Here is a 113,054-nt window from a genome sequence, read left to right on the forward strand (position 1 = left end):
ATAGACTCGTGGTCCATTTGAGCTTCCATGCTCGCCCTGGACTCCGGGCACACAATAGGTAATATCTGCCACCCAGAGCTGCTCGGGCGCGCCTGGCACGACCTGCTGAGGTCCTGCTTTCAGCAGGTTAGGATGGCAGCGAAAGTGGTGATGGCTGTGCGTGGTCTTATGATAAGCCCGCTTGCGGGGAACCAGTTGTCGGTGGGCTCTCAGGAGATTAAATAGTCGGTCCCGGCCCATGCGCAAATGGGCCTTCGGTTTCAGTAGCGAGTGCAGCTTGCGGGTTCCCAGACGAGGCTGGTGCAGGCGCTCTTCTCGTACAAAGTCCAACACCAGGCGATCGTGAGCCTGACGAACCGCATCAGCTTTGAAGTGCTGGTAATACGCCTGACGGGAGAAACCTAGATATCGGCAAGCCCGAGTAACGCTCAGGCCTTCGATCCGCTTTTGTGCGAGGACTTGCCGGACCGCTTTTTTACAACGCGACAGCCATAGTCCTTTTGCAGCACATCCACAACGGATTCAAAGAACTGAGCTTTCTGGCTGGCTTCATCTAGCTGCTGCTCCAACTCTTTGATGCGCTGCTCGGGTGTCAGTGGAAGATCCGGTTTGGCCATCGCAGCCCCCTTGCGAACGAAAAGCAAGGCCATCGGGCTCCAGTCCTGTTGACCATGCTTACGTAACCACGTTAGCACCGTCGAGCGCCCTTGGATACCGTATCGCTCCTGGGCTTGTTTGTAAGTCATTTCGCCCTTTTCAACCTGGCCCACCACCGCCAATTTAAAGGCCAGGGAATAATCTCGCTGACTCCTCCGCCTCTTCGTATTCATAACACCCTCCATATTCTCAAGTGGGAAGGTGTAAACCTTATTCAGGACTGGTCAAGAACATGAAAAAAGGCAGCTTCGGCTGCTTTTTTTTGTGGGTTTTTGTCGCGGGTCAGTCCGCAAAGATTTCGCGGTAAAACGCCATGGTGCCGTTCCATGAGCGTTCGGCAGCTGCAGCGTCATAGCCAATGGGCATGCCGAACTCTTCAGCAACCTTGTCGGCGCCGGGGTTGGTGAAGGAATGCAGTACCCCCGGGAAGCTCACCAGGGTCAGGTCGACCGAGGCATCCTGCATTTCCCTGGCGAGGGCGGCAACCTGTTCGGAAGGCACCATTTTGTCGGCCCCGCCGGTGTAAACCTGCACCCGCGGGATAACCTTGCCCGCCTCGGCTTTGATCGGGCTGCCGAGGGCACCGTGGAAGCTGACCACGCCATCGAGGTCGACCCCCAGTCGGGCCATATTCAGCACCACCGCTCCACCGAAGCAATAGCCCTGGGCGGCAATCTTGCTGGCGTCGACAGTTTCGTGTTGCTGCAGCAGCGTTTTGGCAGCCATAAAGCGGGCCCGGACCACGTCCATATCACTGGACGCCGCCTGCATGAACTTTTGGGCATCATCGGGGTGGTCTGCCAGTGTTCCGCTGCCATACATGTCCAGGGCAAAGGCGGTATAGCCCTCGCCAGCCAGCCGTTCAGCCTGGTTGCGGGCAAACTCGTTGTGGCCCCACCACTCATGAACGACCAATACTCCCGGGCGCTTGCCGGTGAATTCATCATCCCAGGCCAGGTAGCCGGTGAACGACGTACCATCGACCTGGTATTCCACGGTTTTGGTCTGTAATTCGGCGATGGCGGATGTGCTTGCAGCGGCCAGGGTAAGGGCCATGCAGCAGGTGGACAGGGTCAGTCTGGTCATAACGGTTGCGCTCCTTGTGGTTGAATCCTGCCGACCGGCGGCAGGGGGGAATCCTTGCGTTTACGAACCAAAAGCCTCACCCGATGGGTTTGGGTACCCGGGTGAAGTCACTCACTTTTACTACACTTTCAGAAGTTTCTCACATCAGAACAGGGGATGCCTATGAAGATCGGAACGCCGAAAGAGGTGAAGAATCATGAGTATCGGGTCGGGATGACCCCGGCGGCGGTTCATGAGCTGACCGGGCATGGCCACGAGGTATTTGTAGAGACCGGGGCGGGTGAGGCCATCGGCTTTACCGACTGCGACTATGCGGCGGCGGGCGCACAGTTGCTGGACTCCGCGCAGGCGGTGTTTGATGCAGCCAGCCTCATCGTCAAGGTCAAGGAACTGCAAGCTACGGAGAGGGCCTGGCTGACCCCTGACCATACCCTGTTTACCTACCTCCACCTGGCTCCGGACCAGGCCCAGACCGACGACCTGGTGAACTCCGGTGCAACCTGCATCGCCTATGAGACGGTTACCGACAGTCACGGCCGGTTGCCGCTGCTGGCGCCAATGTCAGAGGTTGCCGGCCGGATGGCGGTGCAGGCCGGGGCCTGGTGTCTCGAGAAGTCGATGGGTGGCCGGGGCGTGCTGCTCGGTGGCGTCCCCGGCGTTCCCGGTGGCCGGGTCACGGTCATCGGCGGGGGCGTGGTTGGCGAGAACGCCATTGCGATGGCGGTAGGGCTGGGGGCCCGGGTGACGGTGCTGGACCGCAGCGTCGATGCCCTGCGGCGGCTCGACCATCGTTACGGTAACCGGATCACGACCCTGTTCTCCACAGCGCACGGCTTGGACCAGGCGGTCACCGAGGCGGACCTGGTGGTGGGTGCGGTGCTGATCCCGGGCGCCGCAACCCCCAAACTGGTTACCCGCGACATGGTCAGGCGGATGCCGGCGGGCAGCGTCATTGTGGACGTCGCCATTGATCAGGGCGGCTGTGTCGAAACCTCCCGGCCCACCACCCATGCCGATCCGACATTTTTGGCGGAAGGCGTGGTACATTACTGCGTGGCCAATATGCCCGGCGCGGTGGCCAGGACCTCGACCCTGGCCCTGAGTAACGTGACCCTGCCCTACATTATCAGGCTGGCGGACCGGGGACCGGTGGAAGCCCTGCGGGAGGATCCGCACCTGCGCAACGGATTGAATGTCTACCAGGGCAAGGTAACGTATCGCGAAGTTGCCGAGGCGCGTGGATACCACTACGTGGCGCCCGAAACGTTGCTCGGGTGACCTTTCGTTACTGAATCGGAGAAGTACACGAACATGAAGCTGATCGGCTCAACAACCTCACCCTACGTCCGCCGCATCCGTATCCTGCTGGATGAAGAGCCCTACGAGTTTGTCAATCTTGATATCTATGGCGAAGGCCGGGATGAGCTTCGACGGCACAATCCGGCGCTGAAGATCCCCATGCTGATTGATGAAGGCCGCGAGATCTTCGATTCGCGGATCATCGGGCGTTATATAAGTGCCCGGCAGGGCCGGGACCCCCTGACCTGGGACCAGGAGAATCAGTTAACGCTGATCGATGCGGCTAACGACTCCTGTGTCACCCTGCTGCTGTCCAAGCGCTCCGGGCTGGACATCGAGCAGGATGCCATGTTCTACAACCTGCAGCGGGAGCGGATCATGACGACCCTGCGCACGCTGGCAGCGTTGGTAGATGATGGCCAGTTTGAACAATGGAACTATCCGGCGATCTGCCTCTATTGTCTGGTGGACTGGCTGGATTTCCGGGACCTGGTGAGCTTCGAGGGCGTCGAAAGCCTGTTGAGTTTCCGCGACCATTTTCGTGACCAGCCATTCGTTGCCGCCACCGACCCCCGTAACGCCTGACCTGCCTCGCTGATTACTTCTGGCCGGGATGCCCTGGGGAGTGTCCTGGAGGGTGCCCGGCCGGCTTCCTGCCGCTGTGCGGATTTCCGGATTATTGACTATAGTCAAGGGTGACGTCTGTCTTGATCTGTCGCACAGAGCCAGACGTAGATTCAGATGACAACAATAGCAAGAGGGTTAGGTTATGCTCCTGTCTCATGCGTTTGGTCTGTTTACCCATCCCGATGCCGAGTGGGCGTCCATCCGGAAGGAACACGAAACACCTCGTCGCGTCTATGTGGCCTACGTTCTCCTGCTGGCCGCGATCGGGCCTGTCTGTGCCTATATTGCCACGGCTCACCTCGGCTGGACTGTCGGTAACGAGCGTCTGATCAAGCTGACTGAAATCAGTGCCATGCAGCTCAGCGTCCTCACCTACCTGGCGATTCTGGTGGGTGTGTTTGCCCTCGGCTATGCCATCAACTGGATGGCCAAAACCTACGGTGCCCACGAAGAGCCGAATGCGGCCAATGGCATTGCGCTGGCGGCTTATTCTTGTACGCCGCTGTTCCTGGCCGGATTTGCCCTGCTGTATCCGGTGCCCTGGTTCAACGCGCTGGTTTTCCTGGCCGCAGCCTGTTACGGCGCGTGGCTGATGTATGATGGTCTGCCGATCGTGATGGGGATACCGAAGGAGCGCGCCATCATGTACGGCGGAGCCCTGCTCACGGTCGCCCTGGTGATTCTGGTATCGACCCGGGTGGGCTCGGTCATCCTCTGGAACTCGGGTTTTGGCCCGGTGTTCATCTCCGGCTGACCGGCCTGCATACCCGCTTCAGGGCAGAGCCCGGGTGATGATTTCCGGGTTGCCCTGGCCCGCCAGGGCCGCCAGTTCCGGGCCGCTCAGCCAGTCCTCGGCCGGGCGGTCGCAGATATCGGCGCAGGCCGCAAGGGCGTGAGCCCATGAGCAGCCATTGGCGAACAGCATTCCGGCTTCATCGAGAGTGCCGCCGTGGTTTATGTAACCCAGGACCCGTGAGCGACCCGCTTCCGGGAACAGTGGCCACAGGTGCCCCCGCAGCACCTCGGGGCGCATGTGGGTGAGCGCCACCCGGTGGCGCATGCGTGATGGCAGCAGGCGTTCCCGTTCGAACTCGGACAGGCAACGGTCCGCTTCCATCGAATCGCGGGGCTGGCGGAATTTGCCAGGCTCCTGCAGGTAAACCAGGCGAAACGGCGTGCCGGTGTCACGCAGCCGTTCGCAGGCGCGGATCAGCTCCGAGAGCTGATAGGCACCATTGGCGATCAGCAACAAGGGTTCGCCCGGTGACGTGTCCTCGTCCATGATGAATGCGCCCTGCTGCGCCAGCAGGCGGGCTTCATCCGGCGTGAAGACGCAGGGCCGTTGCCGCTTCGGCACCACCATACAGGCCAGCTCCCCCCGGGCCTGGTAAATTTCCGGTAGCACCGCCAGGGTGCTGTTGTAATCGGCCGGAAACAACACCCGGACACCATCGTTCATCTCCGCCAGCAGGCTTTCGCAGAATGTCGGGTCCTGATGGGACTGTTCGTTCTTGCCGTTTTCCCAGGTATGGGAGCTGGCCACCACCGGGAAGCCGAGCCACCGGGGCGGGCGTCCGGCCATTTTCTGGTGCCGGGCAAAAATCAGTTCCTGACGAATGGCGCCAAGCATCTTGACGCAGAAGGCTTCGTAACTGGCCACCAGGTTTAGCCCGGCCTTGTTGGCAAGGCAGGCGGACACCACCGCTTCTTCGTTGAGGGCGGTGATAATCTGGCCGTGGACCGACTCCTGGTCGTTCTCGGGATCGGTCACCCGGTGTTTCAGGGCTGCGAGGATTCCGCTGAGGCGGTTGCTGGCGAGTTCGTCCGGATTGCCGACGCGGGGGCGCAGTTGCGGATTGGCGAGGACCAGGGCCTGGAAGAAGTCGTCGATGGCGGCCATTGGTGAACGGGCGCCGGTTGCGGCGGCGATCTCCGGTATCACCGGGCTTTGCGGGGCGCGGACAGCCAGCGGATGATCCCGTTCCAGCGGTCGTTGCTGGGCGCCGTGGCGGCACAGCAGGGCGGTGGCGCCGGCCAGTTCGGCCGGGTCGACCCAGAGCTGGCGGACGTGGCTGTTGAACAGTTCCCGGGCGCGGCTATCGAGGCGTGGGTTGCCGGGCAACGGCAGGTTGTGGGCGGCATTGGTGCCGGCGCCGTAGAAGCCGAATCCCTTTTCGGTCTCGGCGATGCCATAAGGGATCCTGGCGGGATAGTTCAGGGCGCCAGTTGCCAGTTGCCGTCGCTGCTGCTGTAGCTGTTGTTGCATGTGATACAGGGCACAGACAAAGGCTGCCGGGTCGCGGCCATCGAAGCGAAGCGGTGCAAAGCCGCGGTGCTCCAGATGCTGGCCAAAGCGTTCAAGCCCGGCACGGGTGCCAAGTTCGGTGCGCTGCTCGATGCGCCGGCCATTGGCAATCATCACCGGGAGCACGTCGCCGGTATCTTCGGCCCGCCACCAGCGTGGCACCCAGTCACTGCCGCGCTGCTCCTCGGCGGCACCGTCAGACAGGAAGGCCACCAGGGATTCGCCGGGCAGGGGCATGTGGGCGTATTGCAGCTCGGCAAAGCCGAGGTAGCCTCCCTCCAGGACGCCGCCGGCGGTGTGGGGGCCGACATGGGAGCCAAGGGGGGCTGCGACACCGCCATCCGGACGCTGCCGGTAGCTGTAGAAATCTGACGCCAGCCGCGACAGTCCATCCGGGGTGCTGTAGCGCGCCGCCTGCTCCGGATGCAGGTTGCCGGTGAGCACGTTCAACGCGTCGATCGCCGCAACACAATGTCCCTGGCCCATCAGCCAGCTGCGGGTTTCGCCGGTCAGGGCATTGAGCACCAGGTAGGCGCCGTAAGCCGGCACCATGTTGAGTGCCCCCCCGGTGTGGCCCTCCGGCTTGGTTTTGAAATCGTGTGCTGCCAGCTCCGCGCCTGACGGATCCACCCGGTTGGCGTAGGTCATGTGAACCACAAGCCATAGGCCTGCGCTGGCCAGCCGGTCCAGTGCGGCGAGATGGGCAAACACGGTCGGAAGGTCCGGCTGGCACCCCCGGGACACCAGGTCACGGGCCATCGCCATGGCCTGGCGCCGGGTTTCGCGGCTATGCCGGAACACGCCGTAACCGTCACACCAGCGCCGGAACTCCGGGCAGGTACCGGCGTACTCTTCTAGGGTCGGGCTGTTGGCGGGCAAGGGTGTCATGGCAGCTGGCCTGGTTAATTTCCGATCTCTGGATTCTAGAAAATCGGACGCCGCTACCTCTTGATTCAGGTCACTCGCAATGATTTATGTTGCAGGCCCGTCACTAGCGAGCCTGGGCGCAACCTGCTGTTTTGGGGGCCGCGGGGGGCACCGGCTTGCGGGCGGACCAGAGGGGGTAGGCGATGCCCGCGAGCCGGTTCATGACGAAGGCATGTGCCAGTAACAGCAACACCCCGGCCATCAGCACCGGTAACTGGGCCGGGTCGGGCATCAGGCCGAGCGAAACGATCAGTGCCGTGGCGCCTGCCGGCGGGTGGGCGACCCGCAGCAGCACCATCAGGCAGCCGGTCATGCCGAGGGACAGGGCCGCTGCGCCGACCCGGGCAAGGTCCATGCCCTGCTGGAAGGCCGAGGGCTGATTCTGCAAGCCGAAAAGGTAGAGACTGAGCAGGCCCATGATGGCTCCGACCAGATGGCCGCACAGCGTGTTGCGGGGAGACGCGGGTTCGGCCAGGGGCACGTAGAACAGAATAAAGGCCGTGGCACCCAGGGAAGGGAAAATGAAGGCTTCCTGGGTTACCAGGGCGACAAAGGACACCAGTGCAATGCTCAGCCCGCCGTTTACCAGGCTGAACCCTGCCAGTACCGTCTTGCGGCTGTAGCGGCTGGCAAGCTGCTCAAGGTGAAGGGTGCGCAGCAGGCCGGTGGCCAGTTGCCAGCGTAATCGCTCGTTCCTCAGTCCCACAGGTCGTCCGGTCCGTTTGTGCACTGTATGGTGCACCGACAAGTGCACTAAAAGGGTGCGACATACTAGGGGCTGATATTCGTCAAGGCAAATCACTAATTCCGATTAGCCTTACCGATTCGGTAACACCTCCGCTGGCCAGCCGGTTTCAGTTGCCGGGAACCAGCGGTTGCTGCACCTTGCCCGGTGGCTGAATGCTTTCGGGCCGACTCCAGTAGTAGCCCTGGCCAAACAGGCCCGGAAACTGCTGGAGCCAGGTTGCGACGGCGTGGTCATCCACTCCCTCCACTACGACGTCCAGGTCCAGCGCCTCACCGAGCTCAAGGGCCGCACGGAAAATACGCTGGCGTACCGGGTTGGCAATGATGTCTTCCAGAAAGCTGCGATCGATCTTCAGCTCGTCAAGGGCGAAGCTGGCCAGTGCACTGAGCGAGGAGTGGCCGGTGCCGAAATCATCGAGGGCGATGCGGAAGCCGGCCTTGTTCAGGCGGTGGATCATTCGCCGGGCCTGGTCGATGTCGGACATGACCGCGGTTTCGGTAATCTCCAGAATCATTTGCCGGGGCGGCACTGCGTGATGGGCCAGGATTGCGGTAATTTCCTGATCGAACCGCGGTTGTTTAAGATCCAGTGCCGAGATGTTTACCGCGATGGCGACGGTCTCGCCATGGCGGTCCCGCAGCGCGGCCCAGTCCTGACAGGCCTGGTTGACGACCCAGCGGGTGACGGCGTGAATGGTGCCGACCTGTTCTGCAAGCGGGATCCAGCTTGCCGGGGAAACCAGCCCGAACTCCGGATGATGCCAGCGCAACAGGGCTTCACAGGCCACCACCCGTTGCTCTCGAATGGCAACTTTGGGCTGGTAATGGACCCGGATTTCATTGTTGCCGAGGGCGGACTCCAGGTCCAGCATCAATACCTGCTGGCGATATTGCTCTTCCGCCACTGCCGGATCATAGACGGTAAGGGCCTGCTGGGTACTCAGGCTGGCAAAGCCCGCACTGGATATGATGTCCGCCGCGCTGCGGCCGTGATCCGGGGCTCGGGCGACGCCGATCGAAGGCTGCCAGCTGAAGGTATAGCGACCTTCCACAAAATTTGCCCCCAGCCACTGGATGAGCTCTTGCCACTGCGTAGACAGCTCCGCCGGATTGTCCGCCAGGCCGTCGCTGGCGGTGCGCACCGCGAAACCATGGGTGCCGGCATCGATACTGGCGAGGGCGTGGCCCTTGAACAGCACCAGCCGGTCGCCGAAGTACATCTTGAGGAAGCTGTTCAGTCGCCGCAGATAGATGCGCAGCAGATCCTCGGCGGCGCGATAGCCCAGGGCCTGCTCGATTTCGTTGAAGCGCTGCAAGCGGACGATCGCCAGGGCATAGGGTTCGTCATTGTCGTGCCGGCCCTGCAGCGTTTCCTCCATGATGGCCCGGTTGGGGATGCCGGTCACCCGGTGGGTGGTCAGCAGGCGATCGTAGTCTTTTTCGATGCGGGATCTCAGTTGTTGCTCATGGCGGGCGCGGATCGAGGCGCCAAGTCGCCGGCGCCGTTCCTCCAGTAACTGGCGGCCGACTCCGACGGTAAGGATTACCGAGCTGATGGCGGTGCCGAGGAAAAACGCCGAATCGGTGAGCCCGTTCACCGGCAGCAGTCCCACGGTACGCAGCGAGGCTGCCAGGCCGCCGAGAAAGATCGCCAGGATCGACAGCGCGTAATAGCGGGCATAGACATGGCTGCGCAGCTGGCGCGCTACCACCGCGAGGATAAATCCGCCGGCAACGATGGCCAGCACCAGCAGCGAGCCCTGGCCAAGGAAAGGCAGGTTGAACGGCGTGGTGAGCATCAGCAGCAGCGCCAGGACACTGAACAGCTGCAGCATCCGGGCGGGCGGTCGAGCGAGGTCGATGAAGTGCGGGGTGAACTGGCAGAGCGCAATCAGGGTCAGTGGCAGGCTGATATTGATCAGCGCATTGAGGACCGGCCATTGCGGCCACAACAGCCACAGGCCAAAGCCTTCCATTACCAGCTGGCTGTGGATCACGCCCAGCAGCAGCACGCTGATCCAGGCGAGCCCTGGCCGCTTCAGCATACTGACGATGATGAGGTTGAACACCAGGGCAAAGGCCAGGATCCCGGCGATGAATGACTTCCAGACCAGAGTGTAGGTCACGGTGCCGGGTACCGAGTGACCTTCGGCAATGGCAACGGGTAACAGCGTGGAGCCTGAGGTGCGTACTTCAAACAGAAACATACTGCTGGATCGCGGCGGCAGGGTGACCGGCCAGATCCAGTGTGGCAGGTCATAAAAGCGCTGGCTGAACGGATAGCGGTCACCCATGACCGCCAGACGGGTAACACTGCCATCCGCGGCAATCACGGCCGGGGCAATGTGATCGAGGAATGGCGCTGCCACCACGATCAGTTGCCGGCGCGGCGTGTCCGCAGGATTGTCCAGGGTGAAGCGGAAGGTTGCCGGGGCGTCGAGGAAACCGAGCCCGGAGCGATGTTCCGGGGTGGGTTGCCAGTCTGCGGTGGTCCAGGCGCGGGTGGCGATAACATCGTCAAGCGCCATGATCCGGAAGTCGGTCTGTCGCGGTATCAGGCCTGTGGTAGTGCTCGCCAGGGTGGTTTTGGGTTCGTTGATGGACGCGCCGGTCGTTGCCAGATACAGATTGATACCCAGCCCCCAGCTTACTGCCAGCAGTACCAGCAGCAGTGGTGACCAGATGCCCAGCCGGTGTTGCCAGCTGGAACGGGGGGCCGCCTCGGTCAGGGGGTCAAGGGGCGAGGAGATCGCGTCCATTCTTCAGGAGCCTGGTTATGGGTTCTCGGATACAGCCGGACCGATGCGCCGTAAGGACCGTGTGGCAACGTTCGGGTTTAAGCATAACAACCTGAATCTGCGCGGGATTTTACCCGGTTTTAAGAAATTTTGCATTTTCCTGTAATGTTCCGGACAGGTTCGGGGCGATGCCATCGGGCCCCGGGCTGGTATGATAGTGCGGTTTGATGGGGAACGGATTGACGGGGAACTGATTTTGCGAACTCGGGCAACAATACACAGGTGGCGCGGACCGGTGACGGTCCTGTTGATGTTGTTACTGGCGGGACTGGCGGCGGAGGCCGCTCCCCCGGAACCGGCCAACCTGCATCTGGCGTCGGTGAATGCGGCGGTTGCACTGGCCGGTAACGACGAACTGCTCTACGACAAGAATGCCGACCGGGTCGTGCCGATAGCGTCGGTGACCAAGCTGATGACCGCGCTGGTGGTGTTGCGGTCGGGCCAGCCACTGGACGAATGGCTGACGTTCCTGCCCCGCCACCGGGAAGCGCCCAATAATGCCTATACCCGGATCCGGCAGGGGTCCGAGCTGCGCCGGCGCGATATCATCCGGATTGCCCTGATGTCGTCGGAAAACTTCGCCGCCTACACCCTGGCGCGCCATTTTCCCGGCGGCTATGACGGCTTTGTCGCCAGCATGAATGCAACCGCCCGTGAGCTGGGGATGACCTCGACCACCTTTGTCGATCCCACGGGGCTGAGCCCGCTGAACCGCGCCACAGCCGCAGATCTGGTCAGGCTGGTGAACGCCGCGCTGGAGTACCCGGAGATCGGTGAGTTTTCCACCACCGGCTACTTTACCGCCCGGTTCCGCAAGCCGCGCTATGACCTGGCCTACGGTAATACCAACGTGCTGGTGCACCGTGACAGCTGGGGCGTCGGGCTCAGCAAGACCGGCTATCTGTCGGAAGCCGGCCGTTGCCTGGTGATGGTCTCCGGTATGGCCGACCAGCAGGTGGTGACTGTCTTGCTGGATTCGTTCGGCACCCGTTCTCCGCTGGGTGATGCCGGCCGGGTCAAGCGCTGGCTCACCACCGGCAGCAGCGGCCAGGTCGCCGGGGCGGCGAAGGCGTACGAGCAGCGCAGGAATGCGGCCTATGCATCGAGTGCCGACGTGGAGCACGCAGCGGTCAACTGATCGTTGCCGGGACAAGGGTGGAGACCAGAGACATGATCCAGATTTTTACCACCGGCGGTACCATCGACAAGGTGTACTTCGATGCCAACAGCGAGTTCGCGATTGGCGACAGCCTGCTTCCCGAGCTGCTGCACGAAGCCAACGTCACCAGCGCTTTCCGGATTGACGAACTGGTGCGCAAGGACAGTTTGGAGATGACCGACGAGGACCGGGCGGTCATCCGGGGAGCCGTTATGGCGTGTCCCGCCGAGCGTATCCTGATTACCCATGGTACCGATACCATGGCGGAGACGGCCCGGGCCCTGGCAGACGTTGGCGGCAAGACCATCGTGCTGTTCGGGGCAATGCAGCCGGCCCGGATGCGCCGCAGCGATGCGGTGTTCAACCTGGGGTTTGCCTGGGCCGCGCTGCAGTTGCTGGCACCGGGTGTCTACATCGCGATGAACGGGGAGGTGTTCAGTCCCGAACGGGTCCGCAAGAACCTTCGGGCCCAGCGTTTTGAAGCCGGTTAACCCACGCTGGCGATCTCGTCCGCGGTCAGTGCGCGGTAGTCCCCCTCGGCCAGCGCCGGATCCAGGATAATCCCGCCAATGCGGCTGCGATGCAGCCCCGTCACATGGTTGCCCACCGCCGCCAGCATCCGTTTGACCTGGTGGTAGCGGCCTTCGGTAATGGTCAGCTCGATGATCCGCTCGGCCAACTGGCGGACTTCCGCCGGTCGGGTCGGTTTCGGGTCATTCTTCAGCAGCACCCCCTCTGCCAGTTGTTCCAGCATCGCGGGACTCACCGGTTCGGCCAGCCAGGCCCGGTAGGTTTTCGGGCATTCGATGCGGGGTGAGGTGACCCGGTGGGACCATTGGCCGTCATCGGTCAACAGCAGCAGGCCGGTGGTGTCCCGATCGAGCCGGCCGACAATATGGAGGCCAGCACGCCATTGGGCCGGTAACAGGTCCAGGGCGGTGGCGTGTTCCCCGTCGCGGGTGGCGCTGACCACACCGGCAGGCTTGTTCAGCATCAGGTAGCGGGCGCCTGGCAGTACCAGCGGGGTGCCGTCCAGGGCGATTTTCCGGGTTTCGCAAACGCTGGTGTTGGCGCGGGTACAGGGGACATTGTCCACCAGCACCCGACCGGCGCTGATGGCGCGTTTGGCTTCCTTGCGGGACAGGCCGCTGGTGCTGGCAACAAAGAAATCAAGGCGCATGGTTCAGGAACAGGGCTCGTTAACGGGGCGAACTTCGAGGGTGGCCAGGCACAGGATCGGCGCTTCACCGCTGGCGCGCTGCCAGAGCGCTGTCAGCAGTTGGCGGCCTACCGCCGGCCGCGGCAGCCGGTAACTGCTCGCCGGTTGCCAGCCGTTACCCTGATCCTCAGCCAATACGAAGGTGAACGGGTGGGCGCCGGGAAGGCCGAGCCGGATGTCGGTGGCCAGCAGCCGGCCGTCCCGCTGTTCGAAGGCGAGGAACCCGCGGGTAAACCAGAGCAGGCGCTGTCCTTCCGGCAGCCCGGCGGCTGCAGCGGCCAGCGACGGGTTGCGGGGGAAGCGCTCGACACTGAGGGGAATGTCTCCGTCGAACAGACCGGTGACGATCTCCAGTCGCTGATCGCCGGCAAGCACCGTGGCGCGCCACAACAGGCTGGTGAAGGGCATGGGCTGGATCAGTGCCGGCGCGTTTTCCAGACCGCGGGCCGCCAGTTCCTGGTCGATTCGGTTGGTGATGATCTGTTGGGCAACCAGCGTCCAGCCCAGATAGGCTGTCGACAGTACCAGACCGGCGATCAGTGGTCGCACCCTGCCGGGTTGCCAGAGGCTGTAAAACAGCGGAACCAGCAGCGGAAGGGTATAGAGCGGGTCGATAATGAAAATGCTGTTGATGGCCACCGGGCGGCCCAGTGGCCAGAACAGCTGGGTGCCGTAGGTAGTCAGGCTGTCCAGTAACGGGTGGGTTACCAGCACCAGCCCGGTCAGCAGCAACCACTGTCGGTAGGGCAGCCGGGGTTGCCAGCGGTGCAACAGCCACCCCAGGATCACGGCAAGCGGAACCAGCACCAGCAGGGAGTGGCTGAACCCCCGGTGCTGGGTGAAATTGGCCACCGCAGTGCCGTAATCGATCACCACGTCCAGGTCGGGCAGGGTGCCAAGCACGGCACCGGCGATCAGGGCCTTGCGGCCCAGCACCTTGCCGGCTACGGCGCCTCCGAGTGCGGCGCCCAGCGCAGCCTGGGTAATGGAGTCCATGTCAGCTTCCGATGCCCAGCCTGGTCAGCAGTTCCTGGCCCGGATAACCATCGGCGGTCATCTGTTCGCTGGCCTGGAATGCGCGGATTGCCGAGCGGGTTGCCGGACCCATGATGCCGTCGGGATTGCCGCTGACAAAGCCGCGATCATTCAGCGCCTGCTGGAGGGTCATGATCTGGTCGCGGGACAATGCGGGCACGTCGGTGGGCGGCGGATTGTGCAGGCCGCTGGCGCCGGCAATGCGGTCGGCCAGGTGGCCGACGGCAATGGCGTAGAACTCGGAGCGGTTCCAGCCCATGATGACGTTGAAGTTGTGGTAGGCCAGGAAGGCCGGGCCGCGATGCCCGGCCGGCACCACCAGTGCGGCCTTGATCGGCGCACTGGCGACCGGATGGCCGAACACGTCGGTGATGCCCAGGGCCCGCCACTCCTCCAGCGGCAGGCGGCGGCCGTCAGCAAGGGCGTAGTTGAAGCCGTCGGGCAACACGACTTCCCGTCCCCAGCGATACTCCTCGTTCCAGCCCAGGTCCTTGAGGAAATTGCCGGCGGACATCAGGGCGTCGGGCAGGCTGTTCCACAGGTCTCGTCGGCCGTCGTTGTCGCCATCCACGGCGTGGCGCAGGAAAACGGTTGGCATGAACTGGACATGGCCCATGGCGCCAGCCCAGGAACCTTCCATCTGGTCGGGGCTGATCGAGCCCTCTTCGATGATGCGCAGTGCTGCCACCAGCTGCTGGGTAAAGAACTCGCTGCGCCGGGCATCACAGGCCAGGGTTGCCAGGGAGCTCGGCACTGACATCTTGCCAAAATAGGAACCGAAATTCGTTTCCAGGCCCCAGAAGGCCAGCAGATAGGCGGGCGGTACGCCGCTCTCCGCCGTTACCCGCTTGAGCAGGTCCCGGTGTTCCCGGAGCAGTTCCCGGCCCTTGCTGATACGGGCCTCGTTGACCCGCCGATTGAGGTAATCGGCAAACGTCGTGGTGAACTCCGGCTGTCGGCGATCCAGCTCGATGACCCGGTCCAGATGTTCCACCCCGGCCAGTACCGTGGTTGCGGTCTGCTCGGATACGCCATCACGGATGGCACGGGTTTTCAGGCGCTCGATGCATTGCTGGAATTCGGCGCCGGCGTCAGCGGAGGTTTCGGCGAATGCCGGCGCTGCAGACAGCAGTGCGGCGACGCCAAGTCCGGTAGCCAGGTTGCGACGCAGTGTGTTGTGGCGGCACGTCCGCCGCGGGGGGGAAATCGGCACGATCACCTCTCATCCGGAATATGTTACTGAACCGCCATGTTAGCCTGTTTCGGGGTGGGGAACACAGCCAATGCGGTGGCAATTGGTGACAATTCCTTAAGGTCCCGGCGTTTCGCCCGGAACCGGTATTACAGGGGATTTTCTGCGAGCCGTTCCCGCGGGAAATGGCAGATGAATTCGCTGCCTTCGCCAATGTGGCTGCGGATCTCCAGCTTGCCGTCGTGGTTCAGCAGGACATGTTTGACGATGGCCAGGCCGAGCCCGGTGCCGCCGGTTTCCTGGTGGCGGCTGGGGTCGGCCCGGTAGAACCGTTCGGTGAGGCGGGGGATGTGCACAGGGTCGATCCCGATGCCGGTATCGCGGACCGAAAGATGGGCACCGTCACGGTCGGTAGACCAGCTGACGGTAATGCGACCTCCGGCCGGGGTGTATTTCACGGCATTGAATATCAGGTTGGAGAAGGCGCTGCGTAACTGGCTTTCATCCCCTCGCAACAGGCGCTGGTCATTGATGGCGATCTCGAATTCATGGTGTTTGTCGCCACTGAGAACTTGCGCATCGTGACAGATCTGGCCGATCAGATCGTTCACATCGGTGAGGGCGTCGTTGATGGTCTGCTCGCCGGTTTCGATTTTTGACAGCAGAATCAGGTCGGTAATCAGGGCTTCCATGCGGGAGGACTGCTGCGCCATGGTGATGATGGCCCGGCGCCACTTCGGTGGCAGGTCGTCGGCGTTGTCGACCATGGTTTCCAGATAGCCGCTGATCACGGTCAGTGGCGTTCGCATCTCGTGGGAAACGTTGCCGACAAAGTCCCGGCGCATCTGTTCCAGCTGGTGTAGTCGGGTGACATCCTTGGCGACAATCAGCCGGTCGTCATCCCCGAACAGGCTGATCTGGATCTGCAGGTGGATGTGTGGCTTGGCCGGCGAGGTCAGTTCAAGCGGGTCCCGGTAGTCCCGGCTGTCGAAATAGGCCTTGAACGCCGGCGTCCGGATCAGGTTGTGGATGTACTGTCCGCGGTCTGACTGGCGGCGGAAGCCCAGCAGATGTTCGGCGGAGCCGTTCCACCATTCCAGGGCACCGCGGGAGTCGGTCATGATGACACCGTCACGCATGGCGTTGGTGGATTCCTGAACCCGGTTGATCTGGGCCCGGAGCCGGTCCTGGGTGCGCAGGTGGTTGTTGTGCAGGCGGTGCAGGGAGTCGAACAGGTCCCCCCACAAGCCGATACTCTGGGGCGCTTCGTCGGAGGCGCTGGGATTGGCCAGCCAGCGGTGCAACTTGCGGGCCTGGGCGAGGGTCCACCACAGGTAGCCCAGCAGGCCGGCCAGCAGCCCGAGCAGGGCCTGGCCGAAAATAAAGCCGACGGTGGTGGTGGCGATCAGGAACAGGACGATCAGGCGCAGGTACCGGGGCCAGTTATGTTGCATGGATTTCCCGTCGGTTGGTTTGCGGGTCCGGGTCAGGCGGTACGGGTAGAGAACCGGTAGCCGGTACCACGAACGGTCTGGATCAGGTGGTCGTATTTGTCACCCAGGGCCTTGCGCAGCCGCCGGATGTGAACATCGACGGTGCGTTCTTCCACATAGACATTGCCGCCCCACACTTGGTCCAGGAGCTGGGAGCGAGTATAAACCCTTTCCTGGTGTGTCATGAAGAACTGCAGCAGGCGGTATTCCGTTGGCCCCATGGTAAGGGCTCCGTCGTTGGTGGTCACCCGGTGGCCAATGGGATCCAGGGTTAGCCCCTCGACCTCGATGGGAGTTTCCACGCCGGCGGGGGTGGTGCGACGCAGCACGGCCTTGAGGCGGGCGACCAGCTCCCGGGGCGAAAACGGCTTGGTTATGTAATCGTCGGCACCAACTTCAAGGCCCTGGATCTTGTTGTCTTCCTCCGCCTTCGCGGTGAGCATGATGATGGGGATCTCGGCGGTGGTTTCTTCTTTTTTCAGCCGCCGGGCAAGTTCGACGCCGCTGGTGCCGGGCAGCATCCAGTCCAGCAGGATCAGGTCGGGCTGTTTGTCGACGATCAGGGCGTGGGCCTGGCGGGCATCCGCTGCCTCAAGGTAGTCGTAATCCGCCATTTCCAGTGCCACGGCAATCATTTCGCGGATGCTGGCTTCGTCGTCTACGATCAGGACGGTTTTTCCGGACATGTGTTTTAACCTGTATCAGACCTTGTTTTGTTGCTGCCTCATTACAACGTCGTCGTGTTACAAGTATATGACAGGTTCGGCTTTGCCGGCGGTAAAGTCCGCACCGGGAGCGCGTTCGGCCGGGCTGCCGCCTCAGCGAACCAGCATGTCGAGGGCCAGTCCGATGAACACGGCCAGTCCGGCCCAGTTGTTATTGAGAAATGCCTTGAAGCAGGGGGCCCGCTGCTGGTCGCGGGCCAGGTATTGCTGGTAGAGGAACAGGCCGGCCATGGCGGCCAGGCCCAGGTAATAGAGCACGCCAAGGCCGGCCTGGTGACCGACAAGGGCGAGGATCAGCACGGTCAGCCCCTGGAGGACGCCGATGATGGCCCGGTCGGCATCGCCGAACAGGATTGCCGTGGATTTGATGCCGACCTTCAGGTCGTCATCCCGGTCAACCATCGCATAGAAGGTGTCGTAGGCGACCGTCCAGAGCACGTTGGCGGTGAACAGCAGCCAGGTCATCTGACTCAGTTCGCCGGCTTCTGCTGCCCAGGCCATGGGGATGGCCCAGGAGAAGGCGGCGCCGAGGAACAGTTGCGGGAGGTGGGTGTGGCGTTTCATGAAGGGATAAATGAAAGCCAGCAGGGCGCCTCCGAAGGACAGGTAGAGTGTCAGCGGGTTGGTGAACAAAACCACCATCAGAAAGGACAGCAGGCACAGGGCGCCAAACAGCGCGACGGCTTCCCAGGCCTTGATACGGCCGGCAGTGAGCGGGCGGTCCATGGTGCGCTTGACGTGGCGGTCCCAGCCGCGGTCCGCGAAGTCATTGATGGCGCAGCCGGCGGCCCGCATGAAGAAAACGCCGAGGGTAAAGATCACGATGTTGGCAACGGTGGGGCTGCCATCGCCGGCCAGCCAGAGTGCCCAGTAAGTGGGCCACAGCAACAGCAAACTGCCAATGGGCCGGTCGATTCGCAGCAGCCTGGCATAGTCGGCGAGGCGACTCTGGACGTGTTCGGGCATGGCGTGGAGCAGCATAGCGGTACCATCCGGTTGGGGTGTGTTGCAGCGGGATGCGGAGATTATAGCCAGCCCCGGGGGGCGGGTTAAAGGCCGTGCGGGCGATAGAGGGAAGGGAGAAGATACTCGCCGACCAGCAAGGCACGGTTTCCCCAGTGGAACAGCGAACGCCGGGCGATTTCGGGCTGTCCGCTGACCTGCGGGCGGCACAGACCGGTTTCCAGCGGGCCCCGCTGCCAGTGAGGGCTGCTGAACAGGTAGGCGCCGAGGGGTTTGCTGCCGAGGTGGCGAAGCCGGCCGCCGGCACCCTCGAGGCAGGCCATGGGAATAATGGTGCGGGCCAGTACCCAGGGCGCACCATCGCCACACAGGCGGACCTCGCGGATCCAGGCACGCTGGCGCAGGGGAATGGCCAGGTGGCGGGCTTCTTCCAGGGTTGGAGTGGCGAAGCCTTCCCGTTGCACTTCCACATGGAAGGACCGGGCACAGGCTTTTTTCAGCGCCGCGGTAAAGGAGCCCTCTACCTGCAGCCAGTAGCGAGCCGGGCCGTGCACCTCCGGATTTCTGAGCCCGGCAGCGGCGAGGGAGCAGTACCAGTCGGTCGGCGGAATGGCCAGCGGGCGGGCGTCCGGCGTGGCCGGTACCCGGTTGCCGCCGATGTCAGAGTCCCTTGACGGCATAGATGCCCGGTGCGTTGCGCCAGTACCCTTTATAATCCATGCCAAAGCCAAACAGGAAGCGGTCTTCCACTTCCAGGCCGGTAAAGTCGGCCTTCAGGCCGGGCCGGGCTTTGCGGTCGTGTATCTTGTCCACCAGCACCGCCGTGAGCACGGTCTCGGCGCCCTGGGCGCGGCAATAGTCCGCGATTGCCTCCAGGGTGGTACCTTCATCGAGGATATCGTCAACGATCAGGACGGTGCGGCCCTGCATGTTCGCTTCCGGACGCAGTTTCCACTCGAGCAGCCCGCCGGTGGTTTCCTGGCGGTAGCGGGTGGCGTGCAGGTACTCGGCCTGAACCGGGAACTTCAGCCGTGGCAGCAGTTGACCGGTCAGGATCAGGCCGCCGTTCATCACGCAGAACAGTAACGGGTTGCGGTCCTTCAGTTGATCGGTAATGGCTGCGGCAAGGGCGTCGATGGCGGCGTGGACCTGGGTTTCCGGTACCAGGCAGTCGGCTTCGGCCAGCACCTGGTTCATCTCGGCGACGGTATCGGTCATAACGGTCGGATCCTGTCGTAAAACCGCCGATTATACCGGACCGGGACGGTGGAAGGGAGGTTTGTCCGCAGTGCATGCCATGGGTAATTGTTGCTATTGGCAGCAGAGGCCTTGTCTTGCTGTCGTCGCTGGCATTGGTGCCGGGCGAGTCGATGGGTATGATGGCCCGAGAGACTGGCGTGGCGTGCAGTTAATGGCGCAAAGAACTTGCATGTACGATTGTTCGACAATTATTATTGCGCCCGGATAAAACCAGGAGACAGGATATGAAGAAGTGGCAGTGTGTGGTCTGTGGCTGGATCTATGACGAAGCCGAAGGCTGGCCGGAGGACGGCATTGAGCCGGGTACCCGCTGGGAGGACGTGCCGGATGACTGGGTCTGCCCCGATTGCGGTGTCGGCAAAGAAGACTTTGAAATGATCGAGATCAGCTGATCCGGCCGCTGTGCCCAGCAACCCTCAAGGAGAGCAGTGAATGAGTATTGATGCCCCGATTGTGATTGTCGGCACCGGGCTGTCCGGCTATTCCCTGGCCCGGGAAATCCGTAAGCAGGATAAGGATGTGGCCATTGTCATGGTCACAGCCGACGATGGTTTCAGCTATTCCAAGCCGATGCTCTCCACCGGTTTCACCAAGGGCAAGGAGGCCGACGAGTTGGCCCAGGCCACGTCGGCGGCGATGGTGGAGCAGCTCAACATTGAACTGCGCACCCATACGACGGTGACCGGCATTGATACCGCGGGCCATGTGCTGCACCTCGGGGACGAGCGCCTGGCCTACGGCAAACTGGTGCTGGCCTGGGGCGCGGATGTGATTCGCCTGCCACTGGCCGGGGACGGTCAGGAGCATGTGTTCTCGATCAATGACCTGATGGATTACCGGGCATTCCGCAAGGCGCTGGCGGGTAAACGGCGGGTCGCCATTATGGGTGCCGGGCTGATCGGCTGTGAATTTGCCAATGATCTGCATAACGGCGGTTTTGAGGTGGATGTGATTGCACCTTCTGACACCGTAATGCCGGGGCTGATGCCGGCGGTGGCAGCGGATGCCGTGCGTGATGCGCTGGCTGAGCTGGGGGTACGGTTCCACCTTGAAACCGTCGTGGAGCGGATTGCCCGGGACGGGGACGGGGTGCGCCTGACCCTGGCCAACGGTGAGTCGCTGGCCGCCGATCTGGTGATCTCGGCGATCGGTCTGCGGCCACGGACCGGACTGGCGGAAGCGGCCGGTATTGCCACCGCACGCGGCATCGTGGTGAACCGCGCCCTTGAGACCTCTGCCGCCGATGTTTATGCCCTCGGTGACTGCGCCGAGGTGGATGGCCATGTGCTGTTGTATGTGTTGCCACTGATGGCCTGTGCGCGGGCCCTGGCGAAGTCACTGACCGGCGAGCGGACCGAAGTCAGTTACGGCACTATGCCGGTTATGGTCAAGACCCCATGCTGCCCGGTGGCCGTCTGTCCACCGCCTGTCGCTGCCAGCGGTGAATGGGACGCGGAGCGGACGGGCAACAGTGTCCGCGCCCTGTTCCGGGATGGCTCCGGTCAGGTGCTGGGTTTTGCGGTGACCGGGGATTTTGCGGTAGAGAAACAGGCGCTGGCCAGGGAGGTACCGCCCCTTCACGGCTGAGGGCGGGAGCCGGCAGGCTGTCCTCCGACCGTCCGCGAGGTTGACCGGAGGTGGTTTGCCGGCTTTTTTCGTTGCGTAAAACCACCGGTTGCGGTAGAAAACCCCTTCGTCAGCTAACCATTTACAGGAGCAGGCATGGTTGAAGTGACCAGAAAACTGGTTGAACTGCTGGATCTGGCACCGATCGGCGATGATCATTTCCAGGGCCAGAGTGAGGATCTCGGGTTTCCCAACGTCTTTGGCGGCCAGGTTCTTGGTCAGGCCATGATGGCGGCCAGCCGGACGGTGGAGGGACGACTGCCTCACTCCATGCATGCCTATTTCCTGCGCCCGGGAAATCACCGCCTGCCCATTGACTACGAGGTGCAGCGGGTCCGCGATGGTGGCAGCTTTACGGTGCGGAGGGTGATTGCCAGGCAGCAGGGTAAGGAAATCCTGTTTGGCTCGGTGTCCTTCCAGGTGGCCGAAGACGGTTTCGAGCACCAGCTCGACATGCCCGCGGCGCCGGATCCCGACAGCCTGAAATCCGAGCAGGACTGGGCGGAACTGCTGGTGCCCCATGTTCCGGAAGAGTTGCGGGAAACCCTGACCCGGAACCGGCCTATCGAGATCCGGCCGGTCAACCCGGTCAACCCGCTCAAGCCCGAGAAGCTGCCGCCCCGCAAACAGAGCTGGCTTCGTGCCCAGGGCACACTGACGGACGATCCGGTGCTGCACCGCTGCCTGCTGACCTACGCGTCAGACTTCAGTTTCCTGGCAACCGCACTGAACCCGCACGGGGTGACATTCATGAACCGCAAGCTGCAGGCCGCCAGCCTGGATCATGCCATCTGGTTTCACCGCGACTTCCGCATGGATGACTGGTTGCTGTACGACAAGGACAGCCCCAGTGGTTCCGGCGGCCGGGGTTTCAATCGTGGCAACTTCTTTACCCGCGACGGCGTCCTGGTGGCGTCCACCGCGCAGGAAGCACTGATCCGCCTGCGCTCCTGACTGTTGCCGGCCACCCGGGGTGGCTGCTAGCTCAGCCCGACAGGCAGGGCGCCAGGCCGCTGCCGGCGTCCAGCCACTTGCGAATCTCGTCCAGCGGCAGCGGGCGAGTCAGCACGAAGCCCTGCACCATGTCGCAGCCCATGCCATCCAGCAGTTCCAGCGTTGTCCTGTCCTCGACGCCTTCCGCCACCACCGCATAACCCAGGCTATGGCACATATCGATGGTGGTGCGCACAATCACCCGATCCTCTGCTTCCCGTGCCAGGTCGGTGACCAGGGAACGGTCAATCTTGATTTCCCGGGCCGGTAACTGCTTGATGTAGGACAGTGACGAGTAGCCCGAACCAAAGTCATCGATGGCCAGCGGAATGCCGGCGGCGTTGAGGGATTTCAGCGCCCGCAGGGAGTTGACCGGATCCTGCATCATCGAAGTTTCAGTGACCTCGAGGGTGATCTGGCCCCGGTGCTCGGGATGATCGGTCATCAGCTGCTGGACGAACTGCGGAAACTCCGGCTCGCGCAGATTGTTGGGCGAGATGTTCACCGACAAACCGACCGTGTGGCCGGCGGCGAGCAATTCGGAGCGGGCGGTCATGGCTTGCGCCAGGACCCATCGGGTCAGCGGTTTGATGAGCCCGGTCTGCTCGGCCATGTTGATCAGTTCATCAACCGGAATGCTGCCTTTGCGACCCGGCCAGCGAATCAGCACTTCCAGGCCGGTCACTGTGCGGGTCCGCAGGGCCAGCTTGGGCTGGAAATACAGCTCAAGCTGACGTTGCTGCAGGGCCTGGCGGAATTCCGATACCAGGGTCAGTCGTTCCGCACTGTAGGAATCCCGCGCGGGTTTGTAATAGGCCATGCCACGATCGCGGGCCTCCTCGGATTCGCGGGCAATGTAGGCGCGACGAATCAGCGAGCTGGTGTCGCGGGCATGGTCCGGGAAGATGGCGACGCCAATCTGCGGGTCCAGCGGTAGCTGCATGCCGAGGTAGCCGATGGGCTCCTTGAGTTGGTCCAGGCCCTGCAGCACCAGGCGCGGGGCGTTGCCGATCTGGTCGCTGTCAATCACGAACCCGAAGGTTGCCGCTTCCAGCGAGGCCAGGTGGAAGGCGCGGTCCTCGCAATTTTCTACCGGGTGAATGCCGGGCAGGTCCCGGACAATCTGGTTGAAGCGCCGGGCTGCCAGTTCCAGCAGGCGATCGGTGTTGCGATGACCAAGGGTCTTGGTAATGGCTTCCAGGTTGTTGAGATGAATGACCGCCACGGCGTGCCGGGTATCGGGCTCGCGCTGGATCAGGTCATTGACCAGCATTTCGAAACTGGTGCGGTTGGGCAAGCCGGTCTGCGGATGATGCAGGGCCTGCTCCATCATGCGCAGTTCGGCCTTGCTGCGGGCCGCCATGGCCCGGATTTCCGCTTCCTTGGCGAGAATCTTCTGCTGGCGTTCCTGGAACAGCCGCGCCGCCAGGGCAAGGGTCAGCAGAATGGCTTCGAGGGCGGAGCCGAGCTCCATGCCATAAAAGGTAATGAAGTGGTTGGGGAGTAGGCCGTACTTATGGGCGCCGGTAATTGCGCTGCCCAGGGTCAGCAGGCCCCAGGCAATGGTGTAGTAGCTGGCCTGGGGATTGCCCCGAACCCACTGGACCGGTCCGATGATGGTCAGCAGCAGGCAGCTGGGGATGGCCAGTGCGACCGTCAGGCGGATGGCAATGTTGTAGTCGAGGATAAAGGTGGTCAGTGCAACCAGCAGGTTGGCGGCGATGGTGAGTTGTAGCAGGCGGTCCAGCGATGGACTGCTGCGGCGCAGCCGCAGGAAGGCGCGGGAGAACAACAGGGTGAAGGTGGTGGCTAGCGGAATCGTCAGCAGCATGGCCTGGTTGTGCAGCCAGGGCAGGTCGGGCCACAGCAACTGGTAGGTGGTGCCATTGAGGTTGGCGATCAGTAACAGGTAACCGGTGGTGCTGAGTACATACAGAAGGTAGGTGGTTTCCCGCAGGGCCAGGTAGACAAACAGGTTGAAGAAAATAACGGTAATCAGGATGCCGTAGTAAACCGCATGGAGCTGGTCTTCCACCGAGGTTTTCTCAAAGAAGTCGGCGGACTGCCAGACCCGCAACGGGATCTGCATCGCACCTTCGGTAGTCACTTCAAGCAGGATCTGATAGTGGTGGTCGCCGCTGGCATTGAACGGGAACAGAAAATTGCGGTGTTTGACCGGGCGCTGGTCGAACGGCAGGCGATCGCCGGTGCTGACCTGGTTCACCAGTTCGCCATCCCGCAGCAGATAATAGTTGATGTGGTCGAGCTGGGAGTAACGGATCTCGAGCAGGCGATTGCCCGGTGCCGGCATGACCTCAAAGCGCAGCCACACGGTGTCGCGGATATAGCCAAAATTGGGGCTTTCCGCCGGTAACGGTTGCCAGTTAGCCGTGGTCACAACGTCAGCCAGGGTGGCGCCGGACGCCGGCGCAAGCCTGAGGTAGTCCACGGCGGGTTCGATCCATCGGGATTGCCGCAGCTCGGCCTGAGCTCCGGCGGCCACCATGACCAAGGCACCCGCGAGGGCAAGTAACAGTACAATCTGGCGCACGTGGATCCGGTTTGTTGTGGTTATTGGTCGTGTTCGGAACGCGGTAGTTGCAGTATGCCCCCGGCCGGGGTGCTGCTCAAGCAGCAACATCCCGCTTCAGGCAACATGTTTGAGCCAATTCCGGACCCATGGCAGGGCTTCCGCCTCCGGCTCGGTCGTTTCCATGGCATCAATACGCAGCGTATCGCCCACTTTGCGTGCTCCGGTCTCGAGCAGCGCTTCTTCCATCAGGTCACCGGCACCGCAGTAAGTGTCACCGTAGGAGCTGTCGCCGAGTACGATGACCCCGAAGGGGCGCCCGGGTTGCTGGGGCAGCTGGTCGCGGAGTTCAAGGTAGAACGGCAGCAGGTTCGGGGGAACTTCGCCCTGGCCGGTGGTGGAGGTGCAGACCAGGACCGGGTCGTCGTTACCGGTCAGCCCGGCCAGGGTGGGTTGCTCATGCACGGTAATGTGGTGACCCTCGGCGGCGAGAGCCTCCCGGATTGTCCGGGCGGTGAGCAGCGCACCGCCGTATACGGTACCTACCAGAATCTGAACGGATGCCATGGCGTGTCCTGTCAGGAGTTGTAAAAGCCGCCATGGTAGCGACGCCGCTGGTACCGCTCAAGTTTTCCCTCCGTCCGCCGCCCTGATGCGTTGTCAGTTGCCCGGAGCATCGGGAGCATCACCACCGGTTGTGCGGCTGCGCACCCGGGGTGCCAGCCGGTTGCGGCCGGATTCCTTCGCGTTGTAGAGGTTAATATCGGCCAGCCGGAGCAGCTGGTTGACCGAGTCCGCCTGGGTGACGGAGCACACCCCCACACTGATGGTAACGGGGAGGCGGTGACCATCAAAGCAGAACTCGGTGTGCTCGATGTCTGCCCGCAGTCGTTCGGCCAGCGTCAGTGCCTGCAGCAGCGAGGTGTCGGGCAGCAGCAGCAGGAATTCCTCGCCACCCCATCGCGCGGCGACGTCGGTTTGCCGGATCAGGGAGCGGACGCGCCGGGCAAACTGCACCAGGACCGCATCCCCGGCATCGTGGCCGTAATCGTCATTGATACGCTTGAACAGGTCGAGATCCACCAGGGCGACCGAAAAATGGTGCCCGGAGCGCTGATAGCGGGAGTATTCCGCGCCCAGGCGCTGCTGCATGTCGCGCCGGTTGGACAGTCCGGTCAGTTCATCGGTGCGCGCTGCCTGGTCGTGACTGACCGCCAGTGCCATCAGTTCATTGCGGGCTTTCAGGCGGCTGGCTTCCAGTACAAAGCAGAAAATGGATTCAAAAGTGATCGTGGCGAAAAAGCGGATCTTGAAATCGCCGCTATACTCACCTGAAACAAACGGCAACGCGGGAAAGCTGAACACGATGACCGCAAACAGCAGGCACAGCAGCAGCAAGGCGGTGCCGGTTTTCAGGTCGGTGAGGTAGAACAGCAGGGGTGGAAATACATAGAACCACAGGGGCCCGGTGTTGCTTTCGCCGCCGGAGGCAATGAGGTAGGCAAAGAGCAGTCCTACCACCAGCAGCATGCCCAGGCGCTGCAAGACGTGATCGCGGCGCCAGGCGTAAAGGGCGAGATTGACCGACACCAGTCCGGCAAACAGCCAGAGCGCGTAAGCGTGGGTCTGATGATCGGCGTACCAGGCTTTGGCGCCGATGCCGAGCAGAAACGCCAGCGCCATCAGCGACACCCCGGTCATCAGGCGGGCGACCGTGGCCTCTTCGCCGTTGCGGGCAGCAAGGAATTGGGTTCCGGTTACTTCGGTCATGGTGTCTCGACTGAATGTTTTTATAATTATTGGCGTCTTTGCGGCGATTATGAGTCAACATCCGCGAGTTTTATAGCGACTTTTCGCACATTTGACGATTGTTGGCGCAGATGAAGCCGCGGTTTCAATTTGATGACAAAAAAATTATAGTGGCGCCCTTGATTCACCATGAGTGAGATTTGATCTGTCATGGCCAAAAACCAAGGTTTTCTGGACTCTCTGCTGACCAGCCCCTCCACGGAACGTTACCGTATTGGTATCAGTCTGCTGTTCCTGCTCGGGATCTGGTTGTTCGTGGCTCAGCAGGCCGCAGGCCTCTCCGGCGGCATGTTGCTGGCGGCGGCTGCCGTTATCGGTGGCTATATGGCCATCAACATCGGCGCCAACGACGTCGCCAACAATGTCGGGCCGGCGGTGGGTTCCGGTGCGCTGTCCCTGGGTGGGGCGGTGCTGATCGCGGCCGTTTTCGAAGCCGGTGGCGCACTGATCGCCGGTGGCGATGTGGTGTCGACCATCAAGGGCGGCATCATCGATGCCGGCGACCTGTCCGACACCGCAACCTTTGTCTGGCTGATGACGGCGGCGTTGCTGGCTGGCGCGTTGTGGCTCAACCTGGCGACCTGGATGGGGGCTCCGGTTTCCACCACCCATTCGATTGTGGGTGGCGTGCTCGGGGCGGGGATCGCAGCGGGCGGCTGGGGCATTGCCGACTGGGGGGTGATGGCCAAGATCGTCGCCAGCTGGGTGATTTCGCCGGTGATGGGCGGTGTACTGGCGGCCATTTTCCTGTTTGCCATCAAGAAGACCGTGCTGTACCGGGACAATGTGGTGCCTGCGGCGCGGATTTTCGTGCCCTGGCTGGTGGCCATCATGGCCTGGGCCTTCGGTACCTACCTGATGGTCAAGGGCGTCAAGAAGGTCGTCAAGGTGGACTTTACCGAAGCGCTGCTGATCGGGCTGGCGCTGGCGGCGATGGTGTTCTTCGCCATGCGGAGCCTGGTCGGACGTCGCGCAGCCACCATGGAGAACAGCTCCGCCGGTGTTAACTCGCTGTTTACCTGGCCGCTGATCTTTGCCGCCGCGCTGCTGAGTTTTGCCCATGGCGCCAACGACGTTGCCAACGCCATCGGCCCGCTGGCAGCAATTAACGATGCCCTGAGCGCCGGTGCGGTGGTGACCGCTGCCAAGATTCCGTTGTGGGTCATGCTGGTGGGCGCCCTCGGACTGGCAGTCGGTTTGATGTTGTTCGGTCCACGACTGATCAAGACTGTGGGCAGCGAGATCACCGAGCTCGACAAGACCCGGGCCTTCTGTATTGCCCTGTCGGCGGCACTGACGGTGATTATTGCGTCTCAGCTTGGCCTGCCGGTCAGTTCCACCCACATTGCGATTGGTGGCGTATTCGGCGTCGGCTTCCTGCGCGAATACCTGAAGTCCAACTACGCGACCCAGCTGCACAACATCATTGAGAAACATGATGAGGAAGAGCGGAAGCGTCTGCAGCCGTTTCTCGATGATTTCCGCAATGCTTCAGTGGAGGAAATGGAGAGCCTGCTGAAGAAGGCCAAGAAGAACAAGAACAATGTTCCGCTGTCCAAGTCCGAGCGCAAGCGGCTGAAAAAGATCTATCGGGAAGAAATGGTCAAGCGGTCACACCTGACACGGATCGTGGCGGCCTGGATTATCACGGTGCCTGCGTCGGCGATCATGGCTGCGATTCTGTTCTTCACGCTGCGCGGGTTGCTGCTCTGACCGGCTGTTCCGGCAGGACTGGCCGTCAGCCGGAGGCTTGCTCCATACTATAGCTATTGAAACCGGGGCCAGGTGGCCCCGGGTTGCCAACTGATCCGGGGAGTAACGATGAGCACAGCAGCAGAAAGCCGCCAGGCCAAGGTAATTGACGAACTCAGGGTGTTTATCAAGAAGGTGTTGAGTGACCCGACAATTGCGGTCAAATCTGTGGAGATTGCCCGCAAGTTTCGGGATCAGCCGGGCTCGGACGAACTGATTGCACGGGAAATCAGTGCCAATACCACCATCCGGATTCCGGAAAACTGGAGTGACGCAGATCGCATGTTCCTCGACATTCTGCACGAGGTGCTGGACGACGAGGCCGCATTGTACTGACCGGTTAACGAAATAATGCAGGCAACGGCGGGGCTGGTTTAACCACCCCGCCGTTTTTGGTTCAGGCGCGTTTGTTGGTCAGCGCCTGGCCGGCAAGGATGCTGTTGGCGGTCTGGGTCAGGATGGCCATTTCATCGGCTGCCTCAGGGTCCGCGGCGAGCAGGCGTTGCTCCTCCAGGATATCCGCCAGGATTTCCTGGGTGGTCAGCGGGTTGGCCAGTACCACCCGGAACACGATGCAGGGGAAGTGGTTGTAACGCGCCGGTTCGAGCCGCGTCCGTGAGACAAACGCCTTGCCCCGCTCCCGTTGGGTTTTCTGAATGAACTTGGTGATCCGGTTCAGGCAGGTATTGAGCTTCTCGGCCTGTGCCGGGTCGGCCATGGCAAAGGCGCGCTGGACTTCCTCGGGGCAGTAACGATAGGTGAGGATGTTCAGCTCCGGCCGGGTGACCAATTCGAAGTCCGGCTGGCTGTCGATCAGCGCCGCAAAGGTGCGGGCTTTATCGATACCCTGGTCGATCAGGATTTCATAGCCTTCCCGCGCCAGGATCTTGAGCCCGGACTGGATCAGCATCGCCATTCCGGGCCGTGAGCCTTCCAGGGTGGTGCTGCCCAGGTCCCGCGATCCCTTGCGGATAATGTACTGGGCGTGGTGTTCCACGGCGCTGGCCAGGCTCGGGTCGCGGAACACCACCAGGCCGACGCCCATCGGGACGTAAAGCTGTTTGTGGGCGTCAAAGGTGACCGAATCCGCCTTCTCGATACCCTTCATCAGGTGGCGATGCTGGCGGGAAAACAGGGTGGGGCCGCCCCAGGCCGCATCCACGTGATAATGGGCGCCAAACTCCCGGGCAATGTCAGCCATGGCCTCGAGCGGATCGACATTGCCGGTTTCGGTGGTGCCGGCGATGCCGCAGATGGCCATCACCTTGATTTTCTGTTTCTGCAGTTCCAGGCACTTGTCCCGCAGGGCATCAACCTGAATACGGTTGTCGTCGTCGGTATCCACGGCTACCAGGGCGTCGCGCCCCAGCCCCAGGACATCCGCCGCCTTGCGCAGGGAATAGTGGCCGCGGCGGGAGACCAGGATGGCGGCACCTTCGTAGCCATAGTAGCGCAGGGCGCGGAACAGGCCTTCCTGGTGAATGCCGCGGAAGCTGCCTTCTGCCGGGAAGGCGCGGTTGCGGGCAACCCAGAGGGCGGTCAGGTTGGCAATGGTGCCACCGGAACACATGGCCCCCAGGGCGTGACGGGGATCATGCATCCACTTGCGATAGAACGCGCCGTCCTGCTGGTACACCAGGCGATGAATCATGCCCAGTACCTGACGCTCCATGGGCGTAAAGGCCTTGGAGGTTTCCGTTTTTACCAGGTTCTGGTTAAGCGCAATCATGATCTTCGACAGCGGCAGCATGAAATAGGGCAGCGCTGACGTCATGTGGCCGATGAAACTGGGAGACGCGGTATGGACGGAGTTGGCCACCAGGTTGTCGAGCAGGAACTGGGCCTGCTCGGAGACAAAGATCGGCTTCTCGGGAATGGCGTAGTCGGAGAAGTACTTCTCCACATCGCTAAGGTCCCGCTCCACTGCCACGATGTGTTCCTGGAGGAACCCGGCAAGGTTGCGGGAAATGTCCTGGTCAATCCGGCTGAGGGTCGACTCCGGTGCCTCGGGTACGGTGAATACCCGATACATGGCCTCGACCGAGGCCTGAGCATATTTTTTTTTACCGGTCATAGGCGCCACACTGATTCAGTGGTATCCCGGCGGGCCGTACCCGGCTGCCCGACGGACAATGTTACTTGCGGTGATTCCTTACCGACTGAGGGGTGAGTCTGGCACATTACCGGGAAATTGGTACGGCCCAGCCCCTGAGGTTTCCTTGAGGTCGCGTAGTATACGGTGTCACAGGAATGTGTACCACAGCGAAACTGAGTTTCAGCATGGTGGCAGATTCGCCTTTGGCTCACAGCAGTTCCCGCTGAACCTCCAGAATGGCCGCATCGATCTTTTCCTCAATGGCCTTTTCAATCAGATCCAGACGCTGGCTAATCAGCTGTGAGGAGGTGCCGAGCACGGCGATGGTCCAGGTTGCACAATCCAGTGCCTCCAGGTCGGCGGTTTCGGCCACCGCCACATCGGGTTCTTTGCCCCAAAGCACCCGCAGGGGCGCAAATACTTTCCGTTTGGCCTTGAGGTCGTCACAACCATACAGCTGGAAGTGCAGGGTGAGCACGCCGATATGGGGGGTGATTGCGGGATGTTGACGGGGCTCTGCCAGTAACCGCCGCAGGGTATCAGACATACTTTCGGGCTCGTTTCAGGAGGCTGCCGCCTGCGGGAGGCGGCAGCAAGGGTCGATTGAACCTCAGTCTACTACAGGTGTGGCGCGCTGGATAATGGCCTTCGGGTTGATGCCCCGGGGCAGGTTGCCGTAGTTCTGGCCCCCGTTGTGTTGCAGGCGTGAAGCACAGTAGGCATCGGCGACTTCCGCCGGCGCATTGCGCAGCAACAGGGCCCCCTGCATCAGGACTGCCAGGCGATCGACCAGGTTACGGGCACGGTACTGCAGCTCGCCGGTATCGGCGAAGTCGTTTTGCAGCTGGGCCAGGAAGCGGTCAAAGTGCGGGTTAGCGCCGCGGGCTTCGCTGGCTTCCCGGAAGAAGGCGTCCAGCGCTTCCGGTTCCCGCTGCAGAACCCGCAGGGTATCGAGGCACTGCACGTTGCCGCTGCCTTCCCAGATGGCATTGACCGGCGACTCGCGGAACAGTCGCGGCAGGATGCAATCTTCCATCACGCCGCTGCCACCGATGCACTCCATGGCTTCGTACGCGTGATTCGGGGTACGTTTGCAGATCCAGTACTTGCCGACCGGGGTAGCCAGCCGGGCCAGTAGCCGTTCGTGTTCCAGATGCTGGTTGTCGAGGGCGCGGGCTACCCGCATGGTGTAGGCCAGCGCCGCTTCGCTTTCCAGCGCCAGGTCGGCCAGCACGTTTTGCATCAGCGGCTGGGTACTGAGCCGCTGGCCAAAGGCACTGCGGTGGCGGCAGTGATGCAGGGCCTGGGCAGCCGCCTGGCGCATACCCGCTGCGCTGCCGATCATGCAGTCAAAACGGGTCATCGCGACCATTTCAATAATAGTCGGCACCCCACGGCCTTCCTCTCCAACCATCCACGCCAGGGCACCTCGCAGTTCGACTTCGCTGGAGGCGTTGGCGACGTTCCCCATCTTGTTTTTCAGGCGCTGCACCTGCCAGGGGTTCTTGCTGCCATCCGGGCACCAGCGCGGCATCAGGAAGCAGGACAGTCCGCTCTCGGTCTGGGCGAGAACCAGGAAGGCGTCACACATCGGAGCTGAGACGAACCACTTGTGGCCGACCAGTTCGTAAGCCTGGCCGGGCCCCGGCTGACCAACCGGCCAGGCGCGGGTCGAGTTGGCGCGGACATCGCTGCCACCCTGTTTCTCGGTCATTGCCATGCCGATGGTGACCGACCCCTTGTCTGCGTCGGGAAGGTTACGGGCATCGTAGCTGTTGGCCAGAATCCGGCCCTCCCAGGCCGCTGCGAGTTCCGGTTGCTTGCGGATGGACGGGATGGCGGCGAAGGTCATGGTGACCGGGCAGCAGTGGGCGGCCTCGACCTGGGAGTGCATATAGTATTTTGCTGCCCGCTCGACGTGTGCCCCGGCCCGGGGTGCGGTCCAGGGGCTGCTGTGCAGGCCCTGTTCGAAGGCCCGCGTCATCAGTTGGTGGTAAGCGGGGTGGAAGTTGACCTGGTCGATGCGGTGGCCGAAGCGGTCATGGCTGTGAAACACCGGCTTGTTTTCATTGGCAAGAAAGCCGAGTTCGATGGATTCGGCGGTGCCGCACAGGGCGCCGAAACGGTCCAGCCCCGCCTCGGCCCAGTCGGCGCCTTCGCGCCGGACGGCCTCCTGCAGGGCGCGGTCTTGCAGGTACAGGTTGTAGTTTTCGAGGGCCGGTGGCTGGTTCACCACTTCGTGGGTTACCGCAAGGTAGCGGTCAGAGGCCTCGGTAGAGCGGGCTTCAGTATCCGGTGAGGGCTGACGGGCATTCATGGTTATCTCCTGATGCCGGTCAACCCCTGCATGCAAAAATGGATGATGGTGTCGACCAGCGATTTGTCAGTGACTGCTTGCGGATTCCCGTTGCCGTTCCGCGTCATCTCCAGATGGCCGGGGGACAACGGTCCCACCAGGCTTTCTGCTATGGCGCCGACCAGGCAGGTACTGCTGAGCCGGGCATCCTGGGCCGGGATCGAGTTGTCCGCGATTCCTTCCTTTATGGCTTTTTCAAACAGGTCGGCATAGGCCCTGCGATATTGCAGGCGCTCCGTTTCCACCCGCGGATCGACCGGCTCTGCGATCAACGCCCAGGCCATCACAGGTCCCCGCAGGGCGCGGTCGGCAAACCGCCGCAGGGCTGCTTCGAGGCGAGCAGCGGCCGGACCCGCGCCGGCAAGTGCCTCGGCGACCTTATCGACCTCGCGCTGGGTGGCTAGCCGGAAAATTTCCGCAAACAACTCCTCCTTCGAGTCGAAATAGCGATAAATGGTTCCGGTGGCTATGCCGGCACGGCTGGCTACCGCGGTGATCTGGGCGCTGCGGAAACCGCCTTCGGCAACGCACGCATAGGCGCATTCCAGGATGCGGTTGCGGGCCTCCTGCTTCCGCTGGCGCACTTTTTCGGTTTCCCGATAGGCCATGCTGACTCCTTGTAAATAAGTGAATCATTATTCATTTCTTGTGTCAACGTAGTAGTGTATCAGCTGATGGTGCGTAACTCATTGTCCTGAAACACACTTAAAGCTTGTTACAAAAAATTACAAAAAACAGGTTGCCGGGAAATGGCGTTGAAAACAAAAGCCGATTATAAAGACGCCAAGGTGACGCTATCGCCGCTGTTCACCGAGACAGAGCCAGCATCCTGCGCGGTTGTCCGGGCTCGTAAGTATAGTGTTCGCTGATGGAGAAAGGCCCATGAGTGAATTCGATGAAAGCAACCTCGAGCAGTCTGGTAACTGGACTGCGGACAACGAGGATAATCATTCCATTGCCAGCCGCGCCCGGGTACGCGCCCAGCTGTCGGCTGACATCGAGGCGTTTCTGAATCAGGGTGGCAGAATCCAGGAAGTGGATACCACGCTGCGTTCGGATGCGCCCCGCAAGGTGGAAGTCGGTTTCAATAACCGCTCCCTCTGATTTGCCGGGTAAGATTCCGGTGGCGGTGGTCTTACCACCGCCGCTTTCGGTTTTCTTGACGGCTGTCCCGCCATTTGCCGTTCTCCTGTTCTATGCTTGACGAGGTCGTGACCGACCGGTTCGCGTCAGTCATGTCCTGTTACCGAGTTTGCGTCCGTCATAACATCAAGCCATAACAACAAGAAGCCACATCATGAACCGGAACATTCGTCTGGCCCTGGTGCCACTGCTATTGCTGGCGGTGTTGTCTGCTGCCATGACCTGGTATCTCGCGTCGACCGCCGGCGGGCCGCCCGCGCCATCGCTGCCGTCAGGTCCCGTCACTGAGACCCTGTCGCGCAACGATCTCCCACTGCCCACTGCAGACAAACCGTCGCAACTGGTGCCTGCGGTGGCTGGACTCGTCGTGCCAGCAGAGCTGCCGGCCTCGCTGGATGGTACCTCGGTACCGCAAGGCTGGGCCCGGGTAGACAGCGCCGGCAATCTGATCCCTACCGCGCAGCTGCGTACCCTGTTCGAGTACTACCTGTCGGCGCTGGGGGAGGAAACTCTGCCGCAACTGGTGGCCCGAATCCGGCAAGCGCTGGCGGTTCTGGTGGAGCCGGCGCGCCAGCAGGCCATGGAGGTGCTCGCCGGTTACCTGGATTACAAGCTCGCAGTCAGTGACCTGGAGGCAAGCTACCAGGGGCAGGGGGCAACCGGTGCTGCCGAACTGGCGCGCCGGATGGGAGAAGTGCAGGCGCTGCGCCGCAGTTTCCTCGACGACCGCACCGCGACCGCGTTTTTTGCCGCCGATGAAGCGGTTGATGAGTTTCAGGTTGCCCGCCTGAGGATCCGGGAAGACAGCAATCTGACGGCGGACGAACAGGCCGCAGCAATTGCCCGCGCGGAGCAGGCGTTACCGGCGCCGTTGCGGGAGGCTCGCCAGGCCACCCGGCGTTTTGCCGACTACGAACGGGTCAAGGCGACCCTGGCCGACGACCCGGAAGCGCTGCGGCGTTATCGGGAGACGGAGTTCGGCGAGGCCGCCGCGAGACGGCTGGAGCAGGCGGAAGCGGAGCGGGAGGACTGGGGCCGGCGCTGGCAGGCCTACAGCGATGAACGTTCCAGGCTCCAGGCCAGCGGCCTGGCGGCGCCGGAGCTGGCAGCGGGTATCGAACGCCTGCGGGCGTCGTATTTTCACGGAGCGGAACTGGCGCGGGCTGAAGCCCTCGACTCCATCCGGTGACCGGACCGGGCTGACGCCCCGCCTCCGGTGGTCACAGGGTGTTCATCCGTCGCTGTTATTGTGCGGTTAGTAGCAATGCCGGTTGGCCCCCGGGCCGTGTATGATGGGCAGATGATTCATGGCTTTGACCACTCTGACTGTCGCAGGAGGTTTCCAGTGTTTGTACCGCATCCCCGTAGCTTTCCCGGTACCCGGCTTCGTCGCAACCGTGCCGATGACTTTTCCCGTCGGATGGTGCGGGAAAACCGCCTGTCGGCAGATAACCTGATTTATCCGGTGTTCGTCCTTGAGGGCGAGCAGCAGCGGGAAGCGGTACCCTCGATGCCCGGTGTGGAGCGGCTGAGCATCGATCTGTTGCTTGAGCAGGCCGCCGAGCTGGTGGAGCTTGGGATTCCGGCCATTGCGCTGTTTCCGGTGGTACCTGCAGAGCACAAGAACCTGTCCGGTTCCGGTGCCTGGGACTCCCAGGGGCTGGCCCAGCGCACGGTGCGCGCCCTGAAAAAGCAGTTTCCGCAACTGGGCGTGATTACCGACGTTGCGCTCGATCCGTTCACTACCCACGGCCAGGACGGCATTATTGATAATGACGGCTATGTGCTGAACGACATTACCGTCGAGGCGCTGGTCAACCAGGCGTTGTCCCACGCCGATGCGGGCGCCGATATCGTCGCCCCGTCAGACATGATGGATGGCCGGGTCGCCGCCATTCGCGAGGCGCTGGAGTCCGCCGGCCACATCAACACCCGGATTCTCGCCTATTCTGCCAAGTATGCCTCCAGTTACTACGGGCCCTTCCGCGATGCGGTCGGCTCCGCGGCCAATCTCGGCAAAGGTAACAAGGCGACCTACCAGATGGATCCTGCCAACAGCGACGAGGCGCTGCACGAGGTCGCCATGGACCTGGCCGAGGGTGCCGACATGGTCATGATCAAGCCGGGCATGCCGTACCTGGACATTGTGCATCGGGTCAAGCGTGAACTCGGGGTGCCGACCTTTGTCTACCAGGTCAGTGGCGAGTATGCCATGCACATGGCCGCGGCCCAGAACGGCTGGCTCGACGGTGATGCCGTCATGATGGAAAGTCTGACCGCCATGCGCCGGGCCGGTGCTGACGCCATCCTGACCTATTTCGCGGTACGCGCGGCACGTCTGTTGAAAGGCCAGTAACAAACCGGGCGGCCACCGGATCCGGTGGCCGCTGAACCTTGCAAGGAAACACCAGTAATGAGTACGGATTCTGTCAACGCCCTGACGCCGGTGCCCACGCTGCCGGGCCAGGATGAACCGCTGCCGGTGATCGCCATCGACCCGGCCGCCAGTGAGAACTATTTCAACCGCGAGCTGAGCCACCTGCAGTTCAACTACCGGGTGCTCAAGCAGGCGCTGGACTCCAATCATCCCCTCATTAACCGGCTGATTTTCTGCTGCATCTTCAGCAGCAATATGGACGAGTTCTTCGAGATCCGCGTAGCCGGCCTGCGCCAGCAGATGAAGTACGGCCGCGAGAGCGTTGGCCCCGACGGCATGCTGCCGGAGCAGCTGCTGTCGGAGATCAGCCGGGTTGCCCATGAGCACATCCACGAACAGTACGACATCCTCAACAATGTGCTGATTCCGGAAATGGAAAAAGAGGGCATCAACTTCGTCCGCCGCAAGGAATGGACGCCGGCCCAGGCCGAGTGGGTGCAGCGCTACTTCGAAGACGAGATCCTGCCGGTGGTCAATCCCATCGGTCTCGACCCCTCGCATCCGTTCCCGCGACTGGTCAACAAGAGCCTCAACTTCATTGTTGAACTTGACGGCAAGGATGCCTTCGGCCGCGAGACCGGGATGGCAATCGTGCCGGCACCGCGTTCACTGCCGCGTCTGGTGCGGTTGCCGGATGAGGTCTGCGACGGCGGTGAGAACCTGATATTTCTGTCCTCGATGATTCATGCGCACGCCGACGAACTGTTTCCCGGCATGGAAGTCAAAGGCTGCTACCAGTTCCGCCTGACCCGTAATGCGGACCTGGAACTGGAAGATGATCTCGAAGATCTGGCATCGGCGTTGCGGGGCGAGTTGCTGAGTCGCCGTTTTGGTGATGGTGTCCGTCTGGAGGTGGCCGATAATTGCCCGGAGGAGCTGGTGCAGTTCCTGTTGCGGGAATTCGGTCTCACCGAACGGGACCTGTACCAGGTGCATGGCCCGGTAAACCTGACCCGGCTGATGGCCGTGAGCGGGCTGGTGAATCGTCCTGACCTGACATATCCGGGATTCTCGCCCGCAGTGCCCAAGCAGATCCGCAACAAGGAAATCATCTTCGACGCAATCCGCCAGCAGCCCGTGTTGCTGCTGCATCCGTTCGAGAGTTTTACCCCAGTCATCGATTTTCTCCGCCAGGCGGCCAAGGATCCCCAGGTACTGGCTATCCGCCAGACCCTGTATCGAACCGGAGCCGACTCGGAGATTGTCGAGGCTCTGATGGATGCGGCCCGGCGGGGCAAGGAAGTCACCGCGGTGATCGAGCTGCGGGCGCGCTTTGATGAGGCGGAAAACCTGGAGCTGGCCAGCCGTTTGCAGGAGTCCGGGGTCATCGTGGTGTATGGTGTGGTCGGTTACAAGACCCACGCCAAGATGATCCTGATCGTCCGGCGCGAGGAGGGCAAGCTCAAGCGCTATGTCCACCTTGGCACCGGTAACTACCATGCTGGCAACGCTCGCCTGTACACCGACTACAGCCTGTTGTCCTGCGACGATGCCCTGGGGGATGACGTCAACAAGCTGTTCCAGCAGCTGACCGGGATGGGCAAGGCGCTCAAGATCAAGAAGCTGTTCCACGCCCCGTTCACCCTGCATCGCCGCCTGATCGAGCTGGTGGATCGCGAGGCGGGCTACGGAACCGGGGGGCGGATCATTTTCAAGATCAACGCACTGACCGATCCGGATCTGATGCAGGCACTCTATCGCGCCTCCCAGGCCGGGGTCGAGGTGGACCTGATCATCCGTGGCATTTGTTGTCTCAAGCCCGGAGTTCCGGGGCTGTCCGAGAACATCCGGGTACGTTCGATTGTCGGGCGCTTTCTCGAGCATACGCGGGTCTACCATTTTGGTAACCATGGCCGGCCGGAAACCTACTGCTCGAGCGCCGACGGGATGGTCCGTAACCTGGTCAACCGGGTCGAGGTGGCATTCCCGGTGGATGACCGGGAACTCGCGGCGAGGCTGCAGGACGACCTGGACGCCTACCTGGCGGACAATTGCCAGAGCTGGATGTTGCAGCCCGACGGCAGTTACATCCAGAATCATCCCGGCGAGGGTGAGGAGCGTGTGGCGGCACAGACGGTGTTGCTGGAACGGCTTACCGGAAAATAACGACAGGGCCGGAGACACCGGCCCGGATCAGGCGGAGCGTGGACTTTGAAAAAACGATGGATAGTTGCCGGTATTGTGGTGCTGGCAGGCGGGGTGGCGGCGCCCTGGGCTGTGGGAGTTGTTACCGAGCAGCAATGGCAGGAGGCCGCCCGGGAGGTCAACGCCTCCCAGCCGTTCTTTCAGGTGGAAACCGCCGGCTACCGGCGCGGACTGTTCAGTGCTGACCTCAACGGCACACTGCTCTACCACCACCCGGAAACCGGCGAGCCGCTGCGGCTGAGCTACCACGGCACCGCCTCACATGGGGTAACCGGAAGCCTGCTCGAATTCACGGCGGCGGAACTGCCCGCCGGGCTAGCGCCACTGTTCCCCGATGAGCAGCCCCGCCTGACCCTGGAAACCCGGCTCTGGGGCACCGCAGTTGCCGAGCTTACGGTGCCGGCGATCAGCCTGCTGGATGACGCGACCGGTGAATCGATCAAGGTGGCGGAAACCGTCGGCACGGCAACGATCCGTGACGGCGGCAATGCGGCCGAGATTTCCCTGCTGTGGCCCGGTGCCGCATTGCAGGATGGCGCGAGCCGGATCAGTGTCGAGAACGTCCGTTTTCAGCAGTCCATGACGCGCCTGCAGGGCGATGTCTGGACCGGCACCGGGGATCTCACGCTGGCGCGCCTGGCCGTGACCGCCGGCGAGCAGCCGCCGGTCGGCCTGGATAGCCTGGCGGTGCACAGTGAAACCCGTGCCGGAGACGGCGGCACCACCATTACCACCGAGGGCAGTATCAGCCTGCAAAGCCTGACCGCTGACGGTGAGTCCAGCGGGCCGCATCGTGTCGACATGGTGCTGGAAGATTTTGATGTGGCGGGCTGGAACAGTTTTATCGGTGCAATGACCGATTTGCAGGCGGTGGCGCTGGATCCTGCGGCTGACCCGCAGCAACTGTTCGAGCAGCAGATGGCGGCCATGGGGCAGATGACCGAGGCACTGCGCACGCTCGCCGCCAACGGCATGGTATTCGGTTTTCCGAGCATCAGTCTGACCACCCCGGAGGGAGAAGTGTCGGGAGAGCTGCTGATCCGTCACCCTGCACTGAGCGATGACGAAAAAGCGGAGATGCTGATGGTCATGCAACGACTGACCGGTGATTTCCGGGTCAGTGTGCCGGTGGCGCTGAGCGAGCGTTATCCTCAGCTCAAGGGCCAGTTGTTACCACTGATCGAGCAAGGCATGGTGGTGCAGGAGGGCGACCGGCTGGTCCTGCGCGCGCGCTTGCAGGATCTGACGGTGGACGTGAACGGCACCCTGATTCCGTTGCCGCCGGTGATCTGATCCCGGAGAACCGGCTGCCCGGAGCAATGCCGGCGGGCAGCCGGTATTGCTCAGAGCCCGGTCAGGCGATGGTATTTCTCCATCAGTTCGCTTTCACTTTCCACCCGCTCGGGGTCGACCGGTATGCAATCCACCGGGCACACCTGCTGGCACTGTGGCTCATCGTAATGGCCGACGCACTCGGTGCACTTGTTGGGATCAATGATGTAGATCTCGTCCCCCGGTGAAATCGCTTCGTTGGGGCATTCCGGTTCACAGACGTCGCAGTTAATGCATTCGTCGGTAATCATCAGGGCCATCAGGCATTACCTCAGGTACTTCGATAAACAACGCTATTCTACCGGATCCGTGCTGCGCTGTGTGCAATCTCAACGGTTGCTGAACTTGTTTTTCAGCGCGTTGGCGACCACCGGGTCGACAAACTCTGACACGTCCCCGTGCAGAGAGGCGATTTCCCGAATCAGCGTCGAGGAAATGTACGACAGGTGGTTGGCCGGGGTGAGGAACACGCTCTCCACCTCCGGTGCCAGGTGGCGGTTCATGTCGGCCAGCTGGAACTCGTACTCGAAATCCGACACCGCCCGCAGGCCGCGCAGGATTACTGTGGCATGCTGCGAACGGACGAAGTCTGCCAGCAGGTTGCTGAAGCCCGTCACGGTGACATTGTCCAGGTGGGCGGTGGCCTGACGAACCAGCTCGCAACGCTCATCCAGGTCAAACAGCGGTTGCTTCTTGGGGTTGTAGGCGACCGCGACCACCACTTCATCGAACATCTTGCCGGCCCGCTCGATCAGGTCGGTATGGCCGTTGGTGATCGGGTCAAAGGTTCCCGGATAGATGACTTTGGGCATGCACAGCTCCTTTGCTGGAAAGGGCACAGGATAACACTGCCGCTCATGCCGCCGAAACCCTTGGCAAAGTGCGCCGGCACTAGCTGCGCAGCCTTGCGGCCAGCCGGGTGCTGTTGCGCGCGGCCAGCCCGTACACCGACAGCTGCGGGTTGGCCCCGATGCTGGTCGGGAAGATCGACGCATCGTGGAGGCTCAGGTTGGTAACCTGATGGTGCTCGCCAAAACTGTTGACCACGGATTCCCGCGGGTCTGCCCCCATGCCGCAGCCGCCCATCTGGTGGGCGGTGAACACTCGCACCCGATGCGGTTTCATGGGCAGCGCATCAATCGCCCCACGGGCCTCCTTCCAGGAACGGAACCAGGGGGAGTCGAGGTGAATCAGCCGGACCCGTTCGGCGCCGGCGGCAAACTGGATCTCCGCCATGGTCCGGAATGCCCGTCGCAGGCCTTCCCACAGATAGTCGGTGAGCGGGTAGTCCAGGACCGGGCTGCCGTCATCCCGCAGGCTGACGGTGCCGCCCGGACTGTCCTCGTGAAAGCCATCCCGAAGCAGGGCAATAACAGACTGGAGCCAGGGCAGCTTGCCGAGGGTGTCGCGCTGATCCTCGCCGTAGCCCGGCACGATGCCGGCCGCCATTGCCGGGTGCAGGGGCGGCACTTCCAGTTTGAAGCCGACCGGACCAGCGACACCGCTGCTGAAATTGAAGTGGTCTGAGTAGATCGATTGGGGGGCGCCGTAATAGGGGTCGGTCTGTTGGGGCATCTGCGCCACGGTACCGTTGACCGGATGGAGAAAGGTACGCTTGCCAAGACGCTGATAGGGGTCCGGGATATCCGAGCGTAACAGCAAGCCCGGCGAGCCGATGGCGCTGGCGGCAACTACGAAATGCCGGGCCCGCAGCGTAACGCTGACGCCGGACGGTGTCACACCATCAGCCGCCAGGGCGGAGGCGATCAGGTGGTCAACCCGGTCCTGGCGCATCACCAGGCGTTCTGCCCGGAGGCCGTGGAACAGCCGGGCCTCGTGGTCGAGGGCGCCGGGAATGGTGGTGGTCAGGGCGCCCTGCTTGGCGTTGGTGGGGCAGCCAACACCGCAGTAGCCGAGGTTCCAGCAGCCCTTGACGTTGCGCGGGATGACCGCCCAGGAGTAACCCAGCTGCTCGCAGCCCTGGCGCAGAATGTCGTTGTTGACGTTGGGGTCAGTCGCCCAGGGCGCGATGTTATGGCGCTGTTCGCGGCCGGCAAACCAGGGTGTCATCGCCTCCGGGCGCAGGTCGTCGAGGCCGAAGCGGTCTGCCCAGTGATTCAGGGTGGCGTCCGGGGTGCGGAAACTGGAGGTCCAGTTGACGGTTGTGGAGCCGCCGACACAGCGGCCCTGCAGGATGGCGATGGCGCCGTCGCGGGTTACCCGGCTCATCCCTTCCTGGTACAGGGCCGCATAGGCGGTCAGCTCGTCCATCCGGAAGTCTTTCTGGTAATACAGCCGCCCTTCCTCCACCAGGATGACGGAGAGTCCGGCGCGGGCGAGAATTTCCGCGGTGGTGCCGCCTCCCGCACCGGTACCGATAACCACGACATCCGCTTCGTGGGTCTGGTCGGTGGTGAGAGTGGTGGCGTCGGTAACTTTCCAGCCGGCCGCCAGGCCCTGGGCAATACGATCGGTCAAGGACATAACAGGCTCCGTAGATCAGCGGACAGCGTCAGCTGGCATTCTGGAATTGTGGCAGGGCTTGGGTTGCCCAGGCGGGCGGGCCGGGATATCCGGACAGATGCCATTGTGCCGGATGGCCATAGAACGCCACGTTGCTGAGTTTGGTAAGGGCGATGTAGCCGTTGTTGAGCAGCCCGATGCGGCTGCTGCGCCAGCGATCCAGAAATGCGCCGGCCTGCGCCGGACTGACACTGGCCCAGTCCGGCCACACCCGGGCCACGGTAACCCGGGTCAGCCCGAAATTGAGCAGGTCAAACAGCCGGCGCAGTTCCTTCTGGTTGGCCGGACCGAACTGGAGGATACCGGCGTCGATGCGCTCAATGGTGCCGAGGATGGCCTGCTGGCGATCTGCGGCCTGTTGTGGCAGGCCCGGCCCGATAATGGCGGGTAGCAAGGCCCCGAACAGCAGGATGTCGTCGTGGGTCAGGAAGCCAAACCGGTAGTCACTGCTGATACCGGTTGCCGCTTCGTAACGGCCGGCGGGTTTGCCGGCACAACCGGACAGGTTTGCGGTTATGCCGACGGTACCGAGGAACAGCGTGCCGCCGACCCCGGTACGCAAAAAGCTGCGGCGGTCCATGGTGGACAGTCGGTCCGACCGGGCAGGAAGTTCAGCCATGGGAGTTCTCTTTATTGTTGGAATTCAGGGTTGGCAGGGGACGCGGCGGTGAGCTGGCCGCGCCCCCTGCCGGGGTCAGCGAATGAACATCCGGTAGACCATCTTGTGCATGGCGGTGCCGTGGGGCGCGTAGACGTACTTGCCACTGTTGAAGCGCTGCTTGGTAAAGATGGCACGGTGATGGGAGAAGGTATGGAAGCCTTCGCGGCCATGGTAGTGGCCCATGCCGGAGTCCCCGATACCGCCAAAGGGCAGGTCGTCCTGGGCGACGTGCATCAGCGCGTCGTTAATGCACATGCCGCCCGACAGGGTGTTGTCCACGACGTGCTGCTGCATGGCCTTGTCGTAGCCGAAAAAGTACAGGGCCAGTGGGCGCGGGCGGTCATTGATGTAGTGGATGGCCTCGTCCAGGCTGCTGTAACTGACAATGGGCAGTATCGGTCCGAAGATTTCGTCCTGCATGAGCTTCATGTCTTCGGTGGCCTTGAGCACCAGGGTCAGCGGAATCTTGCGGGTGCCGTCCTTCAGGTTCTCCCTGGCCGGATTGATTTCGATCAGCTCGGCGCCCTTGGCCCGGGCATCGTCCAGATAACCCTGCAGGCGCTGGTACTGGCGTTCGTTGATGATGGCGGTGTAGTCGTCGTTGTCCCGCAGGCTGGGGTACATCGACGAGAACTGGGTGCGGAACTCGTCCACGAAGCCCTGAACCCGATCGGCCGGGCACAGTACATAGTCCGGGGCAACACAGGTCTGGCCGGCATTGAACGCCTTGCCGAAGGCCAGCCGTTGGGCGGCATCGGCCAGCGGAACGTCCGACGACACGATGGCCGGTGACTTGCCACCGAGCTCCAGGGTGACCGGGGTCAGATTCTCCGCTGCTGCCCGCATGACCAGCTTGCCCACCGAGGTGGAGCCGGTGAACAGCAGATGGTTGAATGCGAGCCCGGAAAAGTCGGCGGCGACCTCTGCCTCACCGGTAATCACCGACACCAGGTCCTCCGGGAAACTGCCTTCGATCATTTCCTTGAACAGCGCGGAGGTATGGGGCGTGTACTCAGACATCTTGATCATCGTGCGGTTACCGGCGGCCATTGAGGCAACCAGCGGGCCGATGGCCAGGTAAAGCGGATAGTTCCAGGGCACAATTACCCCCACCACGCCCTTCGGCTGATAGTAGACCTTGTTGCTGGCCGGGCGGAACAGCACGGAGACATGCCGTTTCGAGGGCTTCATCCACTCGTCGAGGTGTTTCAGGGCGTAGTTGATGCCCTGCACCGATGGCATGACCTCGGCAATGCGCGATTCGTCCCTGGAGCGGCAGCTGAAATCCCGGTCCATGGCCTCCACCAGCCGCTCCTGATAGTTGAGCAGTGCCCGCTTGAGGCGCTTGAGGTTTTCCTGGCGCTCGGTCAGCGAGGGCATCGGGTTGTTGCGAAAGGCCCGGTTCTGGTCCTTGAACACCCGGTGGGTATGCTGAATCTGTTTCTTGCTGTCGGTGAGCTGGACAACGGTGGCACCCATGGTGATTTCCTCTGGCTAAAAACTGTGCAGTTTGCGCTTGGAGGTATTATTAGAGTATATACTCTAGGGAGTCAAGCGAACCCGGCTGGCAGATCGGGCCACCTGTCATTCAGCCGCGGCCAGCGTATTTCCGGAGCAATTACAAACGACAGCGAGCCTATGAAAACCAGAGACAAGATCCTGTTGTCGAGCCTTGAGCTGTTCAATGAGCGGGGCGAGCGCAACGTCACCACCAACCATATTGCGGCCCACCTGGCGATTTCGCCGGGCAACCTCTATTACCACTTCCGCAACAAGTCCGACATCATCTACGAGATTTTCCTGGAGTATGAAAAGCTGGTGGATTACTACCTGCAGATACCGGACGACCGGCAGCTGACGGTCGAGGATATGACGTTCTACCTGGAGTCGGTGTTTGACGGGTTGTGGAGCTACCGGTTCTTTCACCGGGACCTGGAGTTTCTGCTCGACAGCGACGAGCGCCTGCGCAGGGACTATCGCGACTTCACCAATCGCTGCCTGGCGGCCATCGACCGGATCTTCGAAGGGCTTGCGGCCGGCGGTGTGATCCAGCCGCAGCCGGCGGAGTTGCGAGGGGCGATGTCACTGAATGTGTGGCTGGTGATCACCAACTGGATGGCGTTCCTGAAAACTGCCCATGCCACCGAGCTGTCCACCAGCCTCACCCTGGCGGAGCTGAAGCAGGGCATCTACCAGGTGCTGACCCTCGAGTTGCCTTACCTGACACCGCAGTATCGTGACGCGGTTATGGCCATTCGTGAGCGCTACCGGCCCGAACTGCCGTCTGTGGATGAGCGCAGTTGAGGATTGTTTAAAAAATAATCAGGGTTGCGGAACTTTTTCTATCCGTCCCAGTCTTAATATCGACGTTTGAGGATTCGGACATTCTCTGCGTCATCCTGAGTGAGTTCTCAGGTTTTAGCACGTCGCAAACCCTGACGTTTCACCGGTCTGTCTTATGGCAGACCGGTTTTTTTTGCTTAAAGGGTCGCCTCTGCGGCATCTTCCGGCGCTTCCAGCCATGCCGTCAATGCTGCGCGGCATTCATCCACCCCCTGCTTGCTGGTCGCGGAAAACATGATCAGGTGATGCACGCAGCTGAACTCTTTCAGGCGGCGACCAATATCCTGCATTGCAGTCTTCGCCTGGCCGAACTTGAGCTTGTCGGATTTGGTAGCAAGGATCATCAGCGGCAGGTTGTTGTGCTGGCACCACTCCACCATCATCCGGTCAAAGTCGGTCAGCGGGTGACGGATGTCCATCACCAGCACCAGGCCCCGCAGGCAGCGCCGGTCGTTGAGGTAGTGCCCGAGATGCTGTTGCCAGTCGTCCTTCATGTCGCGGGACACCTTGGCATAGCCATAGCCCGGCAGGTCGACCAGGCGGCAGTTCTCCCGGTTGAGGGAAAAGAAGTTGATCAGTCGGGTACGCCCCGGCGTCTTGCTGGTGCGAGCCAGCTTGCCATTGGCGGTAATGGTGTTGATGGCACTGGACTTGCCGGCGTTGGAGCGACCGGCAAAGGCGACTTCGGCGCCGTAATCCGGCGGGCACTCGTCCAGGCGTGAGGCGCTCACCATGAAGCGGGCGCTGTTAAAAGACAGGTTTTTTTGAGCCAGATCAGCCGACACGGATGAAGGGTTTCCTATTGGATTTCAGTTATCAGGGATTAATGTATAATGCTACACCAATTCCGGGCAGCGCGCTGAACGTTGCTGCTCACAGCCCCGGTTTGTGCCCCATTCGGCCAGTGCCTGCCGGCTGCATAACGAATAATGTCTTTGGATGAGAGAAGCGGAGCGAGCATGAAAAAACTGATCGCAGGAGTTGTTCTCGGTGTGAGCCTCACGGCTTTGGCGCACGGGGCAGGAGATCCTGAAGCAGGCGAAAAGAATGCGGCCGTTTGTGCCGGCTGTCATGGCCAGGGTGGTACCAAGCCGGTAATGGCGGTGTACCCGAAGCTGGCTGACATGGGAGAGGTTTACCTTTACCGTCAACTGGTGGACATCAAGGCGGGCGACCGTGCCATTCCGGAAATGACCGGCCTGCTGGACAACATGTCCGACCAGGACCTGCGTGACCTGGCGGCGTATTTTGATAACCAGGAAGTGGGCGTCAACCAGGCCAACCCGGATCTGGTTGAGCGTGGTCAGGCCCTGTACCGTGGTGGCAACATGGCTTCCGGTGTGCCTGCCTGTGCCGGTTGTCACAACCCCCAGGGCAAGGGTAACGAGCCAGGCGGCTATCCGCGTCTGAGTGGCCAGAATGCCGAGTACGTGGCCAAGCAGTTGCAGGCCTATCGTGATGGCAGTCGTGCCGGTGGTGCCAACGCCCAGATCATGATGGATGTTGCGGCCAAGCTGACGGACGCCGAGATCGAAGCGGTCGCCAGTTACGTTTCCGGCCTGCACTGATCCGTTCCGCGCGGACCGGATAGTTTGAAAAAACCCCGCCTGGCGGGGTTTTTTGTTACGCGGCCGTAACCGGTACCCGCTGGCGCCCGGTCTGCCGCTTGCGCCATAATCGAAAGCGGCTGTTTTTGTTTGGGAAAGCGAACTTTACGCGCCATCGGGGGTCATACCGGACCGGTGATGGAGAGCCGTTGCTGAAGACCAAAGAACCCCGCAAACGGAGAGCAAGAATGACGAGAATTCTGACAACTGCTGTATTTGCCCTGGCGGCATTGTGGCTTCCGCTCCAGTCCATGGCGGCGACCTGGGTGGAGGGTGAGCATTACGAGACCCTCAGTGACCCGGTCCGCACCGGCAGCGGTGACAAGATCGAGGTTGCCGAGGTGTTCTGGTACGGCTGCCCCCATTGCTACACCTTCAAGCCCCTGGTAGAAGCCTGGGAAAAGGATGTGGCGGACGATGTTGATTTTGTCCTGCTGCCGGCAGCCCTGGGGCGCGGCTGGGAGCCCCATGCCCGTGCCTTTTATACCCTCGAAGCCATGGGTAAGCTGGACCTGGTGCATGACGCACTGTTCGATGCCCTGGCCGGTGAGCGCCGCAACCTCAATACGCCGGAAGCGCTGGCAGAATTTGTCGCCGCCTATGGTGTGGATGGCGACAAGTTTGTCGAGCTGTACAAGAATTTTGGCGTGAATGCCCGTTTCCAGCAGGCGCAGTCGAAAATTCGCGGTGCGCGTATCACCGGAGTTCCGACTATGCTGGTAAATGGTAAATACAAGGTCAGTGCTACCACGGCCGGAGGTCATGAAGAGATGCTCCAGGTGGTCGATTATCTGATCGAGCAGGAGCGCGCAGCAAGATAACTCTGGATGCGGGTGTGCCAAGGCTTGCCCGCGGTGTCCCACCGGCGGACCCCCGATCATGTATAAACGACTACGCAACCAGCTAACCGGAATACTCAGTCCGCAGGCAGGCCGCCGGGGGGCCTGCTCAGGGGTCGATCACGTGCCCGAGTTCGAGCCGCATCGTCACATCCGGTTGCTGACCTTCAATATCCAGGTGGGCATCAATACCACCTCCTACCGGCATTACGTCACCAAGAGCTGGCAGCACGTACTGCCGTATCGTCATCGCATTGCGAACCTCGACCGTATTGCCGGCCTGCTGCGCAACTATGATGTGGTGGCGCTGCAGGAGTGTGATGGTGGCAGCCTGCGTAGCGGCTACATCAACCAGGTCCAGTACCTAGCTGAGGCTGCCGGGATTCCCTACTGGTACCAGCAGCTGAATCGCAATCTGGGGCAGTTTGCCCAGCACAGTAACGGGCTGCTCAGTCGATACCGCCCGCTGGACGTCACCGAGCACCGACTGCCGGCGCTGATTCCCGGCCGAGGCGCCATTGTGGCCCGTTACGGTTCGGAGGCTGATCCACTGGTGCTGGTGTTGATGCATCTGTCCCTGAGCAAGGCGGCGCAACAGCGCCAGCTGGGCTTTATCCGTGAGTTGATCGCGGAATACCGGCACGTGGTGCTGATGGGGGATATGAACAATCATGCTGAGGAGCTGCTGACCCGCACGCCACTGCGGGACAGTGGCCTGGTGCCTCTCCCCGAGACCGGGCACAGTTTTCCGAGCTGGCGTCCGGAGCGCGACCTGGATCATATTCTGGTCAGTCCTACCCTGGAGATCCGCAAGTCGGAGGTCGTCAGTTATCCGATGTCGGATCACCTGCCGATTGCCATGGACATCGCATTGCCGGAAGGTTACCTCGAAACATTCTGAGTGACCGCGAGCGTTCTGGTTGCCCGGGGCGGCCGGGACATGCGGATTGCAGCCACAAAAAAACCCGGCAGTGCCGGGTTTTTTTGTGGCTGCCAGATCAAGAATTACTTGATCTTGGCTTCCTTGTAAGCAACGTGCTTGCGAACAACCGGATCGTACTTTTTCAGTTCGATTTTTTCCGGGGTGTTACGCTTGTTCTTCTTGGTCGTGTAGAAGTGACCTGTGCCTGCTGATGAAACCAGCTTGATCTTCTCGCGCATGATGCGGCTCCTTATACTTTCTCGCCGCGGGCGCGAACTTCGGCCAGCACAGCGTCAATGCCTTTTTTGTCGATGATGCGCATGCCCTTGGTGGATACGCGCAGCTTCACGAAACGCTTCTCTGATTCAACCCAGAAGCGGTGGTTCTGCAGGTTAGGCAGAAAACGGCGACGGGTGTGGTTCATCGCGTGGGATACGTTGTTACCGGTTACCGGTCGCTTACCGGTGACCTGACAAACTCTGGACATAATTGCCTCCGACCTGAGCGTTGGTCCTGAAAATACAGATTCTGTTCATTTAGTTGCGTCTCTGGTCGCTGATTGCGCTGTCAACTTACACGCTGCTCGCCAGACGCCGCCAGAAAGGGACGCTTTTATACCAGAACTGACCCCCCAACGCAAAAAATTGTTGGGAATTTGGCCAGTTTTTTACATCAGCCCCCGTTCAGCCAGGGATATTACCTCGCCATGACCGACAACCATATGGTCAAGAACCCTGATATCCACCAGGGACAGGGCTTCTTTCAGCCGGCGCGTGAGGGAAATATCTGCCTGGCTGGGCTCTGCCACCCCCGACGGATGGTTGTGGGCAAAGATCACGGCGGCAGCATTATACTCCAAAGCTTGCCGGACTACCTCCCTGGGATACACCGCAGCACCGTCGATAGTCCCGCGAAACAGTTCCAGGTAGCGAATCACCCGGTGCCGGTTGTCGAGAAACAGGCCGGCGAAGACTTCGTGGGGGTAGGTTCCCAGCCTGCTGCACAGGTAGCGGCGGGTATCCTCCGGGGAGCGCAACGGATCGCCCTGTTTCAGGGGTTCGTCCATCACCCGCCGCGCCATTTCCATGGCGGCCTGTACCTGGGCGTATTTGGCGGTGCCCAGCCCCCTGACGTCGCAGAAACTGCGGCGGGAGGCAGTCATCAGGCCGCGCAGGCTGCCGAAACTGTCGATCAGGTGACGGGAAAGTTCAAGAACCGGCATGCCGGAGGTTCCGGTGCGCAGGAAGATGGCCAGTAATTCGGCATCGGACAGGCTGGCGGCGCCATGGCTGAGCAGGCGCTCGCGGGGCCGTTCGTCAACCGGCCAGGAGGAAAGCTGCATGAGGTGCGTCCTTTCGTTCAGTGGTTTTTCCGGGGCCCGGAGCGGGCCGGCACGATCCTGTGCCGGCGGAAAGTCTACCATGGCGCGAGGCTGCCGACAGCGCTGCTCCGTGCTATCTTATGCAGCCTGCATATAAGCATTTATTTTTGGGTGATATTAACGGAGCGCGTATGGCACAGAAACGCATCCTGCTTGGGGTTACCGGCGGTATTGCGGCCTATAAGAGTGCGGAACTGGTCCGCCTGCTGAAAAAGTCCGGCCATGCCGTTCGCGTGGTGCTGACCCGTGGCGCCGAAGCCTTTGTGACGCCGCTCACGTTTCAGGCACTCAGCGGAGAACCGGTCCGGACCTCGCTGCTGGATCCGGAGGCGGAGTCCGGCATGGGTCACATCGAGCTGGCGAAGTGGGCCGACCAGGTGGTGATCGCACCCGCCTCCGCCGACTTTATCGCCCGTCTGGCCAATGGCCTGGCGGATGACCTGCTGACGACCCTGTGCTGCGCCACAGAAGCACCGATAGCGGTGGCTCCGGCGATGAATCAGGCAATGTGGCGGAATACCCGGACCCAGCGCAACGTCCGCCTGCTGGCGGAGGATCCCCAGGTTACCCTGTGGGGGCCGGATCAGGGGGAGCAGGCCTGCGGCGACACCGGTCCCGGGCGGATGCTGGAGCCGCAAGTGCTGGCGGATCTGGTGAATGGCGGCGGCGACGGTGTGCTGACGGGCAAGCGGGTGGTGATTACCGCGGGGCCGACCCGTGAGCCCATTGACCCGGTGCGATACATCACCAATCACAGTTCCGGCAAGATGGGCTATGCCCTGGCGGCCGCAGCCCGGGCGGCGGGGGCCAGGGTGGTCCTGATCAGCGGGCCGGTCAGTCTTGCGGCACCGGCTGGCGTGGAAGTGCGGCCGGTCACCACGGCGGAAGACATGCTGGCTGCCGCGGGCCGCGCGGTGGATGAGGGCTGTGACATTTTTATTGCCGCGGCAGCGGTGGCGGATTACCGCCCCGGTGCGGTGGCTGAACAGAAGATCAAGAAATCCGCCGACGATATGACACTGGCGCTGGTGCGCAACCCGGATACCCTGGCCACCGTGGCCGCCCGCGAGGATGCGCCGTATTGCGTCGGCTTTGCCGCGGAAACCACCGAGGTTGCCCGCTACGCCACGGACAAGATGGTGCGCAAGAAACTTGCCATGATCATTGCCAACGATGTGTCGCAGCCAGGTATCGGCTTCAACAGTGACAACAATGCGGTCACCGTATTCTGGCCCGGAGGGCAGCGATCACTCGGTCCCGCCGCCAAGCAGGTGCTGGCGGCGGACCTGGTGCAGCTCATTGCCGAGCGTTCCAGTCAGGGCCGGGACGGTGCAGCGCCGGCCACCCAATCAAACAAGGACCAACCATGACCCGACCGACTTTCCAGGTTCGCATTCTTGACGCGCGGATCGGTGACAGTATTCCGTTTCCCGAGTATGCCACCGCCGGGTCGGCCGGGCTCGACCTGCGGGCTTGCCTCGATGAGCCGCTGACCCTGCATCCGGGCGAGACCCGGTTGCTGAAAACCGGCCTCTCCATTCACATCGCGGATGCGTCGCTGGCAGCGATGATCCTGCCCCGTAGCGGACTGGGTCACAAGCACGGTATTGTGCTGGGTAACCTGGTTGGGCTGATCGACTCGGACTACCAGGGCGAGCTGATGGTGTCGTGCTGGAACCGCGGTGATACACCGTTCACGATCGAGATCGGTGAGCGTATTGCCCAGCTGGTGCTGGTTCCGGTGGTGCAGGCCGCATTCGAGGTGGTGGATTCCTTTGATACCAGTGATCGTGGTGAAGGCGGATTCGGGTCCACCGGAACCCATTGAGACTGCGACTTTGGCCCCATGCGCAGACGGGCCGGTGGGCGTCTATACTTTTCCCGAAGATTCATTGCCTTGACGGGCGAACAGCAGTGCAGGAAGGACTATGAAGCTGGGTAGAAAGAAGGCCGGGGGTGACGCAGCGCCCGACCAGCCGGACAAGCAACTGACGCAAAACAACAATCGCCCTGCACCGGCCGGCTCCAGACACAGGGGGCTTTCTGCCGTGGCGCTGGTTCAGGCTGCGGTCGTGGGAGTTGCGGGCGTTGTGGCAACGGTTTTGTTGTGGTTCTTCGCAGTGGTGCCCGCCACGGAACAGCAGGCCGCGGAACGCGCCGCGCTTGAGCTCGACCACGCCGTACGCCGGGTCAGTCAGCAGCTGGACCTGATGCAGCAGGTGGTATCCGGCGTGGCGACCCAGCCCCATGTACGGGAGCTGCTGACCACGGTTGCCGCCGACCTTGAGCCGGAACCGCAACTGGCGGGGTTCCTGCCGGGCGTGCGGGAGGCGCACCTGTTCCCGGTCGGCGCAATTCCGCGCAGTGTCGAGGAAGCCTCGACGGCCGGATTTGCCAGCCTGGACCTTGCCCGGCAGGCCGAATCCGGCGGCCCCCTGCGTCCTGATGCCTTCCCCCGCAACGGCCAGTGGCTGATCCAGTTTGCTGCGCCGCTGGCGGGCGACGGCCAGGGCCCGGTTGCCGGTACCCTGTTGGTGCTGTTCGAGGCTGCCGCCCTCATGCCGGTGCTGCAGCCGGTGGACAGTCGCCTCGGTGGTCGGCTGGAGTTGGTGCAGACCGTATCAGGAAACGCCAGTGTGGTGGCCAGTCGTGGCAGCGCAAATGGCAGTGCGATGGAGCGCAGGTTGCCAATGGCGGGTTGGTCCCTGCGTTACACCCCGGCGTTCGAGCTGTCTGCGGCGATCAGCCCGGGCCTCGCGCTGGTGCTGGCGCTGGTGCCAGCCATCGTGGCCGCGGCGCTGGTCTGGATGCTGCTCGGTAGCGCCCGGCGAGGCCTGCGAACGGACCTGGCGGAGCTGATCCAGTGGTCGCACAAGACCTTCAGCGGCGAGCGCACCAGGCTGCCGGACTTGCGTTGGGATATGTTTGCCACGCTGGGGGAAGTCCTCCAGCGGTTGTCCCAGTTGGTGGATAAACGTCTGGCCCGGGGTGCCGGCCCGGCCCGTGCCGTTGCTCCCGGCGACAGTGGCGAGCCGGCGCCCGCGGACGAGGTGGCAGCTCCGGCCGAGGAGCCGATGTTCCAGGATCGGGACATGCTCGACATGGACATGCTGGATGGTGACGAGGATGTCCTGGGTTTCGGCGGCGAGGCCACTGCGGAGCGTTCGCCGGCGGCGGCCTCGGCCTGGGACCTGCCGCCGGCCGCAGCGCCGGAAGTGCCGCAGGAGATCTTCCGGGCTTATGACATCCGCGGAATCGTTGGCGAGAGCCTGACTGCGGAAGTGGTGCAGCTGATTGGCCGCGCCCTGGGCAGCGAGGCGGTGGACCGCGGACTCGATACCCTGTGTGTCGGCTATGACGGTCGTCATTCCAGCCCGGAGCTCGCCAACGCGCTGGCACGGGGCATTATGAGCACCGGTTGCGACGTTATTCGGGTGGGAGCGGTGCCCACGCCGGTCCTTTACTTTGCCACCCATCAGCTGGAAACCGGTTCCGGCGTGATGGTGACCGGCAGCCATAATCCGGCCAACTACAACGGCCTGAAGATGATGCTGGGCGGAGAGACTCTTTCCGGTGACGCCATCCAGCAGCTGTACCAGCGCATCCAGGCCGGAAACTTTGTCGCCGGCCAGGGTAGCAGTTCGGACCGGGACGTCCGTCGCGACTACCTTGACCGGATTGTCGGGGATATTGCCGTTGCTGCTCCGCTGAAGGTGGTGCTGGATGCCGGCAATGGTATTGCCGGCGAGCTGGCGCCGATCCTGGTGGAGGAATTGGGTTGCGACGTAATCCCGCTGTACTGTGAGGTGGACGGTGATTTCCCCAACCATCACCCGGACCCGGGCAAGCCGGAAAACCTGGCCGATCTTATCGCGCGGGTGCGTGCGGAGAATGCCGATATCGGTCTGGCCTTTGATGGCGACGGAGACCGGCTCGGGGTGGTGACCCGCAGTGGCAAGATCATCTGGCCGGACCGGCTGATGATGCTGTTTGCCCGTGACGTGGTATCCAGGAATCCGGGAGCTGATGTGCTCTACGACGTCAAGTGCAGCCGGCGCCTCGCCGCCGTGATCAACGAGGCGGGTGGCCGTCCGATTATGTGGAAAACCGGTCACTCCCTGATGAAGGCCAAAATGAAGGAAACCGGTGCCTTGCTGGCGGGGGAGATGAGTGGCCATATTTTCTTTGCCGAGCGCTGGTACGGTTTTGACGACGGTCTCTACTCGGCGGCGCGGCTGCTGGAAATCCTCGGTGTGGAAGAGCGCAGCAGTGATGAGGTGTTCGAGGATTTTCCGGAAGATATCAGCACGCCGGAGCTCAACGTTGCCGTCACCGAAGCCAGCAAGTTCGATATTGTCGAGCGGCTGAGCCGGGACGGCAGCTTCGGTGAAGGCAGCCTCAGTACCATTGATGGCGTGCGGGTGGATTACCCGGACGGCTGGGGGCTGTGTCGCGCCTCGAACACCACGCCGGTGCTGGTACTGCGCTTTGAAGCGGAAACCGAGCAGGCACTGGAGCGGATCAAAGGCGTGTTCCGGGAGCAGTTGCACCGGATTGCGCCTGATGTAATCGCAGATTTCTGAGGCGTTGGGCCGGGCTGACCGGCGGGCGCTGTCTTTGTAACACTGGCTAATAGGGTTTAAGGAATGGCACTGGATCGTGAAACGGCCATGCAGGTGGCAGCAGTCCTCAGCAAGGGGCTGCCCTATATCCAACGGTTTACCGGCAAGACCGTCGTTATCAAGTACGGTGGTAATGCCATGGAGAACGAGGAGCTCAAGAGCAGCTTCGCCCGTGACGTGGTATTGATGAAACTGGTGGGTCTCAACCCCATCGTGGTGCACGGCGGCGGGCCGCAGATCGGAGAGCTGCTTGATCGCCTCAACATCAAGTCCCACTTTGTCAACGGTATGCGCGTCACCGACAGCCAGACCATGGACGTGGTGGAAATGGTGCTCGGCGGCCAGGTCAACAAGCAGATTGTGTCGCTGATCAATCAGCAGGGTGGCACCGCCATCGGGTTGACGGGCAAGGATGCAAATCTGATCCGCGCCCGCAAACTGGAAGTGGTGAGCAAGTCCGACGAGCTGACGCGGCCGGAGATCATCGACATTGGCCATGTGGGCGAAGTGGAAAGCGTGAATGTCGAGGTGATCGACATGCTGACCCGCAGCAACGTGATTCCGGTTATCGCCCCGATCGGCGTCGGCCCCGACGGCGCTTCCTACAACATCAATGCCGACCTGGTTGCCGGCAAGGTGGCGGAAGCGGTCAAGGCGGAGAAGCTGATCCTGCTGACCAACGTATCCGGCCTCAAGAGCAAGGAAGGCCAGGTACTGACCGGGCTGACGGCCACCCAGGTCAATGACCTGATCGCCGACGGCACTATCCACGGGGGCATGCTGCCGAAGATTCGCTGCGCCCTGAGTGCGGTCGAACACGGGGTGCGCACCTCCCACATCATCGACGGTCGGGTTGCCCATGCCACCCTGCTGGAAATCTTTACGGACGAGGGTGTCGGCACGCTGATTTCACGGAACTGATCACGGTTCCGGGCAGGTGTCGGCGACGGCATAGGTGGGGGAGATGCGATGAAAAGGCTGCTGACGGTGCTGATCGTCCTCGCCGTAATGGCCTGGGGCGGTTACAGCGGTGCCGTATGGTGGCTGGCAGACCAGCGCCTGGCCGAGGCCAGGATCGCGTTGTCACCGCACGGCGTGCTGGCGCGCGGCCAGATCGGTTCCGGAGTGAGCGGGGAGTTGAGCCTGGCGGATGCCAGCTACCAGGATTTTCGCCTGACCCAGCCGGTTACCCTCGGTAAGCTGGTGCTGGATGCGGGCGGTCCGCAGCACTTGCTGGCGCTGTTGACCGATCCCCGTGAGCTGCCGTTGCGCTGGTCGCTGACGGCGGTTGGTATCCGGCTGCCGCTGGAGGCCACCATGTTCCGTAACTGGGTCACTGCCGGCGAGGTCAGCCAGGCCAGTCTGTTTGCGCCGGTCTGTGGTCCTGACCATCGCCAGCAACTGGGCAGTGGTGACCTGGTGCGGCTCGGAATCGACGAGCTGACCGGAGAAGCCCTGCTACGCCAGGAGGATCAGCGCCTGTACTTTGAGGTCAGTACCGCCGGCACCGGGAGTATCGAGGTGGACTGGCCAGGGGCACGGTTGTCACTGGCCGAACCCGCTGCGGTGCCGGCCAGTTCGGCGACGCCGCTGACCCTGACTGTGCGGGACGGCGGCCTGATGCGACGAATTGCCGCCTACTGTGCCCGTGAATCCGGCCTCGATGCCAGTGCCTGGACCAGTATCGTGATGGAGCGCTTCCGGGATGGTCTGAATGCCCGCGGCTACGATGCCAGCGGTCAGTTACTGGCGCTGTACCGGCAATGGCTCACTGAGGGTGGCGAACTGACCCTGCAGTTGCAGCCTGCACAGCCGGTCTACGGAATTCCGGTGCAGAAGATCGAGCGCCAGGGCCAGCCCGACCCGCAGGGCCTGGTGGTGAGCTACAACGGTGCGGTGGTCCCCGACGTTTACCTGATGGCGACCGAGCCGGAATTACCCGCCGTCCCCCGGCAGGCCCTGGAGCCGGTCGTTCCGGACGGCCCTGGTGCCGCGCTGGCTGGCTGGCGGGATACCCCGGTGGAAACCGCGGCCGAGTGGCGCGGTCAGACCGTCAGGGTAACCCTCGCCAGCGGGCGTGTGGTGGAAGGGCGCCTGTTGGGGGTGGAAGAGAGTAGACTGGAAGTGGCCCGAATGCTGGATGGTGGCGAAGTGGTCTATCCGATGGCGGTCCGGGCCGTCACCCGCTTCGAGGTCTGGCGCCGCGGTCGCGCCAGGCAATGACACGGACAACGCCTTCAGGAGCCTGTATGGCTGATACAAAGGTGCCCGCCGGAGCACAGGTTCCCGGCATACGCGACATGCTGGCACGGCTGGTTGCCCTGCCCTCCATCAGCAGTGCCTCGCCCGAGTGGGATCACAGTAACGAGGCGGTGGTGCGCACCCTGGCGGAATGGCTGCAGCCCCTGGGCTTTCGCACCGAAGTGCTCGCGGTGCCGGGCATGCCGGGCAAGTTTAACCTGATTGCGACCCTGGGTGCCGGCCCGGGGGGGCTGGTGTTGTCCGGCCACACCGATACCGTGCCCTTCGATGACAAGCGCTGGCAAAGTGATCCGTTTACCCTCACCGAGCGGGATGACCGCTGGTACGGCCTCGGGACCTGCGACATGAAGGGCTTTTTCCCGCTGGCGATCGAGGCCGCGCGGGCGTTTGCCGGCCAGCCGCTCAGGCAGCCGTTGATTATCCTGGCCACCGCGGATGAGGAAAGCTCGATGAACGGCGCCCGGGCCCTGGTGGAAGCCGGCCGGCCGAAGGCCCGCTATGCGGTCATCGGTGAGCCAACGGACCTGCGGCCGGTGCGAATGCACAAGGGCATCATGATGGAGCGGCTGGTGTTTGAGGGGCAATCCGGCCACTCCTCCGACCCGGCGCTGGGGCGCAATGCCCTGGAGGGCATGCACGAGGCGATGGGCGAGTTACTGGCGTTGCGGGCGGGCTGGCAGGAAAAGTATCGCAATCCGAATTTCCGGGTTCAGGTCCCGACCCTGAACCTCGGCTGTATCCACGGGGGCGACAACCCGAACCGGATCTGCGCCCGCTGCGAACTGCACTTTGATCTGCGGCCCCTGCCCGGTATGCGCATGGACGAGTTGCGGCAGGCGATTCTCAACCGGATGCAGCCGCTCGCCGAGTCGCGGCAGCTGAAGCTGACGTTCGAACCGCTGTTTGAGGGGGTGCCGCCGTTCGAAACGCCGGCCGACGCCCAGCTGGTGCGGGCCTGCGAAACCCTGACCGGACATAGTGCACAGGCGGTCGCATTTGCCACCGAGGCGCCCTGGTTACAGCAGTTGGGCATGGAGACACTGGTGCTGGGACCGGGGTCGATTGACCAGGCCCACCAGCCCGACGAGTTCCTGGCGTTGTCACAACTGGAGCCGGCAGTGCGGATCCTGCAGGGCCTGATCCGGCAGTTCTGTTTGTAAGGTGTCCCCGGGGCTGGCCCGGGGCGGTTAGGAGAAAACATTGAAATCCAACGACTGGGTGCACAGCTTCCGTCACTCGTCTCCGTACATCAATGCCCACCGTGGCCGCACGGTGGTGCTGACGATCGGTGGCGATGCCATTGCCGGCGACAACCTGATCAACATCATCCACGACATCACCCTGCTCAGCAGTCTCGGTGTGCGGCTGGTTGTGGCATTCGGGGCTCGCCCCCAGATTCAGGCCCGACTGGACAGTGCAGGGCAGTCCTCCTCGTTTCACCGCGGTTTACGGGTTACCCGTGAGCACCAGTTACCGCTGGTGCTGGAGGCGATTGGCGGGCTGCGTTCCTACCTCGAAAGCCAGCTGTCCATGGGGCTGGTGAACTCACCCATGCACAACGCTCGCATCCGCGTCAGCAGCGGGAATTATGTGGCTGCCCGGCCGGTGGGCGTGCTTGACGGGGTGGATTTCGGTTATACCGGGCGGGTGCGGCGGGTGGATGTCACCGGCATTGAGAAGTTGCTTGAGCTCGGCCATATCGTCCTGCTACCCCCGCTGGGTTATTCGCCGACCGGAGATGCCTTCAACCTGTCCTATGAAGATGTGGGCAGCCAGGTGGCGGCAGCGCTGCAGGCGGAAAAACTGATTATCTTTACCGGTCACCAGGGTGTGCTGGACGAACAGGACGGGCTGATTCGCGAGCTTACCGTGCGCCAGGCATCGGAACGGCTGGCGGCCAATCAGGTCAGCGGGCACGATGCGGACTTGTTGCGGGCAGCGTGTGATGCCTGTGTCAAAGGCGTACGGCGGGCCCACATCATCAGTTACAACACCGACGGCGCCTTGCTGGAGGAACTGTTCACCCGGGATGGTTCCGGTACGCTGGTCAGTGGCGACCACTACGAGCAGATTCGCCAGGCCCGGGTCGAGGATATCGGCGGGATCGTTGAACTGATCCAGCCACTGGAAGAACAGGGCATTCTGGTGCGCCGGTCACGGGAGCTGCTGGAAACCGAGATCGACCGCTTTGTGGTGGCGGAGCGGGATGGCACCATCGTGGGCTGTGCCGCGCTCTATCACTACCCGCAAGAACAGGCAGGTGAGTTGTCGTGCTTTGCTGTCAATCCGTCCTACCGCCGGGCGGGCCGCGGTGATGACATCCTGGCGATGGTCGAGAAACTCGCCCGGGGCCAGGGCATCGAACGGCTGTTCGTACTCACCACCCAGACCGAGCACTGGTTCCGTGAGCGGGGTTTCCAGCTTGCGCCGGTGGAGTCGCTGCCGGGGCCCAAGCTGGCATCCTACAACACCCAGCGCAACTCAAAGGTGTTCGTCAAAGCGTTGACCTAGGTCCCTGAGCCGGGCAGTGCGTGTGGCCTCCGGAAGGCGGCCCAGTTCCGCCACCGCCCGGTAAAAACCGGCAAAGTCGCCACCGTGGTCACGCAGCAGCTGGCGGAACCCCGGTACGAACTGGTTGTACTGGCGGAACAGCGCAATGTTGGCGTTGTTCAGCGCTGCCGGCGCGCTGCCGAAGGGGCCCGGTTGCTGCCAGTTCTCTGCCAGTTCGAGATAGTCCGCTCTGAGCTCATCAAAGATCGCCGCCTTGCGGGTGCGCAGCTCCGTTGGCGCGAGTTCGTCCTGGTGGCGGTATAGCTGGTGGAGGTCCGCGGCGGTGGCTTCCACCAGGGCGAGGGTCTGGTTGCGTTGTTCGAGCCGCGCCAGCGCCTGTTCAAAACTTCCCGGATCATCCCGTTGTGTCAGCCACCGGCGCAGGCCCTCCAGTTCCACGGCGGTGGCAAAGCTCTCGTTGAACGCCGTGTCCTGTTCGATATAAACCACCCGATGGGCCAGTTCGTGGAACATCAGGGAAACCATGCGGTCATCTTCAAGGCGGGTAAATCCGGTGTGCAGCGGATCGTCAAACCAACCCAGGGTGGAGTAAGCGGTGACACCACCGATAAAGGTATCGTAGCCCTGGTCCGCAAACCGCTGGCGCTCCTCGCGGGCTGCGTCGGGATCAAAGTAGCCGCGATAGGCCTGGCAGCCGACAATGGGGTAACACCAGCGGTGCGGCTCCAGGGAAAACTCCGGGACCGCCACCAGGTTGACCACCACATAGCGCCGCTCGAACCCACTATAGTCGAGGAAGGTATCGCCCACCGGCAGCGCCAGGGTGGTTGCCGCGAAGGTGCGGGCGGTCATCGCCAGCTGCAGCTTGGCCCGCAGGTCGGGGGCGGTGGCAGGGTCGGCCAGCACGGCGGCGACCGGCCGGGCTGCCATCATCAGTGATAACTGTCCGCCCGCCGCCTGACTGTAGTAGCTTACCGTGGCGCAGCCGGACGGCAGGATCAGTAGTAAAAGGAGGCAGATCTGGCTAAGCTGTTTCATGTCAGGTTTTTAACGTTTTTTTATTTGGCTGAGTGCTAAACCGCTATACTACAGCCAAGTTTTCTACAGTGGCAGGCCGCGTCTGCAGCCGTTTCAGAGTTACCGGCTGATTGGCGGAACCCCATACGCCTGCCGGTTCTCAGCTTTGCCAGATATCAGGAAGTTCATGGATCCAAGGGAACGTCGCGCGAGCCCCCGCAAACCGATCAAGCTGGCGGCCCAACTAGTCCTCGGGCCGGACCAGGTGTGGCCTTGCCAGATCGCCGATTTCTGCGCCGAAGGCGTGTTTGTGCGCTACTCGGGTGAAACCGAAAAAAAGCTGCAGCGGGCGCTGGCATCCGGCAACACCGATGAGCTGGGGTTGCGCTTCCGCAGTCCTGACGGTAGCCGGCGCTACGAGTTGGCAGTGAGAATTTCCCGCAGGATCGAGGGGGCCATCGGCGTCTCGTTCATCCGCTCCAATCCCGAAGCGGTCGATGCCATGCTGGCCCAGTGCGGCGGAGACCGGCATCAGGAACGGGCAGCCCTGAAGGCGCCGTCCGAGCAGGTCCAGTATGTCCTGCGCCAGTGTGCCCGAACCATGACCCTGCATCTCGAACCGCTGATGGATTCCTGCTTCGCCCGCATGGCGGGTGCCTTGCGGGATGCCGCAGCGGGGGCCCTCAGTGACCAGCAGGCCAATGATTACATGGATGCTGTCGGTCAGCTGCAGGCCCGTCTGCGGATGATCTGGCACCAGATGGCAGAGAACCTGGAGTCACCACTGAAGCCGGCGCCCAAAGGGATGCCGGGGGCCGAGCTGGCGGTGGTCGACAAGGGCGAATTCGAGGACTGGCTCACCGTGCGGGTCATGGTCACCAAGGCTGACACCCAGTACCGCGGCGACCTGCTGTTGCTCAAGTTGCGTCTCGACAAGCTCGGAGTCTCCAACGCCACCGGTCATCATAATCCGCTGGGCCCGGCCCTGGTCTGTGAGGCCTTCCATGCCGGGCTGAGTCACCTCAAGGCCAGCCGGGGCGTGGAGAAGGTCTGTCTCAAAACCTTCGAGCAGACAGTTCTGCAGCACCTCGGCCCGCTGTATGAAGAGCTGAACAATATCCTGATTCGTCATGGTGTGATGCCGGACCTCGATCTGTCCCGCTACCTCAGTGACCAGAGCACGGTGACGCCGCTGGCGGCCCGACAACCGGTGCCGGCGGACCGGACCCCTTCCCGGGATAACCCGGCGGCCCCATCGGCGCCGCCAGCCGCAGGCGGACCGGTATCACCGGCCGGCCCGCGCCGGACTGCCGAGCTCGCCTCTGCCGGTTTCCGAGGTCACGCCATGGCCGCCCAGACGGCGTTTGCAACGGTCCGCAACCTGCTCAGCACTCTCACCGCCAGCCGGCTGGAGCGGGGTGATCTCGAGCCCCTGGCATTCCCCGCCGGTGCGCGGCCGCTTTCGGCCGGCGATCTCCAGCGCCAGCTGCAGCAGCTCCAGCTGGAAGCCGGTGCCCTTGCCGAGGACGATCTCAGCCTCAAGGAGCGAGTCGTCGGCCGGGTCCGGGCTGCCGAGCAAGCCCTCGATCGTGAGCAGCAGGATGCCCTGGATGTGGTCGACCGTTTCTTCCTCAGCGTGGTGGAAAGTCCACGACTGAACGAGCATGCCCGAACGTTGTTGCGCCGGCTGGAAGTGCCGGTGCTCAAGGTAGTGATGCGGGACCGGGCATTTTTCGATGACAACGACAGCCCGGTGCGGGGAGTGATGAACCGGCTCGCCCAACTGGGCGTCAAGGGCGGGCGTATCAATCCGGTAGTCCAGCGCCGGGTTGACGAACTGGTCCAGCGCATAACCACCGACTTTGAGCAGGACACCGGGGTGTTTGCCAGCACGGTGAGCGAGCTGGATGCGCTGATTGATCGCCAGAACCTGGTCTATCGCCGTAATGTCGAGCGGGTGACTGGTGCCGCCGAGGGTGCCCAGAAAGTGGCAGAATCCAAGCGTGCGGTGGCCGCGGTGCTTGACGAGCGGCTGGGTGGCCGACAGGTACCGCGGGCCCTGCTGAGCCTGCTCAATGGAGGCTGGCGGGACCTGTTGTCCCTGACCTGGATCCGTCAGGGCCCGCAAGGGCCGTTGTGGCAGGATTACCTGTCAGTACTTGACTCGCTGCAGGCCTTTGCGGAGGACCCGGCCAGCGATATCAACCTGCCTGAACTGCTGCGGATTATCCAGGATGGCCTGGCGTCGATTTCCAGTAACCATATGCCGTCGTCCCAGATTCGTGAGGAGCTCAAGCAGTTCCTGGTGCGTAAGCCCGGCAGTGCCGTGGAGATGGTCGACTTTCCCCGCCAGGCCGGAAGTGATGCGGAGGCAGACAGCGCCGCGGAACGGGCGGGCAGCAGTCTGCGCCGCTGGATCAACCGCGCCCGCCAGCTGCGGACCGGCGACTGGCTGCGCGACCAGGAAAAGCCGGCGGACCCGCAGTACATCCGCCTGGTGTGGATTGCCCGTGGCTTCAGCCGCTTCGTCTTCGTCAATCACCAGGGAATGCGGGTGGTTGAGCTTGAACTGGACGCCTTGGCCGAACAGATGAAGAAGGGCCTGATCGTAGCCGATGACCAGTATGAGCGACCGCTGGTTGACGAGAGCATTGACCGGATGGTGCGCAAGGTTTATGACCAGCTGTCCTGGGCGTCGACCCACGATGAACTGACCGGCTTGCTTGGCCGCCGGGAGTTCGAGCGCATGCTGGAACAGCAGTTGACCCGTCGGGAAGATGAACGGTCGCTGGTGCGACTGGACCTGCGCCAGTTCCGTTTGCTGAATGATACCGCCGGTTACCAGGCCGGCGACGAGGCATTGCGGCAGGTGGCGGATATTCTCCGCGAGCTGGTTGGTGACGGTATGCCGGTGGCCCGCCTGGTGGGCAACGAATTCGGTTTCCTGCTACCGGCGGAGCAGGCCGAAACCGCCAGCCAGGCCATTATCCACGCCATCGAAGCGCTGGAGCTGGTGTTCAATAACCGGACCTATCGGTTGTCGGCCAGTGCCGGCTTTGCGCCGCCGCTGCCGGCGTTGACCACCGGCGAGCGCTGGCTGATGGCCGCGGATGATGCCCTGAAGGCGGCCAAGAAACAGGGTCACGGCCGGATTGCCCGCTATGCCTTGGGGGCCGGAGAGCTCGCCCGCCAGGAGCAGATTGCCGCCAAGGTGGCAGCGCTGGGGAATCTGGACGAAGAGCGGATGTTGCTGCGTTGCCAGAAGATCATCCCGCTGCACGCCGGCACGGCCATGTCGGCCCAGTACGAAGTGCTGATCAGCATGTACGATGATGCGGGTGCCCTGATCACCGGGAGTGACTTTGTCCGGATGGCGGAACGCTATGACCGGATGCAGGCGGTGGATCGCTGGGTGGTCGGGCGTATGCTCGACTGGCTGCGGGATCGCGCACCGGCTCCGGAGCACCTTGGCGGGGTCTGTATCAACCTGTCCGGTTACTCGCTCAATGACCAGTCCCTGCTGGAGTTTATCTATGAGAAGCTGAGCCAGAAGCAGGCGCCGATTGAACGGCTGTGGTTCGAAATCACCGAGGCTGCGGCGATTAATGATCTGCCGGCGGTGGCCGGATTCATCGCCGAGATGAAGGAGCTGGGCTGCCGCTTCTGTCTGGGCAATTATGGCAGCGGCCCTACGTCCTACCAGTATATGCGGAGCCTGCCGGTGGACCTGGTGAAACTGGACGGTGCCTTTACCGGCCAGCTGGCGACCAGTGCCACGGACCGGGCTATGGTCCGTTCAATGGTGGACATGGCCCATTACATGAAGCGGGAAGTGATTGCCTCCCAGGTGGAGACCCGGGAGGTGCTTGACCTGCTGCGGCAACTGGGCGTCGACTATGCCCAGGGCTTTGTGGTGGAAAAGCCCCGTCTGTTGGATTCTCTTAACTGAGGCCTGCGCCACGAAGGCCCGAGCCGGAGGCTTATGTCGAAGCGTCACCCGATCATTGCGGTAACCGGTTCCTCAGGGGCAGGCACCACTACCACGAGCCAGATTTTCAGTCGCATGTTTGCCAGTGAGGGCATTCATGCCGCCATGGTGAGCGGCGACAGCTTCCACCGTTATACCCGCGAGCAAATGGCGCGACTGGCGGCCAAGGGCCAGTTTGGCGAGCGCAACCACTTTGCCCTGGCGGCCAATCACATCGACAAGCTCGAGGCGCTGTTCTACGACTACGGCCACACCGGCAGTGGCCAGTACCGCCAGTATGTCCATGACGAGGATCGTGCACTGACCGAGGCCGGTTACAAGCCAGGCACCTTCACTCCCTGGGGCGCGCTCCCTGCCGATACTGACCTGATGTTCTATGAGGGGCTGCACGGCGGCGTGGTGTCCGACACCTGCAACATCGCCCAGTATGTGGATCTGCTGATCGGCGTGGTGCCCATCGTCAACCTGGAGTGGATCCAGAAGATACGCCGCGATACCCACCAGCGGGGATATTCCGAAGAAGCGGTGGTGAAGACCATCATCAACCGGATGGACGACTACGTGCACGACATCGTGCCGCAGTTCTCCCACACCCATATCAACTTCCAGCGTATTCCGCTGGTCGACACCTCGAATCCCTTCGTGGTGCGGGAGGTACCGACGGAAGACGAAAGCCTGATTGTCATTCGCTTCCGTGATCCGTCGGATGTGGACTTTCCCTACCTGCTGCAGATGATTGCCGGCAGCACGGTGTCGCGCCACGATACCCTGGTGATTCCGGGTACCAAGCTGTCCCTCGCCATGGACCTGATCACCCGTCCCATGGTGCTGCGACTGGTTGCCGGCAAGACCTTTGCCTGAGGCTCAGGCGGTCAGCCGGCCATCCCGGTAGTCCCGCAGGGTCTGCTCGATTTCCTCGCGGCTGTTCATGACGAACGGTCCGTACTGCACCACCGGCTCGTTGATGGCCTTGCCGGCAATCAGCAGCAGGCGGGCATCCACCGCGCCGCCCCGCAGTTCCAGCGTATCGCCCTGGTCCAGCAGCGAGGCCGCCGCCGGCCGTAGCGCGGTGAGCTGGCCGTCATCAGCGCTCACGGCGGCGTCCCCCTCGTAGAGGTAGAGCATGGCGCTGAGCTGCGGATCCAGCGGCAGGCTGAGGCTGGCGCCGGCCCGCAGGTGGATGTCGGCGTAGAGCGGCCGGGTGGTGCCCCCGCTGACCGCACCGCGATAACCGTGGCCCGCGACCTCCAGTTCACCGGCGATCAGCTTGATAAAGCCACCGTCAAAGGTAATGCCGGGAATGTCGGCGGGCTGGATGTCCCGGTAGCCTGCCGGCTTCATTTTCTCCGCCGCCGGCAGGTTGAGCCAGAGCTGGAAGCCCCGCATCACCCCGGACTCCTGCTGCGGCATCTCTGAATGGATAATGCCGCGCCCGGCAGTCATCCACTGCACGCCGCCGTTCTGCAGATTGCCCCGGTTACCCAGGTGATCCTCGTGCAGCATGTGCCCCTCGATCATGTAGGTAACTGTCTCAAAGCCCCGGTGGGGGTGTGAGGGAAAGCCGGCAATGTAATCGGACGCCTCGGCGGAGCCGAACTCGTCCAGCATCAGGAACGGGTCCATGCGGACCGACGGATGTTGCCCGATGGAGCGCTTGATGCGCACACCGGCACCGTCGGAGGTTTCCAGAGCCGGGATGACTTGCTTGATGGTGCGGTTGGTCATGATATTCACTCCTCTGTCAGCGACGGGCGGTGGTGCGACTCAGGGATCAGCCGGTGATCAGGACATCAGCTCGGCAATCTGGCCGGCGGCTTTTTGCAGCGCTTTCTGCTGGCTGTCGTCACCCATATTGAGTCCCTCGGCGTAGACAAAGTTCAGATCCTGCAGGCCCAGGAAACCGAGGAAGGTGCGCAGGTACGGTGTCTGGGTGTCCAGCTCGGTGCCGGCGTAGATACCGCCACGGGTGGCAATGATGTACACCGGACGGTCGGCAAGCAGGCCTTCCGGACCATTTTCGGTATAGCGGAACGTGACCCCGGCCCGGGCGATGTGGTCGAAATAGGCTTTCAGGCCAGAGGGGATACCGAAGTTGTACATGGGCACGCCCAGAATAACCGCATCCGCGGTGCGCAGTTCTTCGATCAGCTGGTCGGAAAAGTCGATCACCGCCTGTTGTTCTGCTGTCCGGTTGTCGGCCGCGCTCAGGAAGGCGCCGAACCGTTCACCGCTCAGGTGAGGTACCGGGTTGGACGCCAGGTTGCGGATGGTGACCCTGGCCTCGGGGTTAGCCGTGGCAAGCTGGTCCAGGGCCTGGTTGATCAGTTGTGAGGATTGACCATCTTCGCCAAAAATACTGGTGGTGATAACAAGGATGTTTTGCATGAGTGTTCGCCTCTAAACGTTATGTTTCAGGGTATGCGAACATTTAACGGCAAAGCGCGGAGAGATGATAACGGATTAAATTGGCGGGAGTGTTCAAAAAAACTGAACGGGCCGCCGGCGCTGCCGGAAGCCCGTATCGGAACTGCTTACTCGACGTTGCGGGAGTAGAAAATTTCCAGCATTTCGCGCTTCAGGCGTTCTTCGATCGACTGTGCTTCAGCCGGTTCAAGATCGCTGGCATTCACCCCGAACACGTAGTTGTCCAGGTTGAAGTCCTTCAGCATCATCTTGGTGTGGAACAGGTTTTCCTGGTACACGTTGACATCGATCATCTGATACGCGTTCTGGGTATCCTCGGTCAGGTAATTCTGGATCGAGTTGATGTCGTGGTCGATGTAGTGCTTGGTGCCGTCTACGTCGCGGGTGAAGCCGCGTACCCGGTAATCCACGGTGACCACGTCGGAATCAAAGCTGTGGATCAGGTAGTTCAGCACTTTCAGTGGTGAAATCAGGCCGCAGGTGGACACATCGATATCCGCGCGGAAGGTGCTGATGCCCTCATGGGGATGGCTTTCCGGGTAGGTATGGACGGTCACGTGGCTCTTGTCCAGGTGTGCCACGATGGTATCGGGCAGCGGGCCTGGTGACTCTTCATTGTCCGGCTCGCCCTGGGTCAGCTCATGCTCGGCAATCAGCATGGTGACGGAAGCGCCATGGGGCTCGTAGTCCTGGCGGGCGATGTTGAGGATGTTGGCGCCAATGATCTTGACCACATCCGACAGGATCTGGGTCAGACGCTCGGCGTTGTACATCTCGTCGATGTAATCGATGTAGGCTTCCCGTTGCTCTTCGGTCTGCGCATAACAGATGTCGTAGATATTGAAGCTCAGCGATTTGGTCAGGTTGTTGAAACCGTGTAGCTGTAATTTGGTTTCCATGTCCAGCCCCCCCAGTGATGGAGATGAATGACGGTGGTCATGCCAACTCCCTGCATGCCACCAAGGCCGCCACCGACTACTGACCGGGTTGTACACCTTTTGCGCAGACCGGCGGTGAAGGGTGCGTATTATGCACACCCGCCCGGGTGTTGGATAGAGCCGGCGAGCACATTTTAGTATCGGTAATTACCGCGGCCGGCCAGCTCGGTTGCCGGCGGGCCGGAGTGCCCGCTGGCAAAGGTCTGGCGCCGGGTCAGGCGGCTTCGTGAATCTCGTAGCTGTGGCTGATTTCCACGCCACCCTGGGCCAGCATGATCGACGCGGAGCAATACTTCTCCGCCGACAGGCTGACGGCGCGCTTCACCTGGTTTTCCTTCAGGTTGCGACCGGTCACAATAAAGTGCAGGTGGATGCGGGTGAACACCGACGGCACGGCGTCCGCCCGTTCCGCCTCGAGCTCGGTCCGGCAGGCGGTGACGTCCTGGCGGCTTTTCTGCAGAATGCTCATGACGTCAAATGAGGAACAGCCACCCAGCCCCATCAACACCATTTCCATCGGGCGGGGCCCGAGGTTCTGTCCGCCGTGATCGGGTGGCCCGTCAATCTGGACTTCATGGCCGGTGCCGCTGGTGGCCTTGAAGCTGACGTTGCCGGTCCAGTCTATTGTTGCCTTCATGGTCAAATCTCCGATGGTTGCTGCCGCGGATGCTAGCATATCCCGCCAGATCCGGCATCGCTACGGCCCTGCCGGTGGAGGAACTGTGAGGCTTGCGGTTGCCGAAATCAGGCCTTCTTGTTATAAGTTGCAGGGTTATTGCGCCAGTCTTGGTGTAAATAACTTGAAACAGCTCGATGGGTCTGCTCCGGTTTCCGGGGCATCGGAGGGGAACCCGGGTATCGACGCTGTATCCGGGGTCCGGATGGACCTCAGAAAACCCCATGGAATCAGGGGTTACTACTACAACAACTCCGGGACTCGCCAGTTAAGGAGGCACGACTCGCACTATGGCCACTATCGTCAAACCGGTTGAGCAGAAAACCAAGCACCTGGATTATTTTCTGTCCCAGTGCCACCGTCGGCGCTACCCCGCCAAGAGCACCATCATCTATGCGGGTGACAAGAGCGACTCGCTGTTCTACATCGTAAAGGGGTCGGTCACCGTTATTATCGAAGACGATGATGGCCGCGAAATGATCATGGCCTACCTCAATGCCGGTGATTTCTTCGGTGAAATGGGGCTGTTCGACAACATGGATTCCCGCAGTGCCTGGGTGAAGGCGAAGACTGAGTGTGAGGTCGCCGAGATCAGCTACACCAAGTTCCGCGAAATTGCCCAGCAGGATCCGCGGGTGCTCTATTTCATCGGGGAGCAGATGGCGTCACGCCTGCGCCAGACCACCCGTAAGGTGGGGGACCTGGCATTCCTCGACGTCACCGGCCGGGTCGCCCGTACCCTGCTGGACCTGTGCAAGGAGCCGGACGCGATGACCCATCCGGACGGCATGCAGATCAAGATCACCCGCCAGGAGATTGGCCGTATCGTAGGTTGCTCGCGGGAAATGGTGGGTCGGGTGCTGAAAACCCTGGAAGATCAGGGCCTGGTTCAGGTCAAGGGCAAAACCATGGTGGTCTACGGTACCCGCTGACCGCTGCAGCCCTGTAAATTGCGGGCAGGCCGGTCCTGCCCGCAATCACCGCGGCCTCACTGTACCGGTGCACAGCCGCGAATGGCGAGCGCGATGTTGGCGCTGGCCTTGATCTGCTCGTAATAGCTTTCTGCTGAACTGACGCCCTGTTCCGCCAGCGAAGCGGCTGTCGGATTGACCAGCCGGGTCAGGTCGGTCAGCGCGCTCGCCGACTGACGATCAGCCTGGTAGGCGTCGAAGGCCTGGTAGATCTCTGCGCAGGTTACGCCGTCGCCGTCAGTTGCGGCCGAGGTCATATAGCCGGAAGTCTGACAGCCGGTCAGGGCGGTTGCTGCGAGAGCTGCAATCATTACTGCGTTTTTCAAGATGGTTTACCTCATGATCGGGCGGGCAGCACAGGCAGCCCTGGAAACGTCGGTGGATTATAACAGGAGTGGCGCGGAGGACTGTGACCGACTGTGAAGGTGGTGACGGTCAACCGACAATGGCTACTGATTTTATCTGCAACCACACCGCCATTCCGGGCGACAGTGCCAGCTGCTCCACCGCGCGGCTGGTGAGCTGGGACAGGAACGGGGTGTCGCCACTGACCAGCCGCACGATGGCGGTGCCCGGCTGCCGCCCCTGGCGAATTTCCTCTACCCGCGCCGGCAACAGGTTCTGGATGCTCTGGTCCCGGTGCCGGTTCAGCGCGATACTGACATCGCGCGCCAATACCTGCAGGCGGATGGGGTCGCCGGGGCTCAGCCGGGGATCGTCCCGCAGCCATATCTGACGATCGCCAAACTCCGCCAGGCACAAGTGCCAGCGGTCGTCCCGACCGGTGATGGTGGCTTTCACAATTACTGCTGCATCGTCCTCGCCGGCAAAGGGCTGATCGGTCCGAGCCAGGGTTTCCTGCAACGGCCCCTGGGCGGTCACCTTGCCAGCCGCCATCATGACAATGTGGTCCGCCAGCCGGGCCACCTCGCCGGTGGCGTGGGATACGTAAATGACCGGGATCGACAGGCTGTCGTGAAGCCGCTCCAGGTAGGGCAGGATGTCCTGCTTGCTGGCGTCGTCCAGCGCCGAGAGCGGTTCGTCCATCAACAACAGGCGGGGGCTGGTGAGCAGGGCGCGGGCGATAGCCACCCGTTGCCGTTCGCCGCCGGACAACTTCTGTGGCATGCGGTCCAGCAACCGTTCCAGCCCCAGCCAGCGGACCGCCTGGTCAAAATCAATCTGGCGTGCGCCGCTGGCAATTCGGCGGTAACCATAATGGAGGTTCTGCGCTACCGAGAGGTGGGGGAACAATCCGGTGTCCTGGAAGACATAGGCCAGCGGCCGGCGGTGAACCGGCAGGGAAAAGTCATCCTCCTGCCAGCACTCGCCATTAACCACCATTCGCCCCTGCGCCGGCTGAAGACCGGCCATGCAGCGCAACAGCGTGGTCTTGCCGCATCCGGAGTGGCCGAACAGCGCGGTCACTCCGGTGCCGGGCAGGGTCAGCGTCACGTCCAGGGCAAAGTCCTCGAACCGGCACTGGAAGCGGGCCTCGATGCCCATGGCAGTATTCATCGCACCTTCGTTCGGCGCACCTCTGTTCAACGTACCTCCGTTCAACGTACCACCCCGTTACCGAACCGACTGTTGAGGGAATACAGGCTGACCAGGACCACAAAGGAGAAGGCCAGCATCCCGGCGGCCAGCCAGTGCGCCTGACTGTACTCGAGGGCTTCCACGTGGTCATAAATGGCCACTGACAGGACCCGGGTTTCCCCGGGAATATTGCCGCCGATCATCAGCACTACCCCGAACTCCCCCACTGTATGGGCGAAAGTGAGCACTGCTGCGGTCAGGAAGCCGGGGCGGGCGAGCGGAATGACTACAGAGAAGAAGCGGTCCCGGGGCGATGCCCGCAGGGTGGCGGCGACTTCCAGCAGCTGCGGGTTGATGGCGGCAAACGCATTCTGCAGCGGTTGCACGGTAAACGGCAGCGAGTAGATGACCGAGGCCACCACCAGGCCCTCAAAGGTGAAGGGCAGCAGACCGATGCCAAGGTGTTCGGTGAGCTGTCCGATCAGGCCGTCCGGGCCCAACACCACCAGCAGATAGAAGCCGAGCACCGTCGGTGGCAGCACCAGGGGCAGGGCGACCACTGCGGCAACCGGCTGGCGGAGCCAATGCCGACTGCGCGCAAGCCACCAGGCAATCGGGGTGCCGATAACCAGTAACAGGGCGGTAGTAACCGCCGCCAGTTTAAGGGTGAGCCATACCGCCTGCCATTCCGGGCCCATGCATTCTCCGTCCGCTGTTCGGGGGCGGAATCAGGGTTCCGCGATCTGTCCGCTATCGTAACCGTCTTTGGCGATGATTGCGCGGGCCGGCGGCGATGCCAGGAAGGCCAGCCACGCCCGTGCCGCCGGATTATCGGCGCCCTTGTGCAGCAGGATTGCCTGCTGCCGGATTGGCCGATACAGCTCCTGGGGAACCAGCCATAGGCTGCCGGGTTCACCCTGCCAGGCCCTGACCTGGGCCAGTGCGACAAAACCGGCATCTGCGTTGCCGGTGGCGACAAACTGGAAGGTCTGGGCAATCGAGTCGCCCCTGACCAGACGCTTGCTGATGGGCCCGGTCAGCCCCAGGGCCGCCAGCGTTTCCATCGCGGCGATGCCATAGGGCGCGGTTTTGGGATTGCCGATCGCGACTCGGTCGGGCCCGCTGGCGGTAAGATAGGCCAGCGGGTCGGCGAGGGTATCCGCGTTGCGGCTCCACAGTACCAGTTTGCCGGTGGCGTAGGTAAAGCGGGTGGTGGCAACGCCGCGGCCTTCGGCTTCCAGCAGGCGGGGGTGCTCGCTGTCGGCGGCCATGAAAACCTCGAAGGGGGCGCCATGGCGAATCTGGGCATACAGCTTACCGGTGGAGCCGAAACTGGCGCGCACCCGGTGGCCGGAGCTGGCTTCGAACTGCGCCACCAGTTTGCCCGCGGTGTCGGTAAAATTCGCCGCAACCGCGATCAGCAGGTCGGCGGCGCTGACGGTCGCACTGCCGGTGCTGGCCAGAAGGATCAGCAGGGCGGCACGGAAGGTCCGGCTCATGATAGATTTCCGTTGTTTTCCGGGAGCTCCCGATGTTAACCGCAATCGGGGGGCGGAGTCATGTCGGTGGCTGCTGTCCCTGCGCCTGCAGGTCCGCTGGCGGCCGCTGCCATTCGGGTGGCCGCCAGAGATGGGCCAGGCGGGCCCATAGCGGCCCGGGCTGCGCCATGTCATGGAACAGGTCCCGGTATTCGTGGGTCCACAGTGCAATCAGCCCCTGCGCCGGCACCGGTCGGGTGATACCGTAGCGCGGAGGATTGTTGGCCGCCTCATCGACAAAGCTGCCAAACAGCCGGTCCCAGACAATCAGTGTGCCGCCGTAGTTGCGATCGATATAGCCGGGGTTGCGACCATGGTGAACCCGGTGGTGACTGGGGGTGTTGAACAGCCACTCGATGGGGCGGGGCAGCCGCTTCACCAGGGTGGTGTGAATGAAGAACTGGTAGACCAGCGACAGCGCGTAGGCAATGCCGATCCATACCGGGTTGAACCCGATCAGCGCCAGCGGCAGGTAGAACGCCCAGTTGCCGTTAAAGATATTGGTGGCGTTCTGGCGCATGGCGGTGGAGAAATTCATCCGTTCGGAGGAATGGTGCACCACGTGGGCGGCCCAGAACCAGCGCATGCGGTGACTGGCCCGGTGCATCCAGTAGAAACAGAAGTCGACACCGAGAAAGGTCAGCATGCCGGTAACCCAGGTCAACTCCAGTTCCAGCAGCCGGTAGTGGTAACAGAGGGCATAGAGCGGGAACGCGATGATGCCGGCAAACAGCAACTCGGTGACCTGGTAGCCGGCACCCAGGGCAAAGTTTCGCACCGCTTCGCGGACGTCCATCAGGGCCGGATCGTGGCGGATCCGCAGGTATTCCCAGAGTGTCACCGCGATGAACAACGGCGTGGCAATGACGAAGATCAGCTGGCGCTCGTCCAGTGCCAGCCAGGGCGCCACCGCTTCCCAGAGCGCCAGTAACCCGCTGTTGTCCAGCACGGACCTCATCATTTCGCCCAGAATCATCGTGCCACCTGTCTGATGGTTTGTTGTTGTCTGGCACCTATTCTGGCATGGAACGTCTGCAGCGTGTTGTCGCTTTACGCCATATCCGGTGGCGGATTGCGCCAGCGGCAGGGGGCGTCAGCGATGGTCGCGGTACAGACGGACCAGCCCCTCACTGCGGGTTTCCCAGTCGGCCAGCTGGGTTCGCAGTTCCGCCGGCAGCCGGGCCGGCCGGGGCCAGGGCACCGGGTATTGTGGCGGCTGGAAGATGGGCGCCAGCAAGGCCGCGGCGGTGAGGTCGGCGCGGGAAAACCGGTCGCCGACCAGGTAGGGCTGCCGCTGGTATACCTCGGCCAGTTCGGTCAGCAGGTGGTCGATGGTCTGGCGTGCGGACTCAGCGGTTTTCGCGTTGATCTTCATCCAGTTGCGCATGGTTTCATCGACCTTGCTGAACAACAGGCCGAGCAGGAAGCGGTTGTAGAACGGAGTGCCTGCCGTCAGCATCGGAATGACCGCTTTGGGCCGCTGCAGCAGATAGTGGTAGCAGTAGGTGCGGACCGCCGGGCCGGCGGCATCATCCAGCCGCTGCTGCCAGGCCAGTACCTGGTTTTGCAGATCCGGATCTGGCGGTATCAGTGGTTGATCGGGAAAGCTGGCATCGAGGTAGTCAAGGATGGCCGCCGAGCCCTGAACAATCTCGCCATCGTGATCGAGCACCGGAACCGAGGTGTGCTTGCTGCGGGTGACCTTGCGGATGGTGGCTACGTGCTGGCCCGGCAACAGGTTAACCGCCTGATAGCTGAGACCTTTGAAGTCCAGTGCCCAGCGGACCTTTTCGGAGTAATGGGAAATGGCGAATTGATAGAGTCTGATGGCCATGACGGGTGCATCCGCAAGTGGAGTTAGTGCAAGGGTAGCGATTCGGTCAGCGAATTGGCAATGGCAAGGGTATAGAATGCTGCCTCGATCATAAAAACGATGTAAATCAGAGGGAACGAACATGACTGCAAAGAGCCTGTTGGCGCTGCTGGCGACCAGCGCCCTGGTATCGGGTTGTGCGACTGCACCGCAGGGACCGGCACCGACCGCCGTGCCGGAGGGTGCCATAGAGGGTGCCATGGAGTGTGGCCAGTTGGCCATCCAGCTTGCCTATGACGACCAGGCCCGGCTGCTGAGGGTAACCACCCCGGCAGCCCAGTATCTGATGAAACCGGTGGCAGCGGGATCCGGTGCCCGGTTTGAGGCCATCGGTGACGCCACCACCGGTTTCTGGAGCAAGGGCGAGGAAGGGGTTCTTACCATCCGTGACCAGGCCATGCCCACCTGTGTGCTGCCCGGTGCCGTGGCGCTGCCGTTCGTGGCGCACGGGCAGGAGCCGTTCTGGGCAGTGACACTGGACGCGGGCCAGCTGACCCTCGAGCAGCCGGGCGAATCACCAGCGGTGCTGGGGTACCGGGAACTGGCCCGCAGCGCTACCGGCCGTGACTACCGGGCGGCACAGTCCGGCCAGGTGGTCACCCTGGCGGTGGCCCGCCAGCTCTGCCGGGACACCATGAGTGGACTGGCCTATCCGGTCCAGGCCCGGGTAGCGATCAACGGCGAGCTGCTGGGCGAGGGGTGCGGGGGGGATCCGACGCGGCTGCTCAGGGGCGTGGAATGGGTCGTCGAGGACATTGCCGGCGAGGGCATTATCGACAGCTCGCGGGTTACCCTGGAATTCCTCGCCGATGGCCGGCTGGCCGGAAGGGCGTCCTGTAACCGCTATTTCGGGAGCTGGCAGCAAACCGGGGAGGGGCTGGCACTGGCACCATTGGGGGCCACCCGAATGGCCTGTGCGCCGGCCCTGATGAATCAGGAAGACCGCTTCCTGCGCCAGCTGGCGGCGGTGGACCGTTTTGATATCGGTCCCCATGGCGAACTGCTGCTGTTATCTGACGACCGCGGGATTATTCGCGCGGTCCAGAGCACCGGGATGCCGGCGGACTGAGCTCCGGGAAACGGTTGCGACAGGCGGGAAATTTTTCATGGCCGCCCGTCGCCCGTTGCCGGCGGACCTCAGAGCGCCGGCACCTCCAGGGTGGACAGCTGGCCGTTGCTGAACTCGAAATCAACCCGCGTGGTGCCGCCCTCCGGGTATTCGTAGAGGATGTCGCGGGTATCCACCACCAGCACCAGCCGGTTGCCGGCCGGCACGTCATAGGCCGTCGCAACCAGGTCGACCGTGACCGCCACGGTTTCGCCGGCAGTTGCCTCGGGCAGGGTGACCGGGGCGTGGGTAATCAGCTTGCCGGTGCCCGCCCAGTCCATATCGTAGAGATAGGCCACCAGCTGGGCATGGCGGTCAGCGGGCGTAATCTGCAGCGTGACCCTGGGGATACCGCGGATAGCGAGGGTTTCGTCCAGGCGACCGGTCTGGAACCAGATGCTGCGGTTCTGGCCAAGCAGCGGAATGGGAGCAGTGACCGGTACCTTGAGCTGGGTAAACACCTGTGACGCAAGTGGAATGCCGGTGCCCGCCAGGGTGTCGGCCCAGGAGCTGATGCCAATGCTGCGGGCCTGCCAGCTTTGCCAGGGCGATTCGCGCAGGCTGCCGGGAGTGAACAGGCTGCGTGGGTGCAGGTACCAGCGCCGGGGCCGAGCTTCCGGCACCGGGAAGGCCGTGAAACCTTCATAGCGGTCGGTGAACTGCACCTTCATCTGCACCGGGAGCTGGTCGTCAATGGCACTGGGCACACCCTTCAGATGACTGTCGAACCAGCGTTGCACATTGTTCCAGATGCGGGTGTTGCCATCGCCGAGCATGCCGATGATTTCGGTACCGGCGTGGGTGCCGGCCTGCAGGTCAATATGCTTGGGGCCGTTGAGCCTGTGGTGCAGCTCAAGCGGGCTGTTGGGCTGGAACAGGTTGTCGCCCCAGTTGTTGGCCTGATACACCGCGGTGCCGTTGGCATTGAGCTGGTCAACGTAGTTCAGGGGCGAGCGTATGCTGGCCCAGGCGATGGTCTGCTCCACGTTGCGGTGATTGCGGACGTTACTCCACAGCGCACTGATCGCCGGGTCGGGACGACCCAGCAGTTCGCCACTGAGGGTCAGCAACTCGCCCCAGACCAGGCGGGGAGTCTGGCCGGCATAGAGCGCCTCCACCAGGCTGCCCCAGCCACTCATCGCGGCAACAGCGCGGACCCGGTCATCGTGGGCGGCGGCCAGCAGGCTGATCCCGGCGCCATAGGAAATACCGGCGGCACCGATCCGTTCGGGATCGGTGGCGGTGTTGGCGAGCAGCCAGTCCAGCACCCGGGAGAAATCGTCCATGTCTTTCGGGCCAGCGGTGTCCACCAGGCCGCCGGAATTACCCCAGCCGCGGGAGGAATAGCTCAGTACGATGTAGCCCTGCTCCGCCAGGCGCCCGGCTGCGGCCAGGTACTCGTACTCGTTGAGGGCCCAGCTGTTAATGAAGACAATGGCCGGATAGCTGGATTCACCGGAGGTCGGGATGAACACGTTGGCCTCCAGGTTGATCCCGTCGCTGCCACGGATCACGATGTCATCGTTGGTGGTATACACCGCGGACTCGGGGAACAGCGGCTGGTTGAGGATGCCGGCGACCAGGGAGGCAACCGGGTACAGTGCCGAGGAGCCCGCGGCATGCAGCAGCGGGCTGAAACAGAGCAGTAGGACAAGCGCGGGCCACCATGTCCGGGGCCGGTTTGGATTCGTCATTGGGTTGTACCTTTGCAGTGATCTTGCTGTTGTTGTTCGGGTAAGGGGAGGCTCCGGTACCGCGGGAGACCGGATCAGGTTAGGCGGTTCGCCGCGCCGCGGTCCGTGCCGAGGTCACAGTGCGACGAGGCCGAATGGGCCAATCGCCACCGCACCCCGGGGCCCGCTGTCAACCAATTGCAGCAATGCCGTGGCACGCTGGCAGGCGAACCCGCCGGGAGTGCAGCCAGATGCCTGAACTGAAAACGGAAACCCCCCATACCGCCATTGCCGCCGAGAAGGCGTCCCGTGACCGCCGGCAGCGACATCAGTTGCGGACCTTCCTGCCGGAGCTGGTGAGCCTCGAACGGATGCTGGCAGAAGCCCCGCCGCAGGTGAGCAGCCGGGTCGTCGAGCGCGTGGAGGTGGCCGGCCTGACCCTGCCGCTGTACCGGGTGGACCTGGGCAGTCGGGCTGCGGACGCGCCGGCGCTGTTGCTGGTGGGTGGCGTGCATGGCCTGGAGCGCATCGGCAGCCAGGTCGTCATGGCCTGGTTGCAGAGTCTGTTATCCCGCCTGCACTGGGATGACGCCCTGCGCGGCCTGCTGGACTCGGTCCACATCACCCTGCTGCCGATTCTCAACCCCGGTGGCATGTATCTGAACCAGCGCAGTAACCCCAACGGCGTTGACCTCATGCGTAACGCGCCGATTACCGCCCAGGACCGCAGTGCGTTTTTGCTGGGTGGGCAGCGTTTGTCGCCCCGGCTGCCCTGGTATACCGGGCGCCCGGAGCAGGGCATGGAGCCGGAGAACCTCGCCCTTGAACGGGTCATCGGCGACCTGTTGCCGGGCCGGCCGTTCAGTGTCGCGCTGGACTGCCACTCCGGATTTGGCTGGCAAGACCAGATCTGGTTCCCCTATGCCTACCGCCGCCGGCCCATGCGGCGGATTGCCTCGGTGATGGCTCTCAAGCTGACCTGGGAACAGGCCTACCCCAATCACGATTACCGCTTCGAGCCCCAGTCCCGTCATTACCTTACCCACGGTGACCTGTGGGATTACCTGTACAAGCAGATCAACAAGGTGAGTGATGGCGCATTTCTGCCGCTGACCCTGGAAATGGGCTCCTGGCGCTGGATCCGCAAGCGGCCCCGCCAGTTGCTGCGGCTCGACGGCCTGTTCAACCCCCAGGTGCCGCACCGGCACCAGCGGGTGTTGCGCAGTCACCTCACCTTCATCGATTTCCTGCTCCACGCAGCAGCCAGTCACCACAACTGGTTGCCGGAAGGTGAGCGGGAGTCCATGCTGAGAGAGGCGGCGATCATGCACTGGTACAGGGAGCCCCATTAGCATGCACTGGATTCTGTTGCGCGGCCTGACCCGGGAGCAGGCGCACTGGGGCGAATTTGCCGAGCGCCTGCGGCAAGCTTTTCCCGGCCACCACTTTCACACCGTGGACCTGCCCGGCACCGGTGTGCATTACCGCGATCCCAGCCCGGCAAGCATTGCCGGAATCCGTGAGCTGGTGTGCCGACAGGTCAGCCACATTCCCCGGCCCTATGGCCTGCTGGCGCTGTCGATGGGGGGGATGGTGGCGCTGGACTGGGCCCAGCATGCCCCGGACGGTGAAATCCAGGAGCTGGTGCTGATCAATACCAGTTCCGGATTCAGCCCGCCGTGGCAGCGGATGCGGCCCGCGGGCTGGCCGCGCATCCTGCGGTTACTGCTGCGGCGTGAACTGTTTGACCGGGAGCGGGATATCCTGCAACTCACCTGCAACCGTCCGGTGGCGCTGGCGACCGTCAAGCACTGGTACCGTATCCAGCGCCAGCGTCCGGTGAGCCCGGCCAATGCCCTGCAGCAACTGCGGGCGGCCGCAACCTATAAGCCCCTCGACCGGCGACCGCTGCCCGACGCCCTGGTGCTGGCCAGCCGCGGAGACCGTATCGTGCACTGGCAATGCAGTGCCACCCTCGCCCGCCGCTGGCAGTGGACCCTGCAGGTTCACCCGGATGCCGGCCATGACCTGCCCCTTGATGATCCGGACTGGCTGGTGCGCCAGCTAGACAACTGGCTGGCCCGCTGACGCTCCGGGTGGAACGGTTGCTTGACGCAACCGCATTTCGGCGTCAGGCTCTGTCCTGTCTTGCAACCTGTTTACTATCGATGCTGATTTCAGCCATGACGGAGGCGATAACAATGAAAATCTTCGAAAACAAAACTGCTCCCAACCCCCGCCGTGTGCGGATGTTCATGGCAGAGAAAGGCCTGCTGGACCAGGCCGAGTTTGTGGAACTGGACCTGCAGAAGGGTGATAACCTCACACCGGAATTTGTTGCCCGCAATCCAATGAAGAAGGTGCCGGTACTGGAGCTGGATGATGGCACCTGTATTGCCGAAACCATGGCCATTTGCCGCTATTTCGAAGAGGCCTATCCGGACAGCCCCCGCTTGCTGGGAGACAACGCGCGGGAAAAGGCGCTGATCGAGCAGTGGCTGCGCTGGATCGATTTCTATTTCTTCCTGCCCACCGGCATGTGTTTCCAGCACACCAGCGGCTATTTCAAGGACCGGATGAACCCCATCAAGGAATGGGGCGAGGAATGCCGCGGTTCCATCGAGAAGTTCATGCACTTCCTCGACAAGCAGCTGGCCGGCAAGGAATTCATCTGCTGTGACCGGCTCACCGCCGCAGACCTCAACGCCTTCGCCACGGTGGCCTTCGCCCGCGTGGTGGCGGTACGAATCCAGCCGGATCAGGCCAACCTTCAGGCCTGGTACGATCGGATGAAGCAGCGGCCATCGGCCGCAGTGTAAGCGCCGGCCTGTCCGGCCGTGCCGGAATGTTGCCCAGCGGTTGAGCGGAAGCGGGCTCAGCCGGGCTGGTCGGCTTGCACCACCCGGTTGCGTCCCGCACTCTTGGCCTCGTAGAGCGCCTCATCGGCACGGCTGATGAGCGTGGTGACCGTGTCATCGGGGCGGAACGAGCTGACGCCGAGACTGATGGTCTGGTGAATGACCTCGTTGCCGGTTTGGACCGGGGCGTCGTCCATCGCCGCCCGAATCTTCTCGGCAACCTGGCCGGCGCCTTCCGGCCCGGTCTCCGGCAACAGGATCAACAATTCCTCGCCCCCCCAGCGACAGACAATGTCCTGCGCCCGGATCGCTGCTTGCAGGCGCCGGGCGGTTTCCTGCAGCACCAGGTCGCCGGCCTCGTGACCGTAGGTATCGTTGACCTTCTTGAATCGGTCGAGATCGCCGAGCACGATGCTGAACGGGGTTCCCGTGCGTCGTGCCCGGTTAACCTCGTGGACCATCAGTGGATGCATCGGGCGCCGGTTCAGCAGCCCGGTCAGCTGGTCGGTAGAGGCTATCTCGGTCAGTTCCTGGCGCGCGAGGAACTCGCGGATTCGCAGGTGTCGCACCGCTGCAGTCGCGACCAGGGTGATCACCACCATCACCATGGGGTCGAACAGCAGGGGTAGCAGCATGGCCCGCGGAATACCGGCAAACGGCGCGATGACCAGGAAGATGACGAACGGCGTCAGGAAAACCAGGCACCACTCGCGCAAGCCGCGTATCGCCAGTGCCGTTACGCCGAAAAAGGTGATCACCAGGCCGTTGCTGAGCTGGGTCATGTTGTCGGGGTGGTCGCGGTAATGGATCAGGAACAGGGCGAGGATCATCACCATCACCGAGATGCCCAGCATTCGCAGCAGTGCCCTTGCGGGCAGTTGCGGGCGCCCGAAGTGCAGGGCTGCCAGGGTCAGCAGGCCGCACAGCACGCCGGGAATGCGGAACAGCAGTTCGGCCATCCAGAGCCCTTCGCTGTCGACATTCCGCAGGTGGTGGCTGGTCTGGTACATCGGCATGGTGATCAGGACCACCCACGCCATGATTATGGCGACGCGCTGCTCCACCAGATCGGTGTCGGATTCGAAGGCGGCAAGCCACTTGTCGGGGATACGAGGTTGGGGAATTCGCACTGATGGCTTCCGCAGCTGGAACAGATGTGCCATTTTCGCGGGAATTGGTTGCATTTGCCAATAATGCATAGTGCGTATGCACTTGGGAGTAGTACGCACTGTGCTGTCCTGCGGAGATCTCCGGAGGCAGCACAGTGGTGCTCAGCAGGTAATCAGAAGAACAGTTCCCGCAACCGGGTGCCCGGGTCGTCGGCACGCATGAAGGATTCGCCGACCAGGAACCCGTAGATTCCCCGGCGGGTCATTGCCTCCACATCGTCCCGGGTCATGATGCCGCTTTCGGTGATGGTCAGGCGGTCGGCGCTGATGCGCTGGTGCAGGTTGAAGGTGGTCTCCAGGGACACCTCGAACGTGTGCAGGTTGCGGTTATTGATGCCCACCAGTGGCGTTCGCAGGGTGAGGGCATCGTCCATTTCCGCGCCATCGTGGACCTCTACCAGGACATCCAGGCCGATCTCATGAGCGATACCTTCCAGCTCCTGCAGCTGGTTCCGGGTGAGGCAGGCGGCAATCAGCAGGATACAGTCGGCGCCAATCGCCCGGCTTTCGTACACCTGATAAGGCGCCACCATGAAGTCCTTGCGGATCACCGGCAGGCTGCAGGCGGCCCGGGCGGCTTTCAGGTAGTCTTCGTGGCCCTGGAAGAAGTCCTTGTCGGTAAGCACCGACAGGCAGGCGGCGCCGCCTTTCTCGTAACTCTCGGCAATGCGTTCCGGCTCAAACGGATCCCGCAGGATGCCTTTGCTCGGTGACGCCTTCTTGATTTCAGCGATGACCGCCGGCTGCTCTGCTTCGATACGAGTGCGCAGGGCATTTGCAAAACCGCGAGCCGGCGCCTGGTCACCGGCCATCGCTTTCAGGTCCGCGATGGAAACCTTGGGTTTCCGGTCGTCTATCTCTTCCCATTTGCGGTCAACGATTTTGCGCAGAATGGTGGGAGTCTTGTCCAAATGTCGTTCGGTCATGATTTGCCTGCTGAAATATGTGCAGGAGCCGATGATGGGGGCCTTTCCAAAACACGCCCACAAGTACGTCCCTGTAGGGCTTGGCTGTAGCCATCCATGGCTACAGACAGTTTTGGAAAGACCCCCATCACCGACTCATCAAATTTGGTCAGTGCCTTCTGGAGTTGATGGCCCTCAGAAACACTGGGAAAAATCAGCCAGCTCCGACATCTTGCCGGCCGCCAGCCCGGAACCCATGGCGTCCAGTGCCATGTCGACACCTTCTTTGGCGGTCCGCGCCAGCCCTGCGACATAGATGGCCGCGCCGGCGTTCAGGGCAATCAGGTCACGGGCCTTCTCGGTAATTTCGTCGTGGTCGCGACCAAAGGCGGCTTTGATCAGTTTCAGGGAGTCGTCCGAGGTTTCGACGGTCAGGCCCACCAGCGACTGGCTCTTCAGGCCCAGGTCTTCCGGAGTGATGTCGTACTCGGTGATTTCGCCATTCTTCAGTTCTGCCACGTGGGTGACGGTGGCCAGGCTGATTTCATCCAGGCCGTCCTTCGAACAGACCACCATGATGTGTTCGGCACCCAGGCGTTGCATGACTTCGGCCATGGGGCGGCACAGGGCCTTGTTGAAAACACCGATCAGCTGCCGTTTGACGCCCGCCGGGTTGGTCATGGGGCCGAGGATATTGAAAATGGTGCGGCATCCCAGTTCCTTGCGGGGGCCGATGGCGTGCTTCATGGCGCCGTGGTGGGCCGGGGCGAACATGAAACCGACGCCAATCTGTTCCACGCAGCGGGCGACCTGTTCCGGGGTCATGCCCAGGTTGATGCCGGCTTTCTCGATCAGGTCGGCACTGCCACTGTTGGACGATACGCCCCGGTTGCCGTGCTTGGCCACGTAACCGCCGGCGGCGGCGACGACGAACGCGGAGGCAGACGACACGTTGAACAGGTTGGCACCATCACCGCCGGTGCCAACGATGTCCACCAGCGGCTCGGCGTTTATCTCGACCCTGGTGGCCAGTTCCCGCATCACTTCGGTGGCGCCGGTGATCTCGTCAATGGTTTCGCTCTTCAGGCGCAACCCCATCAGGAAGGCGCCGATCTGGGCGTCGGTGGCTTCGCCGTTCATCACAATGCGCATGACATCCTTCATTTCTTCCCGGGACAGATCCAGGTTGGAGGCAATGCGGTTGAGTGCTTGTTTCATGTCCATGTGTCGGCCTCTTGTCATGTTCTCAGGAAGTTGCGCAGCAGTTCGTGGCCCTGCTCGGTCATGATCGACTCGGGGTGGAACTGCACGCCTTCGATTGGCAGGGTCTTGTGGCGAACGCCCATGATTTCCTCAATGGAACCGTCGTCGTTGCGGGTCCAGGCGGTGACTTCCAGGCACTCCGGCAAGGTGTCCTTGTCAATCACCAGACTGTGGTAGCGGGTGGCCTGCAGAGGATTGTTCAGGCCCCGGAAGACGCCGATGTCCTTGTGGTACACGGGGGAGACCTTGCCATGCATGACCCGGCCGGCACGGATGATATGGCCGCCATATACCTGGCCGATCGCCTGGTGGCCCAGGCAGATGCCAAGGATCGGCAGCTTGCCGGCAAAGTGGCGGATGGCAGCCATGGATATACCGGCTTCATTGGGCGTGCAGGGGCCCGGGGAGATCACCAGCCGCTCCGGCTGCAGGGCCTCGATCTGCTCGAGGCTGATTTCGTCGTTGCGGTGGACCTGCACGTCGGCACCCAGCTCGGCCAGATACTGCACCACGTTGTAGGTGAAGGAGTCGTAGTTATCGATCATCAGCAACATAAATCGTTCCTCCGCCTCAGTGGTCGTAGTCGTTGTAGGTCATGGCCACCGCCCTGAAGATGGCGCGGCCCTTGTTCATGGTCTCTTTCCATTCGAGGCGGGGAATGGAGTCTGCCACCACGCCGGCACCGGCCTGGATATGCAGGGTGTTGTCCTTGATCACCGCGGTGCGGATGGCAATGGCGGTGTCCATATTGCCGTTGAACGACAGGTAACCGACGGCACCGCCATACACACCGCGTTTCACCGGCTCCAGTTCGTCGATGATTTCCATGGCGCGGATTTTCGGGGCGCCGCTCAGGGTGCCAGCGGGCAGGGTGGCCCGGAGCACGTCCAGGCAGCTGGTGCCCGGTTTCAGGCGGCCGGTCACGTTGGAGACAATGTGCATCACGTGGGAATAGCGCTCCACGATCATCTTGTCGGTCAGCCTGACGGTACCGGTTTCCGAGACCCGGCCGGCGTCGTTGCGACCCAGGTCGATCAGCATCAGGTGCTCGGCAATCTCTTTCGGATCGGCCAGCAACTCATGTTCCAGCGCCTTGTCCTCGGCATCGGTGGCGCCGCGCTTGCGGGTGCCGGCGATGGGTCGTACGGTGACTTCCTCGTCTTCCACCCGGGCCAGGATTTCCGGTGACGAGCCGACAATGTGGAAGTCGTCCAGGTCGAGGAAGTACATGTACGGCGACGGGTTCAGTACCCGCAGCGAGCGGTACAGGTTCAGCGGCGGCGCTTCGAAGGGGATCGACATGCGCTGGGAGATCACCGTCTGCATCACGTCGCCGTCGAGCACGTAGCCTTTGATCTTGTCGACGGCGGCTTCGAAACGTTCCTGGGTAAAGCCGGATTTGAAGTCGCTTTCATCCACCACCTTGCCCCGCAGGTGTTCCGGGGTGCGGGGCGCGTTGGCGGTCTGCCGGTGCAGCTGGCTTTCCAGTTCGTCGAGGCGGGCCTGGGCCTGCGGGTAGGCGCCGCTAACGGACGGGTCCACGTGCACAATCAGGTGCAGTTTGCCGCGGAGGTTGTCGAACACCACGATTTCGTTGGACACCATCAGCAGGATATCCGGGGTGCCGATCTGGTCCGGCGGACAGCTGTGGCGCAGGCGCTTCTCGATGTAGCGAACTGTATCGTAACCGAAATAGCCCACCAGGCCGCCGTTGAAGCGGGGCAGTTCCGGCAGGTCCGGGGCGTTGAAGCGCTTCTGGTATTCGTCCACGAACTCGAGCGGGTCAGTCACCTCGGCCTGTTCCACCACCTCGCCATTGCGGCTGACCTCGATGCGGTGGTCGAACACCTTCAGCAGTTCGCGGCTGGGCAGGCCAATGATGGAGTAACGCCCCCATTTCTCGCCACCCTGAACCGATTCAAACAGGTAGGAATACGGGCCACTGGCGAGTTTCAGGTAGGTGCTGAGGGGAGTGTCCAGATCCGCCAGAACTTCGCGGTAGACGGGAATACGGTTATAGCCGGCTTCGGCGAGCTCGGTGAATTGCTCGGGTGTCATGTCTCGGTTTCCTGAAATCTGCTCTGCGTTGTGGGCGGGCGCCGGGGTATCCGGGCCGGCCTGATGGTTGCGGGCTCGACAGGCAGGAGCCAGTCAGCCGCCGGGCTTGCTCAGCCGGTGCGCCATCGCCACCATCGTGTTGCGCGGGTTGTGAGGATGCCTCGCGCTGCAGTCAGATTCAGTCCCTGCACGGCAGGAATCTCCCGAATTGAAGAGTTCAATGTGAATTACATCCTTGCGAGATTACAAAAGCTCGGCCAGGGAATCAACAACTGCATCGGCCCCGAGGCTGTCAACCGAGCCGCCGAAGTTGTAGCCGTAGCGTACCGCTACGCAGGGTATGCCGGCTGCCTGGGCGGCGCTGACGTCTGCCGCGGAGTCTCCCACCATCACCGTGGTACCGCGGGTGCCGCCCAGTTGCGTCATGGCATGCAGCAGTGGTGCCGGATCCGGCTTCTTGACGGCCAGGGTGTCGCCACCGACCCAGAGCCCAAAGTACCGGTCGAGTCCCGTCTGTTGCAGCAGGGGCGCGACAAACGGGTCGGGTTTGTTGGTGACCACCGCCATTCTGCAACCCAGCCCCTTCAAGTGCTCCAGGCACTCGATGACGCCGTCGAACACCACCGCATGCCGGCCGTTAAGTTGACGGTAGGCATGATAGAAAATTGCCAGGGCATCGTTGAACAGGGCGTCGTCCCGGGCGGTCGGCGGTTCCCAGTCCGTTTTGCGGGCCAGGGCGCGGCGCACCAGAATGCCGGCACCGTTGCCGACCCAGTCGCGCACCAGGTCGATGCCTGCCGGGGTTCTGCCCAGGTGCTCCAGCATCTGGTCGACGGCGGCGGCGAGGTCCGGTGCGCTGTCCACCAGGGTGCCATCCAGATCGAATAACGCTACCCCCGGCCAGCGGGGGTTGAACAGGCCCTGCAGGCTCATCCGCCAGTCACCGTGCGCGCCTGCGCCAGTTCCTCGCGCATGGCGTCGATGGTTGCCTTGTAATCCGGGGTGTTGAAGATGGCAGAGCCGGCCACGAAGGTGTCGGCACCGGCTTCGGCGATTTCGCGAATGTTGTCCACTTTCACGCCGCCATCGATCTCCAGGCGGATGTTGTAATTGCTGGCATCGATGCGCTGGCGGGCCTGGCGCAGCTTGTCGAGGGTGCCGGGGATGAACTTCTGGCCGCCAAAGCCCGGATTTACCGACATCAGCAGCACCATGTCGAGTTTGTCCATTACATAATCCATGTAGCTCAGCGGAGTAGCGGGGTTGAATACCAATCCGGCCTTGCAGCCGCCGTCGCGGATCAGTTGCAGGGAGCGGTCGACGTGACCGGAGGCCTCCGGATGGAAGGTGATGTAGCTGGCGCCGGCATCGATGAACATGCGGATCAGGTCGTCCACCGGTGACACCATCAGGTGAACGTCGATGGGGGCGGTGACACCGTGCTTGCGGAGTGCTTCGCAGACCATGGGGCCAATGGTCAGGTTCGGGACGTAGTGATTGTCCATCACATCAAAGTGCACAACGTCCGCGCCGGCGGCGAGAACATGATCGACTTCCTCGCCGAGGCGGGCGAAGTCGGCAGACAGGATGGATGGGGCAATCAGATAAGGGTTCATCACAGCTCTCTCGACTACATGGAAAATGGCGTGGTCAGCAGTCCCTGCCGCAAAGGCCTCCAGTCTACCAGCTTGAGGCCGGGTTTTTGGAGTTAAAAGCGTGCTCTTTGCGGATCAGTTCCCAGGCCTGCTGGTAGCGTAGCAGGCGCTCTTTGGCGCGGGCCTGTTCGGCCGGGCTGAGGCTTTGCTGGGCCAGTTTGTCGGGGTGGCATTCGGAGACTTTCTTGCGGTAAGCCCGTTTGATGGCAGCCAGGGATTCGCGCCGGGTGACGCCCAGCACCTGGCAGGCCTGGTCGTACGAGGTGGGTCTGGGCTGGTTCTCCGGCTGGGTAATCCAGACCTTGCTGGCATAACTGGCAAGAATGTCCTCGCTGATCCTGACCGGCAGGCCGAGCTGGTCGACGGCGTCCTCACAGCGATAGCGCCGCAGTTTTTGCGGCCGGCCATGCAGTTGGGCGGCATGGCACAGACAGAACGCCATGCGCAGTGCGGGCGACGGCCAGAACAGTCCTGTCAGGCGCATCAGCAGGGCTTTGCTGGCCGGCAGGTGGTCGACCGCCTTGCCGCGCTGGAACTGCCCGATGGCCTTGCGCCGCTGGCGCCCGGACAGCTGCAGGGCTTTCATCAGCGCTTCGGCAAAACCGATGTCGGTTTCGGTCACCCGGCCTTCTGCCCTGGCAAGGTAGCCCAACAGGTAAAACAGCGGCTTGCGGCACCAGCGTGGCAGGCCGGTGCGGGCGATCAGGGCGCTGGCCTGATGACCGCAAGCGGACAGTTCCTCCAGCAAGTCGCTGAACTCGGCATCCAGTCGGGCTGGCAGTTCCTGGTCCGGGTGGCGGCGGGTCATGGCGTCACGCCCGTGCGCGGCGTAATTGCCGGTCCAGCTGGCGCAGCCGTTCCGGTGTGCCGATGTCCAGCCAGTCACCCCGATGGTGAATGCCCCGGACCCGTTCCTCCGCCATGGCTGCGCGGAGCAGTGGCGCCAGCTTGCGGCTGCCGGGGGCGAGCCCCTCGAACAGGCGGCGGTGCAGCAGGCTGATGCCGGCGAAGGTCAGTTTCCCGGGGCCTTCAGCGCGTACCAGGCCGCCGCTGTCGAGGTGGAAGTCGCCGGCCGGGTGGTGGTCCGGATTGTCGCTCAGCACCAGGAGGGCGTCGGCGGAGGCGGTTGGCTGCAGCCGGAGCAGATCGAAATCGCACCAGATATCGCCGTTGATCACGAGAAACCAGTCCTCTCCGCCGGCGGTGAGCAGGGGCAAAGCCTGGATGATGCCGCCGGCGGTTTCCAGGGGTTCGGATTCCCGGGAGAAGGCAATATCGACGCCGAACTGTCCGCCGTCACCCAGCGTCTGCTCGATCTGGTCGCCGAGCCAGGCATGGTTGATGACGATCTGGCGGAAGCCGGCTGCTTTCAGACGCGCAAGGTGGTGCACGATCAGCGGCTTGCCACCGGCTTCCAGCAGGGGTTTGGGGGTGGTGAGCGTGAGCGGGCGCATGCGCTCGCCCTTGCCGGCGGCCAGGATCATAGCTTTCATAACGTCAGCCCTGACCGTTGGCAGACGCCAGCTGCTGCCCGATTTCAGGCACCACGCGGTCGAGCAGCCAGCCATGGAAGTGGCGCAGGGCGGGCTGCCGACTGCTGGCCTCCACCAGGTAGCCCACTGTGCGCGGAATGTCGCCGAGGTAGCCGGTCTTGCCGTCGCGCAGGGCGAGGCGGGCAAAAATGCCGGCGGCCTTGAGGTGGCGTTGCATGCCCATGAGCTCAAACCATTGCCGGAAGGTTTCGGCGTCGGCATGGTGCAGGCCCGCCGCACGACTGAGCAGGCGGTACTGTTCGGTCCATTGCTGCACGCGGTGTTCCGGCCAGCGGATGTAGCAGTCCTTTAGCAGCGACACCAGGTCGTAGGTTACCGGGCCGCGTACCGCGTCCTGGAAGTCGATGACACCGGGTGTCGGGCTGTCCGGGCGAACCAGCAGGTTGCGCGAGTGGTAGTCGCGGTGCACGGTGACTTCCGGCTGGGCCAGGGCGCTTTCCCGCAACAGCGCGAAGGTGGTGTCCAGCAAGGCCCGTTCGCTGTTGCTGAGGGTCAGGCCCAGCTGTTGCTCCAGCAGCCAGTCGGGGAACAGCGCCATTTCCCGCTCCAGCAGGGCGGTGTCATAGGGTGGCAGCGGGTAGTCGGCAGCATCGTTCAGTTGCTGGATGCGGCAGAGTTCGGCCATGGCGCCACTGTAGAGGTGGTCGGCACTATGGTCGTCCAGTTGGCCCAGCATCAGCTGGTCACCGAAGTCTTCCAGCAGCAGGAAGCCCTGTTCCAGGTCCGCTTCGATGACGTCCGGTACTGCAATGCCCTGGCCATGCCAGTGGCGGGCCAGGGCCACAAACGGCTGGCAGTCTTCGTGTTCCGGCGGTGCATCCATGACGATGAAGGGGCCATGGCGCGAAGCGCTGTCAACGCCCTGCCCGAGGACGCGAAAGTAGCGGCGAAAGCTGGCATCCCCGGAGACGGGGACTGGCTGGCTCTGTGCAAGGCCCGGGAATTGCCGGACCCACTGGGTCAGTTGCTGCAGGCGGGTATCCATGAATGTTGTGATCTGCTTCCGCGTTGGTCGGTCAGTTCGGGGGTGAATCTGAGAACGAAAGTTAGCAGATAAGCCGACAAAGGGTAAGCGGGTTACCCGGCGACAGAGCCGGTTTCCGTTAACAAGGCTGGGGTGGCCGTGTAAACTAGGCCGCGATTCGTTTTCGCCCACGACCGGGCCGGGCAGACCCGGCTGAACCAGGCTGCACACAGACAGGAACCCGCCACGTGCCAGTTTTTTCGACCAACCCGAAGCGCATGATGCCACTGGCAGGCCTGGTTGCGGGAATGGCGGTGGCTGTTCCGCCGTTGTCGGCCGCGGATGCGCCGACCGCGGCAGAGCTGGACTGGCGACCGCGTGCGGAGTTGCCTGCCGGCGTTCAGGCAAGGCTGCCGGCGTTCTGTGACGGCGGCTACCTGGCGCCGGAGGGTGCGGCAGGCGGTGATGAGTTGTTTGCCGGCGCGCCGGACACCGGTCAGCCGTTGCGCGCCAGCGGCCTGTCGGCCCGCTACGAGATTGATCGGGAACTCTACCTGAGTGGCGATGTCCGCCTGCAGCAGGGGCGCTTCGTGGTAACCGGTGACGAGGCACGTTATGACCAGGCAGCCGGCGCGGTGAGTGTCAGCGGGCCGCTGGTCAGCCGCGGTGATGGCTTCCTGCTGACCGGTGAACGCGCGGATTACGACCTGGGCAGCGGCCGTTTCGACATCAATACCGCGACCTTCCTGTTGCATGGCCCGGAAATGCGGGGTTCCGCCCGTTCCCTGGCCCGTATCAGTGAGAACCAGGTTGAGATTTCCGGAGGTTCCCTGACCACCTGTGCCCCCGGTCGTAACGACTGGGCGCTGGTGGCTTCCGAGATCGTCCTCGACCGGGCTGAAGGTTTCGGCACCGCCAGGCATGTGCGCCTGGAGGTCAGGGACATTCCGGTTTTCTACTGGCCCTACGCCAGTTTCCCGATCGACGACCGCCGCAAGTCAGGCTTCCTGTACCCGGCGTTCGGCACCTCCAATGCCGGCAGCGGGCTCTACCTGTCGACACCCTACTACCTGAACCTGGCGCCCCACTACGACGCCACCCTGAATCCCCAGTACATCCATGGCCGGGGCCTGTTCAACGAGGTGGAGGGGCGCTACCTCAGCCGATTTGGTGAATCCGTCCTGCAACTGGGCTACATCGGCAACGATGTGGAATACCAGGACGAGAATCCCGGCGCTGACGGGGAACGCTGGGCCCTGGACTTTTCCACCCGGGCGCAGCTCGGTGGGGGCTGGGCCGGTTACGGTGACTATTCCGTGGTGTCCGACGATGATTACCTCAGCGATCTCAACCGCACCCTGGAAATCAACCAGGCGACCCACCTGCAGCGTCGCGGCGGGTTCCGCTACCGCGATCGCAGCCAGTTTTTCGAGGCGTACCTCAACGGCTACCAGACCATCAACGACCGCATCGCGGCGGCCGACAAGCCCTATGCCCAGCTGCCGGAAGTGCTGTACGGCGTGACCACCGATTTCGGTCTGCTGGAAACCTCGCTGGAGAGCCAGTACAGCTGGTTCTATCGCGACAACACCGGGCTTACCGGGCTGGACCGGGCCAACGGCCAGCGGTTGCGGTTGCTGCCGGAAGTCGCCGTGCCACTGCGTGCGCAGTGGGGCTTTGCCCGCCCTTCGGTGACCCTTGATCACACCCGCTACCAGCTTGACGACTACGACCCCGGCAGCAGTATCGAGCGCACCGTGCCGGTGGTGGAGTGGGATTCCGGGCTGTATTTCGACCGCCAGTCCAGTCTGTTCGACATCCCCTATAACCAATCCCTGGAGCCCCGGCTGTACTATGCCTGGGCCGATGCCGACGCGGACCAGGACGACATTCCGGATTTCGATACCGCCCTCAAGTCGTTCAGCTTTGACCGCCTCTTCCAGCGCAACCGGTTCAGTGGTGGCGACCGGGTCGGTGATGCCAACCAGCTGACGGTTGCCCTGACCAGCCGCTTTAACGACCTGCTGACCGGGGCCGAGCGCGCCCGGGTGAGCCTCGGTCAGGTGTATTATTACGATGACCGCGAGGTCACCCTGGATGGCCTGGGTGCCGATAACCGCAGCGACTCGCCACTGGCCGGTGAGCTTGTGCTGCGGCCGCTCGATACCCTCGATATCCGCAGTTCCGGGTTATGGGATGCCCGTACCCGTAAGACCGAGGAAGGCCGCAGCCAACTGGTGTTCCACTCCGCCGATTACCGTTATCTGGCGAGCATTGGCCACACCTATAGTCGCGACAGTTTCGAACAGTCGGATATCGGTGCGGTTTTTCCTGTCACAGACCGTGTTAGTCTGATCGGCCGCTGGGTTTATGACTCGCAGCTCGATCGCACCGTGGGTACCCTGGCGGGGCTGGAGTACAACAATTGCTGCTGGAGTGTCCAGCTGGTCAACCAGAGTTACCTGACGGATGACAGTGAGCTGGATAACCGCATTCTGTTCCAGGTCCAGCTGAAGGGGCTTGGCGGCAGCAGCGGCTCGTCCAGCCAGATTTCCGAGGCCATTTACGGTTTCGATGAACGGGAGCGGCGCCGCTTTGGCGACCGCTACTGACGGCGTCGGCCGTCAGTCAGAATTTGATAACGCAGAGGTGACTATGAAGGCGAAGCTTCGCCGTGGTGTGTACATGCTGGTGCTGATGATGGCACTGGTGGTTCCGGCTGTCTCCCAGGCAGAGCGCCAGCCGCTCGACAAGGTCGTGGCCATTGTGGATGACGGCGTCATTCTGCAGACCGAGCTGGATAACCGCATCAACACCATCGTTACCCGGCTGGGCGCCCAGGGCACCGGGCTGCCACCGCGGGAGATCCTCGCGGAGCGGGTACTGGATCAGTTGATTACCGAGTCCATCCAGCTGCAGATGGCCGAGCAGATGGGGATGCGGGTCAGCGATAACGAGCTGAACGAAACCATGCGCTCGATTGCCGAGCGTAATGACATGACCATGGCCCAGTTCGAACAACAGCTCCAGCTGGAAGGGGTGAGCTATAACGAGGCGCGGGAGCAGATCCGCCGCGAGATGCTGAGCAGTCGGGTGCAGCAGCGCCGCGTCGGCAACCGGGTCCGGGTGACTGAAAGGGAAGTGGAAAACTATCTGGAAGCCCAGCGCAGCAACGGCGCCAGCCGGGCGGAATACCAGCTGGCCCATATCCTGGTTGCAGTGGAGGACAGTACGGATGAGGCCGCCGTTGCCGCTGCCCGCAGCAAGGCCGAGCGCTTGCGCCAGGAGATTCTTGAAGGCCGGGATTTCCGCTCGGTCGCGGTTGCCGAGTCTGATGCCAGCAACGCCCTTGAAGGCGGGGCGATGGGTTGGCGCCCGGAAAGCCAGTTGCCGTCGCTGCTCGAAGGGGTGGTTCCCACCCTGCCGGTGGGGGTGCCGTCCGAGGTGCTGGGTAACAGCAGCGGTTTCCACCTGGTCATGGTGCTGGACAAGCGCGGCGGTGATACCCGCCAGGTGATTGAACAGCACAAGGTGCGTCATATCCTGATTCGCCCGACCGAAACCATTAGTGATGCCCAGGCCGAGCAACACATTCGCGACATCCATCGCCAGTTGCAGGACGGTGCCGACTTTGCCGAGCTGGCCCGTGAGGTCTCCGATGATCCGGTATCCGGCTCGGCCGGTGGTGATCTGGGCTGGGTCAACCGCGGCCAAATGGTGCCGGAATTCGAAAGCGCGATGCTGGCGGCCAGGGTTGGCGAGCTGGAAGGCCCCTTCCGTTCCCAGTTTGGCTGGCACATCCTGCAGGTTCAGGAACGCCGCCAGAAGGACATCAGCGGTGAGCTGAAAGAAAGCGAGGCGCGCCAGTCGATTTACCGCCGCAAGTTTGACCAGGAATTGCAGAACTGGCTGCGGGAAATCCGCGACGAAGCCTTTGTTGAAATCAAGATTGGTGAGGCTGCAGACGCGTCATGACGGCACCGGTCATTCTCGCCCTGACCGCCGGTGAACCGGCGGGTATTGGTCCGGAACTCTGTGTCCAGCTGGCGGGGGAAGAGCGCACGGCCGGCATCGTGGTGGTGGCCAGTCCGGAACTGCTGGCGCAGCGGGCCGCCCAGCTTGGCCTGACCGTTGAGCTCCTGCCATGGCAGCCCGGCGATACCCCGGCGACAGCGGCGGGCAGGCTTTCGGTGCTGGCGGTAGCCGGGCTGGCGTCGGCTCGGGCCGGTCAGCTTGATCCGGCCAACAGTGGCTATGTCCTGGAGACCTTGACGGTGGCCGCCCGGGGCTGTCTCGACGGTACCTTTGACGGCATGGTTACCGCGCCGGTTCACAAGGGTGTAATCAACGAGGCCGGCATTCCGTTCAGTGGCCACACCGAATTCCTCCAGGAACTGTGCGGCGTCGAGCGGGTGGTGATGATGCTGGCAACCGCCGAGTTGCGGGTGGCGCTAGTGACCACTCACTTGCCGCTCAAGGACGTGTCCGCAGCCATTACCCCGGAGCGACTGAGCCAGGTGACGCGAATTCTCAACAACGATCTGCGCAGGTTCTTCGGCATTGCCAACCCGCGGATCCTGGTGGCCGGGCTCAATCCCCACGCCGGGGAGGGCGGTCACCTGGGGCGCGAGGAAATCGAGGTGATTGAGCCGGCTCTGCAGCAACTGCGCCGCGAGGGTATCCAGCTGACCGGTCCGTTGCCGGCGGATACCCTGTTCACCCCCCACTGGCTGGACCAGGCCGATGCGGTGCTGGCCATGTACCATGACCAGGGCCTGCCGGTACTGAAGTTTCAGGGTTTCGGCCGCGCCGTCAATATCACCCTCGGGTTGCCCATCGTCCGCACTTCGGTTGATCACGGCACGGCGCTGGATCTGGCCGGCAGCGGCAAGGCCGACGCCGGCAGCCTCCACACCGCGATAACCGTTGGCGAGCAGATGGCCCGCTGCCTGCGCGACAGCAAGAAGGAAGCACAGTCATGAGCCGGACGGCCGGCCACAAGGCCCGTAAACGCTTTGGTCAGAACTTTCTCCACGATCCGGGGGTGATCGAGCGCATCGTCCGTGCGATCAATCCTGCGCCGGACGACGCCATGGTCGAAATCGGCCCGGGTCTCGGTGCGTTGACCGAGGAAATCCTGGCGGTCAATCCGAACCTGCAGGTGGTGGAGCTGGACCGGGACCTGATCCCGGTGCTGCGCACCAAGTTTTTCAATTACCCGAATTTCCGGATTCACGAAGCGGATGCGCTGAGTTTTGATTTCAGCCAGCTGGCCACCGACAAGCCGTTGCGCATCGTGGGTAACCTGCCCTATAACATTTCCACGCCACTGATCTTTCACCTGCTGTCCCAGGCCGGCGTGGTGCAGGACATGCACTTCATGCTGCAGAAGGAAGTGGTGCAGCGGCTGGCGGCGATGCCGGGTGACAACAACTACGGCCGCCTCGGCATCATGGCGCAGTATTTCTGCCGTGTGCAGCCCTTGTTCGAGGTGGGTCCGGGGGCGTTCCGGCCGGCGCCGAAAGTGGATTCGGCCATCGTCCGGCTGGTGCCCCACCAGACCCTGCCGCATCCGGCACGGGACCTGGCAACACTGCAGGCGGTGGTGCGGACCGCGTTTAATGCCCGTCGCAAGACCCTGCGCAAGGCGCTGGCCGGTATGGTCTCGGTTGAGCAGTTGCAAAGCCTGGGGATCGACGACAACCTGCGGCCGGAAAACCTGTCGCTGGCCGACTACGTGGCGATTGCCGATCTGCTGGTGGCAAACCGGCCGGCCGACGCTGCCGCGGATGACGCGACCGGCGGGACCTGAGCCATGACGGACTACGCCATCGGTGACATCCAGGGCTGTTTCGACCGCCTGCTGGATGTCCTCGCCAAAGTGGATTTTTCGCCGTCCCGCGACCGCCTGTGGGTGGCCGGGGATCTGATCAATCGGGGCCCGGATTCGCTGGCCACGCTGCGTCACATCGAGGCGATGGGGAGTTCGGCGGTGGTGGTGCTGGGCAATCACGACCTGCATTTGCTTGCCGTAGCACTGGGCGGCCACAAGCCCAAGGCCAAGGACACCCTGGCGGATATCCTCGGGGCGCCCGACCACGACCGGCTGATCGAATGGCTGCGACAGCAGAATATCTGTGTCTATGACGGCGACCGCCAGCTGTTCATGGCTCACGCCGGGTTGCCCCATATCTGGAGCGTGGAGCAGGCGCGGGCGCATGGTCGTGAGCTGGAGGCAGTGATCCGTGGCCCTGGCGCAGGCGAATACTTCCGCCAGATGTATGGCAATTTCCCGGCCTGCTGGGACGATCGCCTCAGCGGCATGGAACGCTGGCGGATGATCACCAACTACTTTACCCGGATGCGATTCATTGCCGCGGATGGCACCCTCGAGCTGGCCACCAAGGAAGCCGCCGGCAAGGCGCCGGAAGGTTTTGCTCCCTGGTTCCGGTACCCCCGCAACGATGATGTTAAAGTCATCTTCGGGCACTGGGCGGCCCTGGAAGGCCAGACCGGCAGTGACCGCTTTATCGGCCTGGATACCGGCTGCGTCTGGGGCGGGGTATTGACCATGATGGATCTCGATACCGGGGAGCGTATCCACTGTGACTGCTGAATCTGCCCGGGTCGCACGTTTTCCGCTGGTTGCCGGCGGGGTGTTTGCCTTGTCCGGCGTGATGGCCGGGGCTTTCGGAGCCCATGGGTTACGGGGTATGGTCAGTGGGCGGGAGCTGGAGGTATTCCAGACCGCGGTGACCTATCAGATCTATCATGCCCTGGCACTGGTACTGGTGGCGGTGCTTGTCGGGCAGCTGGCCTCGCGGCGGTTGCTCGTCGTTGCGGCGGGATTCTTTGTTGCAGGGATTCTGCTGTTCAGCGGCAGTCTCTACCTGCTGGTGCTGACCGGGCTTCGCGGGCTGGGGCCGGTAACCCCGCTCGGTGGTGTGTGTTTTATGGCGGGTTGGGCGTTGCTGGTAGCCGCCGGCCTGCGGCGCTGAAGGGCGCCGCGCCTGCCCGCACTGATGACTGGAACGACTATGCAAATACAGGTAAACGGTGACATTCTGGAGCTGCCGGACGGCGCAACGATCAGTGCGCTTGTCGAACAACTGGAGCTGGCTGGCAAGCGGCTGGCGGTTGAGGTCAACGAAGATATCGTACCTCGCAGCCGGCATGCCGAATACCGGCTGAGTGCAGGCGACCGCGTCGAGGTGGTTCACGCTATCGGTGGCGGTTGAACCGCCCCCGGACCTGACCTTCTGTTTCCCCATTTCACTCCCTGATTCTGGTGCTAAATGACCGTGACTTCTGACATCAAGCTTCCCGAAGACAAGCCCCTCGTGATCGACGGCCGTGTCTACTCCTCCCGGCTGCTGGTGGGAACCGGCAAATACCGCGATCTGATGGAAACCGGCCATGCCATCGAGGCCAGCGGCGCGGAGATAGTGACCGTTGCGGTGCGCCGTACCAATCTCGGCCAGAACCCGGATGAACCCAACCTGCTGGATGTGATCTCCCCGGAGCGCTACACCATCCTGCCCAATACTGCGGGCTGCTACACGGCGAAGGATGCGGTGCGTACCTGCCGGCTGGCCCGGGAACTGCTCGACGGGCACAACCTGGTCAAGCTGGAGGTGCTGGGTGAGGAGAAAACCCTGTACCCCAACATGACCGAGACCCTGGCGGCGGCGGAGGAGCTGGTCAACGACGGCTTCAAGATCATGGTCTACTGTTCCGATGACCCGTTGCTGGCGAAGCGCCTGGAGGAGATGGGCTGTATCGCCATCATGCCGCTGGGGGCGCCGATTGGCTCCGGGCTGGGTATCCAGAACCGCTATAACATCCGCCTGATTGTGGAGAATGCCACGGTACCGGTACTGGTGGATGCCGGTGTTGGTACCGCGTCGGACGCCACGATTGCCATGGAGCTGGGTTGTGACGGCGTGTTGATGAATACCGCCATTGCCCAGGCGCAGGATCCGATTCGCATGGCCCATGCCATGCGCCTGGCCATCGAGTCCGGCCGGGAAGCCTACCTGGCTGGCCGTATGCCGAAGAAACGCTATGCCAGTGCGTCGTCGCCCCTGGACGGGACCTTTTTCTGAGCCCGGGCCGAGGGCATTCCGGGGGCCGGAAGCGCTGTCCCGGCCCCGATCCAGCGCGGTTTCAAAACCCGCCTCAAACCTGATGATGAGTGTTGCAGTATCGTCATGACAGAACAACAACCAAGCCGTCGCGAGACCATTCTGCAGGCCCTGGCCGGCCTGCTCGAAACCGACCCGGGGGCGCGTATCACCACCGCCAACCTGGCCCGTACCGTTGGGGTGACCGAGGCCGCACTCTATCGCCACTTCCCCAGCAAGCGCAAGATGTTCGAGAGTCTGATCGAGTTTGCCGAGGACGCGGTGTTTTCCCGCTGCCAGCTGATCCTGCAGGATCAGGACGATGCCCGGGTCCGTCTCCAGCAGCTGGCCCACCTGGTGCTGGTGTTTGCTGAAAGGAATCCGGGGTTGTGCCGGGTACTGACCGGGGATGCCCTGGTCGGTGAGGACGAAGCCTTGCGGCGGCGTTCGTCGCAGTTCTTCGAGCGCCTGGAAACCCAGGTGCGTCAGGTACTCAAGGAAGGCGAGATTCGCCAGGGCCTGCGGCCCCGCACCAGCGCTGCCCGTGGCGCAGACTGGCTGCTGGTGTTTATCGAGGGGCGGATCCAGCGTTTCGCCCGGTCGTCGTTCCTCCGGCTGCCGACGACGGATTTTGACGAATCCTGGGCGCTGGTTGCCGAGGGGTTATGGGGGACGCCCTAGGGTGTCCCGCCGCTTACGCCGCCGCCAGTAACCGGCGCAGCTCGTCGTAGATTCCGGGCGCCGAGACCAGGATGTCCCGCCCCCACAAATCCTCCGGATAGCCTTGCGGAACCGCGCTGAAATGGCCTGCCGTCGCCCCGGCTTCCAGGGCGACCAGGCGGGCTGCGGCAAAGTCCCATGGGCTGACATTTTCGTAGTAGGCATCCAGCCGGCCACAGGCCACCCAGCAGATATCCAGTGCCGCCGAGCCAATCCGTCGCAGGTCGCGGCAATGATGGATCATCACGTCCAGGCGCCGGATCAGCGGCGCCAGCTCGTCCTTGGTGTAGGGGAAACCGGTGGCAAACAGTGTTTCCCGCAGCACCGTGGCGCCGCTGTGCCGAATTGCCTGGCCATTGAGGGTGGCGCCCCCGCCCAGGGTGGCGCGGAAGGTTTCGCCGGCAAATGGCGCATGGACTACTCCGGCCCGGACCCGGCCTTTCTCGGCATAGGCAATGGACACGGCCACCTGTGGGTGGCCGTAGGCATAGTTAACGGTGCCGTCAATCGGGTCGACAATCCACAACGGTGTATCCAGCTGCTCGGCCTGGCTCAGGTCCGGCATGGTTTCCTCCGACAGGATGCGGTGCTCCGGAAAGCGCTCGCGAATGGCGCCGGTGATCATTTCGTCGGCCAGCACATCAGCATGGGTGACCAGCTCGGTCTGTTGTTTGTAGTCGGTGCGCAGGGTGTTGTTGTCCCGTTCGCGACGGATCAGGTCGCCGGCCTGCCGGGCCAGTTGTTCGGCAAAATCAGTGATGTGGTGCACGGGGGGAACTCCTGTCAGCGTCAGTAGGAGGGCTCATGGAAGCACTGAACGGGGCTGGCTGCAAGGACGGACGGTCAGTCTTTCCGGTTATAGCCGGTATGCCCCGGCGGCATACCGGGCTGGCTGGTTAACATCGTGTGAACATTTGTTGCCCCTGCCGGGGCTCTTTTACACAATTGATGTGCGGCATTTTATTGCAACAATAAGAAACATCTAAAATCTTGCTGCAGGTCAATTCCAACCATATCTTCATTTGAAACGGGCGGCCTTTTTGATTAGGACGCTGGTCAAGTGCTACTTCCATTGAATAGATGATAATTCCAAGCGAGGAACTCGGTAATGGCGGATATTTCCGGACTGAAAGAAATTGATGGTTTTGTGGGTGCCTGTCTGGTGGACAGTGACTCCGGCCTGGTTCTGGGCAAAGAGGGTGGCAAGGATTTTGACCTCGATACCGCTGCGGCAGGCAACACCGAGGTGGTTCGTGCCAAGCGCAAGACCATGACGGCACTGGGTATTAACGGAGGTATCGAAGATATCCTGATCACCCTGGATGACCAGTATCACCTGATCCGTCTGCTGAAGAGTAATGAAGCCATCTTCCTGTACGTTGTGCTCGACAAGGCCCGCGGTAATCTCGGCATGGCGCGGATGGTCACCAAGAAAGTCGAGCAGGGTGTGGACCTGTCGGCGCTTTAATGGTGTCGATGAATGGCGGCGCTTCCATCTGATCAGGAGGCTTTAAGTTTGCGAACCATTTCCAGTGTCGGGCTGTCCCAGAAGGATGAGAACGTTCTGAAGGCGTTGCTGGACCTTCTGGGGGCCAGAACCCGCGAGGCATGGCATTATGCGCCTGCGGGCACGACGGACGCGGTAATCCTCGACACTGATAATCGTGACGCCCTTGCCCAGTGGCTGGCTCACGGGCACGATCGGACGCTTACGCCGATTGCCTACGCCAGTGCGCCGATTGACTTGCCCGTTGAACACCGCCTGACGAAACCATTCCGGGCCGCTGACCTGATCGCGGTGCTCAATACCATCAGCAGTCGTGACACCGGCCCGGAGAGCGCGGAAACCGCCGAACCGCGAGAGGACGCGGAGGCTGATATCCCGTTTCTTTCCGGTGCCATCCCGCCCCTGGCCCAACAGGTCGCCGAGTGTCGTACTCGCTATCTGAGGCTGTCCTCCGCCCGTCAGACCGTCCTGCTGGATTGCGCGAACAAGCGGTTTGCCATGAAACATCCCGAGCTCCCTCTCCGGGAGTTCCTCCGAACCGCTCCGGATCAGCTCGATGTGGTGGCCTGCGACCAGCCCGGTGCGGGCTTCGAAGGCATTGACAGCTGGCAGAGTGATACGCCGCTGCGGTGGTGGATCGGCGTCGAGTGTTCCTCGGCCAGGCTGCTGAGGAGTCTCGACAGTTCCAGTCGCTTCAAGATCCTGCGCTGGCCGGAGCCGGGGCTGATCAAACATTCCCAGCATTACCTGAGCCTGTCCGCGTTGCTCAGCCGCAAATCCGGTGTGACGCTGGCGGAGATTGCCAGTGCCTCGTCGATTGCCGCGGACGTTGTGACGGGGTTTATCAATGCGGCGTCCCTGACCGGGATCCTGACCACCCGAACGGTGAAGAACGAGCCCGGGGCAGTGCTGGCACCGCCAGCCGCCGACCCGGCTCCTGCCGCTCCGGTGAACAAGGGGCTGTTCGCCCGAATCCGCGCACGTCTGACATTATGATTACCACAAGGGGCAGCAGTAAGTGTCTGAAATAAAACTGATCATCACCGGTACGCCGGGGGCAGGCAAGACCACTGCGATTGCGGCTATCAGTGAAACCCCGCCGGTGCGTACCGATACCGCCACCACCGATGATCTTGCGGAGGTCAAGGACGTTACCACGGTAGCGATGGATTTCGGCGAGCTTACCCTGGACGATGGCCAGAAGGTGTTTCTCTACGGAACCCCCGGCCAGCAGCGTTTCGAGTTCATGTGGAAGATTCTTGTTCAGGGCGGTCTGGGGCTGATCATCCTGGTGGACTGCAGCCGGCCGGATCCGCTCGCGGATCTGGACATGTATCTGGAGAATTTTGCCGATTTCATCCACCAGACCGGCGTGGTGGTCGGAGTGACCCGCCGTGATCAGAGCGCGACACCGTCGCTCGACGAGTTTTATGAACGACTGGAGGCCTGGGGACGGGTCTTCCCGGTTTTTGAAGTGGACGTGCGTCAGAAGGATGATGTCAGCCTGATGATTAGCGCCCTGATATCCACCCTGGAATTTGCAACGGCCTGAGTACAGGAAATGTCCGAAATGAGTCAGTTGAAAATCAGCGAAAACGGCGAACGCTTCTGCCAGGACGTTTTCGATACGATGATGCAACAGAGTGACGCGGTCTATGGTGTGCTGATCTCCACCGTTGACGGTCACGATGTGACCCGGAAGTTCAAGCGGGACATGCCATCTGCCAAACTGGCGGCGATGTTCAGCTCGGTGCTGGCCCTGGGTGAAACCATTGCCCGCGAAGCGGATCAGGCCCTGTGCCGGTACGTCATTGTCGAAAACAGTGACGGGTATATCCTGACCCTGAAGCTGAAAGAAAAGTTGGTGTTAAGTGTTATTGCCACCACCGATGCCAATCTGGGTATTCTGCACAGCATTTGCCGCAGCGCGGCCGACAAGCTGTCGAAAAACCTCCGATAAGCTGTTCAGTCCGGTAATAAAAACGGGGAACGGCCAGCGACCGTTCCCCGTTTCCTGTTGCGGGGCCTTCCGGCTCAGAGCGCCTTGAGCCACTTCTCCAGTTTGTCCATGGCCTGCACCAGCTTGGGTGCCGCCAGCTGGACGAAATCATCCGCCAGCTCCTGATCGCGGAAGTCGCCGCCAGCCAGTCGCAGCGATTCGGCACCGTCAAAGTCCACAAAGGCCAGTCGGGCACCGAGGTGATCCGGCACAAAGCCGAAGTCGCTGGCGGGCAGGATGGCGATACCGGTGTCTTCCAGCAGTGACTTGCAGAACGCGGTGCTGGTCTTGATGTCGCGTTTTTCAAGTGCATCGCGGAAGCCGGAAAAATCCGGGAACAGGTAGAACGCCCCTTCCGGTTTCTGGACTACGGCACCCATCTCCGTCAGACGGCGGTAGAGGTATTCGCCAACCGCCTTCAGCACCCGGCGGGACTGGTGCAGGTAGTCGTCCATATCCTCGCCGCCGTTGAACGCAGTGATGGCCGCATGCTGGATCGGTGCACTGGTGGCGGTGTAGGTTTCACTGGCGATGATGGCCATGGCGTCCTGCAGCGGACGCAGCTCACGTGGGAAGATGAAAGTTCCCAGACGCCAGCCTCCGGCACCGGCCCACTTGCTCAGCCCGGTGCTGATAATGGTGCCTTCGGGGTAATAGCGGGCAATGGACTTGTGCTTGCCTTCAAAATGCACCTCACCGTAGATCTCGTCAGACAGCAGGATCAGCCGGTACTTGCGGGCCACGTTGGCAATGGCCAGCAGTTGATCGTCGGTGTAGGTGCAGCCGGTGGGGTTGGACGGATAATTGAGAATCAGGATCCGCGGGCGGCTCGGATCATCCCGGCAGATGATGTCCAGTTCTTCCGCAGTCAGCTGCCAGTTGTTCTCGGCATGGGTCGGCAGCCAGTGCACCGAGCGACCGATGATACGGGCCTGGGGCGCGTAGGACACCCAGCTGGGCCGGGGGATCAGCAGGTCGCCGTAGTAGGCCAGCTGCAGGATGAACAGCAGTTCCTTGGAGCCCGGACCGATCAGCACGTCTTCCCAGGTACAGCGCATCCGCTCACTGCGGTTGATGTAGCCGGCGATGGCCTCGCGCAGGCCCTTCAGGCCCTTGACCGGAAGGTAGTCTTTCTCGTGGGCATGCTCGCGGAGCGCTTCGACAACCCGCTCCGGAACCGGAAACGGCGACTGACCAAGCCCGAGCTTGATGATGTCGCGGCCCTGGGCCCGCAGCTCGTTGCTCAGTTCGTTGATGCGCAGGGTGGCCGAGGGTTGGATGCCCCGTACGTTCAGGTTGATGGCGTAGCGGTGATCAGTATGGATGTCCATGGCTCCGGTCTGTAGTTTGGGAATGACACCCCGCAGTATAGGAAACGGAACGCAAAACGTATTCAGCCCACAGGTAGGGGATTGCCGAAGTGCCAAGGCAACCGCCGATCAGTCACCGGGGCAATCCCTGGTCACTCCCGCAACTGGGCCAGGGCACGGTCAAACTGGTCCCGTAGCGCCCGACCCTCGGGGTGCTGGCGGGAGATCGCCGCGTGGAAGGTCCGCTGCGGGCCGACGCTGCCCGGCATGGCTTCGAGCTGGAGCAGTTCGGGGAACTGATCGCCGTGAGTGCGGATCAGGTAATCGCACACCGAACGCTCGCAGATAAACACGTCAATGCGGCCGAACGCCAGCATCTTCAGGCTGCTCAGTTCGGGGTGTTCGTGACTCACCGCGGTGACCGACAGCGCCTTGCCTTCCTCCAGCCAGGCCATGAAGTCTGGTGCATAGCTGTAGCTGGCTGAAAGCCCGATCCGCAGACCCGCCAGGTCGTCATAGTCCTGCCATTGCAGATCACGGTTGCGATGCTTGTAGAGCACGTCCTGCACGGTATTGAGCGGCGCAGTGAAGTAATAGTAGCGGTCCCGTTTCTCGGAGCGGGTCAGCGAGAAAATAAGGTCGGCGTCGCCAGCCATGACCCTGGCTTCGGCGCGGATCCAGGGCAACAGCTCGATCTCCGGCTGGTAACCCATCTGGCGCACTACCCGCCGTACCAGCTCGGCATCGCTGCCGGTGACCCGGCCATTAGCGGTGTACTCGAAGGGCGGATACTGGGAGGTGGCAATCTTCAGCACCGGATCTGCCGCCACCGCCGTCAGCGGCAACAGCAGAGTCAGCAGAAAGGTAAAGATGGCACGGTGCATGGCGGTCTGGTTCAACGGATGTCGGGGCCGGGGCCAGTGGTTTTTATGGACGCAGTATAGAGCTTACTGCGTCGGATTGCAGCGACTGTGACAGTATGTCGCGACGCCACGGGTCCCGGAGCGGTATCAGGAATCGCGCCGTATCCAGACTTCAACCCGGCCATTGCGACGGGCGCCATTTTCGCCGCCGGCAGAGCCCACCGGCATGTACTGGCCGTAACCGGTATAGGCGGTGGCATCGGTGCCGGCTTCCCGCAGGGCCTTGCTGACCGAGAGTGCCCGTAACTCGGAGATCATCTGGGCACGCAGCTCGTTACTCTGGCGATCGGCAAAGCCGATAAGCAGCAGGTCGCTGGCGGGCCGGCCCTCCTGGCGGAGGTACTCCTGTACCCGGGCAAGATCCCGGTGGGCTTTGTTGTCCAGCCTGGTGCGGCCCTCGGCAAAGCGGAAGTTTACCGACAGTCGCAGGTAGTTGCTGGTCAGCCTGTGGAAGCTTTCCGGTACCGATGGGTCATGGTCTGCCGCGACCGCGACCGGGGTCTGGGAAATGAAGCCGGAACGGGCAACGATCGCCTGGCCTGCGCTGCTCTGGGTGTACTCAATGAAGCGGTTGACCAGTTCGCCACCGGAGTTGCCGCGGGTGTAGAGAAAGAGCCGGCGGGACAGGGCGTAATCCTCGCTGGCAACCGTCAGCTGGGTCGGTTTGAGCGCCGGCGCATTGCTGTCCGACACCGCCAGTAACTTGCTGCTGCGCACTGAGGCCAGACCGGCGAAGCCGATGCCGCCGGGGTCCCGGCTGACGTCATCGGACAGCTGGTCGTTGGATTCGTAGCGCAGCGCGGTAGTGGCAAGGGTGTAGGCCTTGCCCAGCACCAGGCTCTTGAAGGTATCCCAGGTGCCTGACTGGTTGTCGCGGGCGTAGAGGCTGATGCGACGATCCGGGCCACCTACTTCGGACCAGTTGCTGATGGCCCCGGAGAAGATCCTGCCCAGGGTGTCGATGCTGAGCTGGTTGACCGGGTTGGAGGGGTGGACCAGGATGGCAAGGCCGTCGATGGCGATGACGTGCTCGCTGGTCAGGTCGGCCAGGTCCGCCACGCTGGCCATCGCGCTGATTTCGCCGGCCTTGACCGGGCGCGACGAGGCCCAGATGTCTGCCTCGCCACTGGCCAGTGCCTTGAATCCCGTGCTCGAGCCGTGGGCGGCCACCAGTACCCGCAGGGGCTGGCCCTGGTGACTGGCACTGAGTACCTGCTCGTTGACCTTGCCAGCGTTACGCTGGCTCACCGGATTGCCGGTCAGTTGACCGAGGAACCCTTCAATCAGCATGGGCGCCAGCGTTGCGCCCACGGTGTTCGAGCCGTGAATTTCAAACGTGTTGGCCTGGGGGGCTGCTGCGTAACACAGGGTGAGCGCGGCAACACCGGCCTGAATCCGGCGGATAAAGCTGGATGAGCCTGAAAACATTGTTAAATCAGCCTTGTGCAGTTCCTGAATGGAGTTGCCGCAAGAATGCTACGAAATTATGACAATCAGGTTTCAGGCCGGTAACATTTTGTATCCGCCCCGGCCACGGTCAGGGTCAGGAATTGAAGCGGTGGGGATCGAGTTCGAGGTGCTCGATCCGTTGACCGAGCATGATGACGCGCCCGACGTAGCGCTCCTCGCCGGTCGAAGTGAAGTCAAACAGGAACCGTCGCCACACCCGCAGGCGGCCGTCCCGGTCCCGTTTGAACCAGATTCCCCTCAGGTAGACGGCATCATCCAGCAGCATGACGTCCATTTTGCGGCAGTAAGCCTTCGCGGCCTGCAGTACCGAATCCTTGATGGCTTTTGCCCGCCACCAGTACCAGACCAGGAAGCCGGCGGCGAACAGCCAGATGAGTGTTCCAAGTGTCACGTCATGCAGGTTCCGGTTGGGCGGTGCCGTGATGATCCCGTGCCAGCAGGATATAGAACGCCGGCAGCACGAAGATAGTGAACAGGGTACCGATGCCGAGACCGGCGCTGATGGTCAGGCCGATGGCAAAGCGGCTTTCCGCACCCGGTCCGACCGCGATCAGCAGGGGCACCATGGCGACGATCAGCGCCAGCGACGTCATGACGATCGGGCGCAGCCGGATAGCGGCGGCTTCGATGACCGCCTGGCGTTTGTTCAGGCCCCGCTCGAGCTGGAGCTGGTTGGCGAATTCCACGATCAGTATGCCGTTCTTCGAGACCACCCCGATCAGCGTGATCAGCCCCACCTGGGTGTAGATGTTCATGGTGGCAAAGCCCAGCACAATGAACGCCATGGCGCCCGCCACCGACATCGGCACTGACACCAGGATGATGAACGGGTCCCGCCAGCTTTCAAACTGCGCGGCCAGCACCAGGTAGATCACCAGCAGGGACAGGAAGAAGGTCACCGCCAGGGCGCTGCCCTGGGTGACAAACTGCCGGGTCTGGCCGGTGTAGTCGTAGGTGAAGCCCGCCGGGAAGATGTCGTCGGCAGCACTTTCGATGAAGTTTATGGCATCGCCGGTGGTAATCCCGGGCATGACCACACCCTGCAGGGTCAGCGAGTTCAGCTGGTTGAACTGGGTACGCTGGGACGGCTCCACGTCTTTCTCGAAGCTGATCACGCTGCCCAGCGGTACCAGCTGACCGTTATCCGCCCGAATGTAGTAGTCGTTCAGTGCTGCGGCGTCCATGCGGAAATCCTGCTCGACCTGAGGGATCACCTGGTAGGACCGTCCTGACATGCTGAAGCGGTTGATGTAGCCGCCGCCGAGCATGCTGGACATAGCCTGGCCGACATCCTGCATGGACAGCCCCAGGTCGGCCACCCGGTCGCGGTCCACCCGGATCCGCGTTATCGGACGGTCAAAGTCGATCGACTTCTGCAGGAACATGAAATTGCCACTCTGCATGGCCTTGCCGAGCAGCTGGTCGGCAACGTCGTTCAGACGGTCGTAGTCATCCCCGGTGGTGATCACGAACTGGAACGGCAATCCTCCGCCGGAGCCCGGCAGGGAGGGCCGCGGGAAGACCGCGGTCTGCAGGCCGGTGACCTTCTTCAGTTCGGCATCCAGCCGGGGCTGGACTTCGAACTGACTGATCTCCCGTTCGCCCCAGGGCTTCATCTTGAAGCCGCCAAACACTGCGTTGGGGCTGGTCAGACCGAGAATCATGAAGTCTTCATGATAGCCGTCCACTCCGGACATGCGCTCCTGCACTTCGTCGCCGTGCTCGCGGAGGTAGTCCAGGGTGGCCGTCTTGGCTCCGAGACCCTGATAGAACAGGATGCCCTGGTCTTCGGTGGGGGCCAGTTCGCTCTGGCTCATCATCAGCATGAAATAGATCGATGCCAGCACCACCGCAGCAAAGAACACCACCACCGAGATGGTTTCCATGGCGGCGCTGAGCGCCCGCTTGTAGCCGTTGGCCAGCCCGCTGAACGTGCGCTCCACCAGACCCTCGAAGCGCCCCGGATTGCCGTGGGGCTTGAGCACCTTGCCGGACAGCATCGGTGACAGGGTCAGCGCGACAATCCCGGATATCACCACGGTGCCGGCCAGGGTGAAGGCAAATTCGGTAAACAGCGAGCCTACCAGGCCACCCATGAATCCGATCGGAGCATAGACCGCCACCAGGGTGGTCGTCATGGCAATGATGGGGGTCGCCATTTCCCGCGCGCCGTTGATGGCGGCGTCGAAACGGGATTCGCCCTGCTCGATGTGACGGTGGACGTTCTCCACCATGATGATGGCGTCATCCACCACCAGGCCGATGGCCAGTACCATCGACAACAGGGTCAGCAGGTTCAGCGAAAACCCCATCATCAACATGAAGAAGGCACCGCCAACGAGTGACAGCGGAACCGCAACCGACGGTACGATCGCGGCCCGGAGCGAGCCGAGACAGAGGAAGACGATCACCAGCACGATGATCAGTGCTTCCAGCAGCGTCTGGATAACCTCGTTGATGGAGCTCTCGATAAAGTCAGAGGCATCATAGGCCAGGCGGACGTTGAGGCCGGACGGCAGCTGACGTTCGATGTCCGGCAATTCGTCCTTGACCAGATCCGCAACCGTCAGCGGGTTGGCCCCCGGCGACAGTTCGATGGCCACATAGGTGGCAGGCTGGCCCTTGTAGAGTGCCAGCTGGTCGTAGCTTTCCGATCCCAGCTCGACCCGGGAAATATCCCGTAGACGAATCAGCGAGCCCCCGGACTCGCGGACCACCAGGTCGCGGAACTGGTCCGGATCACCGATATCGGTGTCGCTGGTCATGCTGATCTTGGTGTAGCGGCCCTCGGTGTTGCCCACCGCCGCCTGATAGTTGTTCTGGCGGAGAATGCTGACCACTTCCTGGGGGGTCATGTCCACCGCGGACAGCCGTTCCGGGTCCAGCCAGATCCGCAGCGCGAACTTGCGACCCAGCAGGTTGGCCTTGCCCACACCGGCAATGGCCTGCAGTTTCGGCTGGACCACCCGGGTCAGGTAGTCGGTAATCTGGGGGACTTTCAGTTCACTGCTGTAAAAGGCAATGTACATCAACGCCGTCGAATCACCGGTGGTGGAGGTGATCACCGGGTCCTGGGCGTCGGCCGGCAACACGTTCCGCTGGCTGGCCACCTTGGCCTGAATCTCGGCCAGTGCGGCGTTGGCGTCGTAGTTCAGCACCATCTTGGCTTCGATGGTGGACTTGCCCTGGGAGCTGGTAGACGTCAGGTAATCGAGGCCGCTGGCTTCGGCGATGGCCTGCTGCAGCGGTGTAGTGATAAAGCCCTTGACCAGATCGGAGCTGGCACCCGGATAGGCGGTGGTGACGGTGACGGTGGTGCTTTCGAGCTCCGGATACTGGCGGATTTCCATCTCCATTGCGGCGCGGGCACCGAGCAACAGAATCAGCAGGCTGATCACCGTCGCCAGCACGGGACGGTGAATAAAAATGTCGGTGAATCGCATTATTCTGATGCCCCCGCCGGCTGCTCACCGTCTTCCTGGCTGGCTTCGTTCTGGATCGTGACGTTCTGGATAGTGACTTTCTGGCCAGCCCGCAGTCGTAACAGCCCTTTCTCGACCACTTGCTGGTCGGCGTCCAGTCCGCTCAGCACCGCCACCCGGTCAGCGCGGGTGTCGCCGGTTTCGACGGTGCGGCGATTGACAATCAGCTCGCCCTGGTCGTTCTCCTCGATAACAAAGACAAAATCGCCGTAGGTGTTGTAGGACACTGCGGTACGGGGCACGGTGACGACCGTACGGTCCTGTGGCTGGCGGGTCATTACCGTTGCGAACATGCCGGGGCGCAGTTTGTTTTCGGGGTTGGCGAGGGTGGCCCGCACCCGAACCGTGCGGGTTTCCGGATTGACAGAGGTGTTGATGGCGCTGACCTTGCCGTTGAAAACCTCGTCCGGCAATGCGGCAACCGAGGCGTGGACGTCATAGCCGGTGGCCACCAGCGGTAAATCCTTCTCGGACAGGGTGTAATCCACGTAGATTGGATCGAGCATGTTGATCTCGACGATGGCTGTGCCAGTCGCGAGGTATTCCCCCTGATCGACCATCCGCAGGCCCAGGGTGCCGTCAAAGGGGGCCCGGATCACCTTCTTGCCAAGCTGGGCTTCGGCTTCATTGACCCGCGCGGTGGCAGCGTCAAAGTTGGCCTTGGCTTCGTCATACTGGGACTGGGACACGGCGCGCTTGGGCAGCAGGTCGGACACCCGCTTGAACTCCTGTCGGGCCAGCTGGGCTTCGGCGCGGCGGGTGCGCAGTGCCGCCTCATCAATGTCGGCGTTGAGGCGGATCAGGACGTCGCCTTTGCTGACCCGGTCGCCGGATTCGAAACGGATTTCCTCGACCACGCCGGGTACCTCATTTGCCACTTCGATGCCGTTGACTGCCTCGATGCTGCCGACTGCTTTGACGGCCGGTGTCCATTGCGCCGTCACTGCGCGGGTCGCAGCAATCTCAAGCGGAGGCTGGGGCTGGGCAAAGCGCTCTTTCATCTGGCCAAACTGGTAGAATTTGTAGCCGAAGATGCCGCCGAGAACCGCACCCAGAACAATGATGACAATCAGAAAGCGGGAAGCTGTGCGCATGAATCAGACCTGATCTATTGGTGTCTTTATAATGAAAAGCATCCTATACAAACCAGGGGTTGGCTGTCACCGGTTTGTCAGCATTTTAAGGCAGATTACGCCAATTAACGCTCGAATCGGCGGGTAAATTCGGCAAGTTCACCATTCCGGGTCGCCCGGCAGTGTTTGGCTCTGGTGTTTTTGGTGCCGCAGGTGACAGAATTACGGCCTGACCGGCGATAAGGATCAGCAGATGCAGTGGATTATCGGAATCGCCCTGGCGGCAGCGGTGTTTGTCATTCTGAAAAAGTGGGGTGCGTTGACACCCGAGGGCAAGAAGGCCGCCACCTGGAAGTTTGTGGCCGTCATCGGGGGCGCTTTGTTGTTGTTCATGGTGCTGACTGGCCGGGTCCATGTGTTGACCGCTGCGGTCGCCGCCCTGATTCCGTTGCTGAGGAAGGCGCCGGCATTGTTGCGGCTGTTGTCGCTGGCCGGGCGGCGTGATCAGCCGGGCGCGTCCGGCACCGCCGGTGATGGCGCCGGGGCGGGTCAGCATCAGCGCGCGGCAGCATCGTCGACGATGTCGCGTCGGGAAGCCTGCGAAATTCTCGGGGTTGATGAGGATTGTTCGGCAGACGAAGTGGTCACGGCCCACCGCCGCCTGATGCAGAAAATCCACCCCGATCGCGGCGGTAACGATTACCTGGCGGCCAAGGTCAATGAGGCCAAGTCGGTGTTGCTCGGCCGGCGCAGTTGATATGCGCTACAGAACCTCGACGCGCAGCTCGAAGCTCTGACTGCTGGTACGCTGGCTGTCCCGGCGATAGATCAGGCCGGAACGCTGGCCGGATTCGTCCACGGTGCTGCTGCCGAGTTCTACCCATTCGCCGGCGTGAACCCGGCGGATGGTCATCACCGCTTCGGTGTCGTAGCCCGCTATGGCATCTGCTGGGTCTTCCTCGAACGCCATGATGGTCAGTTCGACCATCTGGCCGGAGATCACCTGTGGTGTAACGAGAAAGCCGCTGCGGGTCTCGATCTGGTCCAGGATGGCAGCGGGATTGCGTCCGCCGCGGACGGCGACGGGGATGGTCCGCACATGGCCCGAGGTAATGTGGGCAGACTGGCCATCGAGCATCACCAGGTGGCGTTCCTGGCTGCGCTGGCGCTGACCGCTCTGCTGTTCCACCCGCACTCCGGCATTGTTCCGGTAACCGTCCGGACTGCTCCGGTAGACCGTAACGCTTCCTCCACTGCTGTCATTTTGTTCCCGGGTGCGGGAACGGACCGTAATCCGTAGCTGGGCCGGGGCGACGTCCATGGTATCAACCAGCAGGCCGATCTCATCAAGCAGTTCCGGTTCGCCGCGGATGACAAGTTGCTGGCCACGGGCGCTGATCGCTACCTGGCCATCGGGGTACAGGTCACGGATCTGTGCCGCCAGGTCGTTGGCCGGACGGTTGGCAACCTGATAGACCCGGGCCTCCGGGGCCGCTGCCGCGGTAGCAGGCAGGCTGCCGAGCGCCAGCAACAGAGCAAGCCAGAGGGTGTGGCAGGGGGTGCTGTGGAGAGTGCGGTGGAGGGTGCGGTGGAGGGTGCGGTAGAAGGTCTGGGACATAGGGTCTCCCGAACAGGAAAACAGTAGTGGGCCGCTGCGGATATGGAGACGGATGCGCGGTATTTTCCGCAAAAACCGGTTTTACGGTTGCCAAGCAGCAAATGCGGGATATATATTGAAAAGCATGAAGACGACACACACGACCTGTCAATTGAATGTTCTGCAAGCTTTCGGTGAAAAACCGGCAGCTGCGGTCGCTGCTGTGTTTTTCTGGTGGTTTGGTTATGGCTTTTATTTTAGCCAGAGCCCGGGCCGCCCATAAGATCTTCATCGACCGAATTACGAGGAAGGCAGCCCGGCAGAAACCCAGGCTGCCACCGGACTCAAAAAGCCCCGACTGGTAGCCCAGCCGGGGCTTTTTGATTCTGATACAGGGAAACGGGAACACTGACCATGAACATGCCGCTGACGATGGATGTACTCAATAGTACTGAAGAACCCGGGCCCGACCGGTCGCAACGGGAGATCCCGCTGCCGACGCCGGCCGGGCTGCGGGAAATGCTGCCCGCCGGGGATCTGCTGGACACCCAGGTTGCCCGCCATCGGGAGGCCATCCGCCGGGTGCTGCGGGGCGAGGATCCGCGAATGCTGGTGGTGATGGGGCCCTGCTCCATTCACGATGAAGTCGCTGCGCTTGATTACGCCAAAAAGCTGAAGCGGCTGGCGGATGATGTCAGTGACCGTTTTCTGATCGTAATGCGTGCCTACCTTGAAAAACCCCGTACCACGGTTGGCTGGAAGGGACTGTTGTATGATCCCGACCGCACCGGCGCCGGTAACCTGAACCAGGGTCTGCTGCGTTCCCGCCGCCTGTTGCTTAAACTGGCCGACCTCGGCCTGCCGCTGGCCACCGAAGCGCTCAGCCCGCTGGCGATGGATTATCTGGCGGACCTGGTGAGCTGGATCGCCATCGGTGCCCGTACCACGGAATCCCAGATTCACCGGGAACTGGTCAGCGGCCTGGCAATGCCGGTTGGTTTCAAGAACGGCACCGACGGCGGCGTGACTGTAGCCATTAACGCCATGCAGTCCGCAGCCCACCCCCATCACCATCTCGGATTGAGCCGTCACGGTACTCCGGTGATGATTACCACCCGCGGTAACCCGGATACCCACCTGGTCCTGCGCGGTGGCCGCGGTCTTACCAACTACGATGCCGACAGTATTGCCTCGGCGGTCGACGCGCTGGCTGCTGCGGGCCGGTCTACTGCCATCATGGTCGATTGCAGTCATGATAATGCCTGTAAGCAGGCGGAGCGGCAGCTGGACATTGCCCGT

General features: G+C 62.4%; 107 protein-coding genes and 1 pseudogene (1 of these 108 running past the window's edge). 49 read left to right on the forward strand and 59 right to left on the reverse strand.

Features of this window, described 5'->3' with window-relative positions; all coding sequences use genetic code 11:
* A pseudogene (locus tag CLH61_RS18580) lies at positions 1 to 830 on the reverse strand (IS3 family transposase); the annotation flags it as partial.
* Positions 831 to 939: 109 nt separating this feature from the next.
* Positions 940 to 1,743: a dienelactone hydrolase family protein gene (locus CLH61_RS14210; protein WP_099615426.1), complete on the reverse strand. Its 804-nt coding sequence runs from the start codon at positions 1,741 to 1,743 to the stop codon at positions 940 to 942.
* Between the two features lie 162 nt (positions 1,744 to 1,905).
* Here CLH61_RS14210 and ald point away from each other — a divergent pair, with 162 nt between their 5' ends.
* The 3 genes from ald (at position 1,906) to CLH61_RS14225 (ending at position 4,423) form a co-directional block, all read left to right on the forward strand.
* A complete protein-coding gene (gene ald / locus CLH61_RS14215; RefSeq protein ID WP_099615427.1) occupies positions 1,906 to 3,021 on the forward strand; it encodes an alanine dehydrogenase in 1,116 nt (371 codons plus the stop codon).
* Between the two features lie 33 nt (positions 3,022 to 3,054).
* Entirely contained in the window at positions 3,055 to 3,627 is a 573-nt protein-coding gene (locus CLH61_RS14220) for a glutathione S-transferase family protein (RefSeq protein WP_099615428.1), read from the forward strand.
* A 184-nt stretch (positions 3,628 to 3,811) separates the two neighbouring features.
* Positions 3,812 to 4,423 (forward strand): Yip1 family protein, encoded by a 612-nt coding sequence (locus CLH61_RS14225; protein WP_099615429.1) that lies wholly within the window; start codon positions 3,812 to 3,814, stop codon positions 4,421 to 4,423.
* 18 nt (positions 4,424 to 4,441) lie between these two features.
* On the opposite strand, the gene CLH61_RS14230 is transcribed toward CLH61_RS14225, so the two are convergent.
* The 3 genes from CLH61_RS14230 to CLH61_RS14240 all read right to left on the reverse strand — a co-directional run bounded on the left by CLH61_RS14230 (position 4,442) and on the right by CLH61_RS14240 (position 10,407).
* Positions 4,442 to 6,862, reverse strand: coding sequence for a phosphoketolase family protein (locus tag CLH61_RS14230; protein ID WP_099615430.1), 2,421 nt, complete (start codon positions 6,860 to 6,862; stop codon positions 4,442 to 4,444).
* Positions 6,863 to 6,965: 103 nt separating this feature from the next.
* Positions 6,966 to 7,607, reverse strand: coding sequence for an HPP family protein (locus tag CLH61_RS14235; RefSeq protein ID WP_099615431.1), 642 nt, complete (start codon positions 7,605 to 7,607; stop codon positions 6,966 to 6,968).
* Between the two features lie 148 nt (positions 7,608 to 7,755).
* Positions 7,756 to 10,407 carry an EAL domain-containing protein gene (locus CLH61_RS14240; protein WP_099615432.1) on the reverse strand — a complete coding sequence of 884 codons (2,652 nt, stop codon included), beginning with the start codon at positions 10,405 to 10,407 and terminating at the stop codon, positions 7,756 to 7,758.
* 274 nt (positions 10,408 to 10,681) lie between these two features.
* Between CLH61_RS14240 and pbpG the strand changes: the two genes are divergently transcribed.
* Both pbpG and CLH61_RS14250 read left to right on the forward strand, forming a co-directional pair.
* Positions 10,682 to 11,584: a D-alanyl-D-alanine endopeptidase gene (gene pbpG / locus CLH61_RS14245; RefSeq protein ID WP_228152653.1), complete on the forward strand. Its 903-nt coding sequence runs from the start codon at positions 10,682 to 10,684 to the stop codon at positions 11,582 to 11,584.
* Positions 11,585 to 11,616: 32 nt separating this feature from the next.
* Positions 11,617 to 12,096: an asparaginase domain-containing protein gene (locus tag CLH61_RS14250; protein ID WP_099615433.1), complete on the forward strand. Its 480-nt coding sequence runs from the start codon at positions 11,617 to 11,619 to the stop codon at positions 12,094 to 12,096.
* Here CLH61_RS14250 and CLH61_RS14255 read toward each other — a convergent pair.
* The 8 genes from CLH61_RS14255 to CLH61_RS14290 form a co-directional block, all read right to left on the reverse strand.
* A complete protein-coding gene (locus tag CLH61_RS14255) occupies positions 12,093 to 12,785 on the reverse strand; it encodes a pseudouridine synthase (RefSeq protein ID WP_099615434.1) in 693 nt (230 codons plus the stop codon). The two genes, CLH61_RS14250 and CLH61_RS14255, sit on opposite strands and share 4 nt — an antisense overlap.
* 3 nt (positions 12,786 to 12,788) lie before the next feature.
* Entirely contained in the window at positions 12,789 to 13,820 is a 1,032-nt protein-coding gene (locus CLH61_RS14260; RefSeq protein ID WP_099615435.1) for a metal-dependent hydrolase, read from the reverse strand.
* Between the two features lies 1 nt (position 13,821).
* Positions 13,822 to 15,072 (reverse strand): lytic murein transglycosylase, encoded by a 1,251-nt coding sequence (locus CLH61_RS14265; RefSeq protein ID WP_407657588.1) that lies wholly within the window; start codon positions 15,070 to 15,072, stop codon positions 13,822 to 13,824.
* Between the two features lie 128 nt (positions 15,073 to 15,200).
* On the reverse strand, positions 15,201 to 16,505 hold the full coding sequence (gene phoR, locus CLH61_RS14270) for a phosphate regulon sensor histidine kinase PhoR (protein ID WP_099615436.1): 1,305 nt from the start codon (positions 16,503 to 16,505) through the stop codon (positions 15,201 to 15,203).
* A 32-nt stretch (positions 16,506 to 16,537) separates the two neighbouring features.
* Entirely contained in the window at positions 16,538 to 17,230 is a 693-nt protein-coding gene (gene phoB / locus CLH61_RS14275) for a phosphate regulon transcriptional regulator PhoB (RefSeq protein ID WP_099615437.1), read from the reverse strand.
* Positions 17,231 to 17,362: 132 nt separating this feature from the next.
* Entirely contained in the window at positions 17,363 to 18,250 is an 888-nt protein-coding gene (gene ubiA / locus CLH61_RS14280; RefSeq protein ID WP_099615438.1) for a 4-hydroxybenzoate octaprenyltransferase, read from the reverse strand.
* A gap of 68 nt (positions 18,251 to 18,318) precedes the next feature.
* Positions 18,319 to 18,912: a chorismate--pyruvate lyase family protein gene (locus tag CLH61_RS14285; RefSeq protein ID WP_099615439.1), complete on the reverse strand. Its 594-nt coding sequence runs from the start codon at positions 18,910 to 18,912 to the stop codon at positions 18,319 to 18,321.
* Positions 18,893 to 19,450: a hypoxanthine-guanine phosphoribosyltransferase gene (locus CLH61_RS14290; RefSeq protein ID WP_099615440.1), complete on the reverse strand. Its 558-nt coding sequence runs from the start codon at positions 19,448 to 19,450 to the stop codon at positions 18,893 to 18,895. The genes CLH61_RS14285 and CLH61_RS14290 overlap by 20 nt, the downstream gene beginning before the upstream one ends.
* Before the next feature lie 266 nt (positions 19,451 to 19,716).
* Between CLH61_RS14290 and rubA the strand changes: the two genes are divergently transcribed.
* The 3 genes from rubA to CLH61_RS14305 all read left to right on the forward strand — a co-directional run bounded on the left by rubA (position 19,717) and on the right by CLH61_RS14305 (position 22,072).
* Positions 19,717 to 19,884, forward strand: a complete 168-nt coding sequence (rubA, locus tag CLH61_RS14295; protein ID WP_099615441.1) for a rubredoxin RubA — start codon at positions 19,717 to 19,719, stop codon at positions 19,882 to 19,884.
* Between the two features lie 40 nt (positions 19,885 to 19,924).
* Complete coding sequence (locus CLH61_RS14300) at positions 19,925 to 21,079, forward strand: FAD-dependent oxidoreductase (protein ID WP_099615442.1); 1,155 nt, start codon at positions 19,925 to 19,927, stop codon at positions 21,077 to 21,079.
* A 135-nt stretch (positions 21,080 to 21,214) separates the two neighbouring features.
* Complete coding sequence (locus CLH61_RS14305; RefSeq protein ID WP_099615443.1) at positions 21,215 to 22,072, forward strand: acyl-CoA thioesterase; 858 nt, start codon at positions 21,215 to 21,217, stop codon at positions 22,070 to 22,072.
* A gap of 31 nt (positions 22,073 to 22,103) precedes the next feature.
* On the opposite strand, the gene CLH61_RS14310 is transcribed toward CLH61_RS14305, so the two are convergent.
* From CLH61_RS14310 to CLH61_RS14320, 3 genes are all read right to left on the reverse strand, one after another.
* A complete protein-coding gene (locus tag CLH61_RS14310; RefSeq protein WP_322868260.1) occupies positions 22,104 to 24,662 on the reverse strand; it encodes an EAL domain-containing protein in 2,559 nt (852 codons plus the stop codon).
* Between the two features lie 96 nt (positions 24,663 to 24,758).
* A complete protein-coding gene (locus CLH61_RS14315; RefSeq protein ID WP_099615444.1) occupies positions 24,759 to 25,208 on the reverse strand; it encodes a flavodoxin in 450 nt (149 codons plus the stop codon).
* A 93-nt stretch (positions 25,209 to 25,301) separates the two neighbouring features.
* Positions 25,302 to 26,411, reverse strand: a complete 1,110-nt coding sequence (locus CLH61_RS14320; protein WP_099615445.1) for a GGDEF domain-containing protein — start codon at positions 26,409 to 26,411, stop codon at positions 25,302 to 25,304.
* 189 nt (positions 26,412 to 26,600) lie between these two features.
* On the opposite strand from CLH61_RS14320, the gene CLH61_RS14325 reads away from it, so the two are divergent.
* Entirely contained in the window at positions 26,601 to 28,163 is a 1,563-nt protein-coding gene (locus CLH61_RS14325) for an inorganic phosphate transporter (protein ID WP_099615446.1), read from the forward strand.
* Positions 28,164 to 28,271: 108 nt separating this feature from the next.
* Positions 28,272 to 28,538, forward strand: coding sequence for a hypothetical protein (locus CLH61_RS14330; RefSeq protein WP_099615447.1), 267 nt, complete (start codon positions 28,272 to 28,274; stop codon positions 28,536 to 28,538).
* 61 nt (positions 28,539 to 28,599) lie between these two features.
* On the opposite strand, the gene panP is transcribed toward CLH61_RS14330, so the two are convergent.
* The 4 genes from panP to CLH61_RS14350 form a co-directional block, all read right to left on the reverse strand.
* On the reverse strand, positions 28,600 to 30,276 hold the full coding sequence (panP, locus tag CLH61_RS14335) for a pyridoxal-dependent aspartate 1-decarboxylase PanP (protein ID WP_099615448.1): 1,677 nt from the start codon (positions 30,274 to 30,276) through the stop codon (positions 28,600 to 28,602).
* 229 nt (positions 30,277 to 30,505) lie between these two features.
* On the reverse strand, positions 30,506 to 30,844 hold the full coding sequence (locus tag CLH61_RS14340) for a DUF503 domain-containing protein (RefSeq protein WP_099615449.1): 339 nt from the start codon (positions 30,842 to 30,844) through the stop codon (positions 30,506 to 30,508).
* Positions 30,845 to 30,907: 63 nt separating this feature from the next.
* Positions 30,908 to 32,614, reverse strand: coding sequence for an isovaleryl-CoA dehydrogenase (locus tag CLH61_RS14345; RefSeq protein ID WP_099615450.1), 1,707 nt, complete (start codon positions 32,612 to 32,614; stop codon positions 30,908 to 30,910).
* A 2-nt stretch (positions 32,615 to 32,616) separates the two neighbouring features.
* Positions 32,617 to 33,261, reverse strand: a complete 645-nt coding sequence (locus tag CLH61_RS14350; protein ID WP_099615451.1) for a TetR/AcrR family transcriptional regulator — start codon at positions 33,259 to 33,261, stop codon at positions 32,617 to 32,619.
* Between the two features lie 274 nt (positions 33,262 to 33,535).
* On the opposite strand from CLH61_RS14350, the gene CLH61_RS14355 reads away from it, so the two are divergent.
* The 5 genes from CLH61_RS14355 (at position 33,536) to CLH61_RS14375 (ending at position 39,671) form a co-directional block, all read left to right on the forward strand.
* A complete protein-coding gene (locus CLH61_RS14355; protein ID WP_099615452.1) occupies positions 33,536 to 33,757 on the forward strand; it encodes a hypothetical protein in 222 nt (73 codons plus the stop codon).
* A 193-nt stretch (positions 33,758 to 33,950) separates the two neighbouring features.
* On the forward strand, positions 33,951 to 34,985 hold the full coding sequence (locus CLH61_RS14360; protein WP_099615453.1) for a lipase secretion chaperone: 1,035 nt from the start codon (positions 33,951 to 33,953) through the stop codon (positions 34,983 to 34,985).
* Positions 34,986 to 35,141: 156 nt separating this feature from the next.
* A complete protein-coding gene (gene hemB / locus CLH61_RS14365; RefSeq protein ID WP_099615454.1) occupies positions 35,142 to 36,152 on the forward strand; it encodes a porphobilinogen synthase in 1,011 nt (336 codons plus the stop codon).
* A 57-nt stretch (positions 36,153 to 36,209) separates the two neighbouring features.
* Positions 36,210 to 38,339 carry a polyphosphate kinase 1 gene (gene ppk1 / locus CLH61_RS14370; RefSeq protein WP_099615455.1) on the forward strand — a complete coding sequence of 710 codons (2,130 nt, stop codon included), beginning with the start codon at positions 36,210 to 36,212 and terminating at the stop codon, positions 38,337 to 38,339.
* A gap of 45 nt (positions 38,340 to 38,384) precedes the next feature.
* Complete coding sequence (locus CLH61_RS14375) at positions 38,385 to 39,671, forward strand: DUF945 family protein (protein ID WP_228152654.1); 1,287 nt, start codon at positions 38,385 to 38,387, stop codon at positions 39,669 to 39,671.
* A 50-nt stretch (positions 39,672 to 39,721) separates the two neighbouring features.
* Here CLH61_RS14375 and CLH61_RS14380 read toward each other — a convergent pair whose 3' ends face one another.
* The 5 genes from CLH61_RS14380 to CLH61_RS14400 all read right to left on the reverse strand — a co-directional run bounded on the left by CLH61_RS14380 (position 39,722) and on the right by CLH61_RS14400 (position 44,373).
* Positions 39,722 to 39,970, reverse strand: a complete 249-nt coding sequence (locus CLH61_RS14380; RefSeq protein ID WP_099615456.1) for a YfhL family 4Fe-4S dicluster ferredoxin — start codon at positions 39,968 to 39,970, stop codon at positions 39,722 to 39,724.
* Between the two features lie 69 nt (positions 39,971 to 40,039).
* Complete coding sequence (gene coaD / locus CLH61_RS14385) at positions 40,040 to 40,522, reverse strand: pantetheine-phosphate adenylyltransferase (protein WP_099615457.1); 483 nt, start codon at positions 40,520 to 40,522, stop codon at positions 40,040 to 40,042.
* A gap of 79 nt (positions 40,523 to 40,601) precedes the next feature.
* Positions 40,602 to 42,194 carry a GMC family oxidoreductase gene (locus CLH61_RS14390; RefSeq protein ID WP_099615458.1) on the reverse strand — a complete coding sequence of 531 codons (1,593 nt, stop codon included), beginning with the start codon at positions 42,192 to 42,194 and terminating at the stop codon, positions 40,602 to 40,604.
* A gap of 28 nt (positions 42,195 to 42,222) precedes the next feature.
* Positions 42,223 to 42,852 (reverse strand): hypothetical protein, encoded by a 630-nt coding sequence (locus CLH61_RS14395; RefSeq protein ID WP_099615459.1) that lies wholly within the window; start codon positions 42,850 to 42,852, stop codon positions 42,223 to 42,225.
* Between the two features lie 75 nt (positions 42,853 to 42,927).
* Positions 42,928 to 44,373, reverse strand: a complete 1,446-nt coding sequence (locus tag CLH61_RS14400; protein WP_099615460.1) for a coniferyl aldehyde dehydrogenase — start codon at positions 44,371 to 44,373, stop codon at positions 42,928 to 42,930.
* Between the two features lie 159 nt (positions 44,374 to 44,532).
* Between CLH61_RS14400 and CLH61_RS14405 the strand changes: the two genes are divergently transcribed.
* Positions 44,533 to 45,198 (forward strand): TetR/AcrR family transcriptional regulator, encoded by a 666-nt coding sequence (locus tag CLH61_RS14405; protein ID WP_099615461.1) that lies wholly within the window; start codon positions 44,533 to 44,535, stop codon positions 45,196 to 45,198.
* Between the two features lie 176 nt (positions 45,199 to 45,374).
* Here CLH61_RS14405 and yihA read toward each other — a convergent pair whose 3' ends face one another.
* Positions 45,375 to 46,022 (reverse strand): ribosome biogenesis GTP-binding protein YihA/YsxC, encoded by a 648-nt coding sequence (yihA, locus tag CLH61_RS14410; RefSeq protein ID WP_099615462.1) that lies wholly within the window; start codon positions 46,020 to 46,022, stop codon positions 45,375 to 45,377.
* A gap of 174 nt (positions 46,023 to 46,196) precedes the next feature.
* Between yihA and CLH61_RS14415 the strand changes: the two genes are divergently transcribed.
* From CLH61_RS14415 to CLH61_RS14425, 3 genes are all read left to right on the forward strand, one after another.
* The gene (locus CLH61_RS14415) at positions 46,197 to 46,805 is read left to right on the forward strand and encodes a c-type cytochrome (protein ID WP_099615463.1); all 609 of its coding nucleotides are present in this window, start codon (positions 46,197 to 46,199) and stop codon (positions 46,803 to 46,805) included.
* A 227-nt stretch (positions 46,806 to 47,032) separates the two neighbouring features.
* Positions 47,033 to 47,665: a thiol:disulfide interchange protein DsbA/DsbL gene (locus CLH61_RS14420; RefSeq protein ID WP_099615464.1), complete on the forward strand. Its 633-nt coding sequence runs from the start codon at positions 47,033 to 47,035 to the stop codon at positions 47,663 to 47,665.
* Between the two features lie 58 nt (positions 47,666 to 47,723).
* A complete protein-coding gene (locus CLH61_RS14425) occupies positions 47,724 to 48,584 on the forward strand; it encodes an endonuclease/exonuclease/phosphatase family protein (RefSeq protein WP_099615465.1) in 861 nt (286 codons plus the stop codon).
* A 104-nt stretch (positions 48,585 to 48,688) separates the two neighbouring features.
* On the opposite strand, the gene rpmG is transcribed toward CLH61_RS14425, so the two are convergent.
* The 3 genes from rpmG to radC form a co-directional block, all read right to left on the reverse strand.
* Positions 48,689 to 48,844: a 50S ribosomal protein L33 gene (gene rpmG, locus CLH61_RS14430; RefSeq protein WP_099615466.1), complete on the reverse strand. Its 156-nt coding sequence runs from the start codon at positions 48,842 to 48,844 to the stop codon at positions 48,689 to 48,691.
* Between the two features lie 11 nt (positions 48,845 to 48,855).
* A complete protein-coding gene (gene rpmB, locus CLH61_RS14435; RefSeq protein WP_099615467.1) occupies positions 48,856 to 49,092 on the reverse strand; it encodes a 50S ribosomal protein L28 in 237 nt (78 codons plus the stop codon).
* Between the two features lie 180 nt (positions 49,093 to 49,272).
* A complete protein-coding gene (gene radC, locus CLH61_RS14440) occupies positions 49,273 to 49,947 on the reverse strand; it encodes a RadC family protein (protein WP_099615622.1) in 675 nt (224 codons plus the stop codon).
* Positions 49,948 to 50,117: 170 nt separating this feature from the next.
* Here radC and coaBC point away from each other — a divergent pair, with 170 nt between their 5' ends.
* The 7 genes from coaBC to argA all read left to right on the forward strand — a co-directional run bounded on the left by coaBC (position 50,118) and on the right by argA (position 59,381).
* The gene (coaBC, locus tag CLH61_RS14445) at positions 50,118 to 51,356 is read left to right on the forward strand and encodes a bifunctional phosphopantothenoylcysteine decarboxylase/phosphopantothenate--cysteine ligase CoaBC (RefSeq protein ID WP_099615468.1); all 1,239 of its coding nucleotides are present in this window, start codon (positions 50,118 to 50,120) and stop codon (positions 51,354 to 51,356) included.
* Entirely contained in the window at positions 51,353 to 51,814 is a 462-nt protein-coding gene (dut, locus tag CLH61_RS14450) for a dUTP diphosphatase (RefSeq protein ID WP_099615469.1), read from the forward strand. Before coaBC ends, dut begins: the two co-directional genes overlap by 4 nt.
* 100 nt (positions 51,815 to 51,914) lie before the next feature.
* Positions 51,915 to 54,569 carry a phosphomannomutase/phosphoglucomutase gene (locus CLH61_RS18660; RefSeq protein ID WP_099615470.1) on the forward strand — a complete coding sequence of 885 codons (2,655 nt, stop codon included), beginning with the start codon at positions 51,915 to 51,917 and terminating at the stop codon, positions 54,567 to 54,569.
* A gap of 63 nt (positions 54,570 to 54,632) precedes the next feature.
* Complete coding sequence (gene argB, locus CLH61_RS14460) at positions 54,633 to 55,529, forward strand: acetylglutamate kinase (RefSeq protein WP_099615471.1); 897 nt, start codon at positions 54,633 to 54,635, stop codon at positions 55,527 to 55,529.
* A gap of 48 nt (positions 55,530 to 55,577) precedes the next feature.
* Complete coding sequence (locus tag CLH61_RS14465) at positions 55,578 to 56,831, forward strand: acetylornithine deacetylase (RefSeq protein ID WP_099615472.1); 1,254 nt, start codon at positions 55,578 to 55,580, stop codon at positions 56,829 to 56,831.
* A 26-nt stretch (positions 56,832 to 56,857) separates the two neighbouring features.
* Positions 56,858 to 58,030, forward strand: coding sequence for an acetylornithine deacetylase (gene argE, locus CLH61_RS14470; RefSeq protein WP_099615473.1), 1,173 nt, complete (start codon positions 56,858 to 56,860; stop codon positions 58,028 to 58,030).
* 40 nt (positions 58,031 to 58,070) lie between these two features.
* Positions 58,071 to 59,381, forward strand: a complete 1,311-nt coding sequence (argA, locus tag CLH61_RS14475) for an amino-acid N-acetyltransferase (protein ID WP_099615474.1) — start codon at positions 58,071 to 58,073, stop codon at positions 59,379 to 59,381.
* Here argA and CLH61_RS14480 read toward each other — a convergent pair.
* Positions 59,352 to 60,419: an aminopeptidase gene (locus tag CLH61_RS14480; RefSeq protein ID WP_099615475.1), complete on the reverse strand. Its 1,068-nt coding sequence runs from the start codon at positions 60,417 to 60,419 to the stop codon at positions 59,352 to 59,354. The two genes, argA and CLH61_RS14480, sit on opposite strands and share 30 nt — an antisense overlap.
* A 166-nt stretch (positions 60,420 to 60,585) precedes the next feature.
* Here CLH61_RS14480 and CLH61_RS14485 point away from each other — a divergent pair, with 166 nt between their 5' ends.
* A complete protein-coding gene (locus CLH61_RS14485) occupies positions 60,586 to 64,347 on the forward strand; it encodes a DUF1631 family protein (RefSeq protein ID WP_099615476.1) in 3,762 nt (1,253 codons plus the stop codon).
* A gap of 33 nt (positions 64,348 to 64,380) precedes the next feature.
* Complete coding sequence (locus CLH61_RS14490) at positions 64,381 to 65,247, forward strand: phosphoribulokinase (RefSeq protein WP_099615477.1); 867 nt, start codon at positions 64,381 to 64,383, stop codon at positions 65,245 to 65,247.
* A 3-nt stretch (positions 65,248 to 65,250) separates the two neighbouring features.
* Here the strand turns inward: CLH61_RS14490 and CLH61_RS14495 are convergent, their stop codons facing one another.
* From CLH61_RS14495 to CLH61_RS14510, 4 genes are all read right to left on the reverse strand, one after another.
* Positions 65,251 to 66,111, reverse strand: coding sequence for a pirin family protein (locus CLH61_RS14495; RefSeq protein ID WP_099615478.1), 861 nt, complete (start codon positions 66,109 to 66,111; stop codon positions 65,251 to 65,253).
* A gap of 57 nt (positions 66,112 to 66,168) precedes the next feature.
* Positions 66,169 to 66,771 (reverse strand): FMN-dependent NADH-azoreductase, encoded by a 603-nt coding sequence (locus CLH61_RS14500; RefSeq protein ID WP_099615479.1) that lies wholly within the window; start codon positions 66,769 to 66,771, stop codon positions 66,169 to 66,171.
* Between the two features lie 146 nt (positions 66,772 to 66,917).
* Entirely contained in the window at positions 66,918 to 67,709 is a 792-nt protein-coding gene (speD, locus tag CLH61_RS14505) for an adenosylmethionine decarboxylase (RefSeq protein WP_099615480.1), read from the reverse strand.
* 253 nt (positions 67,710 to 67,962) lie between these two features.
* Positions 67,963 to 68,385 carry an OsmC family protein gene (locus tag CLH61_RS14510; RefSeq protein WP_099615623.1) on the reverse strand — a complete coding sequence of 141 codons (423 nt, stop codon included), beginning with the start codon at positions 68,383 to 68,385 and terminating at the stop codon, positions 67,963 to 67,965.
* Between the two features lie 329 nt (positions 68,386 to 68,714).
* Between CLH61_RS14510 and crp the strand changes: the two genes are divergently transcribed.
* A complete protein-coding gene (crp, locus tag CLH61_RS14515; RefSeq protein WP_099615481.1) occupies positions 68,715 to 69,356 on the forward strand; it encodes a cAMP-activated global transcriptional regulator CRP in 642 nt (213 codons plus the stop codon).
* A gap of 56 nt (positions 69,357 to 69,412) precedes the next feature.
* On the opposite strand, the gene CLH61_RS14520 is transcribed toward crp, so the two are convergent.
* The 6 genes from CLH61_RS14520 to CLH61_RS14545 all read right to left on the reverse strand — a co-directional run bounded on the left by CLH61_RS14520 (position 69,413) and on the right by CLH61_RS14545 (position 74,306).
* Entirely contained in the window at positions 69,413 to 69,721 is a 309-nt protein-coding gene (locus CLH61_RS14520; protein WP_228152655.1) for a hypothetical protein, read from the reverse strand.
* 109 nt (positions 69,722 to 69,830) lie between these two features.
* Positions 69,831 to 70,913: a molybdenum ABC transporter ATP-binding protein gene (gene modC, locus CLH61_RS14525; protein WP_099615624.1), complete on the reverse strand. Its 1,083-nt coding sequence runs from the start codon at positions 70,911 to 70,913 to the stop codon at positions 69,831 to 69,833.
* Positions 70,914 to 70,954: 41 nt separating this feature from the next.
* Positions 70,955 to 71,632 carry a molybdate ABC transporter permease subunit gene (modB, locus tag CLH61_RS14530; RefSeq protein ID WP_099615483.1) on the reverse strand — a complete coding sequence of 226 codons (678 nt, stop codon included), beginning with the start codon at positions 71,630 to 71,632 and terminating at the stop codon, positions 70,955 to 70,957.
* 30 nt (positions 71,633 to 71,662) lie between these two features.
* Positions 71,663 to 72,433 carry a molybdate ABC transporter substrate-binding protein gene (modA, locus tag CLH61_RS14535; protein WP_099615484.1) on the reverse strand — a complete coding sequence of 257 codons (771 nt, stop codon included), beginning with the start codon at positions 72,431 to 72,433 and terminating at the stop codon, positions 71,663 to 71,665.
* A gap of 58 nt (positions 72,434 to 72,491) precedes the next feature.
* A complete protein-coding gene (locus tag CLH61_RS14540; protein ID WP_099615485.1) occupies positions 72,492 to 73,448 on the reverse strand; it encodes a sterol desaturase family protein in 957 nt (318 codons plus the stop codon).
* Positions 73,449 to 73,565: 117 nt separating this feature from the next.
* Positions 73,566 to 74,306 (reverse strand): glutathione S-transferase family protein, encoded by a 741-nt coding sequence (locus CLH61_RS14545; protein WP_099615486.1) that lies wholly within the window; start codon positions 74,304 to 74,306, stop codon positions 73,566 to 73,568.
* Between the two features lie 121 nt (positions 74,307 to 74,427).
* Here CLH61_RS14545 and CLH61_RS14550 point away from each other — a divergent pair, with 121 nt between their 5' ends.
* On the forward strand, positions 74,428 to 75,414 hold the full coding sequence (locus CLH61_RS14550; protein ID WP_099615487.1) for an META domain-containing protein: 987 nt from the start codon (positions 74,428 to 74,430) through the stop codon (positions 75,412 to 75,414).
* 68 nt (positions 75,415 to 75,482) lie between these two features.
* On the opposite strand, the gene CLH61_RS14555 is transcribed toward CLH61_RS14550, so the two are convergent.
* Positions 75,483 to 77,147 (reverse strand): CocE/NonD family hydrolase, encoded by a 1,665-nt coding sequence (locus tag CLH61_RS14555; RefSeq protein WP_099615488.1) that lies wholly within the window; start codon positions 77,145 to 77,147, stop codon positions 75,483 to 75,485.
* A gap of 230 nt (positions 77,148 to 77,377) precedes the next feature.
* Here CLH61_RS14555 and CLH61_RS14560 point away from each other — a divergent pair, with 230 nt between their 5' ends.
* From CLH61_RS14560 to CLH61_RS14570, 3 genes are all read left to right on the forward strand, one after another.
* Complete coding sequence (locus CLH61_RS14560; RefSeq protein WP_099615489.1) at positions 77,378 to 78,478, forward strand: M14 family zinc carboxypeptidase; 1,101 nt, start codon at positions 77,378 to 77,380, stop codon at positions 78,476 to 78,478.
* A 1-nt stretch (position 78,479) separates the two neighbouring features.
* Positions 78,480 to 79,214, forward strand: a complete 735-nt coding sequence (locus tag CLH61_RS14565; RefSeq protein ID WP_099615490.1) for an alpha/beta fold hydrolase — start codon at positions 78,480 to 78,482, stop codon at positions 79,212 to 79,214.
* Between the two features lie 113 nt (positions 79,215 to 79,327).
* Positions 79,328 to 79,945: a glutathione S-transferase family protein gene (locus CLH61_RS14570; protein ID WP_099615491.1), complete on the forward strand. Its 618-nt coding sequence runs from the start codon at positions 79,328 to 79,330 to the stop codon at positions 79,943 to 79,945.
* Between the two features lie 56 nt (positions 79,946 to 80,001).
* Here the strand turns inward: CLH61_RS14570 and CLH61_RS14575 are convergent, their stop codons facing one another.
* The 10 genes from CLH61_RS14575 to CLH61_RS14620 all read right to left on the reverse strand — a co-directional run bounded on the left by CLH61_RS14575 (position 80,002) and on the right by CLH61_RS14620 (position 89,572).
* A complete protein-coding gene (locus CLH61_RS14575; RefSeq protein ID WP_170003754.1) occupies positions 80,002 to 81,114 on the reverse strand; it encodes a GGDEF domain-containing protein in 1,113 nt (370 codons plus the stop codon).
* 152 nt (positions 81,115 to 81,266) lie between these two features.
* Complete coding sequence (trpC, locus tag CLH61_RS14580) at positions 81,267 to 82,079, reverse strand: indole-3-glycerol phosphate synthase TrpC (protein ID WP_099615493.1); 813 nt, start codon at positions 82,077 to 82,079, stop codon at positions 81,267 to 81,269.
* 174 nt (positions 82,080 to 82,253) lie between these two features.
* A complete protein-coding gene (gene trpD, locus CLH61_RS14585) occupies positions 82,254 to 83,282 on the reverse strand; it encodes an anthranilate phosphoribosyltransferase (RefSeq protein ID WP_099615494.1) in 1,029 nt (342 codons plus the stop codon).
* 14 nt (positions 83,283 to 83,296) lie between these two features.
* The gene (locus CLH61_RS14590; protein ID WP_099615495.1) at positions 83,297 to 83,875 is read right to left on the reverse strand and encodes an aminodeoxychorismate/anthranilate synthase component II; all 579 of its coding nucleotides are present in this window, start codon (positions 83,873 to 83,875) and stop codon (positions 83,297 to 83,299) included.
* Between the two features lie 16 nt (positions 83,876 to 83,891).
* Positions 83,892 to 85,379 (reverse strand): anthranilate synthase component I, encoded by a 1,488-nt coding sequence (gene trpE, locus CLH61_RS14595; protein ID WP_099615496.1) that lies wholly within the window; start codon positions 85,377 to 85,379, stop codon positions 83,892 to 83,894.
* 243 nt (positions 85,380 to 85,622) lie between these two features.
* Positions 85,623 to 86,312 carry a phosphoglycolate phosphatase gene (locus tag CLH61_RS14600; RefSeq protein ID WP_099615497.1) on the reverse strand — a complete coding sequence of 230 codons (690 nt, stop codon included), beginning with the start codon at positions 86,310 to 86,312 and terminating at the stop codon, positions 85,623 to 85,625.
* Complete coding sequence (gene rpe / locus CLH61_RS14605) at positions 86,309 to 86,995, reverse strand: ribulose-phosphate 3-epimerase (protein ID WP_099615498.1); 687 nt, start codon at positions 86,993 to 86,995, stop codon at positions 86,309 to 86,311. The genes CLH61_RS14600 and rpe overlap by 4 nt, the downstream gene beginning before the upstream one ends.
* 64 nt (positions 86,996 to 87,059) lie before the next feature.
* A complete protein-coding gene (locus CLH61_RS14610) occupies positions 87,060 to 87,842 on the reverse strand; it encodes a DnaJ domain-containing protein (protein ID WP_099615499.1) in 783 nt (260 codons plus the stop codon).
* Positions 87,843 to 87,846: 4 nt separating this feature from the next.
* On the reverse strand, positions 87,847 to 88,527 hold the full coding sequence (murU, locus tag CLH61_RS14615) for an N-acetylmuramate alpha-1-phosphate uridylyltransferase MurU (RefSeq protein WP_099615500.1): 681 nt from the start codon (positions 88,525 to 88,527) through the stop codon (positions 87,847 to 87,849).
* Between the two features lie 4 nt (positions 88,528 to 88,531).
* Complete coding sequence (locus CLH61_RS14620) at positions 88,532 to 89,572, reverse strand: aminoglycoside phosphotransferase family protein (RefSeq protein ID WP_099615501.1); 1,041 nt, start codon at positions 89,570 to 89,572, stop codon at positions 88,532 to 88,534.
* A 227-nt stretch (positions 89,573 to 89,799) separates the two neighbouring features.
* Between CLH61_RS14620 and CLH61_RS14625 the strand changes: the two genes are divergently transcribed.
* From CLH61_RS14625 to slmA, 9 genes are all read left to right on the forward strand, one after another.
* Entirely contained in the window at positions 89,800 to 92,163 is a 2,364-nt protein-coding gene (locus tag CLH61_RS14625) for an LPS-assembly protein LptD (protein WP_456085555.1), read from the forward strand.
* A gap of 43 nt (positions 92,164 to 92,206) precedes the next feature.
* Positions 92,207 to 93,526, forward strand: a complete 1,320-nt coding sequence (locus CLH61_RS14630) for a peptidylprolyl isomerase (RefSeq protein ID WP_099615502.1) — start codon at positions 92,207 to 92,209, stop codon at positions 93,524 to 93,526.
* Positions 93,523 to 94,533 carry a 4-hydroxythreonine-4-phosphate dehydrogenase PdxA gene (gene pdxA, locus CLH61_RS14635; protein ID WP_099615503.1) on the forward strand — a complete coding sequence of 337 codons (1,011 nt, stop codon included), beginning with the start codon at positions 93,523 to 93,525 and terminating at the stop codon, positions 94,531 to 94,533. The genes CLH61_RS14630 and pdxA overlap by 4 nt, the downstream gene beginning before the upstream one ends.
* Complete coding sequence (gene rsmA, locus CLH61_RS14640; RefSeq protein ID WP_099615504.1) at positions 94,530 to 95,363, forward strand: 16S rRNA (adenine(1518)-N(6)/adenine(1519)-N(6))-dimethyltransferase RsmA; 834 nt, start codon at positions 94,530 to 94,532, stop codon at positions 95,361 to 95,363. The genes pdxA and rsmA overlap by 4 nt, the downstream gene beginning before the upstream one ends.
* A gap of 3 nt (positions 95,364 to 95,366) precedes the next feature.
* Positions 95,367 to 96,167: a symmetrical bis(5'-nucleosyl)-tetraphosphatase gene (locus CLH61_RS14645; RefSeq protein ID WP_099615505.1), complete on the forward strand. Its 801-nt coding sequence runs from the start codon at positions 95,367 to 95,369 to the stop codon at positions 96,165 to 96,167.
* Positions 96,168 to 96,228: 61 nt separating this feature from the next.
* A complete protein-coding gene (locus CLH61_RS14650) occupies positions 96,229 to 96,549 on the forward strand; it encodes a DUF423 domain-containing protein (protein WP_099615626.1) in 321 nt (106 codons plus the stop codon).
* Positions 96,550 to 96,588: 39 nt separating this feature from the next.
* The gene (thiS, locus tag CLH61_RS14655) at positions 96,589 to 96,789 is read left to right on the forward strand and encodes a sulfur carrier protein ThiS (RefSeq protein WP_099615506.1); all 201 of its coding nucleotides are present in this window, start codon (positions 96,589 to 96,591) and stop codon (positions 96,787 to 96,789) included.
* Positions 96,790 to 96,846: 57 nt separating this feature from the next.
* Positions 96,847 to 97,656 (forward strand): thiazole synthase, encoded by an 810-nt coding sequence (locus tag CLH61_RS14660; protein WP_099615507.1) that lies wholly within the window; start codon positions 96,847 to 96,849, stop codon positions 97,654 to 97,656.
* Positions 97,657 to 97,761: 105 nt separating this feature from the next.
* A complete protein-coding gene (slmA, locus tag CLH61_RS14665; protein WP_099615508.1) occupies positions 97,762 to 98,355 on the forward strand; it encodes a nucleoid occlusion factor SlmA in 594 nt (197 codons plus the stop codon).
* A 13-nt stretch (positions 98,356 to 98,368) separates the two neighbouring features.
* On the opposite strand, the gene CLH61_RS14670 is transcribed toward slmA, so the two are convergent.
* Positions 98,369 to 99,163: an inositol monophosphatase family protein gene (locus CLH61_RS14670; RefSeq protein ID WP_228152656.1), complete on the reverse strand. Its 795-nt coding sequence runs from the start codon at positions 99,161 to 99,163 to the stop codon at positions 98,369 to 98,371.
* Between the two features lie 339 nt (positions 99,164 to 99,502).
* Here CLH61_RS14670 and CLH61_RS14675 point away from each other — a divergent pair, with 339 nt between their 5' ends.
* From CLH61_RS14675 to CLH61_RS14690, 4 genes are read left to right on the forward strand one after another with little or no spacing between them, the layout of a single operon-like run.
* Positions 99,503 to 99,862 (forward strand): hypothetical protein, encoded by a 360-nt coding sequence (locus CLH61_RS14675; RefSeq protein WP_099615510.1) that lies wholly within the window; start codon positions 99,503 to 99,505, stop codon positions 99,860 to 99,862.
* Positions 99,863 to 99,910: 48 nt separating this feature from the next.
* A complete protein-coding gene (locus CLH61_RS14680) occupies positions 99,911 to 100,897 on the forward strand; it encodes a hypothetical protein (protein ID WP_099615511.1) in 987 nt (328 codons plus the stop codon).
* A 22-nt stretch (positions 100,898 to 100,919) separates the two neighbouring features.
* A complete protein-coding gene (locus CLH61_RS14685) occupies positions 100,920 to 101,453 on the forward strand; it encodes a GTP-binding protein (RefSeq protein ID WP_099615512.1) in 534 nt (177 codons plus the stop codon).
* A gap of 18 nt (positions 101,454 to 101,471) precedes the next feature.
* Entirely contained in the window at positions 101,472 to 101,861 is a 390-nt protein-coding gene (locus tag CLH61_RS14690) for a roadblock/LC7 domain-containing protein (protein WP_099615513.1), read from the forward strand.
* Between the two features lie 74 nt (positions 101,862 to 101,935).
* Here the strand turns inward: CLH61_RS14690 and CLH61_RS14695 are convergent, their stop codons facing one another.
* The 6 genes from CLH61_RS14695 to CLH61_RS14720 form a co-directional block, all read right to left on the reverse strand.
* Complete coding sequence (locus CLH61_RS14695; RefSeq protein WP_099615514.1) at positions 101,936 to 103,231, reverse strand: pyridoxal phosphate-dependent aminotransferase; 1,296 nt, start codon at positions 103,229 to 103,231, stop codon at positions 101,936 to 101,938.
* 131 nt (positions 103,232 to 103,362) lie between these two features.
* Positions 103,363 to 104,109, reverse strand: coding sequence for a substrate-binding periplasmic protein (locus tag CLH61_RS14700; RefSeq protein ID WP_099615515.1), 747 nt, complete (start codon positions 104,107 to 104,109; stop codon positions 103,363 to 103,365).
* Between the two features lie 111 nt (positions 104,110 to 104,220).
* A complete protein-coding gene (locus CLH61_RS14705; protein ID WP_099615516.1) occupies positions 104,221 to 105,561 on the reverse strand; it encodes a substrate-binding domain-containing protein in 1,341 nt (446 codons plus the stop codon).
* Positions 105,562 to 105,676: 115 nt separating this feature from the next.
* Positions 105,677 to 105,994, reverse strand: coding sequence for a DUF3301 domain-containing protein (locus tag CLH61_RS14710; protein WP_099615517.1), 318 nt, complete (start codon positions 105,992 to 105,994; stop codon positions 105,677 to 105,679).
* A 1-nt stretch (position 105,995) separates the two neighbouring features.
* Positions 105,996 to 109,046, reverse strand: a complete 3,051-nt coding sequence (locus tag CLH61_RS14715) for an efflux RND transporter permease subunit (RefSeq protein ID WP_099615518.1) — start codon at positions 109,044 to 109,046, stop codon at positions 105,996 to 105,998.
* Positions 109,046 to 110,179 carry an efflux RND transporter periplasmic adaptor subunit gene (locus CLH61_RS14720; RefSeq protein WP_099615519.1) on the reverse strand — a complete coding sequence of 378 codons (1,134 nt, stop codon included), beginning with the start codon at positions 110,177 to 110,179 and terminating at the stop codon, positions 109,046 to 109,048. Before CLH61_RS14720 ends, CLH61_RS14715 begins: the two co-directional genes overlap by 1 nt.
* 232 nt (positions 110,180 to 110,411) lie before the next feature.
* On the opposite strand from CLH61_RS14720, the gene CLH61_RS14725 reads away from it, so the two are divergent.
* Positions 110,412 to 110,915: a DnaJ domain-containing protein gene (locus CLH61_RS14725; protein WP_099615520.1), complete on the forward strand. Its 504-nt coding sequence runs from the start codon at positions 110,412 to 110,414 to the stop codon at positions 110,913 to 110,915.
* A 6-nt stretch (positions 110,916 to 110,921) separates the two neighbouring features.
* Here CLH61_RS14725 and CLH61_RS14730 read toward each other — a convergent pair whose 3' ends face one another.
* Positions 110,922 to 111,776, reverse strand: a complete 855-nt coding sequence (locus tag CLH61_RS14730) for a secretin N-terminal domain-containing protein (protein WP_228152657.1) — start codon at positions 111,774 to 111,776, stop codon at positions 110,922 to 110,924.
* Positions 111,777 to 111,828: 52 nt separating this feature from the next.
* Here CLH61_RS14730 and CLH61_RS18360 point away from each other — a divergent pair, with 52 nt between their 5' ends.
* Together CLH61_RS18360 and CLH61_RS14735 are read left to right on the forward strand one after the other, a co-directional pair.
* On the forward strand, positions 111,829 to 112,038 hold the full coding sequence (locus CLH61_RS18360; RefSeq protein WP_143752161.1) for a hypothetical protein: 210 nt from the start codon (positions 111,829 to 111,831) through the stop codon (positions 112,036 to 112,038).
* Positions 112,039 to 112,175: 137 nt separating this feature from the next.
* Positions 112,176 to 113,054, forward strand: the 5' portion of a protein-coding gene (locus tag CLH61_RS14735; protein WP_456085556.1) for a 3-deoxy-7-phosphoheptulonate synthase. It continues 171 nt past the right edge of the window; only the first 879 of its 1,050 coding nucleotides appear in the window; its start codon is at positions 112,176 to 112,178; its stop codon lies beyond the right edge, outside the window.

This window comes from Marinobacter profundi (assembly GCF_002744715.1).
Lineage (GTDB): Bacteria > Pseudomonadota > Gammaproteobacteria > Pseudomonadales > Oleiphilaceae > Marinobacter > Marinobacter profundi.

Excerpts from the sequence above, each read along its gene's own strand:
- CLH61_RS14210 (WP_099615426.1), bottom strand. The coding sequence starts at position 1,743 with ATGACCAGACTGACCCTGTCCACCTGCTGCATGGCCCTTACCCTGGCC.
- ald (WP_099615427.1), top strand. The coding sequence starts at position 1,906 with ATGAAGATCGGAACGCCGAAAGAGGTGAAGAATCATGAGTATCGGGTC.
- CLH61_RS14220 (WP_099615428.1), top strand. The coding sequence starts at position 3,055 with ATGAAGCTGATCGGCTCAACAACCTCACCCTACGTCCGCCGCATCCGT.
- CLH61_RS14225 (WP_099615429.1), top strand. The coding sequence starts at position 3,812 with ATGCTCCTGTCTCATGCGTTTGGTCTGTTTACCCATCCCGATGCCGAG.
- CLH61_RS14230 (WP_099615430.1), bottom strand. The coding sequence starts at position 6,862 with ATGACACCCTTGCCCGCCAACAGCCCGACCCTAGAAGAGTACGCCGGT.
- CLH61_RS14240 (WP_099615432.1), bottom strand. The coding sequence starts at position 10,407 with ATGGACGCGATCTCCTCGCCCCTTGACCCCCTGACCGAGGCGGCCCCC.
- CLH61_RS14250 (WP_099615433.1), top strand. The coding sequence starts at position 11,617 with ATGATCCAGATTTTTACCACCGGCGGTACCATCGACAAGGTGTACTTC.
- CLH61_RS14255 (WP_099615434.1), bottom strand. The coding sequence starts at position 12,785 with ATGCGCCTTGATTTCTTTGTTGCCAGCACCAGCGGCCTGTCCCGCAAG.
- CLH61_RS14260 (WP_099615435.1), bottom strand. The coding sequence starts at position 13,820 with ATGGACTCCATTACCCAGGCTGCGCTGGGCGCCGCACTCGGAGGCGCC.
- phoR (WP_099615436.1), bottom strand. The coding sequence starts at position 16,505 with ATGCAACATAACTGGCCCCGGTACCTGCGCCTGATCGTCCTGTTCCTG.
- phoB (WP_099615437.1), bottom strand. The coding sequence starts at position 17,230 with ATGTCCGGAAAAACCGTCCTGATCGTAGACGACGAAGCCAGCATCCGC.
- ubiA (WP_099615438.1), bottom strand. The coding sequence starts at position 18,250 with ATGCTGCTCCACGCCATGCCCGAACACGTCCAGAGTCGCCTCGCCGAC.
- CLH61_RS14285 (WP_099615439.1), bottom strand. The coding sequence starts at position 18,912 with ATGCCGTCAAGGGACTCTGACATCGGCGGCAACCGGGTACCGGCCACG.
- CLH61_RS14290 (WP_099615440.1), bottom strand. The coding sequence starts at position 19,450 with ATGACCGATACCGTCGCCGAGATGAACCAGGTGCTGGCCGAAGCCGAC.
- rubA (WP_099615441.1), top strand. The coding sequence starts at position 19,717 with ATGAAGAAGTGGCAGTGTGTGGTCTGTGGCTGGATCTATGACGAAGCC.
- CLH61_RS14300 (WP_099615442.1), top strand. The coding sequence starts at position 19,925 with ATGAGTATTGATGCCCCGATTGTGATTGTCGGCACCGGGCTGTCCGGC.
- CLH61_RS14305 (WP_099615443.1), top strand. The coding sequence starts at position 21,215 with ATGGTTGAAGTGACCAGAAAACTGGTTGAACTGCTGGATCTGGCACCG.
- CLH61_RS14315 (WP_099615444.1), bottom strand. The coding sequence starts at position 25,208 with ATGGCATCCGTTCAGATTCTGGTAGGTACCGTATACGGCGGTGCGCTG.
- CLH61_RS14320 (WP_099615445.1), bottom strand. The coding sequence starts at position 26,411 with ATGACCGAAGTAACCGGAACCCAATTCCTTGCTGCCCGCAACGGCGAA.
- CLH61_RS14325 (WP_099615446.1), top strand. The coding sequence starts at position 26,601 with ATGGCCAAAAACCAAGGTTTTCTGGACTCTCTGCTGACCAGCCCCTCC.
- CLH61_RS14330 (WP_099615447.1), top strand. The coding sequence starts at position 28,272 with ATGAGCACAGCAGCAGAAAGCCGCCAGGCCAAGGTAATTGACGAACTC.
- panP (WP_099615448.1), bottom strand. The coding sequence starts at position 30,276 with ATGACCGGTAAAAAAAAATATGCTCAGGCCTCGGTCGAGGCCATGTAT.
- CLH61_RS14340 (WP_099615449.1), bottom strand. The coding sequence starts at position 30,844 with ATGTCTGATACCCTGCGGCGGTTACTGGCAGAGCCCCGTCAACATCCC.
- CLH61_RS14345 (WP_099615450.1), bottom strand. The coding sequence starts at position 32,614 with ATGAATGCCCGTCAGCCCTCACCGGATACTGAAGCCCGCTCTACCGAG.
- CLH61_RS14350 (WP_099615451.1), bottom strand. The coding sequence starts at position 33,261 with ATGGCCTATCGGGAAACCGAAAAAGTGCGCCAGCGGAAGCAGGAGGCC.
- CLH61_RS14355 (WP_099615452.1), top strand. The coding sequence starts at position 33,536 with ATGAGTGAATTCGATGAAAGCAACCTCGAGCAGTCTGGTAACTGGACT.
- CLH61_RS14360 (WP_099615453.1), top strand. The coding sequence starts at position 33,951 with ATGAACCGGAACATTCGTCTGGCCCTGGTGCCACTGCTATTGCTGGCG.
- ppk1 (WP_099615455.1), top strand. The coding sequence starts at position 36,210 with ATGAGTACGGATTCTGTCAACGCCCTGACGCCGGTGCCCACGCTGCCG.
- CLH61_RS14380 (WP_099615456.1), bottom strand. The coding sequence starts at position 39,970 with ATGGCCCTGATGATTACCGACGAATGCATTAACTGCGACGTCTGTGAA.
- coaD (WP_099615457.1), bottom strand. The coding sequence starts at position 40,522 with ATGCCCAAAGTCATCTATCCGGGAACCTTTGACCCGATCACCAACGGC.
- CLH61_RS14390 (WP_099615458.1), bottom strand. The coding sequence starts at position 42,194 with ATGTCCTTGACCGATCGTATTGCCCAGGGCCTGGCGGCCGGCTGGAAA.
- CLH61_RS14395 (WP_099615459.1), bottom strand. The coding sequence starts at position 42,852 with ATGGCTGAACTTCCTGCCCGGTCGGACCGACTGTCCACCATGGACCGC.
- CLH61_RS14400 (WP_099615460.1), bottom strand. The coding sequence starts at position 44,373 with ATGGGTGCCACCGTTGTCCAGCTCACCGACAGCAAGAAACAGATTCAG.
- CLH61_RS14405 (WP_099615461.1), top strand. The coding sequence starts at position 44,533 with ATGAAAACCAGAGACAAGATCCTGTTGTCGAGCCTTGAGCTGTTCAAT.
- CLH61_RS14415 (WP_099615463.1), top strand. The coding sequence starts at position 46,197 with ATGAAAAAACTGATCGCAGGAGTTGTTCTCGGTGTGAGCCTCACGGCT.
- CLH61_RS14420 (WP_099615464.1), top strand. The coding sequence starts at position 47,033 with ATGACGAGAATTCTGACAACTGCTGTATTTGCCCTGGCGGCATTGTGG.
- CLH61_RS14425 (WP_099615465.1), top strand. The coding sequence starts at position 47,724 with ATGTATAAACGACTACGCAACCAGCTAACCGGAATACTCAGTCCGCAG.
- rpmG (WP_099615466.1), bottom strand. The coding sequence starts at position 48,844 with ATGCGCGAGAAGATCAAGCTGGTTTCATCAGCAGGCACAGGTCACTTC.
- rpmB (WP_099615467.1), bottom strand. The coding sequence starts at position 49,092 with ATGTCCAGAGTTTGTCAGGTCACCGGTAAGCGACCGGTAACCGGTAAC.
- radC (WP_099615622.1), bottom strand. The coding sequence starts at position 49,947 with ATGCAGCTTTCCTCCTGGCCGGTTGACGAACGGCCCCGCGAGCGCCTG.
- coaBC (WP_099615468.1), top strand. The coding sequence starts at position 50,118 with ATGGCACAGAAACGCATCCTGCTTGGGGTTACCGGCGGTATTGCGGCC.
- dut (WP_099615469.1), top strand. The coding sequence starts at position 51,353 with ATGACCCGACCGACTTTCCAGGTTCGCATTCTTGACGCGCGGATCGGT.
- CLH61_RS18660 (WP_099615470.1), top strand. The coding sequence starts at position 51,915 with ATGAAGCTGGGTAGAAAGAAGGCCGGGGGTGACGCAGCGCCCGACCAG.
- argB (WP_099615471.1), top strand. The coding sequence starts at position 54,633 with ATGGCACTGGATCGTGAAACGGCCATGCAGGTGGCAGCAGTCCTCAGC.
- CLH61_RS14465 (WP_099615472.1), top strand. The coding sequence starts at position 55,578 with ATGAAAAGGCTGCTGACGGTGCTGATCGTCCTCGCCGTAATGGCCTGG.
- argE (WP_099615473.1), top strand. The coding sequence starts at position 56,858 with ATGGCTGATACAAAGGTGCCCGCCGGAGCACAGGTTCCCGGCATACGC.
- CLH61_RS14480 (WP_099615475.1), bottom strand. The coding sequence starts at position 60,419 with ATGAAACAGCTTAGCCAGATCTGCCTCCTTTTACTACTGATCCTGCCG.
- CLH61_RS14485 (WP_099615476.1), top strand. The coding sequence starts at position 60,586 with ATGGATCCAAGGGAACGTCGCGCGAGCCCCCGCAAACCGATCAAGCTG.
- CLH61_RS14490 (WP_099615477.1), top strand. The coding sequence starts at position 64,381 with ATGTCGAAGCGTCACCCGATCATTGCGGTAACCGGTTCCTCAGGGGCA.
- CLH61_RS14495 (WP_099615478.1), bottom strand. The coding sequence starts at position 66,111 with ATGACCAACCGCACCATCAAGCAAGTCATCCCGGCTCTGGAAACCTCC.
- CLH61_RS14500 (WP_099615479.1), bottom strand. The coding sequence starts at position 66,771 with ATGCAAAACATCCTTGTTATCACCACCAGTATTTTTGGCGAAGATGGT.
- speD (WP_099615480.1), bottom strand. The coding sequence starts at position 67,709 with ATGGAAACCAAATTACAGCTACACGGTTTCAACAACCTGACCAAATCG.
- CLH61_RS14510 (WP_099615623.1), bottom strand. The coding sequence starts at position 68,385 with ATGAAGGCAACAATAGACTGGACCGGCAACGTCAGCTTCAAGGCCACC.
- crp (WP_099615481.1), top strand. The coding sequence starts at position 68,715 with ATGGCCACTATCGTCAAACCGGTTGAGCAGAAAACCAAGCACCTGGAT.
- modC (WP_099615624.1), bottom strand. The coding sequence starts at position 70,913 with ATGAATACTGCCATGGGCATCGAGGCCCGCTTCCAGTGCCGGTTCGAG.
- modB (WP_099615483.1), bottom strand. The coding sequence starts at position 71,632 with ATGGGCCCGGAATGGCAGGCGGTATGGCTCACCCTTAAACTGGCGGCG.
- modA (WP_099615484.1), bottom strand. The coding sequence starts at position 72,433 with ATGAGCCGGACCTTCCGTGCCGCCCTGCTGATCCTTCTGGCCAGCACC.
- CLH61_RS14540 (WP_099615485.1), bottom strand. The coding sequence starts at position 73,448 with ATGATTCTGGGCGAAATGATGAGGTCCGTGCTGGACAACAGCGGGTTA.
- CLH61_RS14545 (WP_099615486.1), bottom strand. The coding sequence starts at position 74,306 with ATGGCCATCAGACTCTATCAATTCGCCATTTCCCATTACTCCGAAAAG.
- CLH61_RS14550 (WP_099615487.1), top strand. The coding sequence starts at position 74,428 with ATGACTGCAAAGAGCCTGTTGGCGCTGCTGGCGACCAGCGCCCTGGTA.
- CLH61_RS14555 (WP_099615488.1), bottom strand. The coding sequence starts at position 77,147 with ATGACGAATCCAAACCGGCCCCGGACATGGTGGCCCGCGCTTGTCCTA.
- CLH61_RS14560 (WP_099615489.1), top strand. The coding sequence starts at position 77,378 with ATGCCTGAACTGAAAACGGAAACCCCCCATACCGCCATTGCCGCCGAG.
- CLH61_RS14565 (WP_099615490.1), top strand. The coding sequence starts at position 78,480 with ATGCACTGGATTCTGTTGCGCGGCCTGACCCGGGAGCAGGCGCACTGG.
- CLH61_RS14570 (WP_099615491.1), top strand. The coding sequence starts at position 79,328 with ATGAAAATCTTCGAAAACAAAACTGCTCCCAACCCCCGCCGTGTGCGG.
- trpC (WP_099615493.1), bottom strand. The coding sequence starts at position 82,079 with ATGACCGAACGACATTTGGACAAGACTCCCACCATTCTGCGCAAAATC.
- trpD (WP_099615494.1), bottom strand. The coding sequence starts at position 83,282 with ATGGACATGAAACAAGCACTCAACCGCATTGCCTCCAACCTGGATCTG.
- CLH61_RS14590 (WP_099615495.1), bottom strand. The coding sequence starts at position 83,875 with ATGTTGCTGATGATCGATAACTACGACTCCTTCACCTACAACGTGGTG.
- trpE (WP_099615496.1), bottom strand. The coding sequence starts at position 85,379 with ATGACACCCGAGCAATTCACCGAGCTCGCCGAAGCCGGCTATAACCGT.
- CLH61_RS14600 (WP_099615497.1), bottom strand. The coding sequence starts at position 86,312 with ATGAGCCTGCAGGGCCTGTTCAACCCCCGCTGGCCGGGGGTAGCGTTA.
- rpe (WP_099615498.1), bottom strand. The coding sequence starts at position 86,995 with ATGAACCCTTATCTGATTGCCCCATCCATCCTGTCTGCCGACTTCGCC.
- CLH61_RS14610 (WP_099615499.1), bottom strand. The coding sequence starts at position 87,842 with ATGACCCGCCGCCACCCGGACCAGGAACTGCCAGCCCGACTGGATGCC.
- murU (WP_099615500.1), bottom strand. The coding sequence starts at position 88,527 with ATGAAAGCTATGATCCTGGCCGCCGGCAAGGGCGAGCGCATGCGCCCG.
- CLH61_RS14620 (WP_099615501.1), bottom strand. The coding sequence starts at position 89,572 with ATGGATACCCGCCTGCAGCAACTGACCCAGTGGGTCCGGCAATTCCCG.
- CLH61_RS14630 (WP_099615502.1), top strand. The coding sequence starts at position 92,207 with ATGAAGGCGAAGCTTCGCCGTGGTGTGTACATGCTGGTGCTGATGATG.
- pdxA (WP_099615503.1), top strand. The coding sequence starts at position 93,523 with ATGACGGCACCGGTCATTCTCGCCCTGACCGCCGGTGAACCGGCGGGT.
- rsmA (WP_099615504.1), top strand. The coding sequence starts at position 94,530 with ATGAGCCGGACGGCCGGCCACAAGGCCCGTAAACGCTTTGGTCAGAAC.
- CLH61_RS14645 (WP_099615505.1), top strand. The coding sequence starts at position 95,367 with ATGACGGACTACGCCATCGGTGACATCCAGGGCTGTTTCGACCGCCTG.
- CLH61_RS14650 (WP_099615626.1), top strand. The coding sequence starts at position 96,229 with ATGGCCGGGGCTTTCGGAGCCCATGGGTTACGGGGTATGGTCAGTGGG.
- thiS (WP_099615506.1), top strand. The coding sequence starts at position 96,589 with ATGCAAATACAGGTAAACGGTGACATTCTGGAGCTGCCGGACGGCGCA.
- CLH61_RS14660 (WP_099615507.1), top strand. The coding sequence starts at position 96,847 with ATGACCGTGACTTCTGACATCAAGCTTCCCGAAGACAAGCCCCTCGTG.
- slmA (WP_099615508.1), top strand. The coding sequence starts at position 97,762 with ATGACAGAACAACAACCAAGCCGTCGCGAGACCATTCTGCAGGCCCTG.
- CLH61_RS14675 (WP_099615510.1), top strand. The coding sequence starts at position 99,503 with ATGGCGGATATTTCCGGACTGAAAGAAATTGATGGTTTTGTGGGTGCC.
- CLH61_RS14690 (WP_099615513.1), top strand. The coding sequence starts at position 101,472 with ATGAGTCAGTTGAAAATCAGCGAAAACGGCGAACGCTTCTGCCAGGAC.
- CLH61_RS14695 (WP_099615514.1), bottom strand. The coding sequence starts at position 103,231 with ATGGACATCCATACTGATCACCGCTACGCCATCAACCTGAACGTACGG.
- CLH61_RS14705 (WP_099615516.1), bottom strand. The coding sequence starts at position 105,561 with ATGTTTTCAGGCTCATCCAGCTTTATCCGCCGGATTCAGGCCGGTGTT.
- CLH61_RS14715 (WP_099615518.1), bottom strand. The coding sequence starts at position 109,046 with ATGCGATTCACCGACATTTTTATTCACCGTCCCGTGCTGGCGACGGTG.
- CLH61_RS14720 (WP_099615519.1), bottom strand. The coding sequence starts at position 110,179 with ATGCGCACAGCTTCCCGCTTTCTGATTGTCATCATTGTTCTGGGTGCG.
- CLH61_RS14725 (WP_099615520.1), top strand. The coding sequence starts at position 110,412 with ATGCAGTGGATTATCGGAATCGCCCTGGCGGCAGCGGTGTTTGTCATT.
- CLH61_RS14730 (WP_228152657.1), bottom strand. The coding sequence starts at position 111,776 with ATGTCCCAGACCTTCTACCGCACCCTCCACCGCACCCTCCACCGCACT.
- CLH61_RS18360 (WP_143752161.1), top strand. The coding sequence starts at position 111,829 with ATGCGCGGTATTTTCCGCAAAAACCGGTTTTACGGTTGCCAAGCAGCA.